Source organism: Prosthecobacter sp., from assembly GCF_044227185.1.
Classification (GTDB): domain Bacteria; phylum Verrucomicrobiota; class Verrucomicrobiia; order Verrucomicrobiales; family Verrucomicrobiaceae; genus Prosthecobacter.
Genome location: NZ_JBGAFO010000011.1, coordinates 115344 through 230686 on the forward strand (window position 1 = coordinate 115344; position 115343 = coordinate 230686).

At 63.4% G+C, this 115343-nt stretch carries 81 protein-coding genes, 1 tRNA gene and 1 riboswitch (2 of these 83 cut by a window edge); of the genes, 45 read left to right on the top strand and 37 right to left on the bottom strand.

Annotation, left to right across the window (positions count from 1 at the left end; all coding sequences use genetic code 11):
- From ACILSQ_RS23575 to ACILSQ_RS23610, 8 genes are all read left to right on the top strand, one after another.
- On the top strand, positions 1–555 hold the 3' portion of the coding sequence (locus tag ACILSQ_RS23575; RefSeq protein WP_395746285.1) for a LysR family transcriptional regulator. Its footprint begins 333 nt before the window's first position; only the last 555 of its 888 coding nucleotides appear in the window; its start codon lies off the left edge, out of view; it ends in the stop codon at positions 553–555.
- 327 nt (positions 556–882) lie between these two features.
- The gene (locus ACILSQ_RS23580; RefSeq protein WP_395746127.1) at positions 883–2091 is read left to right on the top strand and encodes a Fic family protein; all 1209 of its coding nucleotides are present in this window, start codon (positions 883–885) and stop codon (positions 2089–2091) included.
- 256 nt (positions 2092–2347) lie between these two features.
- Positions 2348–4411: a sodium-translocating pyrophosphatase gene (locus tag ACILSQ_RS23585; RefSeq protein WP_395746128.1), complete on the top strand. Its 2064-nt coding sequence runs from the start codon at positions 2348–2350 to the stop codon at positions 4409–4411.
- Positions 4412–4755: 344 nt separating this feature from the next.
- On the top strand, positions 4756–6063 hold the full coding sequence (locus ACILSQ_RS23590; protein WP_395746129.1) for a hypothetical protein: 1308 nt from the start codon (positions 4756–4758) through the stop codon (positions 6061–6063).
- Positions 6064–6190: 127 nt separating this feature from the next.
- Positions 6191–6688, top strand: a complete 498-nt coding sequence (locus tag ACILSQ_RS23595) for a hypothetical protein (RefSeq protein WP_395746130.1) — start codon at positions 6191–6193, stop codon at positions 6686–6688.
- Positions 6672–7418: a MotA/TolQ/ExbB proton channel family protein gene (locus ACILSQ_RS23600; protein ID WP_395746131.1), complete on the top strand. Its 747-nt coding sequence runs from the start codon at positions 6672–6674 to the stop codon at positions 7416–7418. Before ACILSQ_RS23595 ends, ACILSQ_RS23600 begins: the two co-directional genes overlap by 17 nt.
- Positions 7419–7484: 66 nt before the next feature.
- Complete coding sequence (locus ACILSQ_RS23605) at positions 7485–7739, top strand: ExbD/TolR family protein (RefSeq protein ID WP_395746132.1); 255 nt, start codon at positions 7485–7487, stop codon at positions 7737–7739.
- A gap of 423 nt (positions 7740–8162) precedes the next feature.
- A complete protein-coding gene (locus tag ACILSQ_RS23610) occupies positions 8163–8363 on the top strand; it encodes a hypothetical protein (protein WP_395746133.1) in 201 nt (66 codons plus the stop codon).
- A 127-nt stretch (positions 8364–8490) separates the two neighbouring features.
- On the opposite strand, the gene ACILSQ_RS23615 is transcribed toward ACILSQ_RS23610, so the two are convergent.
- Positions 8491–9723 (bottom strand): argininosuccinate synthase, encoded by a 1233-nt coding sequence (locus ACILSQ_RS23615; RefSeq protein WP_395746134.1) that lies wholly within the window; start codon positions 9721–9723, stop codon positions 8491–8493.
- Between the two features lie 278 nt (positions 9724–10001).
- Between ACILSQ_RS23615 and ACILSQ_RS23620 the strand changes: the two genes are divergently transcribed.
- From ACILSQ_RS23620 to ACILSQ_RS23630, 3 genes are all read left to right on the top strand, one after another.
- Entirely contained in the window at positions 10002–40478 is a 30477-nt protein-coding gene (locus ACILSQ_RS23620) for a putative Ig domain-containing protein (protein ID WP_395746135.1), read from the top strand.
- Positions 40479–40624: 146 nt separating this feature from the next.
- On the top strand, positions 40625–41254 hold the full coding sequence (locus ACILSQ_RS23625) for a L,D-transpeptidase (RefSeq protein ID WP_395746136.1): 630 nt from the start codon (positions 40625–40627) through the stop codon (positions 41252–41254).
- A 75-nt stretch (positions 41255–41329) separates the two neighbouring features.
- The gene (locus ACILSQ_RS23630) at positions 41330–44131 is read left to right on the top strand and encodes a hypothetical protein (protein ID WP_395746137.1); all 2802 of its coding nucleotides are present in this window, start codon (positions 41330–41332) and stop codon (positions 44129–44131) included.
- 349 nt (positions 44132–44480) lie between these two features.
- Here ACILSQ_RS23630 and ACILSQ_RS23635 read toward each other — a convergent pair whose 3' ends face one another.
- From ACILSQ_RS23635 to ACILSQ_RS23645, 3 genes are all read right to left on the bottom strand, one after another.
- On the bottom strand, positions 44481–48746 hold the full coding sequence (locus tag ACILSQ_RS23635; protein ID WP_395746138.1) for a PAS domain S-box protein: 4266 nt from the start codon (positions 48744–48746) through the stop codon (positions 44481–44483).
- A 474-nt stretch (positions 48747–49220) separates the two neighbouring features.
- On the bottom strand, positions 49221–49811 hold the full coding sequence (locus ACILSQ_RS23640; RefSeq protein ID WP_395746139.1) for a hypothetical protein: 591 nt from the start codon (positions 49809–49811) through the stop codon (positions 49221–49223).
- 132 nt (positions 49812–49943) lie between these two features.
- Positions 49944–54629: a hypothetical protein gene (locus ACILSQ_RS23645; RefSeq protein ID WP_395746140.1), complete on the bottom strand. Its 4686-nt coding sequence runs from the start codon at positions 54627–54629 to the stop codon at positions 49944–49946.
- A gap of 477 nt (positions 54630–55106) precedes the next feature.
- On the opposite strand from ACILSQ_RS23645, the gene ACILSQ_RS23650 reads away from it, so the two are divergent.
- The 4 genes from ACILSQ_RS23650 (at position 55107) to ACILSQ_RS23665 (ending at position 57989) form a co-directional block, all read left to right on the top strand.
- Positions 55107–55610, top strand: coding sequence for a hypothetical protein (locus ACILSQ_RS23650; RefSeq protein ID WP_395746141.1), 504 nt, complete (start codon positions 55107–55109; stop codon positions 55608–55610).
- 424 nt (positions 55611–56034) lie between these two features.
- The gene (locus tag ACILSQ_RS23655; RefSeq protein WP_395746142.1) at positions 56035–56532 is read left to right on the top strand and encodes a hypothetical protein; all 498 of its coding nucleotides are present in this window, start codon (positions 56035–56037) and stop codon (positions 56530–56532) included.
- 146 nt (positions 56533–56678) lie between these two features.
- Positions 56679–57464 carry a hypothetical protein gene (locus ACILSQ_RS23660; RefSeq protein ID WP_395746143.1) on the top strand — a complete coding sequence of 262 codons (786 nt, stop codon included), beginning with the start codon at positions 56679–56681 and terminating at the stop codon, positions 57462–57464.
- 60 nt (positions 57465–57524) lie between these two features.
- A complete protein-coding gene (locus tag ACILSQ_RS23665) occupies positions 57525–57989 on the top strand; it encodes a hypothetical protein (protein ID WP_395746144.1) in 465 nt (154 codons plus the stop codon).
- 160 nt (positions 57990–58149) lie between these two features.
- Here the strand turns inward: ACILSQ_RS23665 and ACILSQ_RS23670 are convergent.
- From ACILSQ_RS23670 to ACILSQ_RS23680, 3 genes are all read right to left on the bottom strand, one after another.
- Positions 58150–58224: transfer RNA gene (locus ACILSQ_RS23670), tRNA-Val, on the bottom strand.
- 203 nt (positions 58225–58427) lie between these two features.
- Positions 58428–59204 carry a helix-turn-helix domain-containing protein gene (locus tag ACILSQ_RS23675; RefSeq protein WP_395746145.1) on the bottom strand — a complete coding sequence of 259 codons (777 nt, stop codon included), beginning with the start codon at positions 59202–59204 and terminating at the stop codon, positions 58428–58430.
- Between the two features lie 22 nt (positions 59205–59226).
- Positions 59227–61110, bottom strand: a complete 1884-nt coding sequence (locus tag ACILSQ_RS23680; RefSeq protein WP_395746146.1) for a TonB-dependent receptor plug domain-containing protein — start codon at positions 61108–61110, stop codon at positions 59227–59229.
- A 57-nt stretch (positions 61111–61167) separates the two neighbouring features.
- Positions 61168–61395, bottom strand: a riboswitch (cobalamin riboswitch).
- Between the two features lie 321 nt (positions 61396–61716).
- On the opposite strand from ACILSQ_RS23680, the gene thiE reads away from it, so the two are divergent.
- Positions 61717–62340: a thiamine phosphate synthase gene (gene thiE / locus ACILSQ_RS23685; protein WP_395746147.1), complete on the top strand. Its 624-nt coding sequence runs from the start codon at positions 61717–61719 to the stop codon at positions 62338–62340.
- A 58-nt stretch (positions 62341–62398) separates the two neighbouring features.
- Here thiE and ACILSQ_RS23690 read toward each other — a convergent pair whose 3' ends face one another.
- Together ACILSQ_RS23690 and ACILSQ_RS23695 are read right to left on the bottom strand one after the other, a co-directional pair.
- The gene (locus ACILSQ_RS23690; RefSeq protein ID WP_395746148.1) at positions 62399–65212 is read right to left on the bottom strand and encodes a M16 family metallopeptidase; all 2814 of its coding nucleotides are present in this window, start codon (positions 65210–65212) and stop codon (positions 62399–62401) included.
- A gap of 147 nt (positions 65213–65359) precedes the next feature.
- Entirely contained in the window at positions 65360–66232 is an 873-nt protein-coding gene (locus ACILSQ_RS23695) for an alpha/beta hydrolase (RefSeq protein WP_395746149.1), read from the bottom strand.
- Positions 66233–66402: 170 nt separating this feature from the next.
- Between ACILSQ_RS23695 and ACILSQ_RS23700 the strand changes: the two genes are divergently transcribed.
- The 9 genes from ACILSQ_RS23700 (at position 66403) to dhaL (ending at position 72655) form a co-directional block, all read left to right on the top strand.
- Complete coding sequence (locus tag ACILSQ_RS23700) at positions 66403–67278, top strand: hypothetical protein (protein ID WP_395746150.1); 876 nt, start codon at positions 66403–66405, stop codon at positions 67276–67278.
- Positions 67279–67316: 38 nt separating this feature from the next.
- Complete coding sequence (locus tag ACILSQ_RS23705; protein WP_395746151.1) at positions 67317–67943, top strand: ribonuclease HII; 627 nt, start codon at positions 67317–67319, stop codon at positions 67941–67943.
- Positions 67940–68470, top strand: coding sequence for a YraN family protein (locus ACILSQ_RS23710; protein ID WP_395746152.1), 531 nt, complete (start codon positions 67940–67942; stop codon positions 68468–68470). The genes ACILSQ_RS23705 and ACILSQ_RS23710 overlap by 4 nt, the downstream gene beginning before the upstream one ends.
- Positions 68471–68618: 148 nt before the next feature.
- The gene (locus ACILSQ_RS23715) at positions 68619–69632 is read left to right on the top strand and encodes a dihydroxyacetone kinase subunit DhaK (protein ID WP_395746153.1); all 1014 of its coding nucleotides are present in this window, start codon (positions 68619–68621) and stop codon (positions 69630–69632) included.
- 12 nt (positions 69633–69644) lie between these two features.
- The gene (locus ACILSQ_RS23720) at positions 69645–70007 is read left to right on the top strand and encodes a Crp/Fnr family transcriptional regulator (RefSeq protein WP_395746154.1); all 363 of its coding nucleotides are present in this window, start codon (positions 69645–69647) and stop codon (positions 70005–70007) included.
- Between the two features lie 29 nt (positions 70008–70036).
- On the top strand, positions 70037–70309 hold the full coding sequence (locus ACILSQ_RS23725) for a hypothetical protein (protein ID WP_395746155.1): 273 nt from the start codon (positions 70037–70039) through the stop codon (positions 70307–70309).
- A 3-nt stretch (positions 70310–70312) separates the two neighbouring features.
- Positions 70313–70570: an HNH endonuclease gene (locus ACILSQ_RS23730; protein WP_395746156.1), complete on the top strand. Its 258-nt coding sequence runs from the start codon at positions 70313–70315 to the stop codon at positions 70568–70570.
- Positions 70571–70824: 254 nt separating this feature from the next.
- Positions 70825–71913: a hypothetical protein gene (locus ACILSQ_RS23735; RefSeq protein WP_395746157.1), complete on the top strand. Its 1089-nt coding sequence runs from the start codon at positions 70825–70827 to the stop codon at positions 71911–71913.
- A 106-nt stretch (positions 71914–72019) separates the two neighbouring features.
- A complete protein-coding gene (gene dhaL, locus ACILSQ_RS23740) occupies positions 72020–72655 on the top strand; it encodes a dihydroxyacetone kinase subunit DhaL (protein WP_395746158.1) in 636 nt (211 codons plus the stop codon).
- Here the strand turns inward: dhaL and ACILSQ_RS23745 are convergent.
- Together ACILSQ_RS23745 and ACILSQ_RS23750 are read right to left on the bottom strand one after the other, a co-directional pair.
- Entirely contained in the window at positions 72642–74174 is a 1533-nt protein-coding gene (locus ACILSQ_RS23745; protein ID WP_395746159.1) for a thiamine pyrophosphate-binding protein, read from the bottom strand. The genes dhaL and ACILSQ_RS23745 overlap by 14 nt on opposite strands.
- Complete coding sequence (locus ACILSQ_RS23750) at positions 74171–75196, bottom strand: chorismate-binding protein (RefSeq protein WP_395746160.1); 1026 nt, start codon at positions 75194–75196, stop codon at positions 74171–74173. The genes ACILSQ_RS23745 and ACILSQ_RS23750 overlap by 4 nt, the downstream gene beginning before the upstream one ends.
- Positions 75197–75296: 100 nt before the next feature.
- Here ACILSQ_RS23750 and ACILSQ_RS23755 point away from each other — a divergent pair, with 100 nt between their 5' ends.
- The gene (locus tag ACILSQ_RS23755; protein ID WP_395746161.1) at positions 75297–76826 is read left to right on the top strand and encodes an SIS domain-containing protein; all 1530 of its coding nucleotides are present in this window, start codon (positions 75297–75299) and stop codon (positions 76824–76826) included.
- Between the two features lie 96 nt (positions 76827–76922).
- Here ACILSQ_RS23755 and ACILSQ_RS23760 read toward each other — a convergent pair whose 3' ends face one another.
- Entirely contained in the window at positions 76923–77552 is a 630-nt protein-coding gene (locus ACILSQ_RS23760; protein ID WP_395746162.1) for a hypothetical protein, read from the bottom strand.
- Positions 77553–77659: 107 nt separating this feature from the next.
- A complete protein-coding gene (locus ACILSQ_RS23765; RefSeq protein ID WP_395746163.1) occupies positions 77660–78346 on the bottom strand; it encodes a hypothetical protein in 687 nt (228 codons plus the stop codon).
- A 172-nt stretch (positions 78347–78518) separates the two neighbouring features.
- Here ACILSQ_RS23765 and ACILSQ_RS23770 point away from each other — a divergent pair, with 172 nt between their 5' ends.
- The gene (locus ACILSQ_RS23770) at positions 78519–79973 is read left to right on the top strand and encodes a DUF1501 domain-containing protein (protein ID WP_395746164.1); all 1455 of its coding nucleotides are present in this window, start codon (positions 78519–78521) and stop codon (positions 79971–79973) included.
- Between the two features lie 129 nt (positions 79974–80102).
- Here ACILSQ_RS23770 and ACILSQ_RS23775 read toward each other — a convergent pair whose 3' ends face one another.
- A complete protein-coding gene (locus ACILSQ_RS23775) occupies positions 80103–80807 on the bottom strand; it encodes a zinc ribbon domain-containing protein (RefSeq protein WP_395746165.1) in 705 nt (234 codons plus the stop codon).
- A 224-nt stretch (positions 80808–81031) separates the two neighbouring features.
- Between ACILSQ_RS23775 and ACILSQ_RS23780 the strand changes: the two genes are divergently transcribed.
- Positions 81032–81943, top strand: a complete 912-nt coding sequence (locus ACILSQ_RS23780) for an NDP-sugar synthase (protein ID WP_395746166.1) — start codon at positions 81032–81034, stop codon at positions 81941–81943.
- A 169-nt stretch (positions 81944–82112) separates the two neighbouring features.
- Here the strand turns inward: ACILSQ_RS23780 and ACILSQ_RS23785 are convergent, their stop codons facing one another.
- The 8 genes from ACILSQ_RS23785 to ACILSQ_RS23820 form a co-directional block, all read right to left on the bottom strand.
- Positions 82113–82691, bottom strand: coding sequence for a hypothetical protein (locus tag ACILSQ_RS23785; protein WP_395746167.1), 579 nt, complete (start codon positions 82689–82691; stop codon positions 82113–82115).
- A 17-nt stretch (positions 82692–82708) separates the two neighbouring features.
- Positions 82709–84040 (bottom strand): 3-deoxy-D-manno-octulosonic acid transferase, encoded by a 1332-nt coding sequence (locus ACILSQ_RS23790; protein ID WP_395746168.1) that lies wholly within the window; start codon positions 84038–84040, stop codon positions 82709–82711.
- Positions 84021–84602 (bottom strand): 16S rRNA (guanine(966)-N(2))-methyltransferase RsmD, encoded by a 582-nt coding sequence (rsmD, locus tag ACILSQ_RS23795; RefSeq protein WP_395746169.1) that lies wholly within the window; start codon positions 84600–84602, stop codon positions 84021–84023. The genes ACILSQ_RS23790 and rsmD overlap by 20 nt, the downstream gene beginning before the upstream one ends.
- Before the next feature lie 140 nt (positions 84603–84742).
- Positions 84743–85717: a Fic family protein gene (locus ACILSQ_RS23800; protein WP_395746170.1), complete on the bottom strand. Its 975-nt coding sequence runs from the start codon at positions 85715–85717 to the stop codon at positions 84743–84745.
- Between the two features lie 39 nt (positions 85718–85756).
- Positions 85757–85936 (bottom strand): hypothetical protein, encoded by a 180-nt coding sequence (locus ACILSQ_RS23805; RefSeq protein WP_395746171.1) that lies wholly within the window; start codon positions 85934–85936, stop codon positions 85757–85759.
- A gap of 15 nt (positions 85937–85951) precedes the next feature.
- Positions 85952–86323, bottom strand: a complete 372-nt coding sequence (locus tag ACILSQ_RS23810; RefSeq protein ID WP_395746172.1) for a type II toxin-antitoxin system VapC family toxin — start codon at positions 86321–86323, stop codon at positions 85952–85954.
- Positions 86324–86344: 21 nt separating this feature from the next.
- Positions 86345–86572, bottom strand: a complete 228-nt coding sequence (locus ACILSQ_RS23815) for a hypothetical protein (RefSeq protein WP_395746173.1) — start codon at positions 86570–86572, stop codon at positions 86345–86347.
- A gap of 237 nt (positions 86573–86809) precedes the next feature.
- Positions 86810–87943 (bottom strand): PQQ-binding-like beta-propeller repeat protein, encoded by a 1134-nt coding sequence (locus tag ACILSQ_RS23820; protein ID WP_395746174.1) that lies wholly within the window; start codon positions 87941–87943, stop codon positions 86810–86812.
- Positions 87944–87995: 52 nt separating this feature from the next.
- Between ACILSQ_RS23820 and ACILSQ_RS23825 the strand changes: the two genes are divergently transcribed.
- Positions 87996–88544, top strand: a complete 549-nt coding sequence (locus ACILSQ_RS23825) for a hypothetical protein (RefSeq protein WP_395746175.1) — start codon at positions 87996–87998, stop codon at positions 88542–88544.
- Between the two features lie 58 nt (positions 88545–88602).
- Here the strand turns inward: ACILSQ_RS23825 and ACILSQ_RS23830 are convergent, their stop codons facing one another.
- Positions 88603–89490 carry a peptidylprolyl isomerase gene (locus ACILSQ_RS23830; RefSeq protein ID WP_395746176.1) on the bottom strand — a complete coding sequence of 296 codons (888 nt, stop codon included), beginning with the start codon at positions 89488–89490 and terminating at the stop codon, positions 88603–88605.
- A 139-nt stretch (positions 89491–89629) separates the two neighbouring features.
- Between ACILSQ_RS23830 and ACILSQ_RS23835 the strand changes: the two genes are divergently transcribed.
- The 4 genes from ACILSQ_RS23835 to ACILSQ_RS23850 all read left to right on the top strand — a co-directional run bounded on the left by ACILSQ_RS23835 (position 89630) and on the right by ACILSQ_RS23850 (position 94642).
- Positions 89630–90592 carry a D-alanyl-D-alanine carboxypeptidase family protein gene (locus ACILSQ_RS23835; RefSeq protein WP_395746177.1) on the top strand — a complete coding sequence of 321 codons (963 nt, stop codon included), beginning with the start codon at positions 89630–89632 and terminating at the stop codon, positions 90590–90592.
- 70 nt (positions 90593–90662) lie between these two features.
- On the top strand, positions 90663–91874 hold the full coding sequence (locus tag ACILSQ_RS23840) for a hypothetical protein (RefSeq protein WP_395746178.1): 1212 nt from the start codon (positions 90663–90665) through the stop codon (positions 91872–91874).
- Positions 91875–91977: 103 nt separating this feature from the next.
- Complete coding sequence (locus ACILSQ_RS23845; RefSeq protein ID WP_395746179.1) at positions 91978–93312, top strand: DUF1501 domain-containing protein; 1335 nt, start codon at positions 91978–91980, stop codon at positions 93310–93312.
- A gap of 874 nt (positions 93313–94186) precedes the next feature.
- Entirely contained in the window at positions 94187–94642 is a 456-nt protein-coding gene (locus ACILSQ_RS23850; protein ID WP_395746180.1) for a group II intron maturase-specific domain-containing protein, read from the top strand.
- 108 nt (positions 94643–94750) lie between these two features.
- Here the strand turns inward: ACILSQ_RS23850 and ACILSQ_RS23855 are convergent, their stop codons facing one another.
- Entirely contained in the window at positions 94751–95632 is an 882-nt protein-coding gene (locus ACILSQ_RS23855; RefSeq protein ID WP_395746181.1) for a YgfZ/GcvT domain-containing protein, read from the bottom strand.
- Positions 95633–95731: 99 nt separating this feature from the next.
- Here ACILSQ_RS23855 and ACILSQ_RS23860 point away from each other — a divergent pair, with 99 nt between their 5' ends.
- Positions 95732–96832 carry a transporter substrate-binding domain-containing protein gene (locus ACILSQ_RS23860; RefSeq protein ID WP_395746182.1) on the top strand — a complete coding sequence of 367 codons (1101 nt, stop codon included), beginning with the start codon at positions 95732–95734 and terminating at the stop codon, positions 96830–96832.
- 23 nt (positions 96833–96855) lie between these two features.
- Complete coding sequence (locus ACILSQ_RS23865) at positions 96856–97581, top strand: hypothetical protein (RefSeq protein ID WP_395746183.1); 726 nt, start codon at positions 96856–96858, stop codon at positions 97579–97581.
- Here the strand turns inward: ACILSQ_RS23865 and ACILSQ_RS23870 are convergent.
- The 4 genes from ACILSQ_RS23870 to ACILSQ_RS23885 form a co-directional block, all read right to left on the bottom strand.
- Entirely contained in the window at positions 97558–98256 is a 699-nt protein-coding gene (locus tag ACILSQ_RS23870) for an HPP family protein (protein WP_395746184.1), read from the bottom strand. The genes ACILSQ_RS23865 and ACILSQ_RS23870 overlap by 24 nt on opposite strands.
- 27 nt (positions 98257–98283) lie before the next feature.
- A complete protein-coding gene (locus tag ACILSQ_RS23875) occupies positions 98284–98511 on the bottom strand; it encodes a hypothetical protein (RefSeq protein WP_395746185.1) in 228 nt (75 codons plus the stop codon).
- Positions 98512–98537: 26 nt separating this feature from the next.
- Positions 98538–98939 carry a hypothetical protein gene (locus tag ACILSQ_RS23880; protein ID WP_395746186.1) on the bottom strand — a complete coding sequence of 134 codons (402 nt, stop codon included), beginning with the start codon at positions 98937–98939 and terminating at the stop codon, positions 98538–98540.
- A 108-nt stretch (positions 98940–99047) separates the two neighbouring features.
- Positions 99048–100841 (bottom strand): chloride channel protein, encoded by a 1794-nt coding sequence (locus tag ACILSQ_RS23885; RefSeq protein ID WP_395746187.1) that lies wholly within the window; start codon positions 100839–100841, stop codon positions 99048–99050.
- A 79-nt stretch (positions 100842–100920) separates the two neighbouring features.
- On the opposite strand from ACILSQ_RS23885, the gene ACILSQ_RS23890 reads away from it, so the two are divergent.
- From ACILSQ_RS23890 to ACILSQ_RS23900, 3 genes are all read left to right on the top strand, one after another.
- Positions 100921–101352 carry a MarR family winged helix-turn-helix transcriptional regulator gene (locus ACILSQ_RS23890; RefSeq protein ID WP_395746188.1) on the top strand — a complete coding sequence of 144 codons (432 nt, stop codon included), beginning with the start codon at positions 100921–100923 and terminating at the stop codon, positions 101350–101352.
- A 95-nt stretch (positions 101353–101447) separates the two neighbouring features.
- Positions 101448–101639 (top strand): hypothetical protein, encoded by a 192-nt coding sequence (locus ACILSQ_RS23895; protein ID WP_395746189.1) that lies wholly within the window; start codon positions 101448–101450, stop codon positions 101637–101639.
- A 4-nt stretch (positions 101640–101643) separates the two neighbouring features.
- Complete coding sequence (locus ACILSQ_RS23900; RefSeq protein WP_395746190.1) at positions 101644–102063, top strand: HNH endonuclease; 420 nt, start codon at positions 101644–101646, stop codon at positions 102061–102063.
- Positions 102064–102082: 19 nt separating this feature from the next.
- Here ACILSQ_RS23900 and cobA read toward each other — a convergent pair whose 3' ends face one another.
- Complete coding sequence (cobA, locus tag ACILSQ_RS23905) at positions 102083–103609, bottom strand: uroporphyrinogen-III C-methyltransferase (RefSeq protein WP_395746191.1); 1527 nt, start codon at positions 103607–103609, stop codon at positions 102083–102085.
- A 132-nt stretch (positions 103610–103741) separates the two neighbouring features.
- Here cobA and tilS point away from each other — a divergent pair, with 132 nt between their 5' ends.
- The gene (gene tilS, locus ACILSQ_RS23910) at positions 103742–104689 is read left to right on the top strand and encodes a tRNA lysidine(34) synthetase TilS (protein WP_395746192.1); all 948 of its coding nucleotides are present in this window, start codon (positions 103742–103744) and stop codon (positions 104687–104689) included.
- 202 nt (positions 104690–104891) lie between these two features.
- Here tilS and ACILSQ_RS23915 read toward each other — a convergent pair whose 3' ends face one another.
- Positions 104892–106127 carry a DUF1015 domain-containing protein gene (locus ACILSQ_RS23915; protein ID WP_395746193.1) on the bottom strand — a complete coding sequence of 412 codons (1236 nt, stop codon included), beginning with the start codon at positions 106125–106127 and terminating at the stop codon, positions 104892–104894.
- 224 nt (positions 106128–106351) lie between these two features.
- On the opposite strand from ACILSQ_RS23915, the gene ACILSQ_RS23920 reads away from it, so the two are divergent.
- Positions 106352–106570: a hypothetical protein gene (locus ACILSQ_RS23920; RefSeq protein ID WP_395746194.1), complete on the top strand. Its 219-nt coding sequence runs from the start codon at positions 106352–106354 to the stop codon at positions 106568–106570.
- Positions 106571–107088: 518 nt separating this feature from the next.
- On the opposite strand, the gene ACILSQ_RS23925 is transcribed toward ACILSQ_RS23920, so the two are convergent.
- Both ACILSQ_RS23925 and ACILSQ_RS23930 read right to left on the bottom strand, forming a co-directional pair.
- Positions 107089–108561: a CbiX/SirB N-terminal domain-containing protein gene (locus ACILSQ_RS23925; protein WP_395746195.1), complete on the bottom strand. Its 1473-nt coding sequence runs from the start codon at positions 108559–108561 to the stop codon at positions 107089–107091.
- Positions 108562–108868: 307 nt separating this feature from the next.
- Entirely contained in the window at positions 108869–109246 is a 378-nt protein-coding gene (locus ACILSQ_RS23930) for a DUF721 domain-containing protein (protein ID WP_395746196.1), read from the bottom strand.
- Positions 109247–109367: 121 nt separating this feature from the next.
- Here ACILSQ_RS23930 and ACILSQ_RS23935 point away from each other — a divergent pair, with 121 nt between their 5' ends.
- The 4 genes from ACILSQ_RS23935 to ACILSQ_RS23950 all read left to right on the top strand — a co-directional run bounded on the left by ACILSQ_RS23935 (position 109368) and on the right by ACILSQ_RS23950 (position 111944).
- Complete coding sequence (locus ACILSQ_RS23935; RefSeq protein WP_395746197.1) at positions 109368–110510, top strand: Lrp/AsnC family transcriptional regulator; 1143 nt, start codon at positions 109368–109370, stop codon at positions 110508–110510.
- Positions 110511–110575: 65 nt separating this feature from the next.
- Positions 110576–110878, top strand: coding sequence for a nucleotidyltransferase family protein (locus tag ACILSQ_RS23940; protein ID WP_395746198.1), 303 nt, complete (start codon positions 110576–110578; stop codon positions 110876–110878).
- A complete protein-coding gene (locus ACILSQ_RS23945) occupies positions 110865–111149 on the top strand; it encodes a DUF86 domain-containing protein (protein WP_395746199.1) in 285 nt (94 codons plus the stop codon). The genes ACILSQ_RS23940 and ACILSQ_RS23945 overlap by 14 nt, the downstream gene beginning before the upstream one ends.
- A gap of 129 nt (positions 111150–111278) precedes the next feature.
- Positions 111279–111944: a hypothetical protein gene (locus tag ACILSQ_RS23950; protein ID WP_395746200.1), complete on the top strand. Its 666-nt coding sequence runs from the start codon at positions 111279–111281 to the stop codon at positions 111942–111944.
- Between the two features lie 13 nt (positions 111945–111957).
- On the opposite strand, the gene ACILSQ_RS23955 is transcribed toward ACILSQ_RS23950, so the two are convergent.
- From ACILSQ_RS23955 to ACILSQ_RS23975, 5 genes are all read right to left on the bottom strand, one after another.
- Positions 111958–112248: a hypothetical protein gene (locus ACILSQ_RS23955; RefSeq protein ID WP_395746201.1), complete on the bottom strand. Its 291-nt coding sequence runs from the start codon at positions 112246–112248 to the stop codon at positions 111958–111960.
- The gene (locus tag ACILSQ_RS23960) at positions 112245–112787 is read right to left on the bottom strand and encodes a GrpB family protein (RefSeq protein WP_395746202.1); all 543 of its coding nucleotides are present in this window, start codon (positions 112785–112787) and stop codon (positions 112245–112247) included. The genes ACILSQ_RS23955 and ACILSQ_RS23960 overlap by 4 nt, the downstream gene beginning before the upstream one ends.
- A gap of 18 nt (positions 112788–112805) precedes the next feature.
- On the bottom strand, positions 112806–113117 hold the full coding sequence (locus ACILSQ_RS23965) for a hypothetical protein (protein WP_395746203.1): 312 nt from the start codon (positions 113115–113117) through the stop codon (positions 112806–112808).
- Positions 113118–113183: 66 nt separating this feature from the next.
- Positions 113184–113798 (bottom strand): glycerophosphodiester phosphodiesterase, encoded by a 615-nt coding sequence (locus ACILSQ_RS23970; protein WP_395746204.1) that lies wholly within the window; start codon positions 113796–113798, stop codon positions 113184–113186.
- A 100-nt stretch (positions 113799–113898) separates the two neighbouring features.
- Positions 113899–114060 carry a hypothetical protein gene (locus ACILSQ_RS23975; RefSeq protein WP_395746205.1) on the bottom strand — a complete coding sequence of 54 codons (162 nt, stop codon included), beginning with the start codon at positions 114058–114060 and terminating at the stop codon, positions 113899–113901.
- 296 nt (positions 114061–114356) lie between these two features.
- Here ACILSQ_RS23975 and ACILSQ_RS23980 point away from each other — a divergent pair, with 296 nt between their 5' ends.
- On the top strand, positions 114357–115343 hold the 5' portion of the coding sequence (locus ACILSQ_RS23980; RefSeq protein ID WP_395746206.1) for a zinc-binding alcohol dehydrogenase family protein. It continues 36 nt past the right edge of the window; only the first 987 of its 1023 coding nucleotides appear in the window; the start codon lies at positions 114357–114359; the stop codon falls past the right edge of the window.

Here is a 115343-nt window from a genome sequence, read left to right on the forward strand (position 1 = left end):
TTTCTGCGCCCGCTGATTCCGCGGGATGATGTGGAGCTGATCATCCACTCAGGCACGCTGCGGGAGCTGCTGGCACAGTTGCAGAACCACACGCTGGATGTGGTGCTCTCCAACACGGCGGTGCGGCGCGATGCGGAGACGGTGTGCCACAGCCACCTGCTGGACGAGCAGTCGGTGAGCCTGGTGGGGCACAAGAAGCGGGGGATGAAGCCGTTCCGGTTTCCGGCGGATCTGCGCACGGTGCCGATCGTGCTGCCGAGCCAGGGGAGCAGCATCCGCGCGGCGTTTGATGTGCTGATGGATCAGAGCGGGATCCGGCCGACCATCGCGGCGGAGGTGGATGACATGGCGATGCTGCGCCTGGTGGCACGCGAGACGCAGGGGGTGACGCTGGTGCCGCCGGTGGTGGTGAAGGACGAGCTGGAGAGCGGCGTGCTGGTGGAGCGGCACCGGTTTCCGCAGATCAAGGAGAGCTTCTATGCGATCACCCCGAGCCGGCGGTTTCCGAATTTGATTTTGCGGGAGCTGATGAGCGGGAGGGGGAGGAGGGGGTGACGGGGAAGGAGGAATGAGGAATGAGGAATGAGGAATGGCGAGTGGGCAGTGGGCAGTGGGCAGTGGGCAGTGGGCAGTGGGCAGTGGGCGCGGCGGGATAACCGGACGGGGATATGGGCGGGTGTGGGGGAGGTGGGTGGCGAAGGGGGATCGGGCGCTTAACGGGGGGGGCGGGAGGTACGGGACAAAGGCGGCCAAATCACCGGCCACATGACCGGCCAAAAAATCGGATAAATAGAAGGTGAATGGACCGGCCAAAGTGGCGAACAGATGACCGGCCAAAAGAGTGGACAAATGATGCGTTCAAGGGCAAGCTTCCTGAGGCAGATGGAGCTTTACACCCAGATCACTTCCATGGAGCCGCTGTTTCCCATGGATCAGAGGGGCGAGCTGAAAGAGCTCGCCTTCGAGCTGCTGCGGAAATCCGCGCAACTGGGAGGGGCTTTGCACCCGGTCGTCCGCGGGGATGTGGTGGAGATGCTGCGGAAAATGAACAGCTATTATTCCAACCTGATCGAGGGGCACAACACTCACCCGGTCGATATCGAGAAGGCGCTGCAAAGGGATTACTCCGCGGATCCGGGGAAGCGTGCGCTGCAAATTGAAAGCCGGGCGCACATTGAAGTACAGAAGCTCATGGAGCAGCGGCTGCGAGATGATGAGACGCTGAAGGTGTGCTCGCCTGAATTTATCTGCTGGCTGCACCAGGAGCTTTACGAGCGCATGCCGGAGGAGTTTCGCCGGGTAAAGACGCGCAGCGGCGGTGAGGACTGGGTGGTGCCCGGGCAGATGCGCGCGGGTGAGGTGGAGGTGGGGCGGCATGTGGCACCCGCATCCACATCCTTGCCTCAATTCATGCAGCGCTTTGCCCAGCAGTATGATCCGGACAGGCTGGACCCGGTCAAACGCCTCACGGGCGCGGCGGCTTCGCACCATCGGCTGGCTTGGATTCACCCCTTTCTCGATGGCAACGGGCGCGTCACGCGCCTGTTCACCCATGCGTATTTGATGCGGGTAAAAATGGAAGGACATGGCCTGTGGATGGTGTCACGCGGGCTGGCCCGGCAGCGTGATGACTACCGGGCGGCGCTGGCCTCGGCAGATCTGCCCCGCCAGGGAGATCTGGACGGGCGCGGCAATTTGTCCGACAAGGGGCTCACCCATTTTTGCCGGTTCTTTTTCTCCACGGCGATGGACCAGGTGGACTTCATGACGGGGTTGCTGGACCTGGATGCGATGCAGGAGCGGATACTGGCGTTTGCGGATCTGCTCATCTCCCGCAAAAAAGCGCCGAAAGAAACACGCTATCTTCTCCCGGATGTGTTTCTGCGCGGAGAAGTGATGCGCGGCGAGGCGGGGCGCATTTTGCAGATGCCGGAGAGAACGGCGAGGCGGCACGTGGGGAAGCTTATAACCGAAGGGGTGCTGGTGTCTGAGGGACCCAGCGCGCCGGTGCGGCTCGGCTTTCCAGCCTCCTATGTGGGCTACTATTTTCCGCAGCTTTACCCGGCCGGTGTGGATCTCGGGAGGCTGTGAAAGGCGTGCCTGCGATGGAAGAAGGAAAAGGTGCCGTGGTGATGGGGGCGGGGCGCCCCGGTGGAGTTCATGGTTAGGGAAGAGGCTGAGATGGGGAGGGGGAAGGGGATGAGAGGAAAGAGAAAACTCTGAGCAAGTTCTTGCCACCAAATTGCGACTTGCTAGAGTTCGCGGCTTTACCCGCTGCTGCCCGGTTCCTTCCTTTGGAGGGGACGGGGCTTTTTCCAACCACCTGACTCATTCCATCTCTTCCATCATGTCCTTTTTGCTGACTCACGGCATTGCCATTGCCATCGCCCTTTCCGTCGTCGGGCTTCTGTTTGCGTTTATCCTGATCCGCAAGGTGGTGGGGTCTGACCCGGGGAATGAGAAGATGGCGGCGATCGCGGGAGCGATCCAGCAGGGGGCGAAGGCGTACCTGAACCGGCAGATTGTTTCGGTGAGCCTGATCGCGGTGGTGATCCTGGCGGCGGTGTGGTACCTGCGCGGCGGGCTGACGGCGGCGGGCTTTGTGGTGGGGGCGGTGTGCTCCCTGGCTGCGGGGTACATCGGCATGATGATCGCGGTGCGGGCGAATGTGCGCACGGCGCAGGCGGCCTCCGTGGGGAGCCACCAGGCGCTGAAGGTGGCCTTCAATGGCGGCGCGGTGACGGGGCTGCTGGTGGTGGCGCTGGGCCTGCTGTCCGTGGGTGTGTTTTATCTGGTGGTGCTGAAGTATGCGGACCACGCGAAGCATGCGATCGACTCCCTGGTGGGGCTGGCGCTGGGCAGCTCGCTGATCAGCGTGTTTGCGCGTCTGGGCGGCGGCATTTATACGAAGGCGGCGGACGTGGGCGCGGACCTGGTGGGCAAGAACGAGCAGAACCTGAACGAGGATGATCCGCGGAACCCGGCGACCATTGCCGACAATGTGGGTGACAACGTGGGCGACTGCGCGGGGATGGCGGCGGACGTGTTTGAGACGTATGCGGTGAGCCTGATCGGCGGCGTGCTGGTGGGCCACCTGACGGTGGGCGGCGCGGCGGCGGAGGCGGCGGTGGTGTATCCGTTTGTGCTGTGCGGCCTGGCGATCGTGGCCTCGCTGCTGGGCATCGGCTGGGTGAACTTTGTGAAGCAGGAGGCGACGACCTCCCTGGTGTGCGGCGTGGCGGTGTCTGGCGCGGTGGCGGCGGGTCTCTTCTGGTGGGCCACGGGGGCGATGTTCCCGGCGGGCCTGGAGATCGGCGGCCGGGCGCTGCCGCATGCGAACCTGTTTTACTGCGCGGTGGTGGGGCTGATCATGACGCTGCTGGTGGTGTGGATCACGAACTACTACACGAGCACGCACCATGCGCCGGTGCGGAAGATTGCGAAGGCCTCGGAGACCGGCCACGCGACGAACATCATCGCGGGGATCAGCATTGGCAATCAGGCGACGCTGCTGCCGGTGCTGGCGATCGCGGCTTCGATCTGGTGCTGCTATGACCTGGCGGGGCTGTATGGCATCGCGATTGCGGTGGTGTCGATGCTGTCGCTTTCGGGAATCATCATTTCGCTGGATGCGTTTGGCCCGATCACGGACAACGCGGGCGGCATCGCGGTGATGTCCGGCCTGCCGGAAGGTGTGCGCAAGATCACGGACGAACTGGATGCGGTGGGCAACACGATGAAGGCGGTGACGAAGGGGTATGCGATCGCGAGCGCGGGTCTGGCGGCGATGGTGCTGTTTGGCTCGTATGTGGAGGACCTGCAGTCCTTCGTGGGGCACAAGGTGAGCTTTGACCTGATGGATCCGAAGGTGGTGATCGGCATGTTCATCGGCGGGCTGCTGCCGTTTCTGTTCACGTCTTTCTGCATGAGCGCGGTGGGCAGTGCGGCGGGCGCGGTGGTGCTGGAAGTGCGCCGTCAGATCGGCCTGAAGCCGGGGATTCTGAACGGGACGGAGACTCCTGATTATGCGCAGTGCGTGGACATCGTGACGAAGGCGGCGCTGGGGCAGATGATTGTGCCGGCGCTGCTGCCGCTGATCTTTGTGATCGCGGTGGCGTTTCTGGGCATGGAGGCTCTGGGCGGGGTGCTGATCGGCACGATCGTGACGGGGCTGTTTGTGGGCATTTCGATGACGAGCGCCGGCGGTGCGTGGGACAATGCGAAGAAGTTCATTGAAGAAGGCAACCACGGCGGGAAGGGGAGCTTTGGCCACCAGGCGGCGGTGACGGGAGATACCGTGGGCGACCCCTACAAGGACACTGCGGGCCCGGCGGTGAACCCGATGATCAAGGTGGTGAACATCCTGGCGATTTTGATCATCCCGATTGTGTTCAAGGCGGTGGTGAAGTGAGAGTGAGGACGTGATTTGAAAAAAGGCTCCTGGGGAACTGGGGGCCTTTTTTGTTTTTTGGGGAGAGGGGGGATGGGAATGACGGATGCGGGGAGAGTGAAAAGGGGGCTGGGGAGGAGGCGGGAGTTTTGGGGAAGGGAGGAGGAGTAGGAGGAAGAGGAGGAGTGGGAGGAGTGCGGAGAGGTGGGTGTTTGCGGAGCGGAGGGATCGAGGACGAGGACGAGCCGGAATCGAGGGGGGATGGGGGGCTTTTTGGGCGATTTTGGGGGGGCAATGAGCATTTGATTCTCGGGGAGGGGAGGGCACTATAAGGGATGGGGGCGTTCCTTTATCCCCCCTGCTTTGTGACCGCCGTTTCTCACAACAACAACAGCAGCAACAATCTGCGCATTGCCATCACTGGTACAGTGGTGGTGCATGCGCTGCTGTTTTTGCTGCTGGCGTGGGTGATGGCGAGGGAGGCGGCGCTGGAGCTGTGGAAGCAGGCGCACATGCCGCCGAAGGAGGAGAAGGAGGAGGAGGTGCTGGTGTTTCCAGAGCAGTTCCTGCCGGCGGAGCCACCCAAGCCGCCGAAGCCGGAGGTGTACATCCGTACTTCGCAAAACCAGGCGTCTGACACGGCGCCGAAGAATGCGGCCTTCATCGCGGACCGGAACACGAAGGCGGCGACGGTGCTGGCGCCTTCTCCGGATGCGACGGAGCCGATGCCGACGATGAACGGGCTCAAAATCCCGACGCAAGAAATGGCGGACCGGGATTTCAAGGACGGAGAGCTGAAGGATGATGCGAGGCCGAAGACGCCGCAGCGGGAGCTGGCGATGCGGCCGCCGGAACCGCCCACGCCGCCGAGTCCCCCGAGCCCGAAACCCACGCCTACGCCGCCGACACCGGCGCCGCAGCCGCCCACGCCACCCGTGACGCCACCACCGCAGACCGTGGCGAAGACCACGCCGGACGTGACGCCGCTGACGAAGATGATGGAGGAGGCGGACAAGGAGCTGGCGCAGGTGGACAAGAACCGGCTCATGATCGAGCTGAAGAAGCCGGAGGAGGACAAGGTGAAGGAGCCGGAGAAGAAGGAGGACATGCCGCCGAAGGCGATCCCGCTGGATCCGCTGACTCTGACGCCCACACCACCCAAACCGGAGATGGCGCAAAACACGCCGCCGGAGACGCAGCCGCAGAAGCCCATCCCCAAGGCGCTGCCGGTGCCGGATGACGAACCGGTGACGAAGACGACGAAGAACGCGGACCCGAACGCCTTCACGCCATTCACACGGACGACGCACACGAAGGGGACGATCTCCAACCGAGGCAGCGAGGCGTCTGTGGATGCGGAGGAGACGCCGAAGGGGCGCTACATCCGGCAGGTGACGGGGCAGGTGGAAAAGAAGTGGCACATCTACCGCCTGCTGCGGCGTGACGGGGTGACGTATGGGAGCCTGCAGATTGTCTTTTACGTGAACAAGAAAGGGAAGGTGGAAAGCCTGAAAATTGTCAACGACAAGGACTCCAATCCGATCCTGACGGGCTTCACGCTGCAGGCGATCCGGGATGCGGAAATCCCCCCGATGCCCGCGGATGTGATCCCTTCGCTCCCGATGAACGATCAGGAGCGGCTGAAGATTGAATATAATGTGCTTATTTACTGATCTCCTCCTTGCGAAAGAGGGCTTCGTGATGGGGCTCGTTGTTTTGAGTGCTGTGTGCGCGCTCGCGGCTGGCATGCGGGGGCGGCGGCCGCAGGGAATGATGACTGCGGTGGTTTTTCTCATGGGGATGCTCACTGTCCGCGCTGCGCCGGAGGAGAAGCCCGCGCCCAAAACGCCGCCTGCGGCGGGCGGTGAGGCGGCGACGAAGATGCCGCAGAAGGCGGGCCCGAATGAGCTGACGCCCCCCGAGGGCAGGAAGCAGGCAGGCGCTGCTGATGCCACGAAGCCGGCCGCCGCCGAGGAGAAGAAGGAGGAGACGCCGAAGGGACGCTACATCCGGCAGGTGACGGGGCAGGTGGAAAAGAAATGGCATGCCTACCGGAAGGCAAAACAGAAAGACCTCACCTATGGGGCCTTGAAGGTGGTTTTTTACGTGACGAAGCAGGGCAAGGTGGAGGGGCTGCGGGTGATCAATGACAAAGACTCCAATGCCATGCTGACGGAATTGACCTTGCAGGCGATCCGAGATGCGGAGATACCACCGATGCCTGATGATGTGATCCCTTTGCTCCCGAAGGATGACCTGGAGCGCCTGAAAATTGAATACGATGTGCTTATTTACTGACCTCTTCGCCACCGCCACGCCACTGCTGGCCGCTGCTGCTGATGCCGCCACGGCGGCGGCTCCTGCCAAGGCCGCGCCTTCGGGACTGCAGCTTGTGTATGAATTTCTGGCCACGGGGGGATTTGTGATGGGGCTGATCGTGCTGTGCTCGATGAGCGCGATCGGAGCATCCATCATGGCGTGGCTGAACCTGCGGGAGCAGGTGATCATGCCGAATGCGGTGGTGAGCCAGCTGAGGAGCATCCCGCATTATGCGCTGAAGGGGGACATCCGCCCGCTGCAGGACTTTTTGCTGGCGGACGGGTCGATGCTCTCGCGGCTGGGGACGATGGCGATCAGCGGGGCCTTCACGAGCAAGCAGGAGTGCCACGATGCGTGCGCGATCAAGGCGCGGGAGGAGATTCACCGGCTGGAGAGCGGGATACCGCTGCTGGAGGTGATGGTGACGGTGGCGCCGCTGCTGGGGCTGCTGGGCACGACGGCGGGCCTGGTGGGGATGTTCTCCGCCTTTGGCACGGGCGGCGGGCCGGACACGGCGGTGGTGGCGCACGAGATCGGCGTGGCGCTGCGGTGCACGATCGCGGGGCTGTTTGTGGCGGTGCCTTCAGTGCTGGCGCACACGTACTTCACGCGGCGGCTGGATGCGCTGGCGGTGAAGGTGGAGTCCATCATGCAGGAGACGATCCAGCACTTCTACCAGCACTTTGAGGTGCAGCGCCCGGCGGCGTGAGTGTGTGGGCGAGAGCGACGAACACCTGACTTTCATCTTCTTCCTGACTCACTGCACGCCATGGCCATGAACCTCCGCCCCAAACGCCGGCCGGTGCCGATGATTCCCATCGTGTCGCTGATCGACATCATGGTGATCCTGCTGATCTTCTTTGTGGCGACGACGACCTTCCGCAAGGAGAACACGCAGGTGAAGATCACGCTGCCGGAGTCGAAGACGATGGGAGAAGCCGGGGCTGAAGCTGGAGCTGCAGGCGGACACGACGGCGGCGCTGGGAAACCTGATGAAGGTGTGGGACGCGCTGCGCGAGGCGGGGTATAACATCAATGATGTGCCGGCGCGGATCCGGCGGAAGGCACCGTAGGAAGGGGGAGTTGACGGTGGTTGACTATGGCTGAAGGGCTGCGCCGTTGACGGTAGTTGGCCGGAGGGGAGGGGGAGTTTGCGGTGGTTTGCGATTGTTGGCGGTTGTTTGCAGTGGTTGGCCTGGGTGGTCTGGTTGGCGGTTGTTTGGGCGGCGGGTGGTCTCTCACCCGACCTCTCCGCTGAGGCCGCGGGGAATGAACTTGAGCATCTGCCCAAGAACGTTGATGTGATGGTGTGCTGACTGGGTGGCGTGGGCGTGTGTTGTTTTAGACATCGTAATCCAAACCAAGCCGCTTTCCGCCCTCAGTCAGCGCACTTCATCTCCAAACTTCAGGCTCTGCTGTGGGATGCCTGTGAATGATATTATAAGCACATCATATGAAACTAAGCCCCGCTGAAAAAATGATCATGAATTTTGATCTCGGAGAAATGCGCGCTGTTGAAAATGCACTGGACACGCTTCCATATGGCAGCGCGAATCCGCGAGCCAAAGAAAGTGAAGCACAGGCCATTGCCGAATACCGCAAAGCCAAGGCTGAAAAGGAGCGACTTGTGGCAAATCAGAGGAGCCAAGGTTAAGCAGGGGAAAATGGGGAAAGAAGATGCCATTCCTCCCTGGCATTATTATGCCGAACGGGGAGAAACAATGCCGCAGGGATTCCCGTGCGGCGTTGGAGTGTTTTGAGAGTTGAGCGAGGGGTGCGACTTACTTCTTGCGGTCCCGCAGGGCGCCGGTTTTGAGGCGGAGGCCGTTGAGGCGGATGAAGCCGGTGGCGTCGTCCTGGTTGTAGGCCTTCGTCGGGTCGGCTTCCATCGTGGCGATGTGGGGGTTGTAGAGGCTGAAGATGCTCTTGCGGCCGGCGGGGATGATGTTGCCTTTGTAGAGCTTGATGCGCACGGTGCCGCTGACTTTCTTCTGGCTTTCGCTGACGAGGGCCTGGAGGGCGAGGCGCTCGGGGGCGTACCAGAAGCCATTGTACACGAGGCTGGCGTACTTGGGGATGAGGCTGTCGCGCAGGTGCATGACTTCGCGGTCCATGGTGAGGCTTTCGATCTGGCGGTGGGCGAAGTGGAGGATGCTGCCGCCGGGGGTTTCATAGACGCCGCGGGACTTCATGCCGACGAAGCGATTTTCGACCATGTCCACGCGGCCGACACCGTGCTTGCCGCCGAGCTTGTTGAGCATCTTCATCACGCCCAGAGGAGAGAGGAGCTTGCCGTTCACGGCGATGCAGTTGCCCTTTTCGAATTCGAGGATGACGGTCTCGGGCTTGTCCGGGGCGTCTTCGGGGAAGACGGAGAGGGTGTTGAAGTAGCCTTTGTACTTGGGATCGCTGGCGTCAAACCAGGGGTCTTCCAGGATGCCGGCCTCGTAGCTGATGTGGAGGAGGTTGCGGTCCATGGAGAAGGGCTTTTTGGCGCTGGCCTGGACGGGGATCTTCTTTTCTTCGCAGTAGGCGATCATCTCGGCGCGGCCGGGGAACTGGGTGCGGAAGCGCTCGTCGCGCCAGGGGGCGATGATTTCGATCTCGGGGGCGAGGGCGGCGGCGGTGAGCTCAAAGCGGACCTGGTCATTTCCCTTGCCGGTGGCGCCGTGGGCGATGAAGCCGGCTTTTTCGGCCTTGGCGATCTCGACCATGCGTTTGGCGATGAGGGGGCGGGCGATGCTGGTTCCCAGGAAGTATTCGCCTTCGTAAATCGCTCCGGCCTGGATCATCGGGAAGATGAAGTCGGAGGCGAATTCTTCCTGGAGGTCGTCGATGTAGATCTTGGAGGCCCCGGTTTTCTTGGCCTTGGCGTTGAGGCCCTTGAGCTCGTCGTCCTGGCCGACATTGGCGCAGAAGGCGATCACTTCAGCGTCGTAGGTTTCCTTGATCCAGGAGAGAAGGACGGAGGTGTCGAGGCCGCCGGAGTATGCGAGGACGATTTTTTTGCTCATGAGTACCACTTTTTTGAGGGGGGTGGCGAGAATAAGGGAAATAGCTGGTGTGTCGAGCCCGGGAGTGAGGCTTTTTTTGAGAAATTGAGGGGGTAAAAAGCGGGTGGTTAGGGAAAGTTAAATAAATCCCTTCTTTCTATTGAAATTATAATTGGTATGGTTAAGATGGATTTATTCACAGAAATTACATGGATTTTCCTCCGGGATACAGGCGTCCGTCTTCGGCTTCGAGAGAAGCAAGAGGGCTGACAGCCGCGATTCCCCGCTCTAACCGGCGGGTGAAGATCCATTGTTGCGCGCCGGTGTGGCGGGTGTTGGCGGGGGTGGCGATGTTTCTGGCGTTGGTCTCGGCGACGATGGGAGCGACGGACTACAGCGACTACAACGGTTTCAGCAACGCGGGCAGCACGACAGTGTCCACGATCAGAATCGGCGCCACGACGGACAGTGAGGCGAGCATCACGGCCAACACCTCCGCGACAGGGGACGATGTGATAGGAACGGACGACGAAGACGGTGTGACGCTGCCCGCGAGCCTGGTGGCAGGCACGTCCGGCAGCATGATCGTGAACGTGACGAACACCAGCGGCGCGAGCGTGTATCTCAATGCGTGGATCGATTTCAACAAGAACGGCGTGCTGACCGATTCGGGCGAGCAGGTGGCTACGAACACGGTGATCGCCACGGGAACCTCGAACTCGAACAAGACGATCACGTTCACCGTGCCGTCTGGCGCGACGGTCGGGAATGTGGGTGTGCGCGTGCGACTGACCTCGACGAGCTCTCCTGGTTCGACGGGAGTGACCGGGAATGGCGAGGTGGAGGACTATCTGGTGCAAATCTGCCCGGCGATCACGGTTTCGCCGACGACCCTGGGAACGGCGACGGTGGGCGCAGCCTATTCACAGGCGATCAGCGCGACGGGTGGCACCTCGCCCTACAGTTTCAGCGTGAGCAACGGCACGCTGCCGGTGGGGCTGACTCTCACCTCAGGCGGGGCGCTGAGCGGGACACCGACCGCCGACGACAGCCAGACTTTCACGATCAAGGCCACGGATGCAGCAGGCTGCGTGGGCACGCGGAGCTACACGATGGCGCCGACGTGCACGAGCTACGCGATCTCCCCGTTTGCGCTGGGATCGTGGGAGCTGTCCGCAGCGGTGAACATCACGCTGGTGGCCACGGCGACGTCCGGAACGGCGAACTCTCCGTTCACGTGGTCGGTGACGTCCGGCACTCTGCCGACGGGGCTGTCTCTGAGCAGCGCGGGGGTGCTGAGCGGGACGACGACAGCGAAGGGGACGTACAGCTTCACGCTGCAGGTGAGCGACAAGTACGGATGCACGGCTTCGCAGGACTACCTGATGACGGTGGCGTCTGGCAGCGCGTATTCGAGCCTGCTGTACATGACTTCAGGCAACGGCAGCACGGGATATTTGGAGACCTATGATGTGTCCACGCGCACGAAAACCACGGTGGGGCAGACGAAGGACTCCAGCTCGCACTACCTGACGGACCTGGCGTGGTCGCCTTCGGGAGTGCTGTACGGCATCGACTTCAACAACATCTACACGATCAATCCCAGCACAGGGGCGGTGACGAGGGCCGGAGGCTTTGGAAGTTCCAACAGCTTCAACGGCCTGGTGTTTGATGCCGGCGGCACGCCCTACATGAGCAGCGTGAACGACGGGGACATCTACACCTTCAATGTCTCGTCATTGAGCACTGGGACAACCACGACGCCGACGCGCATCTACACTTCACCCTCGACAGCGCCGAACGGTGAAGCGCTGGACAGCGCGGGGGACCTGGCATGGATCGGGAACGAGCTGTATTACACGACTGCAGGCAGCAGCTTCAACTCCTTCTATCTCTACAAGGTGCCCGCAGGCGGCACGGCCACGCAGCTTGTGGGGCAGATCAAAAACTCCTCGGGAACATCCATCGCGGATGTTTTCGGTCTTTCCACAGACGGCTACGGCACGCTGTATGCGCAGGCGGGGACGGCGCTCTACACCCTGGACAAAACAACGGGCGTGGCGACGGTGGTGAATTCCAGCGTGGCCGCCAATGCAATCTCCGGCGGCGCGATGCGGTATGAGTTTACGCAGGTGCTGGATGACTTCGGCGACTACTCGGTGTTTCCGGTGGCGCGCGACACGGTGTACAGCTCGCTGCTGATGGGATCTCTGATCGACTACGATATTCCGGCGGCGTTCAACACGTCTGCGAACGCGGACGATGTGAACTGGCTGGATGATGAAGACGGCGTGACGCTGCCGGCGAGCGTGGTGCAGGGGGCCACGGGCGTGAGCGTGACGGTGAAGGTGACGAACACGAGCGGAGCACCGGCATTCCTGAACGGCTGGATCGACTTCAACAACAACGGCTCCCTGACGGACGCCAGCGACCAGATCATCAACAACGTCACCATTCCGACGGGCACGAGCAATGCGAGCCAGAGCTATACCTTCAATGTCCCGGCCAACTCGGCGGTGGGCGCGCTGGGGGCGCGGTTCCGGCTGACGGCGGTGACGAATCCCGGCTCGTCCGGCGCGAGCGGTCCGGGCGAGGTGGAAGACTATCTGATCAATGTGACGTGCAGCGCGGTCACGCTGAGCCCGACGACACTGGCGACACCGACGGTGGGAACGGCGTATTCGCAGACAGTGACGGCGAGCGGCGGCAATTCGCCTTACACCTATGCGGTGGCCACGGGCTCGCTGCCGGCGGGGCTCACGCTGAATGCGAGCACGGGCGTGATTTCAGGCACGGTGACCAGCTCGAGCGCGACCAGCTTCACGCTGCGCGCGACGGATGCGAAGGGCTGCACGGGCACGCTGGCCTGCAGCGTCACACCGACCTGCCCGGCGGTGACCGTGGGTCCGGCCACGCTGAACACGCCGACGGTGGGCACCAGTTTCTCACAAACGCTCAGCGCCTCGGGCGGCATTTCTCCCTACACCTGGGCGGTGACCAGCGGCACGCTGCCGGCGGGATTGTCTCTGAGCACGAGCAACGGGACGATCAGCGGCCTGCCCACGAGCGCGACGGCGGCGGTCTTCACCGCGCAGGCGACGGATGCCGCGGGATGCAAAGACATCCAGAGCTATACGGTGACGCCGGTGTGCCCCACGATCAGCATCACGCCGGCCACACTCGCACAGGGCGCGGTGGGCACGGCCTACTCGCAGACGCTGAGCGCGAGCGGTGGCAAGGCGCCCTACAGCGCGTGGACGGTGACCAATGGCACGCTGCCTCTCGGACTTTCGCTGAATGCGAGCACGGGTGTGATCAGCGGAACGCCGACGGCATCCGCGAGCCCGTCCACCACGGTGACGGTGCGGGTGAGTGACACGTATGGGTGCCAGGCCTCGCAGGTGATCACGCTGCAGATTTGTCCGGTGATTTCGCTCACGCCTGCGATCCTGCCGACGCCGACGGTGGGCACGGCCTATTCGCAGACGCTCACCGCCTCCGGTGGCACGGCCGCCTACACTTATACACTGGCCAGCGGCACGCTGCCGACGTGGGCCACACTGAGTTCCGGAGGCGTGATCAGCGGTACGCCAAACAGCACGGCGACGGCGAGCTTCACGGTGCGCGCCACGGATGCGAACGGCTGCGCGACCACGCTGGCGTACACGATCACGCCGGTGTGCCCGGCGGTGACGATCACGCCCGCATCGCTGGCGCAGGGTACGGTGGGCAGCGCCTATTCGCAGACGCTGAGCGCCACGGGTGGCATCGCGCCGTACAGCGGCTGGACGGTGACGGCCGGCACGCTGCCAGCGGGACTGACACTGAATGCGGGCACGGGCGTGATCAGCGGAACGCCGACAGCTTCAGCGAGTCCCTCCACCTCGGTCACGGTGAGGGCGAGCGATGCAAACGGCTGCCAGGGATCGCGCGCGATCACGCTGCAAATCTGTCCGGTGATCAGCTTCACGCCGACGACGCTGCCAGCGCCGACGGTGGGCACGGCCTATTCCCAAACGCTCACGGCCGGCGGCGGGACAGCGCCCTACACTTTCACGCTGGCCAGCGGCACACTGCCGAGCTGGGCATCGATGACTTCTGCGGGAGTACTCAGCGGCACGCCCACCACCACGACCACGGCGATCTTCACGCTGCGCGTGACGGATGCGAACGGGTGTGCGGCCACGCTGGCGTACACGCTGACCCCTTCATGCCCCACGATCTCCATCACACCGACAGCGCTGGCGCAGGGGACGGTGGGTGCGGCGTATTCGCAGACACTGGCGGCGAGCGGTGGCATCGCCCCATACAGTTCATGGACCGTGACGGGCGGAGCGCTGCCAGCAGGGCTGACGCTGGATCCGAGCACGGGTGTCATCAGTGGTACGCCGACGGCCTCGGCGAGTCCGGCGACGACGATCACTTTCCGTGTGAGTGATGCGAATGGCTGCCAGGGAACGCAGGCCGTCACGCTGCAGGTGTGCCCGGTCATTTCCATCTCACCGACGACTCCTGCCAGCGGCACGGTGGGCACCGCCTACTCGCAGACGCTGAGCGCCGCGGGCGGGTCCGGGACCTACACGTATGCGGTGGTCAGCGGCTCGCTGCCGGCGGGGCTTTCGCTGAATGCCTCCAGCGGTGTGGTGAGCGGCACGCCTTCATCGGGCACCAGCGCCAACGTGACAGTCCGCGCGACGGATGGCAACGGCTGCCAGGGCACGCAGGCGATGACGTTTGCCATGGGCTGCCCAGTGATCACGGTTTCGCCGTCCACACTGCCGCAGGGGACGGTGGGCAGCGCGTATTCACAAACGCTGACCGCATCGGGCGGCTCAGGAGGTTACACGTGGTCGGTGACGAATGGCACGCTGCCGGCGGGACTGTCCCTCAATGCAACCTCCGGCGTGCTGAGCGGCACGCCCACCGCGAGCAATGCGGGCGGGGTGAGCGTGACCATCGCTGCCACCAGCACGCTGAACCTGTGCGCGGGCACGAAGACCTACACGCTGCAAATCTGCCCGGCCGTGACGCTGGCACCGACGACGCTGAGCACACCGACGGTGGGCGCGGCCTATTCGCAGACGATCACGGCCTCCGGGGGCGCGACTCCCTACACCTACACTCTGGCCAGCGGCACGCTGCCGACGTGGGCCACGCTGAGCAGCACGGGCGTGCTGAGCGGCACACCCACAGGCACGACTGCGGCGACCTTTACGGTGAAGAGCACGGATGCGAACGGCTGCGCAGGCACGCGCGCCTATACGATCACGCCATCCTGCCCGACGATCACCATCAGCCCCACGACGATGACGCAGGGAACGGTGGGCACGGCTTACTCGCAGCCGCTGGCGGCAAGCGGTGGCATCGCGCCCTACAGTTCGTGGACGCTGATCAGCGGCACGCTGCCCGCGGGGCTGACGCTGAACTCGGGCACGGGAGTGATCAGCGGCACGCCGACGGCGGCGGCGAGCCCGGCCAGCTCCATCGTGGTGCGGGTGAATGATGCGAACGGCTGCCAGGGCTCGCAGACGCTGGCGCTGCAGGTTTGCCCGGTGATCACGCTGACACCGGCCACACTGACGACACCGACGGTGGGCGTGGCGTATTCGCAGACGATCTCGGCGAGCGGCGGCAGCTCTCCCTACACCTACACGCTGGCCAGCGGCACGCTGCCGGCCTGGGCCACGCTAAGCTCTGCGGGTGTGATCAGCGGCACGCCGACGAATACGACGACGGCGGCCTTCACCGTGCGTGGAACGGATGCGAACGGCTGCTCGAAGACGCTGGCCTGCACGCTGGCGCCGGTGTGCCCGACGATCAGCATCACGCCGGTGGCGCTGGCGCAGGCGGTGGTGGGCACGGCCTACTCGCAGACGCTGAGCGCCAGCGGTGGCAGCGCCGCATACACCTGGGCGGTGAGCAGCGGTACGCTGCCGACGGGACTCGCGCTGAATGCGAGCACGGGAGTGATCAGCGGCACGCCGACGGCGGTCAATGCCACGGGCGCCAGCGTGACCTTCCGCGCCACGGATGCAAACGGCTGCCAGGCCACGAGCGCGCTGACGGTGCAGGTGTGCCCGGTCATCAGCGTCACGCCCACAACGGCCACGGCGGGAACAGCGGGCAGCTTCTACACGCAGAATCTTGCCTCCAGCGGCGGCACCTCGCCTTACACCTACACGATCAGCAGCGGCACGCTGCCGTCCGGGCTCTCCCTGAGCAGCGGCGGTGTGATCAGCGGCACGCCGACGACGGCGAATGGCGCGGGCGGAAGCTTTACGGTGCGCAGCACGGATGCGAACGGCTGCGTGAAGGATCAGGCGGTGAGCTTGAAAATCTGCCCGGTGATCACGCTGCCATCTCTGACCACGACGTGGACGGTGGGAGCGAGCTCTTCGCAGACGCTGACGGCGAGCGGCGGGACCTCGCCGTATGTGCTGGCGCTGGCCAGCGGCACGCTGCCCGCGGGAGTGACCTTCAACACGAGCACCGGTGTGCTGAGCGGCACGCCAACGAGCCCGGGGGCGAAGACCTTTGTGATCAGCGCCACGGATGCGAACGGCTGTGCGGTGACGCAGAGCTACACGATCACGCCGCAGTGCCCGGTGATCAGCGTGAGCCCCGGCACGCTGGCGGTGGGAATGGTGGGCAGCAGCTACGCACAGAGCTTCATCACGGCGGGCGGCACGGCGCCCTACACGTATGCCATTACGGGCGGCTCGCTGCCGACGGGGCTGAGCTTTAACACAACGACTGGAGCGATCAGCGGCACGCCGAGCGTGGCGGGGAGCTTCAGCATCACGGTGAAAGTCACGGACGCGACGAGCTGCCAGACGACGATCACGCGCGGCATGACGATCTCCTCCAACGTGGTGTCCGACTGCCCGACGCCGCTCAACCAGAGCGTGGGCGGCGCGTACCTGGTGACACGGCTGGGGCGCGATGTGCTGGGCGGAGAGAACACGACGCTGGGGAACTGCTTGTACAACATGTCGCCGAACGGGCGGTGGATCACGGGCATCCGCACGGGGCTGACCTCGCACGGCTTCCTGATGAACACGCTCACGGATGTGAACGTGGATGTGCCGCTGCTGGATTCGAGCCATCCCTATGCGATGGGACGTGATGTGAACGACAGCGGCGACGCGGTGGGCTATGAGAAGTGGAGCAAAGGGGCGAAGGTGAACATCATTCCCTGGTACTACACGAACGGCGGCGTGGTGCGGCTGCTGACGCCGTATGACACGAGCAGCAGCCTGAGCGCGAGCCCCTGCGCGCTGACGGCTGACAGCGCCTACGCGTTTGGCACGGTGGACCCGGACGGCCCCGGGGGACCGGTGCTGTCCCAGGGAGGCTACTGGAACCTGAGCACACGCGCGTGGACGGCGATCTCCGGCGTGCGTGAAGTGGTGGACGCCTCGGCGGATGGCACGAAGCTTCTCGTGACGGACAGCAGCGGCGTGGGCAAGGTGCTGAGCGGCAGCCCCGCGGCGGGCTACAGCACGGTGGTGGTGACCTTCGCGGGAGGCTCGCTGAACGCGGGCCGGGTGAGCCCGAGCGGGCGCTACATCGGATCGAGCCAGAAGATTTCCGGCGTGCCGGTGCCGTTTGTGTATGACACGCAGACGAACACGCGCACGAACCTGCCGCGCATCCTGCCGCAGGACGGGCTGGGCGGCATCGTGGGCGCGGTGAGCGACACGGGGCGGGTGCTGGGCTCGATCTACAGCACGGCGTCCACGGGCAGCTTTGCGGTGATGTGGGACACGCCGGCGGATTTGTACACGAAGATCTCGGACCTGCTGGTCTCTGACGGCCATGTGGCGCAGGACAGCACGTACTCCTACTGGAACGTCTACAACGGCGGGGACGGCATCTCCGCGGACGGCACGACGATGGGCGTGTACGGCAACAACCCCTACAACGTGGAAGACTCGATGGTGTTCCAGAAGGTGGCGGTGGCGGACACGCGGCTGTGCCTGGGCAATGCGGTGTGGCAGGACACGAACCGCAACGGCATCAAGGACTACGGTGAAACGGGCGCGGTGGGCGCGGTGGTGCATCTCTTCCATCCGGGCGCGGACGGCGTGCGCGGCGGCACGGGGGTGAATGCGGACTATGAAGTGGGCACGCCGGTGACCATCACGAGCAGCGGGGCTTATGTCTTCAGCGCCATTCCCTCCGGCACGTATTATGTGCAGGTGATTCCGCCGGCTTCGCTGCCGGTGACTTCCGGCGTGGTGGTGGCGCTGGACAATGGGGTGGACAATGACAACAACGGGATGCAGCCCGGCGGACCGGGAACGCCGATCTACAGCCCGATGATCACGCTGATTCCCGGCACGGAGTCGGTGAATGATGGTGACAGCAACAACAACACGAACTTCACCGTGGATTTTGCGCTGGGCGATGGCGTGAGCCTGGGAGACCAGGTGTTTGCCGACCTCAACGGCAACGGCTTGTTTGACTCCGGCACGGAGCCGGGGCAGGCAGGCCTGACCGTGCAGCTCGTGGATGCGAGCACGAGCAATGTGCTGCTGAGCACGACGACGGACAGCAGCGGCAAATACTTCTTCGGCGGCCTGGCCCCAGGCACCTACCGTGTGAGCATTCCCACACCGCCGGCGGCCTACACCTCCGCGACGCTGACAGTCTATGATGACAACGGCGTGGACAATGACAGCAACGGCGTGCAGAACGGCGGCGCGGGCACGGTGACGACGAGCCCGGTGATCACGCTGGCCACGGGCACGGAGCCGGGGTCCACGGGAAGCACGAGCTTTGAAAACACGATCGACTTTGGCTTCCGCTCCTGCCCGGTCATCACGGTGACGCCGAGCACGATCCCCACGGGCACGGTGGGCACGGCCTTCACGCAGGCGCTGAGCGGCACCGGGAGCGCGGCGACGCCTTACACATGGAGCACTTCCGCGGGCACGTGGCCGGAAGGTCTGAGCATGAGCAGCACGGGCGGCATCAGCGGTACGCCGACGGTGCCGACGAGCGGAGTGAACGGCACGACGGTGACAGTGCGCGTGACGGATGCGAACACGTGCTTCCGCGACCAGCCACTGCGGATCAAGGTGTGCCCGGTGATCACGGTGAACCCGACGACGCTGCCCTCACCGGTGATCGGCACGCCGTATTCGCAGACAGTCACGACCTCAGGAACAACGGCCACGCCGGTGACGTGGAGCGCCACGGGACTGCCCGCGTGGCTGTACCTGGATGCAAACACGGGCGTGCTGTCAGGGACGCCGACGAACTCGACCGCGGTGACCTTCACGGTCATCGCCACAGATGCGAACCTGTGCACGGCCTCCCGGACCTACACGCTGCCGCCAGTGTGCCCGGCGGTGACGATCAGCCCGGCAGCGCCTGCAGGGGGCACGGTGGGCGTGCCCTACAGCCAGTCGCTGAGCGCCTCACCGGCCACCGGCCTGACGGCGCAGTATTACTCCGGCTTGAATTTCAAGACGCTGGTGCTGACGCGGAAGGAGGCCTCGATCGATAATGACTGGGGCGCGGGCTCGCCGGATGCGCTGGTGCCGGTGGATCAGTTCTCAGTGCGGTGGAGCGGCTTTGTGCGGCCAGCGACGACAGGTACGTACACCTTCCAGACCACGAGCGACGACGGCATCCGGGTGTGGGTGAACAACACGCTGATCATCGACAAATGGACGGACCAGGGCGCGACGAATTACACGGGCACGATCAGCCTGACCGCGGGGACGGTGGTGCCGATTCGTGTGGAATACTATGAAAACGGCGGCAATGCCGTGGCGAAGCTGTACTGGTCCGGCCCGAGCCTGACGCTGCAGCCGGTGACGGGCTGGCTGGAGTACGTGTGGGGTGTCTCGGGCGGCAACCTGCCTGCCGGACTGACGCTGAACGCAACCACGGGAGTGATCAGCGGCACGCCGACGGTGGCGAACGGCCTCGGCGTGAACCTGACCATCACGGCCACGGACCCGAACGGATGCGTGGGGACGAAGGCGTGGCCGGCGCTGCAAATCTGCCCGGTGATCAGCATGACGCCGTCCAGCCTGCCGCCGGCGACGGTGACGCTGCCTTATTCCCAGACGATCGCGGCCTCCGGCGGCTCGGCGCCCTATCAATACACGGTGGTGAGCGGAACGCTGCCGACGTGGTGCACGCTGAATGCGGCGACGGGCAAACTTTCCGGCACGCCGACCGACAGCACGCCGAGCACCTTCACGGTGGCGGCCACGGATGCGAACGGCTGCGTGAGCTCGCAGGTGTACACTGTGGACCCGCGTTGCACGGTCTTCAGCGTGACCCCGGCCGCGCTGCCGAGCGCGACGGCGGGCAGCGCCTATTCGCAGACCTTCACGGCGAGCGGCGGCACCGGGCCCTACAGCTACGCCTTGCTCAGCGGCGCGCTGCCAGCGGGCTTCACGCTGAGCAGCAGCGGGGTGCTCAGCGGCACGGCCGCCACGGGAGACGGCAGCAAGGCGGCCATCACCGTGGCGATCACGGATTCCACGGGATGCGTGAGCACAGCGAACTACCAGGTGCAGGTATGTCCTGTGATCACGCTGGGCCCCGCCGCGCTGCCGGCGCCGACGCTGGGCATCAGCTACTCCCAGACCATCACCGCCACCGGCACGAGCGCAACGCCGCTGACGTGGAGCGCGACAGGACTGCCCGCATGGCTGAGCCTGAGCAGCAGCACGGGCGTGCTCAGCGGCATGGCCACCACGACCACGCCGGTGACCTTCACGCTGACCGCCGCGGATGCGAACGGCTGCTCCGGCTCGCGCACCTACACGGTCACGCCGGTCTGCCCGGTGATCACCGTAGGCGGAACGACGCCTGCAAACGGGTATCTGCAGACGACGTTTGCGCAGAGCATCACGGCCAGCGGCGGGACTGCGCCGTATTCGTTTGCGCTGATGAGCGGGACAATGCCACCGGGACTCAGCATGGCCGCGGACGGCAGCGTGAGCGGCACGCCCACGACGCTGGGCAGCTACACGATCACCGTGCGCGCCACGGACGCCTACAACTGCCAGAGCGCGACGACTTCGGTGACCTTCAACATCAAGGGCATGGCGGTCGGCAACCAGGTGTGGGTGGACATGAATGACGACGGGCTGAAGGGGACGACGGAAAGCGGCGTGCCGAACCTGCCCATCCAGCTCTGGTCTCCGGGCATCAATGGCGTGGGGAACAACGGCAGCGGCGATGACGTGCTGCTGGCCTCCAGCACCACGGACTCGAACGGGCTGTATCTTTTCAACAACCTGGCGCCGGGGATCTACTACGTGCGCATTCCCACGACGCCGACATATTACCCGAAGGCGAGCACGAGCCAGGTGAATCTGGACAACGGGGTGAACAACGACAACAACGGTCTGCAGGCGGCATCGGGGCTCGCGGTGTACACGGCGCTGATCACGCTGTCTCCGGCGTCCGAACCGGCCACGGGAGTGGATGGTGACGACACGGATGCGGACAGCACGATCGACATCGGCTTTGCAAATGCGAACCCCTGCCAGATCACGAACCTGATCGACAACCCGAGCTTTGAATTCCAGGGGCTGCCGAATACGACGGGCACGGGCGTGAGCGTGCTGAGCTATGACGGCACGGGCACGGGGCTGGGCAGCGGCATCAATGCCTTCCAGTGGCTGGGCGGTACGAACGGCACCAGCGGCCTCGGCGAGCCGGTGCAGCGCGTGCAGGTGGCGGCGGGCAGCACGGGCTCGAAGGTGTCCTGGGTGGAGAGCGCGAAGAGCCGCCACGGCAAGCGCATGCTGCTGCTGCAGGGAACGAATTCCTCGGTGAACCTGATGCCCGCGGGCGGTGGCAACTGGAGCAGCGTGCTGCAGGCCGGGAAAGAATATGAGCTGAGCGTGTGGGCCACGAGCGCCTCCTCCGGCGCGGCCTCCATTCTGTGGAATCTCGGTGCGAATGCGCAGATCTTCCAGATCATCACCGGAGCAACGCCGGGCCTGTACCAGTACTACACGGTGCCGCAGGGAGAAATGAGCGCGACGGCGCCGGGAGTGAGCCAGTGCTGCGGCTACAGCGGCGGCACGATTTCGTACACGGCCTTTGGCGCGTCGGATTACAACAACTGGACGGAGGCTGCGGCAAACAGCACGCAGCCGCTGTGGCGCCAGTTCACCTACCACTTCCGCGTGGCCAATGGCGCGACCGCATCGCAGATCGACACGGCGACGCTGGCGCTCTCCGGCGGCAGCAGCACGAACGCGGTGGCGGCTGACCTCGTCTATCTCTGCCAGGTGAACACGACGGCCACGCTGACGATCGGCAACCTGGTGTGGAATGATGCGAACAAGAACGGCGTGCGCGACACGAGCGAGATCGGCATCAGCAGCGTGGTGGTGGATCTCTTCCGCAGCACGAACGACGTGGCGGGGGACGCGGACGACCTTCTGATCGCCACGACGACGACGAGCTCCGCCGGTGCCTACAACTTCACCGGACTGGCCGAAGGCAAGTACGTGGTGCGGGTGACGCCACCGGCAAGCATTCAGGCGACGGGCGGCAACGTGGTGACGCTGGACAACGGCGTGAACAACGACAACAACGGCAGCCAGCCGGGCGGGCCGGGAACGTATCTCTACAGCCCGGTCATCATGCTGGCGAACGGCTCGGAACCGGTGAACGACGGCGACACAAATCCCGACACGGAGCTCAGCATCGACTTTGGATTGTTCTCCGGCATCCTGCTGGGCAACCAGCTCTTCATTGACGCGAACAATGACGGCGCCTTCAACACCGGTGAAACAGGCGTGGGCTCGGGCGTGACGGTGGAACTGCTGGACGGCACGGTGAACACGGTGATCGCCACCACGACGACAAACAGCTCGGGCGTGTATGGCTTCACGGTGTACCAGCCGGCGAACTACCGCGTGCGCGTGCCGACACCGCCGGCGGCCTATCCGCTGGTCTCGGGCGTGGTGGACACCTCCGATGACGGTCGTGACAATGACAGCAATGGCATCCAGAGCGGCGGCATCAACACGGCGGTGATCAGCCCGGTGATCACGCTGACGGCGAGCGGCGAGCCTGGCAGCACGGGGAACTCGAACACGGAGAACACCATCGACTTTGGCTTCCGCGCCTGTCCGGTGATCACCATCAGCCCCGGCACGGTGGCGGTGGCCACGCAGTATGTGGCGTACAATCCGCTGACGCTGACCTCCAGCGGCGGCTCGGGCGGCTATGTGTACGCCATCAGCAGCGGCGCGCTGCCAAATGGCATGAGCATGAACAGCGCGGGCGTGATCAGCGGCACGCCGGGCTCCAGCGCGGCCCCTGGCAGCTACAGCTTCACAGTGCGCAGCACGGACAGCATCGGCTGCTCCGGCACGCAGAACTACACGCTGACGCTGAGCAATGCCCTCGTGACGGTGACGCCCGCCACGCTGCCCGCGGCGACGCAGTATGCAGCCTACACGCAGAGCCTGGCGGCTTCGGGCGGCACCTCGCCGTATGGGTGGAGCTACGGACCTTCCGCGCTGAGCGGAGCGGCGGCCTGGTGGCCGGGCGAAAACGGCGCGACGGAAGTGGTGGCGGGGAACAACGGCGTGCTCATGAATGGCGCGGCCTTCAGCGCCGGAGTGGTGGGGCGCGCCTTCAGCTTTGACGGCGTGAATGATTATGTGCAGGTGGCGGACCAGTCGGTGATGCGTCCGGCGCAGATCAGCGTGGAAGTCTGGGTGAAGCCCGCGGGCGCCACGCCGGCGGCGGATCAGATCCTCATTGAGAAGACCTCCAATGTTGCAGCTCCGGCGAATGGCTACGGTTTGATCCAGAAGAGCGGCGGCAGCACGGTGCGCTTCTGGATCAACGGCACGACTTCGGTGGCGGGCACCTCTGAATTTGTGGACGCGGCTCTGACGGTGGGAAGCTGGAACCATGTGGTGGCGACGTATGACCTGACGAACCTGCGCATCTATGTGAACGGCGTGCAGATCGCCTCGAAGGCCTTCACCACGGCCGTCAGCCACTCCACGCAGCCGCTGGTGATGGGCGGCAGCGCGACGGCGGGAACCTGCTGGAACGGCGCGCTGGACGAAGTGGTGATCTACAACCGCGCGCTGAGCAGCGCGGAGGCGCTGGCCCGCTACACGGTGACAAACAGCGGAAACAACGGCATGCCGACCGGCCTGACGCTGGACCCCACGACTGGCGTGCTGAGCGGAACACCCACGGCGGTGCCGGCGATCTATCCCTTCACGGTGCGCGCGAGCGACTTCTACAGCAGCATCGGCCTGCGCAGCTACTCGCTGACAGTGGGCTGCCCGAGCATCGATATTTCTCCCAAGACGCTCACAGACGCGCAGCAGTATGCGGCTTATACGTCGGTGACGCTGGCGGCGACGGGCGGCACGGCGCCTTACACCTGGGACATCACCACCGGAGCGCTGCCGACGGGCATGAGCCTGAGCAGCGCGGGGGTGATCAGCGGCACGCCGGGCTCCGCGCCGGGCACGTACTCCTTCACCGTGCGCGCGCGTGACGCGAACAACTGCGTGAGCACGCAGGCGCTGAGCGTGAAAGTCATCTGTCCGACGATCACCCTGACACCGGGCACGCTGCCGAATGCGCAGCAGTTTGCCTCCTACTCCGCGGTGCTGCTGGACGGCACGGGCGGCAGCGCTCCGTACACCTTCAGCATCCAGAGCGGTGCGCTGCCAACGGGCATGAGCCTCTCCAGCGCGGGCCTGCTCAGCGGCACGCCGACAGCGGTGCCAGGAGACTACACGGTGGTGGTGAAGGGCACGGATGCCGCGAACTGCTCCGGCACGCGCAGCTACACGCTGCATGTGAACTGCCCGGCCATCGGCATCACCCCGACCTCGCTGCCCAACGGCCGCCAGTATCAGGCCTACAGCCAGACTTTGACGGCAAGCAACGGCAACCCGGCCTACACCTGGACGGTGGTGAGCGGCGCGCTGCCCACGGGGTTGACGCTGAGCAGCGCGGGCGTGATCAGCGGCACGCCGACCGCGGCTCCTGGCACCTTCAATTTCCGCGTGCAGGCCACGGATTCGTCAGGCTGCACCGGCACGCGCGACTGCTCCATCCTCTTTGACTGCCCGGCCATCAGCATCACGCCGACGACGCTGCCGCAGGCGACGACGACGGTGGCCTACAGCCAGCAGCTCACCGCGACGGGCGGCACGACGCCCTACACCTGGACGGTGGCCTCCGGCACGCTGCCCGCGGGCATCACGGTGTCCTCCGCGGGTCTCATCAGCGGGACGACGACGGCGGTGGGCTCGTTCAATTTCACCGTCCAGGCCAGTGATCTGAACGGCTGCGTGCAGCAGCAGGCGCTGTCTCTCGGCGTGAACTGCGCGGCCATTACTATCACCCCGGCCTCGCTGCCGACGGCGACGGTGGGCACCGCTTTCTCGCAGCAGCTCACGGCCACGGGCGGTGTGGGCACGAAGACGTGGACGCTGAAGACCGGCGCCTTCCCCACGGGCATGAGCATTTCCACCTCCGGCCTGATCAGCGGCACGCCGACGAGCAGCGCGGGCACCTACAATGTGACGATCCAGGCGATGGATCAGAACAATTGCCCGGGAACGATCAGCTACACGATCACGCTGCAGTGCCCGACCATCACGGTTTCGCCGACGACGGTTCCGGCGGGCACGGTGGCCACCAGCTACAGCACCACGCTGAGCGCGACGGGCGGTACCGCACCCTACACCTGGAGCGTGCCCACCGGCAGCGCACCGCCCGGACTCGCGCTGAGCTCTGCCGGTGTGCTGAGCGGCACGCCGACGGCCCCGGGCACCTATGCCTTCACGGCGGAAGCGCGCGACACCTACGGCTGTTTGGTGGACACCACGATCAGCCTCACGGTGAGCTGCCCGACACTGGCGCTGAGCCCCACGAGCCTGAGCTCCGGCTATCGCGGCCAGTCCTACAGCCAGACCGTGACGGCCAGCGGCGGCATCAGCCCCTACACGTACTCCGTCACGGCCGGCAGCCTGCCACCGGGAGTGACGCTGAACACCAGCACGGGAGTGATCAGCGGCACGCCGACGGCCACCGGCAGCTACAGTTTCACAGTGCGCGGTGTGGACAGCGCGACCTGCTCCGGCACGCGCGACTACATTGCGGTGATCAACGGGCTCACGCTTGGCAACTCGGTGTGGGAAGATCTGGACCAGAGCGGCACGAAGGATGTGGGAGAGCAGGGGATCAGCGGCGTCTCGCTGCAGTTGTTTGCCACCACGGACACCGTGATCGGCAACGGGGACGACGTGTCCCAGGGCACGACGACAACTGACGGCACCGGTGCCTATGCCTTCAGCGGCCTGGCTCCCGGCAAGTATTATGTGAAGATCGCCACGCCGCCGACGGCGCAGCCGCTTTCCTCCGGCCCGCAGGTGAACCTGGACAACGGCGTGGACAATGACAACAACGGCATCCAGTCCAGCGGCAGCGGCACGGCGATTGTGAGCCCGGTCATCACGCTGGCGATTGGACGCGAGCCCGGCGACGTGGCGGGCGGCATCGACGCGGACAACACGGTGGACTTTGCACTGCGCGCGGTGCCGGCATCGCTGACGAACCTGCTGGAGTACACCCTGAACACGAGCAGCGGCGGCCTGCCTGCACCGCCGAGCTTCAAGAGCGGCGCCGTGGTGAACGCGGCGAAGATCCAGATCGAGGACGACATGAACGGCCTCACGGACATCAGCGAACCGGCGAACAACGGACCGATCCGCACGGGCTCGCTCTCCCGCCGCATGCGCGACTGGGACGCCGCTTATGACACGGGGTATGATGCCGCGCCGAGCACGCTGGTGCAGCGCCCGGACAGCCTGTGGATCCGCTTTGACATGGATCCGACGGCGAACGGCAACATCGGCAACCTTCTTTTTGATTTGTATCGTGTGGGTACCACTGCGCCGGTGCAGGGGAAGGTGTTCTTGTCGTGGGCGGAGGGCAGCGCCATCCGCACCGCGGTAACGAACACCTTCCAACTGCCGGCGACAGGGTCGTGGTACTCGATGAACCTGGCGTGGAGCAGCTTCCTGGGCGGCGCGACGGCGGTGCCCACGGGCTCGCAGCTCGCTGGGAAGTCGTTCATGATCGAAATCTACCTGTGGGGCGGCGACGGCTCCGGGTACATCGACATCGACAACATCCTGCTGCAGGGCAGCGCGACGACGAACCCGCAGACGCTGGCGCTGGGCGACTACGTGTGGGCGGACACGAACGGCAACGGCATCAAGAACCCGCGCGAGCCAGGCCTGCAGAACCTGACGGTGCAGCTCATGAATCCCGGCGCTGACAACACGGCGAACACTGGCGACGACACGCTGATTTCCACCACGACGACGGACGCGAACGGCTACTACCTCTTCAGCGGGCTCTCCTCCGGCAACTACTTTGTGCGCCTGCCAAACCCAGACCCAGCGTGGCCGACGGCCTCTCCGGCGGTGAACCTGGACAACGGCGTGGACAATGACAGCAACGGCATCCAGACCGGCGGCGCAGGCTCCGCCGTCTCCAGCCCGGTCATCAACCTCGCGCTGGGCAAAGAACCCGGCAACCTCGCCAGCGGCGGCGGGAATCAGGACATGACGGTGGACTTCGGCTTCAGCGCCGCTCTGACGATGGGGAACCTGGTGTTCTCCGACGCGAACAACAACGGCGTGTTTGACGCCGGTGAGACGGGCGTGCCGGGGGCGCAGCTTGAATTGTACAGCTCCACGGATTCGACGGTGAACAACAGCGACGACGTGAAAGTCGGATCCACCTTCACCACGGGCAGCGACGGGCTTTACAGCTTTACGGGACTGAGCGCCGGCAAGTTCTACATCAAGCTCACGCCACCGATCACCCATCCGCGCCGCAGCAGCACGAGCAGCAATGCGGACAACGGCATCGACAACGACAGCAACGGCGTGACGCAGTCCGCCACGGGCGCGCCGATTTACTCGCCGATGATCACGATGTCCGCGCTGACGGAGCCGGGCAGCCTGCTGGCGCCGTTTGGCAGCAACGCGGACAACACCATCGACTTTGGTCTGAGACCGACCTTCTGCCGCATCGGCAACCTGGTGTACAAGGATGCGAACAACAACGGCGTCTATGACACCGGCGAAGGAATCGGCGGGGTGCGCGTGGAACTGCTGAACAGCGCGGGCTCGTTCGTCACCAGCACCACCACAAGCACAAACTCCGCCAAGGTGGGCCAGTACCTGTTCAGCAACGTGGTGCCGGGCTCCTACTATGTGCGCGTGCCGGCCTCCGAATTTGCCACGGGCAAGCCTTTGGTGAACACGGTCTCCATCTTCCCCGCCAGCTCGTCTGACAACGACGTGGACGACAACATCGTGGGCAACGATGACGGCATCGACAACGCGCAGCCTTCGGTGAACGGCATCAGCAGCGCGCTGATTTCTCTGAGCGACAGCGGCGAGCCGATCAACACCAACGGCGAGAGCGGCGCCTTCAACACGATCGATGACTCGGACGACAACAACGGCAACATGACCATCGACTTCGGGTTCAAGTCCAGCGGGCCGAGCGCGACGGGCTGCTACCACTTCCTGGCGATGGACAGCAACGGCGACGGGGTGCTGACGGGCGCCACGGAGTGGACGCCGGCGCAGGCCTATGACTTCAACTACACGCCGAACAGCATCGCCACGATCAGCAACGCGGACGTGGTGTATGACGCGGCGCTGAGCCGCCTGAAGCTGGACCTGACCTTCACGCAGCTCGGAGCCGCGAAGGTGGACGCGCTGTGGTTCCTGGTGAGCACGGGCGGAAACCCGGGCACGGCGGACCACGCCATCGTGTATGTGAACGGCATCACGCGCTCGAGCCCGGTGGTGACCATTTACAAATATGACACCACGCTGGGCTACCAGAGCTGGCAGACGGCGGCAAACCTGATGGTGAGCACGGCGGCGGGCAGCAGCACCGCGGCGGACGTGCTGCTGAACACGGTGACGGAAAATAGCGGCATCGTGCGCTTCCAGAGCGTGATCGACGTGAGCCGCGTGAACAATGCCACGAACTGGAGCGCGATGGGCGTGAACTCCGCGACGTGGGAAGGCATCCAGATGGGCGGCAGCAGCGGCATGGTGCTGCACATGGTGGACCTGGCCAGCGCACCGACGTATGACAGCAACGGCGCGCTGACGGCCTTCAGCTACACCGATGGGGTGACGGACGGCAGCTTCGCGACGGATTCCTCCGGCGTGTTCACCATCGCCACGGAGCCGTGCTCGGTCTCGCCATGGGTGAGCGTGGGGAACCTGGTGTGGAACGATGCGAACAGCAACGGCATCAAGGACAGCACCGAGCTGGGCATCAGCAGCGCCACGGTGCAGCTCTTCAGCCCGGGGGCGGACAACGCCATCGGCGGCAGCGGCGCGAATGCGGACACGCAGGTGGGGGCCAGCGTGCTCACCAGCAGCACGGGCCTGTATTCCTTCACGAACCTGGTGCCGGGCAGATACTACGTGCGCGTGACACCGACGGCGAGCGTGCCGGGCGCCAGCAGCGTGGCGACGACGACGGACAACGACGTGGACAATGACAACAACGGCAGCCAGCCGGGCGGCGCGGGCACCTTTGTGTACAGCCCGGTGATCGACCTGGAGGTGGGCACGGAGCCTGCAACGGCGGTGGATGGAGACGGCACCAATGGCAACAACACCATCGACTTCGGCCTCTTCACCGGCGTGACGGTGGGCGACTTGGTGTGGAATGATGCGAACAACAACGGTCTCAAAGATTCGACGGAAACCGGCGTGACCGGCGTGCAGCTCGACCTCATGAGCCCGGGCGCGGACAATGCGGTGGGCGGCAGCGGTTCGAACGCTGACACGGTGCTGCAGTCCACCTCCACGCTGAGCGGCGGCGCCTACAGCTTCAAAGTTTACACGGGAGGCAACTACTACGTGCGCCTCACACCGCCGGCAGCCTACTCGCTGGCCAGCAGCACCGTGGTGACGACGGACAACGGCGTGAACAATGACAACAACGGCAGCCAGCCAGGCGGCGCGGGCTCGGTGGTGAGCAGCATGGTCTTCACGCTCACACCTGGCGGAGAGCCCGGCAGCACCGGCGCCACGAACACGGAAAACACCATCGACTTCGGCCTGCACTCCTGCCCGGTCATTACCATCACGCCTTCCACGCTGACGAACGCGCAGAAGGGCTCCGCTTATTCCGCCACCTTCGGCGCTGCAGGCGGAAACTCTCCCTACACCTGGAGTCTGGCCGCGGGCAGCACTCTGCCGAGCGGTCTCGCACTCTCCAGCGCGGGCGTGCTCAGCGGCACGCCGACGGCCGCTGCGGGCAGCTACAGCTTCACGGTTAAAGTGGTGGACGCCTCGAACTGCTCCGCCACGCAGGCGATGACACTGGCCGTCGTCTGCCCGACGCTCACGCTCTCGCCCACGACGTTGTCCTCGGTGGTTCAAAACACGGCCTTCAGCCAGCAGTTCAGCACCACCGGCGGCACCGCCCCCTACACCTACACCCAGCCCTCCGGCACGCTCCCGGCCGGCGCTACACTTTCCAGCAGCGGCCTGCTCTCCGGCACCATCACCGGTGCTCCGGGCACTTACACCTTTGTGATCCGCAGCACCGGCACCACCGGCTGCTTGGTGGATACATCTTTTACATGGGTGGTCACCTGCCCGACGATCTCTCTGAGCCCGGCCACGGTGCCCGCGGCCACCCAATATGCGGCCTACACAGCGCAGACGCTGACGGCCAGCGGCGGCACGAGCCCCTATGTGTGGAGCTTCACGGGATCTCTGCCCACGGGCATGACGCTGAGCAGCGGCGGAGTGCTGAGCGGCACACCCTCCAGCGCACCGGGTACCTACAATGTGACGATCACCGCCACGGATGCGAACGGCTGCGCCAAGTCCGGCACGTATGCGCTCACGGTGAACTGCCCGTCCTTCACCATCACCGCGCCGACCTTCCCGAACGCCTCGAAGAACGTGGCGTATCCGAACCAGCAGCTCAGCGCGTCCGGCGGCACCTCGCCCTATACCTGGAGCGTCATCTCCGGCGCGCTGCCTTCGGGCATGTCGATGAGCACCACGGGTCTGATTTCCGGAACGCCGACGTCCGCGCCTGCCACCTACAATTTCACGGTGCGCGCCACGGACAGCGTGAGCTGCTCCGCCACGAAGGCGCTGAGCCTTGTGATCGCCTGCCCGACGCTCTCCATTTCTCCGGCGACTCTGCCCGCAGGCACGCAGTATGCGGCCTACAGCCAGACGCTGACGGCGGGGAATGGCACCTCCCCCTACACCTGGAGCCTGGCCTCCGGTGTGCTGCCCACGGGCATGAGCCTGAGCAGCGGCGGCGTGCTCAGCGGCACTCCCACGGCGCTGGGCAGCAGCACCTTTGTGCTGCGCGCCACGGATGCGGACAACTGCTCCACCACGCAGTCCTACACCTTCACGGTGAATTATCCGCCGATCTACATCAATCCGACGACGCTGCCGAATGCGACGCGCCTGGTGTCCTACTTCCAGCAGCTCACTGCGACCGGCGGCACGGCGCCCTACACTTTCAGCAAGCTCACGGGCACGCTGCCAGCGGGCATTTCGATCTCCACGGCGGGCGCCGTCTCCGGAACGCCCACGGCCACACCGGGCACCTACAACTTCACCGTGCAGGCGCTGGATGTGAACGGCGCGCCGGGCACCCAGCCCTACAGCATCATCGTCGTATGCCCGACCTTGACGATCTCGCCGACGACGCTTTCCAACGGCGTCGTGGGCACGTCCTACACGGCGTCGCTGAATGTCACGGGAGGCAGCGCGCCCTACACATGGAGCGTTACCAACGGCACGCTGCCCGCGGGGCTGTCGATGAGCAGCAGCGGCCTCATCTCCGGCACCCCCACGCAGGCCACCACGGCCAGCTTCACGGTGCAGACGGTGGATTCCTTCAACTGCTCCGCCACCCAGGTCTATACGCTGACGGTGAGCTGCCCGGCGGTGAACATCACGCCGACGACGCTGCCCAGCGGATATTACGCCACGGCCTACAGCCAGCAGCTCACCTCCAGCGGCGGCACGGGGCCGTACACCTATGCGGTGATCGCGGGCTCGCCGCCGGCGGGAGTGACGGTTTCCTCCAGCGGTCTGATCTCCGGCTCGCCGCAGGAGTATGGTACGGCCAGCTTCACGGTGCGCAGCACGGATGCGAACAACTGCTCCGCCACGCAGTCCTACTCGCTGCTCGTCAAAGGACTGAGCCTCGGTGACACGGTCTATGAGGACAGCAACTTCAACGGCCTGCGCGATGTGGGCGAGCCGGGGCTCAGCGGCATCACGGTGGAGCTGTGGGACCCGGGCGCGGATCACGCCATCGGCGGCAGCGGCCCGAACAGCGACCTCATGCTCACCAGCACGACGACGAACGCATCCGGCCAGTACAGCTTTATCAACCTGCAGCCGGGCACTTTCTTCATGCGCGTGCTGATGCCCTCCGCATTGAACATCATCGGTGGCAATCCGGTGAACCTGGACAACGGCGTGGACAATGACAACAACGCGGCCTCGCAGCCGGGCGGACCCGGCACGCCGGTGTTCTCGCCGATCGTGACGCTGACGAAAGGCGGAGAGCCGACCGTGGACGATGGCGACGCGGACACGGACAACACCATCGACTTCGGCCTGTTCCGCGGCCTGAACGTGGGCAATCTGGTGTGGCAGGACACCAATGACAACGGCCTGCGCGACAACGGCGAGCCGGGCATCGACGGCGTGGCGGTGGAGCTTTGGAATACGGGCGCGGACGGCAGCATCGGCGGCACGGATGACGTGCTGCTGCGCAGCACCACCACGAGCGGCGGCGGTGCGTATCTGTTCACCTCGGTGCCGCCGCTGAAGGTCTATGTGCGCATCCCGAGAGCGCCCGGCACGCAGCCGCTCTCCAGCAGCAACACGACCTTCGTGGACAATGGCGTGGACAATGATGACAACGGCCTCCAGCTCAGCGGCGGCGCGGTGAACAGTCCTGTGATCACCCTGACCGCGGCGGATGAGCCGGGCACCGGCGGCGGCACGTATGACGAACTGACCATCGACTTCGGCTTCCTCAATGTGACGCCGAGCGTCTATGTGTCCGCAACACAGGCGGACAGCATCCAGGCCTTCAATGCGAGCACGGGACTCTATTCGGGATCGCTGGTATCGGCGTTTGGCAACAGCCTGAGCCAGGGCAATGCGGACTACGGAGACGTGCCTTACGGCATGGAGCTGGGCCAGGATGGAAACTGGTATGTGGCACACTACGGCGCGAGCAACCTGCGCAAGATCAGCTCGAGCGGCGTGGACCTGGGCTCGGTGCTGGACAACAGCACGGCGAGCATGAGCCTGGTGACACAGTTTGCCATCGGCCCGGACGGAAACTTCTATGTGTTTGATGTGAACGGCGGCCGCGTCGTGCGCTTCCAGGGCCCGACGGGAAGCAATCCCGGCAAGCCCATCGGCGCCACGGCGCCCTACACCTTCATCACACAGGCCGGTGTTGAGGACATGAACTTCGGACCGGACGGCAACCTGTACCTGGTGGTGCAGACCAATGACACCCGCGAAGTGCGCCGCTACAGCACGACGACGGGCGAGCTCCTGAACACCATCGTCACGGACGTCCAGCTTGTCGCCATGGTGCCTGGCGGCCAGTCCATCGCGCTGATCTCGGGCATCGACATCGAGGGCAGCACGCTCTACGGCGTGAACCGCAGCGATGGTGAAATCTTCAGCGTGGATCTCAGCGCGCCCGCCGCGCCGGGCCTGCCACAGCTCATCGGCACCATCTCCAGCGCCGGCAAAGGAGAGGTGGACACGCGCGACATCGAGTACAATCCGGCTGACAATCGTCTCTACATCGCCGGTTATGCCTGGGGCAAGCCTGTGAACGCGGGCACGTACAACAGCGGCTCGCTGCTGAGCGTGGACATGGCCACGGCGCCGAACGGCACGGTGAAGATCTATGAAGTGCCCATCCCGCGGCCGCCGGGCCCGAACTTTGAAATCTGGTCCGGCCCGCGTGACCTCGCCATCGGCCGTCCTTATGCACCGCTGCCGGATTCCGTGGCCATCGGTTCCATCGTGTGGAATGACGATGATGCCGACGGCATCCAGGATGCGACGGAGCTCGGCATCCCCGGCGTGCGCGTGGACCTGTGGAAAGATGTGAACGGAGACTCCTCTGACGGCGCCGAGGTCCTGATCGGCTGGACCTACACGGACAACAACGGCTTCTATTACTTCTCCGGCCAGGCACCCGGCGTGTACCAGGTGCAGATTCCAGAGTCGAACTTTGTGGACGGTCTGCCGCTGGCGGGCAGCGGCTACAGCAGCCCGATTTCCTCGAACCTGGACGACCAGATCGACGGGGATGACAGCGGCCGTCAGCCGGGCGGGCCGAAGACCGTGGTGAAGAGCCCGCTGATCACGCTGACGCCTGGAGCCGAGCCGGTGGGCAACGGATCCTCCGGCGCGGAGTTTGGCCGCGGCGGCGAGCTGGACGACTACACCGTGGATGCGAACGGCGACATGACGGTGGACTTCGGCTTTGTGGAGCCGGGCATCATGGGCATCGGCAACCTGGTGTTTGTGGACGACAACGGCAACAACCGCTTTGACGTGGGTGAAGGCCGTGACGATGTGGTCATCGAGCTTTACCGCAACGGCGACACACCGGGCGTGACGACGCCGGTGGCCAGCGCCGTCACCGCCAATGGCGGCCTCTATCTCTTCAGCAACCTGTGGCAGGGCCAGTACTTCATCTACCTGCCGGCCTATCAGTTTGAAGCCAGCGGAAATCTGCGCGGCCTCTACAGCCTGCCGGTGGTCACAGCAGGGGATGACAACGTCGGCCAGAAGGCGCTGCCGTCAGACACGCCATGGATCACCGGGGTGCGCACGGGCATCGTCAATCTGGTCCGTGACGCGGCGCCGACGGACAGCGGCTCTGAAACCGGCTATGATTCCTCGACGGACCTTAATGACATCAACATCGACCTGACCGAGGACATCGGCCTCTTCCGTCCGGTGGCGCTGGGGAACATGGTTTTCGCGGACAACAATTCGAACGGCCACTACGACACAGGCGAGGGCATCTCCGGCGTGACCGTGCAGCTCTACACGGACACGCAGTTCCCCGAGGTGGACAATCCGCTGGCCATCACCACCACGGATGCCGTGGGCCGCTACGGCTTCAGTTTCCTGCGCCCGGGCAACTACCTGGTGCACATCCCGTCCACGGAGTTCCAGCTCGGCGGGCCGCTGTATCAGCGCATCAGCATCCTGGAAGGCCTGGTGGGCGATGATGACGTGGGTGAAGACGGCATCAATGACGGCGTGCCCGCTGACAATGGTGTGTCCTCTCTGGTGATCAGCCTCTACCCCGGCAATGCGCCGACGGATGACAGCGGTGAGACGGGCTTTGAAGGCACGTCTGACGACCAGGACGACGCGGCGATCGACCTGACGATTGACTTTGGCTTCCAGACGCCGGTGGGCGTGGGCAATCTGGTGTACATCGACGCGAACCAGAACGGCCAGGCCGACGTGGGCGAAGGTGTGGACGGAGTGACGGTGGAGCTCTACCGCGCCGACCAGACACCGGGCTTTGGCGTGCCGCTCTTCAGCCGCATCACCAGTGGTGGCGGGCAGTACTTCTTCGACGCGCTGCCGGCGGGCAGCTATGTGGTGCACATTCCGTATTCGCAGTTTGAGCCGGGGCATCCCCTGAACGGGCTGAGCTCCTCCACGGGTGTCAGCAGCGTGACGAGCGTGGTGGATGATGACGTGCCGGGCAACGAAAACGGCATTGATGATCCGACGCCGTACCTCAACGGCATCAGCAGCGCGGCCTTCACGCTGGGCGTGGACGCTGAGCCGACGGATGCCACGGGCGAAAGCGGGCAGTTCCACGACATCGACTCGTTTGATGACAACAATTTTGACCTGACCATCGACTTCAGCTTTGCGCCGAACAACCCGAACGCGGTGGGTGTGGGCAACCTGGTGTTTGTGGATCTCAACGGCAACGGTGTCTATGACTCCGGCGAGGGCATCGACGGCGTGAAGGTGCAGCTCTTTGACGCCTCGGCCGATGTGCAGACGGCCAATCCGGTGGCCACCGTGATCACGAACAACGGAGGCTCATACATCTTCAGCAATCTGACGGAGGGAGACTACATGGTCTTCATCCCGGCTTCGGAATTTGCCGCCGGCAAGCCGCTCTCCGGCTGGCGCTCGCTGCCGGGAGACGGCGGTGACAACGGCATCGACGACAACGCGGATGAAAACGGCATCGACGTGGCTGATCCGACCGCGACGGGCGTGGTGTCCGCCGCCTTCCATCTGTCGCCGGGCGACGAGCCGACGGATTCCCTGGGCGAGTTTGGCAGCAATGCCTTCATGGATGATGCGAACGACGCGAACACGGACCTGACGATTGACTTCGGCTTCTTCCGCTCAGTGGCCGTGGGCAACCTGGTCTTCATCGATGCGAACTACAACGGCCGCGCGGATGCGGGCGAAGGCGTGGGCGGGGTGACGGTGGAACTGTATGCGGAGGGTGCCTTCATCCCGTTTGACGCACCGGTGGCCTCCACCACCACGGACACGGACGGCAGCTACCTCTTCTCCGATGTGACACCGGGCCGCTACTTTGTGCGCGTGCCGGGGTGGCAGTTTGACTTTGGCGGGCCGTTGTTTGGCTACGCCTCCGTGCTGGGCACGCAGAGCGGTGATGACAACGTCGGAGAAGACGGCATCGACAATGGCAATCCGTCCATCAACGGCATCCAGACCGCGGTGATCGACCTGAGCCCGACAAATGCGCCGGCCGGCGGCCAGGAAGGCGGCTACCAGGGCGCGAGCGACGACATCAATGATGCGGCCACCAATCTGACCGTTGACTTCGGCTTTGTGCCGCGCTCGGGCGTGGGCAATGTGGTCTTCAATGACCTGAACAACGACGGCCTCTTTGATCCGGCGCTGGAGTACGGCGTGGACGGCGTGACGGTGGAGCTGTGGAGCACGCAGGCCAACGCCACGGCTCCGGTGGGCAGCACCACGACGACGGGCGGCGGTGTGTACAGCTTCAGCGTGGCGCCGGGCAGCTACTATGTGCGCATTCCCGCGAGCAACTTCCAGGACGGCGCGGCGCTGGCAAACCTGGTGCCTTCAAAGCCCGCGGGTTATGCGACACCCACCACCACGGCCGGTGACGATGACACCGGACAGGACGGCTACACCACCAGCGGGGTGCTGGTGGACGGCGCGCGCACGCCGGCTTTCACCCTGGTGCCAAACCAGGCGCCGACCGCGTCCACCACGGAAACGGGCTACTACTCCGAAAGCGATGACTTTGACGATGCAAACGTGGACCTGACGATTGACCTGGGCTTTGCGCCGAAGCCGCTGAGCGTGGGCAACCTGGTGTTCCGTGATGTGAACAGCAACGGCCACTACGACAGCCAGGACTTTGGCGTGGCCGGCGTAACCGTGCGCCTCTTCCGTGTCGGGGACAATCCCGCCGGCAGCACGCCGGTGATGGAGACGACCACGAGCATCGACGGCACCTTCCTGCTGAACACGTATGAAGAGGGGCAGTACTTCCTCTTCATCCCTGCGTCGCAGTTTGCCTCCGGTGCGGCGCTGTATGGCACCACGTCGGTCAGCGGCTTTGGTGGTGACGATGGCAACGACGACGACACGGATGAAAACGGCCTGGATGCGGCGAACCCGGCGGGCACGGGCGTGAGCTCCACGGTCTTCTCCCTGGCCTATGGCACGGAGCCGCAGGGGGAGACCGGCTTCCTGAACTCGCAGGACGCCTACAACGATGCGGATGCGGACCTGACGATGGACCTGGGCTTCACCGGCGGCACGCTGCCGAACCTGATGAACATCGGCAACCTGGTCTTCTATGACGCGAACAACAACGGCGTGGCAGACGCGGGCGAAGGTGTGTCCGGCGTGTGGATGCTGCTGTATGCCGGCAGCGGCACGGCGGGCTCCACCAGCTACATCCGCAGCACGACGACGGATGCCAGCGGGCGCTACTTCTTCACGAACCTGAGCCCGGGGGTGTACACCGTTCATGTGGCGGCGGACAACTTCAAGCCGTCCATCAGCATCAACGGCGGTCCGGTGGGGCCGGGACCGTTGTACCAGAAGATCTCACTGCGCGGCAACCAGACCACCACGGGGGATGACAACCTGGGTGAAGACGGCATTGACTCGCAGAATCCGGAGCAGGTGGGCATCACCGCGCCTGCGGTGACGCTGACGGCGAACGCCGCGCCGACGGGTGCGCAGGAAGGCGGCTTCCAGGGCACTTCGGATGATGCCAATGACAGCAACGGCGATCTCACCATCGACTTCGGATTCGGCACACGCCTGGGCGTGGGCAACCTGGTCTTCCGTGATGCGAACGCGGACGGCAAATACCAGACCGGCGTGGACACCGGACTGGCGGGCGTGATGCTGGAGCTGGTGTACAATGACGGCGTGAACGGCACGGACACGGTGGTGGGCAGCACCACGACGGATGTGAACGGCGGGTACCTCCTGTATGCCCCGCCGGCGGTGTCGCCGCAGACTTACAAGGTGCGCATTCCTGCCGGGCAGTTTGCCACCACGGGCATGCTCAACTACCTGGTGCCAAGCACGCTGACGACCAACGGCTCTGACGACAATCTCAACCAGAACGCGCAGCCTGCCTCCGCGCCGGAAAGCACCGGCGTGGTGACGGCCGCCTTCTCCCTGATGCCAGGCAGCCTGCCCACGGACACGGACGGGCGAGAAGCCGGGTTTGACAAGACCAGCGACAATGACGACGACGCCAACAACGACCTCACCATCGACCTGGGTCTGAAGGCGAAGGCGCTGATGGTGGGCAACCTCGTCTTCCGTGATGTGAACGCGAACGGCACGTATGAATCCGGCATCGACCTGCCGATGGCCGGCGTGACGGTGCGCCTCTTCCAGCAGGCGCAGGCGGTGACGGACACGCCGGTCTCCGAAGCGGTGACGGGCGCGGACGGCACCTACATGCTCTACGCCACCTCTCCGGCGGCCTACTACGTGCACATTCCGGCCAGCATGTTTGCGGCAGGCGCGCCGCTCAATGGCATGAGCTCGGTGCTGGGCTCCGGCAATGTGCAGCCCACCACCAATGCGGACACGGGCAAGGACGACCGCTTTGATGAAAATGGCAGCGATGCCACGCAGCCTGATGCCACAGGGGTGTCCTCCGGCATCATCAACCTAGCCTACGGCACCATGCCGCTGAACAGCAGCGTGACCTCCACCACAGGTGAGAACGGCTTTGATTCCTTCATGGATGATGCGGCGGATGACTCGGGCATGATGACCATCGACTTCGGCTTGGTGGGCGGCTCGGGCTCGCCAAATGCCCTGGAAGTGAAACGCAATCTGGCCACCGACCCTGGAACCATCACGGCTCCGGCCACCTTCACGGCATGGCAGTCGCAGAACAGCCTGGGCGGTGCCAATGGAGCGAATGATGATCCGGATGCGGACGGCCAGACGAATCTGCTGGAGTACGCGCTGGGCACGGCGGGCGGCAGCGGGCTGGGCGCCTCGCGCTTCACGCTGGTGAACAACAGCGCGACGGGCTCCATCGACGCGCTGCTCACGCGGCCCGCGGGCAGCCATGCGGACCTGCGCTATTACCTGGAGGGCAGCCATGATCTGAGCACCTGGACGGCGCTGGCGGTGACGCCTGCCACCACTTCGAACGCGGACCAGACGCAGACGCTGCGCTACGCGGGCGTGGAGTCGCTCTTCAGCGGTGCGGCGCGCGGCTTCCTGCGCATCAAGGTGGTGCTGGATGCAAACCTGGACGGCACTCCGGAGGCCACGGCCACCACGGGGGTGCAGGGCTGGGCGCGCATGCCGTTTGCGGCGGGCCGTCAGTCGCTCTCCATGCCGCTGCTGCTGCCTGCGGTTTACGCAGGTCAGGTCAGTTCCGTGAGCGACCGCACGGTGGTGCTGAGCCTCGGCAGCGGCGGGGACATCCGCACGCAGCTTCAGAGCGGCGTGAGCTGCTATGTGGAAGTGATCGACGGCGCGCTGAAAGGCCGCACCTATGATGTGGACGGCGCGGTCACCGCCGGCAGTCTCGCGCTGAGCACCGCTGCTGACAGCGCGCTGGTTGGCTCGCATGTGCGCATCCGCCCGCACTGGACGCTGGGTGCGCTGCTGCCGGTGTCCGCGCTGCAGGCGGCCGGCACATCGGATGCAGCGGACCGTGTGATGTTCTTCGACAGCAGCAGCGGCCAGTTCCAGATCGAATGGCTGCACAGCGGAACGGGAGCCGCGCAGTGGGTGCGCGATGGCGATGCGACGCTGGCGGATGACGGCGCGCGCATCGTGCCGCCAGACACAGGCATGCTGGTGCAGATCCGCAGCACGCCGGCCACGCTGACGCTGGTGGGTGAAGTGCGCACCACCGCGCTGGCGCTGCCCCAGACGGCGGGCACCACGCTGCGCGGCACGGGCCTGGCCACGGCGCAGACACCGGGTGCACAGACTCTGGCCGCCGGAGCACGCCTGCGCCTGTGGAGCGGTGACGTGGATGCAAGCACGGCGGTGTATCAAAACTACCTGCTCAATGCCGACGGCACATGGGTGGATGAAACCACGGGCGCGGAAGTGACGAACCTGCCGCTGCTGGATGCATTCCGCGCGTTCTTCCTGGTGAAGCCGTAGGAGGACGCGCTCCAAGTTTAAGGTTTAAAGTTTCAGGTGCTGCATCGTGGCCGGGGGCGAGTGGATGCATCCAATTTCAATTTTGACCTGAAACTTTAAACTCTGCCGCGTTGCATTCTCGCGGGGTGGCGGCATTGCTTTCTGGCATGATGCTTCTTCGTCTGCTTCTTCTTTTCCAGGCGCTCAGTTTCGTGAGCTGCACGACCGTGAAGACCACGAGCAGCAATGCGTTTCATTACAGCCGCCATTTTGTGACCCGGGAGATCCCGCGGGCCTCGCGCTTTGTGTGGAAGGGGGTGACGGGACTGTTTGGTCCCGGTGACCGCTCCTTCTGGGATGCGGACGACATGCACGGCAAGCCCAGCGTGGTGATCAATCTCAGCGAGCAGATGGTGTATCTCTTCAAGAACGGCCAGCTCGCGGGCGGCTCGCCCATTTCTTCCGGCGCGGAGGGCTATGACACCAGGCCCGGGCGGTACCATGTGATGGAGAAGGACATTGATCACAAGTCGTCCATCTATGGCGACTACGAGGACTACCACGGCAATGTGGTGATGCAGAACATCAACAACCGCACCGATCCGCGGCCGCCGGGCACGCGCTTTGAAGGGGCGAAGATGTATTACTTCATGCGCATCTACGGCGGCGTGGGCATGCACCAGGGCTACCTGCCCGGCTATGCGGCCTCACACGGCTGCATCCGCCTGCCGGGACATATGGCGGAGAAGTTTTACGCCGCCGTGCCGAAGGGGACGCCGGTGGAGGTGGTCCCTTAGAGGGAAGAGGTTAAAGTTTGAAGTTTAAGGTTTAAAGTTGAAAAGGGGACGCGATGATGGGGCCCTCGACCGACCATGAAGACCTGCATTTTGACTCTGGGATTGCTGGCGCTGCTGGTGATCCGTGCGCCGGGCCAGTTCATCAAAGACCGGAGTGATCTGCCGGAGCTGGCACAGGCGGCGGGGAGCCGGCTGGCGGTGGATTACGAGAAGAAGTGGCTGGCGTGGTGCGAGCGCGCGTGCATCCAGCCGTTCATCACGAGACTGGGCAAAAGCCCTGACGTGAATGAGCAGGCGGCGAAGGTGGTGCGGCGTGGGATTCCACTGCTGAAAGGGCATGCGGAGCGCGATTTCAGCTACACCTCGGCGGACCTGGTGAAGGACTGTGAGGAACTGCTCAAAAAAGGCGTGGATGACCCCGTGATCTTCTGGCTGCAGTGCTGGGCCATCCATGACAGCACGCGCGACTACCCGGCCTGCGTGGCGGCGTTCAAGCGCGGCTACAATCACAAGCTGGCGCAGACGATTCTGCCCGTGGTGCGCTACCTCATGATCGTGACGTTTGAGGACATCCGCCGTGACGCGGGGCAAAAGGGGGACGACAGAACCTATGACAAGCCGCTGATGGAGGCGGCTCGGCTGTCTCTCCTCGATGACAGCTACCGGGAGGAGGACGAGGAGGTGATGGTGGAGAACCTGGTGCCGCTGTTTTATGAGGAGGTCTTCACCACGGATGAAAAGAAGGTGGCGGAGATCTGCCAGACGCCGCTGAAGTCTGCGTATGCCCGGCTGATGCTGGAGGGGGCCTTTGAACTGCGCAAGGCCTGGCTGGCGCGCGGGCACGACTGGGCCGGCCAGGTGCCGCCTGAAGGGTGGGAGGGATTCGAAGAGCGCATGAAAAATGCGGCGGGAAAATTTCGTGCGGCATGGGAGCTGCACGCCGAATATCCGCAGCCTGCCACGAACATGCTGGACATCAGCATCGTGGCGCGCAGCGTGGTGGAGGAGGAGAGCGCGGAGTGGCTGAACCGCGCGCTCACGGCGCAGTTTGACTATCTGCCCGCCTACCGCTCGTGGCTGAACGGCCTGCTGCCGCGCTGGGGCGGCAGCCATGAGAAGATGCTGGACTTTGGCATCATGTGCGCGCGCACCCACCGGCATGACACCGCAGTGCCAGACTTCTTCTTCAAGATTCTCGGTGATGTGCTGGATGATTCGACACTGGGGCGGAAGGTGTTCGAGGACGTGTCAGTCAGGGAGACGACGCTGGCGCTGTCTGAGCAGCGGGTGAAAGATGCGAGGAGTGACGGGGAGCGGGAGAATGCGCTCTCCATGCTGGGCGGCTATGCCTGGGCCTGCGCGGATTATGCCCGTGCCACGGAGGTGCTGAAGGCGCAGCCGAAACCCTTCACCCGGCCGGTGAAGATGGCGCTGCTGCCGTTTCATTCGCATGAGCGCATCATCCGCGGTGAGTCTGAACTGTATGCCCATGACCTGAACAAGGCGTGGAAAACAGCGGAGGCTGCGTGGGAGGCGAAGGATCTGGAAACGGCGGCGCGGGAGTATGAGGCGCTGCTGCTGCTGCCCGGTGGCAAGGACAATGACCTGGTGGCCTCCCGGCTGGCGACGGCACGCTTTGAGCAGGAGTTCAGCAAAGGCGGGTGGGTCTCGCTGAACATCGAACCACGGCTGCTGTGCTGGCAGCTCGACAAGGGGAACTGGTCCGCCACGGCCGACGGCGTGCTTACCAATGTGGGCCTGGGAGACTCCGCCTACCTGCTGCACAACGGCCGCATCGGCGACAATTTCCAACTGCGCGGTGTGTTTGAAATCCAGCAGCCGCGCTTTGACCACGGGCTGGGCATCATGATCGGTTATGGCCGGAATGAGGAGGGCGCGCGCTGGTTCACCTGTCTGCAGCTTCACGCGGGGAAGGGCAGCATGATCCACCTGCAGGACGGCAAGTATTCCTCCTCGGTGGCGGCCGTGCGTACTGGTGATTCGATTCAGCACAGCGAATTTTTGATCACCAGCCGCCGCGGCCTCATCACCTATGCGATCAATGGCTGCGAGGTGTACCGTGAGTGCCAGGCCTATGATGTGCTGGAGCCATTTCCGCCGCTGGGCATGATGAAGGACGGGCGCATGGGCTTTGGGCACACGCTGTTTCCCTCAGGCCTGGTGACGCGCATCCTGAAAGTGGAGAGCCGCCGCCTGCCGGAGGAGATGATGGCGCGCGCACCTGCCGCCGAAGCGCCCGCGCCGGAGCAGGAGATGAGCGCGCAGCAGATGCTGGACTACCTGGATGAAACGACGTGGGGCTTCAGCATGGCGGAAAATGAGCCGGAGGTGGCGCAGGTGTCGTTTTTCTCCGGCGCGCGCGAGTTCAGGTTTTTCAGAAGCGAGGGAGACCGCCACAAGCACGCCTTTGCGGTGCCGGACGGCAGCACCGTGCGGCTGGCTGAAGGCAACGTGCTGGAGTTTAACGCCGACCGCACGCGCTTCATCATTCACGACTGGCCGGGGAAGGGGCAGCAGAGGTACTGCCGGCTGAAAACACGCCCGCAGCCGGAGGCGGCGCTCATAGCGCTGCGTCAGGCCACGACGGATGAGGCCACCGACGCGGCGCGCAAGGCACGCTTTCAAAACACACGCTGGAAACGCCCTGACTCGACCCTGGAATTTTCCGGCGACGGCCGCTGGCATGAGGAGTGGGTGGTGCGCCCCTGGGATGGCAAATGGATGGTGCAGTCTGACAGCGAGGTGGTCGTGGCCAAGGCTGACAACGACGTGCAGCACTTTCGCATCTCCCAGGACGGGCAGACGCTGACGCGAACAGATGGGACGGAGTGGAAACGGGTGGCGGAACTAAAGTAGCCATCTCGCTCCGCGAGATGAGCCCAGCGCTCACGCCCCGCTCCAGGCGTTCTGTCATTCGTGAATCCTTCGCCGCTGCGGGAGCGCTGGGTCCTCTCGCGGAGCGAGAGGACTGCTTTCTGGCATCCTCCGCAGGCTGCTGGAGATCCAGTTTCGGCCAGTAGCGGTGCAGCTCTTTCTGCGCTGTTTCACGAATTTCAGCGTTCTTTTCCCCGGGGCCCGGTCATCGGTTCCTGTGCCAAAAGCGAGCCTTTCAGGACAAGGGCGATGGCAAAGACTCCGAAGGAACGCGTGGTGAAACGAAGCATGGCAGATCCTCTCAGCTGCTGACAAGCTCAATTCGCACCTGCTAGGCCGGAGCGAGGACGGCCTCCAAAACTCCGGCAAGCTGATGCTCGGTGAAAGGTTTGTCGAGACGATGGGTCACGCCCAGGGCGCTCATTTCCACGGCCTGCGGATCTTCCAGGCGGCCGCTGGCAAGGATGACGGGGATGTCCGAATGCAGCCGCCGCAGCACGCGCACAAAGGACAGGCCGTCCATGTGGGGCATGTGGAGATCAGTGATGATGACGCGAATCTTGGCGCGATGATGAGTGACCATCAGCAGAGCCTCGGTGCCGTCTGCGGCGGTGAGTGGGGTGAAGTTGAGACGCTGGAGCACGGTGGAGGCCATGTCGCGCACAGAGGCTTCATCATCCACGAGCAGGATGGTTTCTCCCTGGCCGCGGAAGGCGGAAGGAGCGGCGGGCGGCGGCGTGCTCTCACTGCTGCTGGAGTGGACAGGAAGATAGACGGAGAAGATGGACCCGACACCAGGCTGTGAAGAAACCTGCAGGAAGCCGCCATGACCTTTTACGATGCCCATGACGGTGGAAAGACCGAGGCCGGTGCCTTTGTCCTGGCTCTTGGTGGTGAAAAAGGGATCGAAGATGCGCTCCATCGCCTTCTGGGGAATGCCCATGCCGGTGTCCTGCACGCGGAGCACCACGTAGTGGCCGGGCCGCGCGTCTGGGATGGCGCTGGCGAAGGCTTCATCGACCACAAGGGAAAGGGCGGTGAGAGTGAGTGTGCCGCCATCAGGCATGGCATCGCGGGCATTGACGCAGAGATTGAGCAGGACCTGATGCAGATGGGTGGAGTTTCCGAGCACCTGCGGCAGGTTGGCAGCGCAGCTCACCTCGAGATGGATGCTCTTGGGGAAGCTGCTGGTCATGAGGTTTTCCAGCTCCCTGACCAGACACTCCACGCGCAGGGCGGTGTGTTCACCATCGGCGCCTTTGGCAAAGGTGAGAAGCTGGCGCACCATGTCCGCGCCGCGTCTGGCGCTGGTTTCAAAGAGATCAAGAATCTTTGACTGCTCCGGGCAGGACTTTCGCAGCAGCTCCACGCCCATGAGGATGGGGGCGAGGGCATTGTTGAGGTCATGCGCCACACCGCCGGAAAGGGTGCCCAGGGCCTCCATGCGCTGGGAACGCAGGGCGATAAGCTCCATGTTTCTGCGTTCGGCGAGATTGTGGCTGCGCTCCAGCTCCATGGCCACGCGCTGGGCGATGATGCGCATGATTTCCTGATCTTCTTCAGTGAAATCATGCGGCCCGGTGTCCAGCAGGCAGGTGATGGCCACCACTTTCCCCTGGGCGTCAACGGAGGGGACGCCGCAGTAGGCGTACGCATTGTGTTCGCGCAGAAAGGCAGCCTGCGGGAAGCACTCCTGCACGCGCTCGTAAATGTTCAGCGCCTTGGTGGTCTCCACGGAGGCGCAGGGAGTGCCGGCGAGCGGGAAGGTGCCGGCATCCAGCTGCACCTGGTTGTTGAGATGGACGGCTCTAAACCGGAGATCCTGGCCGACGATTTCAGAGAGGCAGACGATGGGCACGGAGAAGAGCTCCGCCACCATGCCGACCACCTCCTCAAAGACAGCGGAGGGATCTCCGGAGAGGCGCATGCTGAGCTCGGAGAGGCGCTTCAGCTTGCGCAGATGCGCGGCGTCCCGCTCCTGGGCCTCACGGCGCTCGGTGATGTCCTGTACAGTTCCCAAGGAGTGAACCGGATGGCCGGCGGGATCATACACCGTCTCGCAACGCTCCTGCACATACTTGACGCGCCCGCCGGGCAGCAGGAGGCGGTGCTCCACTTCGTAGGGAGTGCGGTCGCGCAGGGACTCGTAATAGGCCTTCTCCACCAGGCTGCGGTCATCCGGATGAACTGTCTCCATGAAGCCCTTGTAGGAGACTTTGAACTCCCGCGGGTCCCGCTCAAAAATGCGGAAGATTTCGTCAGACCACGTCAGGTGCTCCTCCCCCACGTCAAAATGCCAGCTTCCCATCTGGCCGATGCGCTGAGCTTCGTAGAGCTGCGCCTCCCGCTGGCGCAGGGCGCTGGTGCGCTGGGCCACCAGCTGCTCCAGCTCCGCATTGAAGCAGCGGATCTCCTCCTCGGCGTTCTTGCGGGCGGTGATGTCCGCGCGGATGGCGATGTACTGCACGGGCTTTCCATCCGCGCCGAGGAAGGGGACGATGGTGGTGTCCACCCAGTAGAAGGAGCCGTCCTTGGCGCGGTTTTTGATCTCACCCTGCCACACCTGGCCGCTGCTGATGGTGCGCCACAGGCATGCGATAAAGTCCTTCGGATGATGCTTGGAATTGATGATGCCGTGGTCCTGTCCGAGGAGCTCCTCGCGCGAGTATTTGGAAATGGCGCAGAACTTGTCGTTTACATACGTGATGACGCCTCTGGCATCGGTGACGGCGACGATGGCGTGCTCATCCAGCGCGGCCTTGAAGTCCGTCAGCAGTTGTTCGGCGCGCTTGCGGGCGGTGATGTCGATCTGCGCGATGACGGCGCCGCCCTCCGCGTGGGCCAGAGGGGAGACGTGCATGGTGAACCAGCGGTACTCCGTGGGCGAGTGGCAGGGATATTCGTGCGTGAAGCCGGGCATGGAATGGTCCAGCACACCGCGCAGCCCGTCCTGAATATGCTGCGCTTCGGAGCCCATGTCCTTTATGGCGTGCTGGCAGACTTCCAGATAATTGACGCCGATGCCGAGAGTGGGGAGCAGCGTCTCACCGCCATTTTCCCGCGCAAAACGTTCCCAGCCGTCATTGATGGCGATGATGGTGCCGTGGCGGTCCACGACGGCGATGTTTGCCAGCATGGAATTGAGCACGGAACGGTTCAGGGCCTCGCTGTCGCGCAGCGCGCGGGCGGCGGCGTACTCCGCTGTCACATCCCGGAAGACGAGGACCACGCCGATGATGCAGCCGGCGAGATCGCGAATGGGGGCGGCGCTGTCTGCAATGGGGCGCTCCGTCCCGTCCCTGGCGACAAGCACGGTGTGATTGGCCAGACCGTGGATCTCCCCGGTGGCGAGCACCTCGTCCACCGGGATGACGGCGGGCTTGCGGGTGGTCTCATTGATGATGTGAAACACCTCCTCCACGGAGCGGCCCTGCGCCTCGGCAAGCGTCCAGCCGGTGAGCTGCTCGGCGATGGGATTGAGCCGGGTGATGCGGCGCTGCGCATCGGTGGCCAGCACGGCATCGCCGATGGAGTTCAGCGTTACGGCGAGCTTTTCTTCACGGGCACGGAGGACCTCCGCGGCCATTTTCTGCTCCGTCACATCGCGCGCGGTGGCAAAGAGAAGACCGCCGGCAGCGGGCACGGATTTCCAGGAAAGGGTGCGCCAGGAGCCGTCCTTGTGCTGGCAGCGATTTTCGAAACCGACCACCGTGGCGCCTTCGGTGAGCTGGCGCCCGATTTCATGCAAGGTGGCCTGACGGTCGTCCGGGTGGACAAGTTCGATATAGGGCTTCCGCCGCATCTCCTCGGTGCCCCACCCGAGGGTCTGGGTAAAGGCGGGATTGACGTGCTTGAAATAGCCGTCTGCGCTGGCGATGCAGAGCATGTCCAGCGGCAGGGTGAAAAAACGGTCCCGCTCCGCCTCGGCCTGCCGGCGCTTTTCCAGATCGCGGCGGATGACGAGGCTGGCGAGGCCGATCATGGCCAGGGACAGCACGCCGCCGAAAGCGACAATGGCCATGGTGCGCCGGGAAAGGGACTGTGCCTGCGTGGTGCGTACGAGAAGGAGGCGGGACTCCTCCGCGTGCATCTCTGAGATGAGGCTGCGGATCTGGTCCATCAACTTTCTCCCGGTGCCGGCCTCGATGCGCTGGAGCGCACCGGCGACATCGCCGCTGCGCCTGACCTGCACCACTTCCCCCGCGAGCCTGATCTTCTCCTGGATCAAGGGCTGCAGCACCGCCAGCCGCTGCTGCTGTGCGGGGTTGTCTTCGGTGAGGCGCGTGGCCCGCGCCAGGGAATCCTTCAAGGCCGCGATGCCGGCGTCGTACGGGCGGAGAAAGGCCTCGTCTCCCGAAATGGCAAAGCCGCGGTTGCCGGTCTCGGCATTGAGGACGTTGAGCAGGGTGTCGTCGAGTTGTTCGATGACTTCATGGGTGCGGTTTACCAGGCCATAAAGCTGCATATTTCGCTGCTCGCTCCACCATGCGGTGATCCCTGTCAGGAGCAGAAAGAGGAGCGCCGCGGTGAATCCGGCCTGAATTTTATGTTGAATTCCCACTGACTGTATAGCCTTGGCGTAGGCCACTTCTTTCATGACCACAGGTGTTTTAATGAATCATTTATTGAGGAGTTGATAGCGGCGGGCATGACATCAGCGAAGGTCGAGGGGCGGTGTGCGTGGACCGTTCTCATGCGTTCCGAAGCAGCGGTTGCCACCGTTTGCGCGCGGGCGGAGATGCAGAACTCGATGAACTCAGGCCCCAGCCGAAGCCGAAGGAGACGGGCAGCTTTTGGCTCCCGTCTGCCGTGGAGCGAGCCTGCTCTGGAACGCGGGCGACATCCGCCAGAAAGCGATGGTGCCAACAGGTGGAGAAGGGTCCAAACGCAGGCTGCGCGCATCTGCCAGCGGGTGAACTGCTGTGCGTTCATTCACCACCGTCAGAAAGCTGGAAGCACCGCCATGCCGATCCAGAAAAAGACCCGGCCTCGGGGAGTTTGAAGTTCGGCGGACATGCTGGATCGGATGGGGAGAGATGATCCATCCATGCGGCGGTGTTGTCAGCGTCTTTTATGATTTTGGTGCCTGCTTCAGATCGTCTGAAGAGCTGCCTATAAAACCAATTCTTTTCGAGGCATCGTCCGCCCCGTCCTCTCCTATTTCATGCTTCAGTTGGTTCAGTTCCACGGCTGACCAGTAGTCGATGGGAAGAAAGCGCTCCTCCGTCATTCGGAAAAGCAGTTCATCCAGGCTGCCACAAACCCTGGTGTAAAAAAGTTCGGGAGATGTGTCCGAATCTTCGCCGGCAAACTGGGTGGTATTGAGCAGGCCCATTTCATGGCGATCCGGGTAGATTCGCAGTACAAGGCAATCTCCATTTTTGGCGGCACCCAAAATCAGCATGCCGGCGGCGAAAAACCGCGGGAAACAGTCTCCTGAAAATACTTCGTTCAAGGGCGCGAGTCTGTAGGGCGGGAGGTCGGCCCACTTGGACGGCCAGCTCCACTGGAACATGCGCTTCAGCGTCATGGGCATTTTCAGTCCCTCTATGAAAGCTTTCTTTTCTTTATCGCATTCACAAAGGCCCAGCGCGCCTTTTCGGTCGAGGTGGTGCATGAGGTCGCTGATGAGCTCGTGCCTGATTTCAAACTCGGGTGACATCGGGGTGTCGTGATCTGATGAGATGGCGCGACTAACAGTGAGGACTGACCCGCCAGGGAATGCGCTTTGTGACTGACGGAAGGATCAGCGTGCTGAGGCTGCTTTCGGAGCGAACCAAAGCTCGAGAGGCCCCTACTTCTTCGCCTTTGCCGCAATGGCCTTGTAGTAGCTTTCGATGGCGGCGCGGTATTCGGGGGCGGCTTCGCTGCGGGTGGCTTCGGTCAGGTCGTCGGCCATTTTTTGCGGGAGGTGGCCCCAGTCGCCTTTGCTGAGGACCATGACCTGGCCGAGCACGCCGTCCTGAAGCTGGGTGGACTGGTTGCCAGTTTCGGAAGACTGCGCCTGGCTGTTCTGGCCCTGTTGCTTTTGATTCTGCGCCTGCTGCTGGGAGGGCTTCTGGCCGGGAGTCTGGCCCTGATTGCGGGAGTCGGCCATGCTCTGCTGCTGGGCCTGCTGGGCGTTGCTGAGGCTCTGCTGCGCGGACTGCTGGCCGCCTTCGGGCTTGCCACCCTGTGATTGCTGCTGGTTTTGCTGCTGTTGCTGCTGCTGGCCGCCCTGCATGGGGTGGAGCTGGGCATCGAGCTGGTCGAGCGCCTGGGCGAGCATCTGGCCCTGGAGCTGTTCGAGGGGGGAGGCGAGCGCGGGAGGGGAAGTTCTGCTGGCGGTGGCTTCGGCGGATTTTGCAGCTTTTGCGGCATTGGCCTGGCTCTTCTGAGCGGCCTGCGGATTGGGCACGGGGTTGGCCTGCTGGGCTTCGGCCTGCTGGCCGGCCTGCTGCAGCTCGTTGCTGGCCTGGGCCACCTGCTGCGCGGCCTCCTGGTCGCCGAGGCGCTGCTGGTGGCGGGAGACGCGGGCGAGATCGCTGGCGGCCTGCTTCTGGGCCATGCCGTTTTGCACGGCCTGCTGGGTTTCTTTTGAGACGGCCTGCTCGGCCTGCTGGGCGGTGGCCTGGGCGGTCTCGGCGAGGGCCTTCTGCATGGCCTGGTTTTTGGGCAGCTCTTTTTCCAGCGCTTCAAGCACGGCCTGGGGATTCTGCGTGGCGTCCTTGGCCATTTCGGCGAGGTCCTTGGCGCGCTGGTAGGCTTCATCCAGCGGCTCCTGCACGCCGAGATCCTGCTCCATCTGCTGCATGGCGGCCTGCTCGGCCTCGGTGAGCTGCTGGCCGTCCTCGACCTTCTTCATGTTTTGCGCGAGCTGCTCCAGCGCCTGGGCGGTCTGCTGCTGGGCATTGGCGGCTGCCTGCAGGGCCTGCTCCTGCGGCTTGCTCTGCTGGGCCTGCGCGGCCTGCTTCAGGTTCTGCGCGATCTGCGGTGTCTTCTGCTGCATCTGCGCGAGGGCGACATCGGCGGTGCGGGAGAGCTGGGCCTCGGCCTGCTTGCCCAGGTCGGAGGCGTTGGCTTCCTGACGCAGGGCGGCCTGGAGGGCGGCCATTTTCTCGGCGTTTTCGGCGGCTTCGGGGCGGAGCTCCTGGGCTTTCTGGGCCACTTCAGCGACGGGCTTTTCAGCTTTTGCGGCGTCGGCGGCGGTCTGGGTTTCCTGCTGCGTCTTCTTCAGATCCTGGGCCACGCGCTTCATCATCTCGCTGACTTCCGGGGTGAGAGCGGCGAGCTGCGCGCGGGCGGCATCCACCTGCGGCTGGAGCTGCGCGGCGAGTTCATTGGCCTTCTTCTGCGCATCGGCGGTGGCCTGCTGGGCGCCCTGGTTGTTTGGCTGCTGGCCGGGCTGCTGCTGCGCGGCCTCACGGGCGATGTTTTTGTTCTGCTCGGCGGCATTGCGCGCGGTATCGCTGGCCTGCTGGGCGGCCTGGCGGAGATTGTTGGCGGCCTGCGGGTCCTTCTGCTGCATGGCTTCGGCAAGGCGGGCGCGGTTGATCTTTTCCGGCACCTGCTGCAGGGCCTCGGCGGCGGCGCGGGCCTGTGCGGCGGTCTCGGCAAAGTCCTGCTGATTCTGCGGGCGCATGGACTCGGCCTGCGCGGCCTCAAGCGCCTGCGTGGCATCCTGCGCGAGGGCGTCTGCCTCCAAGGCGCGTGCTGCCTGGGAGAGCTGGGTGGCCTGCTCTTTCAGACTGGCCATGGCTTTCGTGGCTTCAGAAGGCGGTGCATTGCTGCGGCGGGCTTTCTCCGCTTCTTCGTTGGTGGGAAGTGGAATCTTTTTGGCCTCGGCGGTCTGGCGGGCGAGCTCGTCCACGGCGCGGCTGGCGCGGTTCATGTCGAGCGCAGCCTGGGTGTTCGTGGCCTGGTTTTGCTCGCGAAGCTCGGCCTGGTCCTGAAGCTGCTTGGCCGCTTCGGTGAGGAGCTTCTGCGCTTTCTCGACGGGGGTGAGGTCGTCGTGGTCTTTCTTGTTGTGGCGGGGATCGCGCGTGACGTTTTCCGCGCTGGCGAGGTGGTTGCGGGCCTCCTCAAGCTTTTGCAGCGCGGGATTATCCTGGCGGTTGAGGTTTTCGCGGCGCTGCTGCGCTTCATTGGCGGTTTGCTCGGCGATGCTGCGGCTGATGTCGGCGGCCTGCTGGAGGCGGTTGCGCAGATTGTCAGAGGCGCCGTAGAGGTGCTCGGGGCTCTTGGTCTGGTCCGGCTTGTCCAGGCTGCTGGCGAGATCCGCGGAGGTCTCAGTGAGGCGTTTTTCCACCTCCTGAAGCTGGCCGCGATTCCGGCCCTTCTGCGTTTCATCGAGCTTGTCCAGGTCCTTCTGCAAGGTCTTGGCCTGGGCCATGAGGGCGCGCTGCTGCTCCTGCCATTTCGGGCGCTGCTCGGCATCGCGATTGGCCTGCAGGGAGGTCTCCGTGAGCATGCGGGACTGGCGCTGGAGCTGCTGGGATTCCTTGGCGGCAATCTTCGCGCTGTCTTCGGCGGCGAAGGCGCGGAGGGCATCGGCCATGACGGCGGCGTGGCCGGCGGCTTCATTGGCGGCGCGCTTGAGCTTCTCGGTGTTGTCGATTTCCTCGGCGTTGAGCTTTTCGAGTTCGGGAAGCTGCTCGCGGCGGAGCTGGGCGAGCTTTTTGCCCAGGAGCTGCGCCTCGGCGGCATCGAGCTGATTTGGGGCGTCACGCGCGGCGTCCTTCAGCGCGTTCCAGAGTTCTTCGGACTGGGCTTTGACCTGCTCGAGTTTTTCCTGCGCGGAGGCGAGGGCGTTGGCGGCTTCGTCCTTGGCCTTGTCCGGATCTTTGCGGGCGTTTTTTTCGCTCTTGCGCACTTTATCGAGGTCTTTGCGCAGCTCGCGGGTCTGCTCATCGAGGCGCTCGGCCTTCATGGCGAGGCGGCGCTGACTTTCGGCCCACTCGCGCTGGCGGGGATCGACGGTCTGCTCGAGGATGATGACGCGCACAGGCGGGGACTCGGCCTTCTGGCCTTTGAGGTCGGTGGCGATGAGCTTGATGAGGAGGGCGTCGCCAGTCTTCACGCCGAGCGGGGCGAGGGGCAGGAGTGTCTGCACGGGGGCTTCCTTGTCCGCCTTGGTGAAGGGAAGATCGCGCTCGGTCCAGTTCGCGCCATTGATGGCGTGGGCGAGCTTCACGCCGCCGAGGCCGACATCGTCTGTGACAAGACCGGCCAGGCGCACGGCTTCATCGGGCAGGAGCTCGATCTGCTCGCTGGGTTCATTGATCTGCGCGGTGGGCGGGAGATCCGGGATGGTGGTGATGCGCCAGGGCGTGCTTTCTTCATTGGTGAAGCCGGTTTCCTGGGACTTCAAAGTGATCTGCCAGGAGCTGTGCGTGGGCTGCACGGGGACGTCCGCAGTGAGCAGGCCCTCGGGCGTGGTGGTGGTGGGCAGGGGCTTCTTCTCGGGGAGGTCGGGGTTCAGGACGAAGTCGCTCTTGGAGACGGGCTGGTTGGTCTTGAGCGTGAGCTTGATGGTGGAGCCGTCTAGCGCTTCGAGGTCGCCCTGATCGGCGGTGACCTTGGTTTCCTTCCAGCCGGAGTAGGCGGGCGGGATGATGGTCTTGGTGAACTCGACGACGCGCGGGCGGGCCTTGGCGCTGAGGGTGCGCCAGGGAGTGATGGCATCGGCGGCATGCACGCGGTAGCGCACATCCGTCTGGCCCACGGGGATGACGCCTTCAAAGCGGGCGGTGCCGACGGCGGAGAGCTCGGTGCGGCGGGGCTTCGAACCTTCCACGACGAACTCCAGCGTGGCCTGCGCGGGCTGCGGGCCTTCGGTCTCGATGATGAGGGGCATCTCCGAGCCGATGGGGGCAAGGGCGCTGGCCTTGAGCGGCTCCAGCACGCGGATCTTCACCAGGGCGGGGCGTTCGAGATTCGCGAATGGCAAAGCGGCGCGGGCCATGAAGCCGCCGAGGTGCAGGCTGGGCACGAGGCAGAGGACGAGGATGAGCGCGACGACGCTGCCGAGGGCGATGAACCAGGGGCGCAGCGTGCGCGTGGGAAGGCGGGCGTTCCAATCGATGCCTTCGACGGCGGAGGCGACATCGTCCTGCAGTTTTTCGCGGAACTCGGCGGAGTCTTTGATGTTGGCGCCGCCCTGGGGATCGGCGAGCTCGACGGCGGCGAGCAGGCGCTCGTGGAGGGTGGGCTCGGCGGCTTCGATGAGGCGCGCGGTGCCCTCCTTCCCGCTGGCCTGAGCGATGAAGCGCCACGCCACACGCCAGGCGGCATAGGCCGCACCCCCGTAGGCGAGCAGGGTGACCCAGGGCCGCACGGCATCCGGCATGAACCAGGCGCGGTCCAGCAGGGCGATCAGCGTGAAAGCAGCCAGGGCGATGGCACCGGCACAAAGGACGGCCCGCAGGCGCAACAGGTGCTGGCGGCGCAGGCGAAAGCGTTGCAGAGCTTCATGCGTGGCAGGGCGAAGGGCGAGATTCATGCGAGGGAGGAGAATGTAACGCGGCGGCAGAGGGGTTCTTTACCGGGTATAGGGTTTCTTCGCCGTGGGGGAAGCGAAGGACAAGGGGAATGAGGGGCGATGCTGGATGGGCGCGGCGGATGTGGGGAACTGAAAACTGGGAAGGGTCAGTTGGATGAGGTGCGAGGGGAGCAGGTGGTGGGCCAAAGAGGGCTTGGGGGAGGGATGACGGCGCTGGGCTGAGCTTCCATGGAGGTACGTGCCCGCCTCCATCTGGGCCCAAAGTCCGACACCGTGCAGGGGCCGCTGCAGCGGCACCTGCTGACGGATGGGTGAACGAAAAACACCGCAGGTCTGGCCGCACGCACCACTGACTGCATGACAAAGCCGCAGGCCGTGCCACGGTGGCCCATGAGCACGCGCCCACACACACGCACGGTCCTTCGTCATTCGGTCCTTCGTCATTCGGTCCTGCGTCAGGCGGGCGTCATCCTGTGCATGTACGCGCTCGCGCAGATCCTCGCCGTGCAGGGCGTGGAGCCAGCGCTGCCAAACGGCCTGCGCCTGGTGGGCAAGGAATACCACGCCAAAAGCTTTCAAGTTTTGCAGAGTGTTGTTGTCGCCAGTCCCAGCTGGAGCTCGGACCCCGGCGTCATGCAGTGGTTGGTGCCTGAGCCGGGCCTCAAAACTGGTGACCTTTTTAAAGGGGGCTCTTGTGACACCCCCGCGGAGCTCATCGCCCACTTCCGCACCCTGCCGGCGGCACGCACGTCGCGGGGTATTTTCATCACCAATGAGGTCACGCATCTCGATGACATGGCGGTAGCCCAGGACGAATTGAGTGACTACCAGAAAACGCTGGTGACAAACCCGGAATGGATGGCAGGGCGCAGGAAAAGCATCCAGGAACTGGTGGCGGCCTGTGAGAAGGAGAAGATCGACCTCTGGATCAACGTGAACCTCGGCGCAAAAAAACTCCGTTTCCGCAAGCTGACGCGCTGAGCCCCAAGCAGACCGGCAAAAAGCAAAACGTGCAGCGCGTGCGAGCACCCTGCGTACGGAACACCTGGCATGACTGGCGCTGGGTGTGTTGATCGACAGTCGGGAGTCCTGTCGTGCCTTTCGTGGCATGCCCGAGCTTCACTCTGCTCCGCTCAAAGGATCACCGCCTGGGAACCGCAGTTGGGATGAGGGCATGAGGCCCTTCGTGAGGCGTAGGCACGACGGCAATCTCTACAGACAACGATCTTTGAGGGGGAAGGGACATCGACGTCCAGTTCGAGGAGATAAACTTGCTCATTTTTAAGCCAATGATTTAACGAAATACCTTGGAAGTGATCCACCTGTAAACTAAATTGTAAACTCGCTTTGCAGGGAGCAAAAGCAGTTTACAGAAGTTACAGAAGTTACAGAAGCACTTGAAGCCATGTCAGAAACGAGCCCAGCTGAACTCATCCTTGAGCGGTTTTGCGGACGTGAGGTCCACCCCGTCGTCAGAGCGACATGGAATCTCTACCGGGATGAAGACATGGAGCGCATGACGTTGTGCATCAATCTCAAGGCGGGAACAGGAACGACGCTGCATGAAGATACGCAGGAACTTCACGCCAAGCCGTCGTGGGAGATCAATCTCGTCGAGCCCGGGCTGGTGGAAGCGATGCTGGTATCTGGTGCCGAATGGGCGGTGCCAGAAGGCTACGATGAATCTCGGGGCGGCTACGTGACCAATTTTTATTACTGCTCGCATGAGCCGAGCGATGACAACCACATTCATATTCTGGCGGTGGATGGTGACCGGCTGCTGTTAAGTCTCAGTGGCGAAACCATCGACGTGAATTTCTACGACGGCTCAAAAGCGCCTACGAAGCTCTTTGTGAAAACATGGTTCAGCCGCGACGACGACACCTGCCGGTCAATGTCATAAGAGGAGTGTTCAGGTGAAAGAATTGGAAGCGGGATGCCTGTGCCGTAGGAGCTGCGTGTTGGTGAGAGAAAGGTTCACGGTGCCTGTGGGGAGGTGTTGGTTTCGGTTGCGCGTTCGCAGTGCTTGTCCTAGGAGAGCCGCGATTTATGGAACCTGAGAGCACCCCTGAGAATCCAGCACCTGCAAGTCTGACGTCCTCCCAAGCAGCGGATGTGGGAGGGGCGGCGGCGAAGGCGGCTGAGGAGACGAAGGCGGCGGTGGAGATTTTTGAGCTGTGTGCGGCGATTTTGCTGGGGCTGGGGGCGACGATGGGGAGCATTGCGGGGTATCAGGGCGGGCTGTGGGGCGGGAAGTCGCTGGAGAGCTTTGGCCAGTCGTCGCGGATGACGACGAAGGCGGCGGATGCGGGGACGTTTGCGGACTCTGAGATCGCGTCTGACAGCCTGGTGAAGCTGGAGGCGATGCAACTGGTGACGCGGGCGAAGAGCCTGCCGCAGGGCGCGGAGCGCGAGCTGCTGCTGCGCCAGGTGAGCGAGCTCTACCTGCGCGAATACAGCGACGAGGCCTACGATGCGCTGGATCTGCCGCTGAAGCCGCGCCAGAAGTACGATGACAGCGGCGAGCTGACGGACCTGCGGGAGGAGGTGATTTTTGCGGCGGCGAAGCAGGACTTCCACAAGAACTACTACGGGTGGATGTATGAGGAGAAGACCAAGCACGCGGCGAAGGCGGAGGAGCTCTTTGCCGACGGGCAGCGCGCCGGCGCGGTGGGGGACCAGTTTGCGCTGAACGGGGTGTACTACACGATGTCGTTGTTCTTTGCGGGCCTGGGCCTGGTCTTCAAGAGCCGGGTGCGCTGGGGGTTTTTTGGCCTGGGTGCGCTGATCTTTCTGGGCGCGCTGATTTTCATGTGCGGGCTGGAGTGGGCGTGAGAGGGGTGGATGGAAGTGGCGGAGTTGATCTGACCGGGACAATGAATATCATGGTCGTGCATGATGACTGTCGGCAGCGTTTCACGAGAGGTGGCCACGGAGTGGTTTGAGTTTCTTGGCGAGGGATTCCGCGGACGGCGGACGGCGATCCGGGATCTGACCCACGGGGTGCCGGAGTTTGTGTTCTGGATCTATCCGGACGGCAGGCTGCATGATGCAAAGACGAGCCACCGCGCGCATCCGCCGCCGGGGTTTGAGCATATCTTAAAGGATGAGCCTGACTACGGGGGCTTTCTGCGAGGCCGTGTGGTGCGGCATGCGGGGAGGCAACTGGTGGCGGTTTACTGCCGGGAGAGCGCTCTGGCGGCGCCGGGGAGGCCATTGAACCAGCTTCTGGACGGGCTGGAGCAAATGCCGATGCCCATGGATGAGGAGGCTCTGGTGATCAGTGACAACGCGGACATTTACGGAACTCTGCGTGACCTGTGGGAAAGGCGCTATGAGAGTCCTGCGACCGGCGGGTGAGGCCCATTGCAGAGGCTCCTGCCCGAGGCCGAAATGCAGCCCCCGCAGAAGAACATGCGGGTCCTCAGCACGACATCAAGACCGACATTTCGCGATCGCCGGAGGAGAACTGCCAGTGAACCATCTGTTGGAAAATCACGACGTGGCGATTTGTTCAAGATGGTGCGCGGTGCAGGGTTCGAACCTGCGACCCCTGCCGTGTGAAGGCAGTGCTCTACCGCTGAGCTAACCGCGCGGAAGTTGTGGGGCGGAGTCTGTAACAGGGCTTCGGCGGTGGGGCAACCGGAAATTGCAAATCTAGTGAGCATCTGTTCGTGAGGTGCCTTGCGGTCAGAACTGGCAGGAGGGCAGCGGAGGACTTGAGCTTCGGGGGGCTTTCGCTTCCGGGAGGAGGAGTAGGAGGAAGAGGAGGAGGAGGAAGACGGCTGACGCGGCCCCTTACACGCGGCGGAGGCGGAACTGCTGGAGGTATTTGAGGGGCGTGAGGCCCATGTGGCGGTGGAAGTGGTGGGTGAGGGCGCTTTGATCGCAGAAGCCGAGATCGCGGGCCACGTCTGAGATGTTGGCGCCTTCGCGCTGGAGGGATTCGCAGGCGGCCTGGATGCGGAGCTTCATGATGAAGGCCTGCGGACTGGCGCCGAAGGTCTCGACGAATTTGCGGTGAAGCTGGCGCGGGGAGAGGTGGACGATCTGCGCCAGCTCGGTGATGGAGACGCCGGTGCGGAAGTGCTCGCGGATGTAGGAGAGCGCCCGGTCGATCTGGAGGTAGGGCTGGAGCATCTGCTTCTTTCCCTCAAAGCTCTGCACGGTGCCCATGATGCCGATGACGCGGCCTTTGGCGTCGGTGAGGGGAAGTTTATTGGTGACGAACCAGTCGGGGAGGCCCTGGTCGGTGAAGAAGAGCTCGACGATGTTGAGCTGGGCCTTGCCGGTGCGGAGGACTTCCTCGTCATCGCGGCGGAAGTTTTCGGCGAGGCGGGCGGGGAAGAGATCGAAGTCGTTTTTGCCGACGATGCCGGCCTCCTCCGTGATGCCAAAGCGGTCCATGAAGCGGCGGCTGGCGCACATGAAGCGGAAGTCGCTATCCTTGGCAAAGAAGGCGAGGTCCGGCAGGTGGTCGAAGAGGCGGTAGAAGGGACTGTCCGCACTGACGCGACGGATGAAACGTTCGCGCAGTGCGGCAGGGGATTCGGGGCGTGGCGCGGGAGAGCTCACGCCCCAGTCTTAGCCATGCAGACTAAAAGCGCAAACGCAGCCCGGCATAGGCGCCAGTGCCCATGACGGGGTAGCCGGGAATCTCGGCATATTTTTGGCCGAGGAGGTTTTCCACGCGGGCAAAGAGGTCGAGGTGCTCATTCACACGCCAGTTCGCCGAGAGGCGGACGTTGAGACAGTCCTCCAGATCGCGCTGGGCGAAGGTCACGGGGTCGTAGTCCTCACGGTCGATGATGTAGAGGGCGTTGAGGTTGAAGGTGACATCCTTCACCGGCTGGAAGCGGATGCCGCCGGAGATGGAATGGCGCGGGCGGCGGACGAGGCGGGCCATGTTTGTATTGTCATAGGCGTCCAGGTAGGTGTAGCTGAGATTGATGCCAAACATGGAGCAGGGGTTCCAGTCGAGCCCGCTTTCCAGGCCCTGCGTGGTGGCGGAGCCGATGGCCACGGGGATGAAGAGCGGGGCCGGATATTGATAGGTGTTCTTCAGATCATTGCGGAAGAAGGTGGCGCGCAGGGTCAGCTTGTTTTGAAACAGCGGCTGGGTGATGCCGGCCTCATAGCCGCGGCTGCGTTCCGGCGTGATGAGCGCCGGATTTCCGCCGAAGACGGGGGTGAGATCCTGCGGCGTGGGTGGTGTGTAGGCGGTGCCGTAGTTCGCATGCAGCACGGTGTTGATCTTCGGCACCATGTAGCTGATGCCGCCGCGCCATGTGAGGGCGTCGTTGAAGTCGGAATATTTGTCGTAACGGATGCCGTTGACGAGATTGAAGCCTTTGAAGAGCTCGGCCTGGGACTGGATGAAGAAGGCGTAGTTCGTCTGCGCCTGGGAGATGTCCAGCATCTGGGCGGTGTCATTGTAGCGGCTGATCTTCTGGTCCTGAAACCACGCGCCTGCGGTGAGGGTCCACTCGTCCGTGACCTTCAGCGTGCTTTTGTATTCCAAAAAGTCCGTGCGTGAGCTGGTGCGGTTGTTGGGATTGAAGAAGCCGCCCATGCCCGTGGCCACCTGCCGGAACTGGCTGTGGGAGAAGGTGAGGGACTGCGTCCACCGGTCCGTGGTATTCCATACCAGCCGGGGGGAGATGCTCCAGAACTCGGAGAGGAGCTGGGCATCCGGATCGGCGGCATAGATGGTGCCGGGCGTGCCGGCCTGCGCGGTGTAGTAGCGCGTGTCCAGGTCGAAGCGGAGGCTCTCGGCAAACTGGTAGCCGGCTTTGCCCGCGAGGTTCGTCTGGCGGAACTGGCTGTTTTCACGCTGGCCGGCCATGTCTGTGCGGCTGGCCTCGAAGCCCCAGTCCAGCGCGCCTGCGGCGCCGATGGAGCCGATGCCTTCGCGCACGGTGCCGTAGCTGCCGGTCTCAAAGAAGGCGGTGGTCTTCGGCTTTTCCAGGCCTTTGCCGCTGCGGGTGATGATGTTGATCACGCCGCCCATGGTGCGGCCGCCGTAGAGGCTGGCTGCGGGGCCGCGCAGCACTTCGATGCGCTCCACATTGTCCAGCGCCATGGTTTCGAGATTGAAGGAGCCGGCGAGGTTGGCGGGGAGGGGCCTGCCATCGATCATCAGCGCCGTGTCCTTCGTGGTGGTGCCGCGAGTCATGACGGTGGCCACGTTCCCGGGGATGCCGGGCGTGGCGATGGCCACGCCGGGGACATTGCGCAGGGCATCGACGGCGAAGCGGTACTGCTGCTCCTCGATTTTTTTGCGGTCGATGACGGTCACGCTGCTGGCGGTGCGCCAGGACTCCGACTCGGACATCGTTGCGGTGATGACGACTTCGGGGATGTCGTCCGTTTTTTGTTTTTTCTGGGCGGGCGTCTGCGCCACGCTGGTCTGGATGGCGGCTAGAAGGGCCGCCGGGATCGCTGCGCAGAGGCGGCGACCCAGGTGTTTCTGGAGGTACATGTCGTTGTTTGTTTCATTGGTTCGATGAAATCATCCGTGCACCGCCATGAGGCGGGGCGGGATGATGTGTTCGCAGCGAGATGTTCGGACTCCGGGTGTGTGCGATGGCGTTTGACCGCCCCGCTCCTCGCCTCCGCCTTCACCAAGGATTGCTCCCGATTGGCTTTGCTCCATGCCCGAGGGCATGAATGGAGGTCTGTGACCCGATACCGCAGCGCCACTGTGGCCGGTTCTCACGGCCTTCCCTGCATCTGCGAACGGTTTGGCTGCAGGGCGTGTGAAGGCCCTGCAGATAAAGAAAACGGAGGCCCCGCATGGGACCACCGCCATGACGTTTCATAGGCTCCCCGGAGAGAGCGAGCAACTGGAAATCGTGGGTGGAGCGGCGGGACACGCGACAGGAACCGGCTGAAGCCGGCCGGTCCTAAAATGCGAAGTCCTGCGGGCGCGCACTGTGGGCGGGGAGCCGGAAGATGGACCACGGAATACACAGAACCTAAAATCCAATTCCGGTTTCCGTGTGTTCCGTGTGTTCCGTGGTTCAACTGATTGGGCGCGAGCTTGGAAGTGCTTGCGCAGCGGCTTCATTACACGCATCGGATGGGGATGAAACACATTCAAGACGCGCGGCTCTATGGCATTGTGGATCTCGGTTATGTCACGGCGGAAAATGTCGCGCGCATGACGGAGCAGCTCTGCTTGGGCGGCGTGGATGTGCTACAACTGCGGGCGAAGAAGCTGGCACCGTGGGAGATTGAGCGGCTGGCGCGGCTGATGCTTCCCATCACCCGCTCCCATGGCGTGCCGCTGGTGATCAACGACCATCTCGACATCGCCGCCGCCATCGGCAGTGAAGGAGTGCATGTGGGCCAGGATGACCATGCGGTGGCGCGCGCGCGCGCGGTGGTGGGACCGGCATGCTTTGTGGGGAAGTCCACGCACAGCCTGGCGCAGGCGGTGGCGGCGCAGGAGGAGGGGGCGGACTACATTGGCTTTGGGCCGCTGTATGCCACGGGGACGAAGCCGGACTACGTGCCCATCGGTTTGCAGGACATCGCCGAAGTGCACCGACGGGTGTCGGTGCCGGTCTTTTGCATCGGCGGGGTGAACGCCGCCCGGCTGGATGATGTCATCGCGGCCGGTGCGCGGCGCGTAGTGGTGGTGTCAGCGTTTCTGCTCGCGGCGGATGTGGCGAAAGACGTGCGGGACTTAAAGACGCGGATGAGGTGAGTCAGACGGGGGCGGAGACCCCCTCGCCTTGGAGAAGCGGGCGCCGTCGTGCGCGGCGTTACTTCTTTTCAATCGGGATGACGTCGGCTGAGACGGCACGGGCGGCGCCCAGGTATTCTTTGGCCAGGGCTTCGAGCTCGTCTCTTTTGATGCCGGAGAAGTCGGTGACGAAGCTCCGGGCCCAGTCCAGGCGCTCAGGGTGCTCCTGGGCGCAGCGGAGGACGTTCATGGACCAGTAGCGGTTGTCTCGGCGCATCTGCTCGAGCTGTGCGAGCAGGGGCTTCATGGCTCGGTCAAATTCATCGTCGGTGATCGAGCCGGTGGAGAGCTTGTCGGCGATTTCGGTCACGAGCTTGGTCAGGGATTCGGCGAGCTCGGGCTTGCACTCGATCATCGTGGTCATGTAGCCGTAGCCGGGGAAGCTGTCGTTGGCCACGTGGTAGCAGGCGGGGCTGTAGGTGTCTCCGAGTTCTTCGCGCACCTTGATGCGCAGGCGGTCGTCGAGGATGTTGCCGAGCACCGTCAGGCGGCGGGTGCGCTGGATCTGGCGCATGTCCGTGGTGGGCCAGTAAACCGTGGCGATGGCCTTCGGGATCTCCGTGTCAAAAGAGAAGGTCTTGCTGGCGGCGGGCTTGGGGAAGGCCACCTGGCGCTCCTTGTCGTAGGCGGGCTTCTTGTCCGCGCGCTTGGGCAGGGCGCCCAGAGTTTTGGCCACGGCATCGAGCGCGGTATCGGCATCGACATCTCCGAGGACCGAGACTTCGAGGTAGTCCTGGGTCAGCGCCGGGGTGAGCCACGCCTTGAGTTCGGCAAGGTTGCGCTTGCGCATTTCCTCGATCTTCGGGAAGCCCCAGCGGGGATCTCCCGAGTGCATGAAGGAGACGACTTCACTGTTCATGACACCCTCGGCGGTATGCTGAATCTGGGTGTAGAGAGGGTCGAGATTTTTTTCAAACTGGCGCGCCGCCTCTTCGCGATAGCCCGGGGCCACGAGGTAGGCGGTCAGAAGCTGGAGCTGGGCCTCGAGATCCGCCGGAGTGGTTCGCCCGCTGAGCAGGAAGGCTTCGTCACCGACAGAAAAATCACTGCCCACCGTGCGGCTGGCGAAGATGCGGCGGATGTCATCGAAGCCGTGCTTTTCCAGGCCGCCCAGTTGGAAGGTGCTCTGCGCGAAAGGGATGATGCCGGGCTTGTCAGTCGGTGTGCTGAGCTTGCCGCCGCCGAAATTGATCAGCACGCGGATGGTGCCTTTTTCAAATTCGGTGTGCTTGAAATTGAAGCGCACATTGTTGTCAAACACCGCCTGGGTGATCTCAAGGTCCTTGGCCTCGGAGCGGCTGGCGACCTTGCCGGGGGTGCCAAAGCCGGTGTAGGCAAAGGTGGCGGTTTCTTCCTTGGCAGGCGCAGCCACGGGCTTTTCATGGCTGGCCTTGAAGGTGTCGATGATCTGCTTGCTGGCATCGCCTTCGAGCTTGAGATTTCCGCCCAGGAAGATCTGCACGTCATCGCCTTTCCAGTCGGCCACGAGCGCGGCATGGCTGTCCTCCTCTTTCAGTCCGGCCAGCACCTTCGAAATGCGGGCCAGGTCATCGGCGGGATGGGTGAAGACTTTCTTGCTGGCGAGGATGCTCACCAGGCCGCTGGCGAGATCGCGCGATTTGCGGCTTTCGGCCTGATCTGCGCGCAGCTTGGCTCCTTTAAGCACGGTGGCCTTGGCCTCTTCGAATTCCGCCTCGGTGAAGCCGTGCTCGATGGCGCGGCGCAGCTCGGTTTCCAGCAGGGTGAGCGTGGCCTGCCAGTTTTTCGGGTCACACTGGCCCTGGATGCCGTTCACGCTGACGAATTCGAGATACTCGTAGCTGTAGCTCTCCGCGCCGATGAAAGGCGCGCCTTCAGCCTTGGAGAGCTTGGAGAGGCGCTGGTTGATCATCATGTCCGCGAGATCGCGAATGGTCTTCTCGCGGCGGGTGGCGGCGTTGTCGGGCTTGTTCTTGGCGGGGCGGGGGATTTCGATGGAGATCGTGAGCGCCTCCGCCTGCATTTCGGTGTGGAGCTTGGCAATGATGCCGTAGCCGGAGGTGACCTTGCCGAGGTCGGGGTCTGCTGCATCGCTGTTCTTCGGCTTGGCGTCGGCAAAGTGCTTCTCAATCTCCGCCTTCACTACGGCGGTGTCTTTGAAATCGCCCACGGCGACGACGACGGCACGCTTCGGAGTGTAGTACTTTTCATAGAAGTCCACGAAGCGCGGCCGCTTCATGGTCTTGATCATCTCCTCGGTGCCGATGGGCATGCGGTGGGGCAGGATCGAATCGGGCAGGGCAAATTTGTAGCCAGCCATCTGGGTGCGGTACTCGATGGAGTCGCGGCTGAGTTTTTCGCTCAGGATGATGCCGCGCTCCTTGTCGATCTCGGTTTCGTTGAGCAGCATGCCGTCCAGGTCGTCACGGAAGAGCTGGAGGCCTTCCGCGAGGTATTTCGCATCCACCTGGGGAAGCTCGAGCATGTAAACAGTCTCCTTGAAGGAGGTGTGCGCATTCGTGTCGCCGCCAAAGCTCATGCCGAGGCGCTGGAAGTACTCCACCATCTCGCCGCCTTTGAAATGACGCGAGCCGTTGAAGGCCATGTGCTCCAGGTAGTGGGCCATGCCCTGCTGATCGTCCTGCTCCATGAGCGAGCCCACGTCCATGTAGAGGCGCAGGCTGGCGCGTCCGGGCGGCTCATCGTGCGGCAGGATGACGTAGCGCAGGCCGTTTTCCAGCACGCCAAACTGCGCCTTGGGGTCCGGCTTCAGATCGCTGGTGTCCTGCGGCCAGGTGGCGGCATGCGCGGCGGCGGTGGAAAGGAGGGCTGCGAGGAGAAGTGAGCGGAGCATGGTGGTGCGGCGTAGGGTTGGAAAGATAAACGGACGGCGGAGTCAGAGCGGCCGGGGAATGCGCAAGTATTCCGATGACGAAACGGCGTGGGGGCGGGGATTCGTCATGGAGATTTCGGAATTCGACATTCCCGCTCGGGGCGCGGTCTAGTCCACCTTGCCCAGGCCCGCCTCGGGGTCGGGCTCCAGGAAGCCGAGCTCGACGAAGAGCTCGTCCATGGCCATGAGCGTGGCCTCGTACATCTCGAAGGAGAGATTGAAATTGAAGAAGCCGTGGCCCTGGCCTTCAAACTCGATCAGGCGGCAGAGATTCTTCTTCTTGCTCGACTTGCGGGCAAACTCATAGGAGCCGTCAAAGGGAACAACGCGGTCCGCCGTGCCGTGCATGATGAGCATGGGCGGCAGGCCGGGGCGGATGGCGCGGATGAGGTCCGCGGCCTTGCACGTGGCCTGGTCCGGCCAGCGGTCACGACCGAAGGCGTACTTCGAATAGGTGTCGAGCACCGGATTGAACAGCACGATGGCGTTCGGGGCCGGGCTGCAGTCGAGCGCGTCAGAGGGGTCGTCGAAACCGCTGAGGATGGCGGAGGAGGCGATGGCGTGGCCGCCGCCCGAACCACCGACACCGACGATCTTGCCGGGATTGATGCCGAGCTCGACCGCGTTCATGCGGATCCAGCGGATGGCGGAGCGCGCATCGGCCATGGCTTCCACCGGGCCGGTGCCGTGGCGGGTGCTGACGCGATAGTCAAAGCAGATCGTCGTCATGCCGCGCGAGGCGAAGTAAACGCAATGCGGGGCAAACTGGGCCACCTGGCCGTTGTCCCAGCCGCTGCTGAAAAAGAAGGCCGCCACCGACTTGGGATACGAAGGAGCTTTGTCCATCTCAGGTTCCCAGATGTAGGCAGAGAGATTCACACCGCCGACGGTCTTGTAGATTTCTTCGCGGGCGGTCTTCAGCAATTCCCGATTGCGGTCGATCGGGGGTGTGCGGTGCTGGCCTTCGCTGTGGGACTCCATGTTTTGGGGGTAAAGACGTTGACGTTTACCAGAATCACCAAATCGGCAAATGGTTTTACTCTGGATTAAAACTATCACAGCGAAATTTCCCGGATGCTAATCATAAAATGCTGATGACCGGTTGTTTTTCTGTGAAACTTGGACTTCTTCATTGTCCCAATCCGCCCGTCATGCGTCTTTTCCTCCCGTTGATCCTTGGATTCAGCCTCTTCCAGCTCTGCCAGCCTGCGCGTGGGGAGGAGGATCCGGCGGCGCTGCGGGTCACTCTGGAAAAAGTTTACGGCAACTGGCGTGATGCGATGCTGCGCAAGGACGCAAACGCCTGGGCCGCGAGCATCACTCTGTATCGCCAGACGGTGATTCGGAACGCCGTGGTGAGCGAGCGCCTGCCTTTCCCGGAGGCGGTCTTTGCCTCCGAAGTGCAGCCGCCCTCGCTCGGAGGTCTGCGCCTGCTGGAAGCCCAGGCGGTGGGAGACACCGCCCACCTGGTTTATTTTGGCAGGATCGACATGGGGCAGGACAAGGAGCTGATCCGGGAGAACATTCTCAAACTGAAATTCTTCCGGGAGAATGGGACGTGGAAATACGACAGCAACCGCATCTCCCGCCTGGACGGCGCGCCGGAGGTGCTCAAGACGCTGCAGGAGGGCAAGCGCCCGGACTTTCTGGATTCACCGGAGTACACGCCGCCGGGCACCGCGCCTGCGCCGCCGCCGCTCTGCCGGGTGCCGGACTACAAGGCGGGCTGCAAGCTGCAGACCTTTGGTTATGAAACGACGATGAGCATGAACGGCATCACCTATGAGCCGGTGCGGGACGGCCTGGACCAGCAGATTCTGATCGGCGGCCTCATCAAGGGGCACAACGAGATCACCCTGCACATCAAACCGGTGCCAAGGCCGGAGGGGGAAAAACCCGCGCTGCAAATCCGTGTTTACATCCTGCCCAAGGAGCCTGGCAAGCCCGGCACCGAGGTGCTGCGCTGGGAGGCGCCCGAAAGCGGGGCTCCGGCGAAGGTGACGCTGCCGATTGAGGTGAAGTCATAGTTTTTTTGTTCTCTGTTCGCTGTTCTCTGCTTTTCACCATGCCGACGATTGATCATGAAAATTCGCTGCGGGCCGCGGGGTTCCGGGTGGTCGCGGGGGTGGATGAGGCGGGGCGCGGACCCCTGGCCGGACCGGTCTGCGTGGCCGCGGTGGTGCTGCCGGAGGACTTCACCCATGCCGAGCTCAATGATTCCAAACAGCTCAGCGAGGCAAAGCGCGAGCTGCTGTATGAAGAGATCACCACGGATGTGCGCATCCGCTGGCATTGCGTGAGCATCGAGCCGCGGGAGATCGACCGCATCAACATCCTCCAGGCCACCTGGAAGGGCATGCGGCGCGCGGTCATGGGATTGCAGCCGGCTCCAGACGCCGCTCTCATTGACGGTCTGCCGGTGAAACGTTTTCCGGTGCACCACGTGGCGCTGGTGGAGGGGGACAGCCTCAGCTTCTCCATCGCGGCCGCCAGCATCATTGCCAAGGTCACGCGCGATCGCCTCATGGTGAAAATGGCGCGGAGGCATCCGCAGTATGGTTTCGAGTCCCACAAAGGCTACCCCACCCCCGCTCATCTGGCCGCGCTGCGGCAGCATGGCCCCTGCCGGCATCACCGCATGAGCTTCGGTCCGGTGGCGCAGCGTGAATTTGATTTCGGCCCGACGCCATGAAGATGCTCCTCTCCCGACCGCAAAGCCTGTGGCGCTGGCTGCGGCGGCGGATCACGGGCGATGCACGCCTGCGCGCAGCCGCACTCTGGGTCTGGGCGCGGCCGCTGCGGGCCTTTCAGCGGCGGCTGGCAGGGCGCAGGATGGGCAGCGCGGAGCTCGGGTCCTTGGGCGAGCTCATCGCCGCACGCTGGCTGGCGGCGCACGGGCGCAAAGTGCTGCACCGCAACTACCGGGGCGCCAACCGCGGGGAGGTGGACATCGTGGCGCGGCATCGGGACGTCCTCACCTTCGTCGAGGTGAAATGCCGTACCAGTACCGCGTTTGGCCGCCCTGCCGATGCGGTGGGCCCGGACAAGCAGCGCCTCATTCGGCGCGGCGCGCAGGACTGGCTGCGTCTGCTGGGGAACCCGCGCATCAAGTTCCGCTTCGACATCGCGGAGGTGATCCTCACGGAGGGCGAGAGGCCGCGGGTGAACATCATCGAGAATGCCTTTCAGATGCCGGACAGCTCGATGGCGGGGCGGTAGCGCCGCGTGGCGAGACGGGGCGCGTCCCAGCCAAGAGAGGAAGAGAGGGGGGCGGAAGAGGAGGACTCTGCGCCGCCAATCGGCTTTGACAGTCCCCGCGCACGCCGTAACACTGGCGGCTCCTTTCCCAACCCAGACGACCCTGACCATGAGCCAAGCCAATCCCGCGAAGAAGATCATCAACAATCCGCTGAAGTGCGCCGACGAACTTTTTGAGGGGCTCGTGCTCGCCTATGATGGCAAGGCGCGCCGTGTGGGCACGCGCTCCATCGTGATGAATGATCTGCGGCCGGATGCACCGGCGCTGCTGGTGGGCGGGGGCGCGGGGCATGAGCCCATCTACCACGGGCTGGTGGGCAAGGGCATGGCCGATGGCGCCGCGGTGGGCGAGATCTTTGCGGCGCCGCCGCCGGATATCGTCCTGGAGGCCGCGCAGGCGGTGAACCGCGGCAAGGGCGTGCTCTTCCTGTATGGGAACTACGCCGGAGACGTGATGAATTTCGACATTGGCGCGGAGCTCGCCGCGGACGAGGGCATCACCGTGAAAACCGTCATCATCGCCGACGACGTCTGCTCCGCTCCGCCGGCGGAAAAGCACAAGCGCCGCGGCGTGGCCGGCCTCGTGCCCATCACCAAGATCGCAGGTGCCGCCGCCCAGACGGTGGATTCGCTGGATGAGCTGGCCCGCATCGCGCAGAAGGCCTGCGACAACACGCGCACCGTGGGTGTCTCCACCAAGCCCGGCAGCATCCCTGCCACCGGCAAGCCCACCTTTGAACTGGCGGATGACGTGATCGGCCTCGGGATGGGCATTCATGGTGAAAAGGGCGTGGGGCTCATCCCGATGTGCACGGCGGACGAACTGGCGGCAAAGATTCTGGATCTGCTCTTTGGCGATGACCTCGCTCTCGCCGCCGGAGACGAAATCGTGTTTTTCATCAACAGCCTCGGCTCCACGCACATGATGGAGCTGCTGATCCTCCTGCGCGGGGCGAAGCCGATCCTGGATGCGCGCGGAATCAAGATTCACCAGACGATCGTGGACAACATCGTCACCTGCCAGGAGATGGCGGGCGTGAGCTTCAGCATCACGAAGCTGGATGCTGAGCTGAAAAAACTCTGGGACATGCCCTGCGAAAGCGTGGGCTACACGAAACTCTAAACTGCACGAGCCATGAAACTGCCAGACATCTTCTCCAGCCCCGCCAACGTGAGGTCCGTTCCGCAAGGAGCCGCTGTTTTCAACGCGGGAGACGAGTCGGGCGAGATGTATGTGGTGCAGAGCGGCGAGGTGGAAATCGTGATCAACGGCGTGGTGGTCGAAACCGTGGGTCCCGAAGGATTTTTCGGGGAGATCTCCCTCATCGAAGACTCCGTGCGCGCGGCTGATGCCATTGCCCGCACCGACTGCAGGCTGCTGCCGGTGAACCGCCACCACTTTCTCTACATGGTCGATGAGATGCCCCAGTTTGCCCTGCACGTGATGAAGGGAATGGCGGACCGCCTGCGGCGCGCGGACAAGCGGGCGGAGGGTTGAAATCGACTTTGGAAAGGTTATATTTATTTATGAACCCAGCAGCCATCACGGAAGCGGGCATTTTGAGCCGCGTCATCCAGCCGGGAACGGGCGGATGGGACAAGGCGGCCGCCACTGCCATTTTGAGTTTTTCATTCTCGGAGGAAGATCGAGATCGAATGACGCTTCTTTTGGAGAAAGCCAAGGCCGACACTCTGAATGAGGCGGAACGAACAGAATTGAAAAATTTCCAAAAAGCAGGCCGCACCCTGGAACTAATGAAGGCGCGTGCGCGCATCTCACTGCAACAGGCCGCCGCTTAAGGCATGTCTCGTCCTTCGCGCGAACTGGAAAGGCGGGTGATTGCACAGGCGGGAGGTCGTTGTGAATATTGCCGCCTGCCGGAAAAGATCTCGGACCTGCCGTTCCATGTGGATCACATCATCGCGGAGAAGCACCGCGGCCAGACAGTTCTGGAGAATCTGGCCTGGGCGTGTTTTTCCTGCAACATGCACAAAGGTCCCAACGTCGCGGGGATCGATCGTGACGGGCGAGGTGGTCAGGTTGTTTCGCCCGCGCCATGACGTGTGGGATGAACATTTCAGGTGGAAAGGGGCATGGCTGCATGGTCAGACAGATGTTGGCCGGACAACAGTCATGGTATTGGAGATGAATGATCCCGATGTGGTTTTGCTGCGCGAGCTTCTTCTTGCGGCCGGAGCTTTCTAAGGAGGGGAGGAAACGCAGGTGAGCATGGCCGGCCGCCTGCGGAGAGTTGAGATCACAAATGATCGGACGCAGGCTTGCCTTCGGAAGGCGGGAATGAGATTCTTGGTGCATGAAAATGCGCACATGGATTCAGGCGGTGTTTTCGCTGCTGCTGGTTTCTGCCAGCCAGGCGCAGTGGTTTCCAGAGAAAGGTCCGTTGTTCTCCGCAGAGGACCGGCAGCGGGCGGAGCAGCAGGCGGGAGATACTCTGAGCAAAGCTGCCAAGACTGAAGGCGCCCAGGAGCATGCAGGCCGCGCCATTCTATCGGGCGATCTCTTTGCCGATGGGCGGTGGCTGGCTGTCGTCGAGTCACCTGCCGGCCTTGCGCTGCTGGCCTGGGAGCACGATGCCTGGCATCTGCTCGCCCTGTGGAATTTGGCCCCCGTCTGGATTCCCGCCGGGAAAACGAAGAATGATTTTCCCGAGTATGTCCATATTCTGCCCGACCTACCGGCCACGCCTTTTCAGATGAAAGATCTGGATGGCGACGCGATCCCGGAATTGATCGTCACCTTCAACAATGATGGCTATCGTCTCGGTTATGCGATCATCAAAAAGGGCCGGGGAGAAAACGTGCCTCAACTGCTGGATGTCTTTTCCAGTCTTCGTCCACCGCAGGGCCGTGCCGGTTATCTGCTCACCTTCTCGGATTCAGGAAGAAAAGCCTGGTGGGGGGAGACTGACTATTACCGGTGGGAAAAGGGGCTGCCGGTGCACGCCGCCACCTGGCATGACAACTGTTATGACCCCGACAAACCCTTTTGGGCAGTCACCCGCCACGACACCGCTCAGACGCTGCGCATCTCCCCAAACGAAACGTCTGAAAATGCGTCGAGCTTTGTGCTCACCCAGGTGGGCGGCGATCAGGAAAAGGACGAGCCCTATGCAATCGTCGATGTCAAATGGCGTCCCGGGCTGGTGCCCAAGTACGAAAAGCTGGATCAGCACACAGCCGCTCAGCGCAGCTCCTCTGACTGCTACGCAGCCGCTGAACTCTGCCTCTTTGAAAAAATCACGGGACTCCCGGCCGCCGTTTTTGATGAAGAGATCAATGGGCTGCCCGTCGCTGAAATCGCTCCGTTGACCAAGCGTCTGGAGATTCGCGCGAAGGGCACGCCGGAAGCTGTCCAGCGGCTGGCGCCACCGGAGCACAAGTGAGACCGTTTTGCGGCGTCGGTGCGGAGGTGAAGAGGCGGGCCGGCGGCAGATGCCGCACCCCGTTCCCGTTTGACATCCCCGCCAGAGCGCCAACAATCGCGGTCCCATGTCCAAAGCCAACCTTTCCAAAGACCAAGTCAAAGCCATGCTCCTGCTCGCGTGCGAGCGCATCATCGCCGCGGAGCCGATGCTGTCCCAGGCGGACCGTGATTTGGGAGACGGGGACCATGGCATGGGCATGGAGCGCGGGATGCGCGCGGCCATGGAGAAGCTGAATGCGGCGGAGCCCGAGAGCATCGAAAAAGCCTTTTCCACCGTGGGCATGGCGATGATGAGCAGCATGGGCGGCGCGAGCGGCGCGATCTTTGGCACCTTTTTCCGCAATGGCGGCAAGGCGCTGGCCGGAAAAGAAAGCTTGGATGCGGCCGGCCTGGCTGCCTTTCTCCAGGCCGGTGTGGACGGTGTGAAGCAGCGCGGTGGCGCCGCCATCGGCGACAAAACGTGCGTGGATGCCATGGAGCCCGCAGCCGTCAAGGCCGCCGCCTTCGCCGGTCAGTCTCTCCCTGAGGCCATCGAGGCCGTGGCCGTGGCCGCCGAGGGTGGCAAAGACGCCAGCAAGGCCATGGTGGCGAAGTTTGGCCGTGCCAAAACACTGGGAGATGCCTGCATTGGCTTTCCTGATGCGGGCGCCTGCTCCGTGGTGGTGATCATCACCGCTTTCCGCGATTTCATCGTGGCCTGATCACCGGCCTCTGCCAGTCTTTCCAGAAGGCCTCGGTTTCCAGCGGGTCCGGCCGGATCTCGATGACCATCGGCATCGGCAGCAGGTCCGCGAGGTCATTCGCGTCGTCGGTCTGCAGATACTCCATGCCCCACATCTGGGCCCAGGGTTCAAAACCCAGGGAGTGACGGTTTTCGATGACGCTGCGCGCGCCGTCCGGAAGGGCTCGCATGCTGGCCACGCGTGAGAAGATTTTGCCGCCGCCGTTGTTGATGACGACGATGCGCAGCCGCGGGTGGTCCATCTGCGCGATGACCCAGGGCGCCGCGAGATCATACAAGGCGCTCAGGTCCCCGAGGATGAGCCAGCACTCCCCGGCATGCACGGCGCTGGCGCCGAGGAAGGTTGAAACGAGGCCGTCGATTCCGTTGGCGCCGCGGTTGCCGAAGAACTCCACGCCGGGCTGCGCGGTGTTCAGCGCGAGATTGAATTCGCGAATGGGAAGGCTGTTGCCCAGAAACACCCGTGAGCCTGCGGGAATGGCGCTGGCGATCTTCCGCACCCAGGCGGGTTCGGAGGCGGGAAACTTGTCGAACTCAGGCTCAAACCGCAGGATGCCGCAGGGCGGATCCACGCGGGCAAACTGCGTGCTGCGAATGTTTTCCCACGTGAGCGTCTCCACATTCTCCGTGCGTGCCAGCCCGCTGAAACCAGTGCGGGTGATGTTGGTGACTTTGATTTTTGGCTGCGACTCCAGATCACGCCACCAGCGCCATGACGGCACCGCGCCAATGCGCAGGACATGCGCCGGGCGCGCGGACTGCAGGGCACGTTCGCCACCGGGGATCAAAAGCGGATGAAGCTCAGGATAGACGTGCAGATTGGAGGTGGCTTCCGCGATGATGGGTGCGCCGAGATGCATCAGCAGGGCCGCCGCTTCCGCTGCCTCCTGTGGGTGCAGGCCCGCCGCCAGAACGAGATCGCATTCCAGGGAGCAGACCGGTCCTTCCTCGGACGCTGGGGGTGGCGGAGCGGCGGAAAAATCGACACCGGGCACGTTGGTTTCCAGCGGCTCGTCCAGGCAGACATTGAGATGCATGGGGCCGTCTGAGCAGTGGCCTTCGTGGGACTCATCCGTGGCGTCCCAGTCTCCCACGACGGTCGCATACACACCGAAGAGCCCGGCCTGCTCGATGGCCTGCGGCGCGCCGCTGCCACGGTAGCTTTTCGGGCGGTCTGCCGTCACGAGCACGAGCGGCAGATGCTGGTAATGCGCCTCGATGGTGGCAGGCAGCAGCTCCGCCGCCGCCGTGCCGGAGGTGGTCACCACGGCCACAGGCTGGCGGTCTGCCATGATGCGGCCGAGCGCGAAGTACGCGGCGCTGCGTTCTTCAAAAAAGTTCCAGATCTTCACCCCGCTGCAGGCCAGCAGGGAGGAGACCAGCGGTGCATTGCGCGCACCGGCGGCCACGCAGATTTCACGCACGCCGAGGTAGGCGAGGGTGTGCAAAGTTTGTTGAATGAGCTGTGCCTGCGTCATGATTGAAGAGCCAGCAGGCGCAGCACGGCCTCGCGCTTGAGGCGCAGCTCGCGCCATTCGTGGTCGAAGGCGCTGCCGCCCACGATGCCGCAGCCGGAGGGCAGGCTGATCTGGTCCCCCTCCCAGCAGATGCCGCGGATGGCCACGATGATGTGCGTGGTGCCGGTGCCGCCCGGCTCTGCAAAGCCGAAGGGCGCGCCGAAGAATCCGGGCACTTTGAGCTGCTGGCGGTACTCGCGCAGTTTTTCCAGCGCCTCTTCATCCCGCGGCAGGCAGCCCACGGCGGGTGTGGGATGCAGCAGAGGCACGAGCTGCGCGGGGTCGGCTACAGTGGTCAGATTCACGCTCAGCTTGGACTGAAAATGCACCAGGCCGGAGGTCTGGCACAGGATGCGCGGCTCACGGGTGACGGCGCCCAGCGCCTGGAGCTGCTGGGTGAGGTAGCGCACCACGATCTCGTGCTCCTCGATCTCTTTCACATCGGTGAGGAAGGCGTCCTGATTGCCGGGCTTGGCGGTGCCGGCCAGCGCCATCGTTTCGAGCTGACGTCCCTGCACTTTGAAGAGCAGCTCCGGCGTCGCGCCCAGAAAGCCGCCGCCGTCTTTGACGTGCGCATAGCCCCACATGTTTGCCGGCGCCTGCATGACCTTGTCCAGCAGGCGGCGCGGGTCTCCCGCGGTCAGAGTGCCGGATTCGGTGAGCACGGGCACCATTTTTTCCAGCCGCTTGGCCAGCACCTCGCGGCGGATGCGCCGGAAGGCCATTTTAAACCACTCCGTGGCAGGCTTGGCCCACTGGATCTGGGGCTTCTGGGAACCGTTGAGGTGAATGGCCTCCGCAAGGCTGCCGGCAGTGACCTCATGCAGCCGCCCGGGCACCTTCCAGGGCAGGGGGTCCCGCAGGTCGAAGTCATTGATATAGAAGGCTCCCCCCGCGGCTGGCGCGGCGGCCAGCGCGGTGAAGGGGCCTTCTCCCAGCCATGCCCGCCCGTCGGGCAGCCTGAACAATGCGAATTCCATCATGCGAGTTTCCATGCATAGTGAAACGCACCGCGCCGGGTGCAAGATGGGAAAGTGTCACATGTGAACATCCGCCGCGCCGCGCCAGTCGAATCCATACTGCATGAATGCCGCCGACGAGTTTCTCCAAGTCGCCACCGACTACCAGCTCGGCGCGCTGGATACGGAGTCTCAGCACCCCTTCACCACCTCGCTTTCACAGATGGCCCGCACGGATGTGGGGGAGGCGGTGAAGCTGATGCATCAGGTGGACATTCATGCCGTGCGGCAGTTTGCCGCCAAGGCGGCCCCCCTCGCGGACCTCGCCCGGGCTATCGCCGCCACTCTCGCATCCGGGCACCGGATCTTTCTTTGCGGCTGCGGCGCCACAGGGCGGCTGTCTCTGAGCATCGAGGTGTTTTGCCGCATGGGCGTCCTGCCAGTGGCGGATCCAGATCGCGTGGTGGCCTTCATGGCCGGGGGGGATCTGGCGCTGATCAAGGCGATCGAGACCTTTGAGGATCACCCGGAATATGGGGCGCGGCAGCTTGAGGAGCTCGGCTTCATCAATGGTGACCTCCTCATCGCCTCGACGGAGGGCGGCGAGACGCCCTTTGTCATCGGTGCGGCGGAGCGCGCGGCGGAGATCTCTACAAATCCGCCGTGGTTTCTTTACTGCAATCCGGACGAGCAGCTCGTCAGAGTCGCGGCGCGCTCCAGGCGGGTGATTGAAAACCTCGCCATCCGCAAACTGAACCTCAGCGTCGGCGCCATGGCGGTCTCCGGCAGCACGCGCCTGCAGGCCAGCACGGTGCTCATGGCGGCGATCGGCTTTGCCTTCCTGCATCACCGCGACCCGGAGCATGCCCCTGGAGAGGTGCTGCAGTTGCTGCGGCACGTGGCGCACTGCGACGGCCAGTTTCTGGTGCCCTTCATCGAGCATGAGGCGGCGGTGTACCAGCGCGGGGCGTTTGTGTTTTATGTCAGCTCGCGCTTTGGCATCACCGTCGTCACGGACACCACGGAGCGCGCGCCCACCTTCAGCCTCGTGCCGTTTGAAAAGCAGGATGATCCGGCAGCGCAGGCCTCGTGGTGTCATTTCCTCATGCCGGAGCAGCCCGGCGCGCACGCCGCATGGCACGCGCTGCTGCGCCGTGAACCGCGCACGCTGGAGTGGCCGGATGTGCGCCATGTGGCCGGGGCGGAAGTGCTGGAGTCGTATGACTTTTCAGCGCAGCTCGCGGCCCGCCGGCGCGCACGCACGCACGGGGCCGAGCATCTGCAATTCCACATCGACGGCGGGGCGGGGGAGATGGTCTGGGAGTTTGACGGGCTGAAGCATGCGATGGATCTGACGGGCATCCACGAATTCCACGCGCACCTGCTCCTGAAGATGCTCATCAACATTCATTCCACGCTCGTGATGGGCCGCCTGGGTCGCTACCTGGACAACCTCATGACCTACGTGAAGCCCAGCAACAACAAGCTCATCGACCGCGCGGTGCGCTACGTGCGCCTCCTGGCCCAGCGCCGCACCGGGAAGCTGCCGGACTACGAGAAGGTGACGCGGCTGCTGTTTGACGAACGCGACAAGCTGCAGCCGGGAGAACCGATCGTGCTGAAGACGCTGACCGCGCTGGGAGTGGCGGTGTGACCATGGAGCCGGGGTCTCTGACCCCGGGTCTGGGTGTGCAAGCGAGAGGTTTTGAAATTGAAACAAATGTTGGATGCACGGAAGTGGGATGCGTTGTCATCTCCCCCGCAGCCACGTCAAGACTTCGGTGAGCACCTCGGCTGCATGTGGACGATGCGGCCAGTATCGTCGGAGGAGTCTTCCTGGTCTAGCCCAGTCGCTGCCATAAAAATCTGTGCACACGATGGTCAAATGGTCACCGGCCGGTAAATCTCCCAATACTGCGGAGGCCGCCACAATTTCGTCAGCCAGCGCAAAGCATTCCCGGATATTGGCGGCGTCCTCCTCCTCGTTTGAATAGATGCCGCCGAAAGCCAGGTGAAGGAACAGGCGCAAAGGGCCGAAGAAAAGGTAGTACTGGATCGCGTATGAGTTGATGCCATGTCCTGAATGAGCCAGAAGAGCGAATGGTGCCAAGGTACTGACGCGCTCCTCCACATATCTATCGACATCGTATTCCCACATTGTCACCTCGCGTGTGGAAAAGACCCACCGCTCTTTTTCCTCCAGTGCTGCGGCAAGCTCCTCGGGAACCTGTGGAAATGCCAGACCTGCGCGGTAGAAGGTCGCGCGAGCTTTTTCCAGACCGGTTAGCGGAGCATCTCCTTCTGCCAGACCCAGTGGCCGATCGTTGGTAAGAGGGGGCGATGTTTGGACTGCTGCGGAAGATGCAGACGGCTCACTCATGGGGGGGGCAGGCGGATGGAAGAGAATGGGGGGCGGAGACCCCCAATCCTTGGTGGGGGTCTGGAGACCCCCGGTCCTTGGGGGCGGGGGTGAAGTGAGGAGAGCGATCATTCAATTCGACCTGCGGCAGGATGGGCACCACGCTCCCTTTTTCGTCTGGGGGCGGGGTCATTCAGCCACTTCAGGATTTGGGCGAGCAATTCCGCGTCTCTCATATGGGTGTATTCCGATCTCCGAATGTAGCCAGGCAAGGACAAGCCCCAGTAGTTGCAGTAGAGAGAGCAGACGATGGTCAGATATTCGCCAGGCAGAAGTTTGCCTGACGTCATGGAGGCCGGCAGAATTTTGTCAGCCAGAGAGAAGCATTTTTGAATTTCGGCGGCATCGCTGACCCGGTCCGAGTAACCGCCTCCCCAGGAAAGGTGCAGGAACAGGCGCAAGGGCCCGAAAACCAGATAATAGCTTAGTGCGTAGGAATTGATGCCCCACCCATCATGGGCTAGCACGACATAAGGTGCGGACGAGTGATAGCTTTCGTCGATGTAAGTGACGACATTGTACGGGGGGATTTTCAGCGGCTGCGTAGAAAATTGCCACTCTCTCCGCTCTTCAAGCTGGCAGGCAAGTTTCTCGGGAATCTTCGGAAAAGCGAGACCTGCTCGAAGGAAGGTGGCGCGGGCCTTTTCAAGGCCAGTCATGGGTGCCGCTTCCTGGGTCTGACCGGCTGGCTCAGCTTTGTTGGCGTGAGGATCCAGCGGCTGGAACTCTGCGGAAGATGCAGACGGCTCACTCATGGGGTTAAGATGGATGAAAGTAGGGGCGCGGCAAGGGGGGCTTGGAGGAATCGGTGAGGGTGGGATGGTGTTGACAAGAGAGGGAAGTGGGGGTCGGGAGACCCCCGGTCCTTGAGGGCGGGGGGCGTTGGTCCTTGAAACATCGGTGTGGGGTGGATCGTAAGCCCCTGAGATGATTTCTCCGCAGGACAGCCAGCTTCGTGACCAAACCCGCCGCCATTTCTTCAGCCAGTGTGGCATGGGGATTGGCTCTGTGGCGCTGGCGTCGCTGATGGCGGAGCGGGGACTGCAGGCGGCGAGCGCGGCGGCGGCTGCTCCCGGGCCGGGGGTGATGAAGAAGGGGGATGTGACGCCGCGGGCGAAAAATGTGATCTACCTCTTCATGGCGGGCGGCCCCTCACAGCTGGAGCTGTTTGATTACAAGCCCAAGCTGGTGGAGCTGAACGGCCAGCCGATCCCGCAGAGCTATGTGGAGGGGAAGCGCTTTGCCTTCATGGGCACGAGCAACGGCTTCAAGCTGCTGGGCACACGCCGCAGCTTTCAGCAGCACGGGCAGAGCGGCGCCTGGGTGAGCGACATGCTTCCCCACCTGAAGGGCGTGGTGGATGAGATGAGCATCGTGACGACGTGCAAGACGGAGCTTTTCAACCATGCGCCGGCGAAGCTTTTCATGAACACGGGCAGCGGCCAGTTTGGCCGGCCTTCGATGGGCTCGTGGGTGACATATGGGATCGGCAGCGAGTCGAGCGATCTGCCGGGCTTTGTGGTGCTCCAGAGCGGGCCGCGTGGGCCGCGCGGGGGTTCCGTCCTGTGGGGCAGCGGCTTTCTGCCGACCACGTACCAGGGCGTGCCGCTGCGGGGAACGGGGGAGCCGATTCTGAACCTTTCCACGCCGGCGAGCTACAGCGCGGCGAGCCAGCGGCGGGTGATCGACACGGCGCGGGAGCTGAATCTCTCGCGCTTGGTGGAGACGGGGGACGATGAGATTCAGACGCGCATCAATGCGTATGAGATGGCGTGGCGCATGCAGAGCAGCGCGCCGGAGCTGATCGACCTGAAAGGGGAGAGCAAGGCGACGCTGGACCTGTATGGGGTGGACCCGACGCAGCCGTCGTTTGCGCGGAACTGCCTGCTGGCGCGGCGGCTGGTGGAGCGGGGCACGCGCTTTGTGCAGCTGTACCACACGAGCTGGGACAACCACGGCGGCAAGGGCGAGACGCTGGAGGATGATTTTCCGAAGGTGGTGAAGGATGTGGACCAGGCCTGCGCGGCGCTGATCCGCGACCTGAAAGCGCGCGGGCTGCTGGAGGAGACGCTGGTGATCTGGGGCGGTGAATTCGGCCGCACGCCGATGGGTGAAAACCGCGACAAGACGGGGCGGAATCACCACATCGATGCGTTTACGATGTGGTTCGCCGGCGGCGGTGTGAAGGCGGGGCAGACGCTGGGGAAGACGGACGAACTGGGCTTTGGCGTGGCGGAGGACCCCGCGCATGTGCATGACCTGCATGCGACGATTTTACACCTGCTGGGGCTGGAGCATGAGAAGCTGACGTTTAAGTTTCAGGGGAGAGATTTCCGCCTGACGGATGTGCATGGGAAGGTGATGGAGAAGCTGCTGGCGTAGCCAAAATGGAATGCCTACGGAATACACAGAATACACGGAAGTGGGACCGGACTCTGGTTTTCCGTGCCTTCTGTGTGTTCCGTAGGCACTCCTCAATCTGTGGATCAAGCGAGCCTTCCCCTGGCCTGGCTACTCCACCAGATACAAAATGCGGCCGCAGCTTTCGCACTGGGTGATGTGCTCGGACTGCTTGAGGGACTGGATGACGCCCATGACGACCTTCATGTGGCAGCCGCCGCACATGGCGTTTTCCATGGGGACGATGGCGGCGTCTCCCTTTTTGTTGAAGATGCGGGTGTAGAGATCGAGCGTGTCGGGATCGATGGGGGCGGCCATGGTGGCGCGCTCGGCATTGAGGTCTTCAAGGCGTTTTTTCACGCCGGCGGCGCGCTCGTCCAGGGCCTTGAGCTCTTCGTTCACGCGGGTCTGGGTGCCGGCGAGTTTGGCCTGGGCTTCCTTGAGTTTGAGCTTGGCGGCTTCGAGGGCCTCCATCTGCTCCAGCTCGCCGTCTTCCAGCTTGGTGACGTCGGCCTGGTAGCGTTTGATCTCGTGGCCGAGGGCGGCGAATTCGTCGTTCTTGCGGGTCTCGAACTGCTGGTCCTGCATGCGCTTGATGCTGTTCTGGCGCGTCTGCACATCGAGCTGGATGTTTTTGATCTTCACCTCGACCTCTTTCATGCCCAGATTGGCGGCCTCCACGGCGGCCTGGTCTCCGGCGAGCTGCATCTTGGCGCGGGCCTGTTGGTTGGGGATGTCCTTGAGGTCTTTCTGCAGGGCGCGGATGCGCTGGTCACGTTCCTGAAGCTGAATGAGTTTCGTGAGGTCTTGAAGCATGTGTTTTGGGGATGTAAGCCGAAACGGGGAAGGAGCACAAGTGCTCTGTTTCTGGGTTCTCGGTTCTCTGTTTTGGCGCTGAAGGAGTCGGAGAGGACAACCGTGAACAGAGAACAGAGAACAGAGAACAGAGAACAGAGAACAGAAAACTTCTTCAACCTTGACCACCCCGCCACCCGGCGAAAGGGTACAGGCTTACCATCACCCACCCCTCTTTCCTTTTGATGAAACCGACCCTTCTCATTCTCGCTGCCGGCATGGGCAGCCGTTATGGCGGCCTGAAACAGCTCGATGCCATGGGCCCCTCCGGCGAGGTGGTGCTGGACTACTCGGTGTTTGACGCGATCCGCGCGGGCTTTGGCAAGGTGGTGTTTGTGATCCGGCGGGATTTTGAAGAGCTGTTTCGCACGCAGATCGGCAGCAAGTATGCAGGCCGCATTGAGGTGGAGTATGCGTTCCAGGACATCAACGACCTGCCTGCGGGCTTCACCGTGCCGGAGGGCCGCACGAAGCCGTGGGGCACGGCGCATGCGCTGCTCGCCGCCGAGAAGGTGGTGAATGAGCCGTTTCTCATGATCAATGCGGACGACTTCTACGGGCAGGATGCGTACAAGAAGATCGCCGCAGACCTGACGCAGCCGAGGCCGCAGGATGGGAAGAGCCACTGGTCGATGGTGGGCTTCTATTTGAAGAACACGCTGTCCGACCACGGCAGTGTGTCACGCGGGGTGTGCACGCGCGATGAGAAGGGCATGCTCAAAACCGTGCTGGAGATGACGAAGATCTTCAAGCACGGCAGCGGCGCGGAGAACCGCGAAGTCGAAGGCGCACCTGTGCCGCTGACGGGGGATGAAGTGGTGTCGATGAACTTCTTCGGCTTCACGCCGGACATTTTTGCGCACCTGAAGAAAGCCTTTGCGGAGTTTCTGGCTGAGCGCGGCACGGAGCTGAAGTCTGAGTGCTATGTGCCTGCGCAGGTGGATGCTCTCATCGCCGCTGGCAAAGCAGACGTGCGCGTGCTGGAGACGACGGGGAAGTGGTTTGGCGTGACGTACCCCGAGGACAAGGCGGAAGTGGTGGCGAGCATCCGCGCGCTGGTGGATGCCGGGGAGTATCCGCAGTCGCTGTGGGGGTGAGGGAGGCTGGGCGGAGTTGACGGTGGTTGACCGTTGTTGACGGTGGTTTGGCTGGGGTGGGAAACGCGACGCTTTTGCGTGAAGTGGTCCGCACTCTCCGAGTGCGGTGGGGGTCGGCTGCGAAGCCGCGAAGCGAACCCCCCAATCCTTGGATGGGGTCGGGAGACCCCTAATCCTTGGACGGGCGCTGGATGAAGGGAGGCTGCGCCTTGAGCCTTGTGGCAAAGGCTGCGGCATCGATGTAGCGGTAAGGGGCGTGATGATCTTTGAAGCCGGGGCCGCAGAGTTGGACGCAGCGCAGGGTGCCGGCGGTGGGCGCGGCTGGCGTTTGAAAAATCTCCTGTTGTTTCACACCCGGTACGGCGTCGATCGCCATCTTTTCGTGGAATTCGCCCAGACTGTGAATCACATCCGATGAATTGAGGATCAGCTCGACACGAGCGCCGCAGGGCAGCACGAGTTCGGGTGAAACGATGTCATCTTGGGATCGCGGATCCTGCACGTTCAGGCCGATGGGGTTTTCCGCGGTCACCAAGGAAAGGTCGGTCTTTCCAAATTCGCCGTCGGCTCCAGCATAGTGAAAATGCCAGGAGTATTTCTTCGCGAAACAGCCGATGTGGAGGTCTGCGTGGGACTCCATGACTTCGCTCATGAGTGTTCGGGTCCAGGATACGATGGCGAAGAAATAGCCTGCGCCGAAACCAAGCACCATGCTGACAGTGGCCGTAAGCAAAATCACTCGTTTCATGTCCGGGTGTTTGGGAGTTATGAAGGGGAGGGGAGCAGGCGCTCCATGCTTCTCATCGTCGCGCCTTCATGGATGCTTAGCGCATCGTGGCCTGCCTGGGCCATCTGCTCTGCTTTTGTACGATCCTGAAGCAGCGTGCGGCAGGCGGATTCCAACTCTGCAAAATCCGCCACCTGTTGCGCTCCTCCGTGTTTGAGCAGCAAGCTCACGAGCGGGGTGAAGTTTTCCATGTGGGGGCCGAAGAGGACGGGTTTTTGCGCGAGGGCGGCTTCGGCGGGGTTCTGGCCGCCTTCGGCCAGGAAGCTTTTGCCGACGACGACGAGGGTGGCGAGGTGCTGCCAGGCGGCGAGTTCACCGGTGGTGTCGATGAGGAAGACGGGGGCGCTTGAATCGACACGTGAGTTCGATTCGCTGCGGAGGGCGGGGGAGATGCCGAGGCTATGGAGTGCGGCTTTGATTTCTGCGCGGCGCTCGACGTGGCGTGGGACGATGAGCAGGGCGAGATCGCGCACGGTTTCGCGCAGGCGGAGGAAGACGCGGGCGAGCTCGATCTCTTCGCCTGCATGCGTGCTGGCGGCGAGGAGGGTGGGCTGCGGGGGGGCGATGCCGGTTTGCGTGAGGACGCTGCGGAGTTCGTCGATTTTCGCAGCGGGGACGGTGGCGCCTTCGGGATCGTATTTGATGCTGCCGGTGAAGTGGATGCGGTCGGGCTCCACGCCGAAGCCCTGCCAGCGGGTGACGTCGTCCGGCTCCTGCACGAGCACCTGCTTCAGCATGCCGAAGATGGGGCCGATGAGGGTGCGGAACTTCTGGTAGCGGCGCGCGCTGCGCGGGGAGAGGCGCGCATTGACGAGGGAAACGGGAATGCCGAGGCGTGTGGCGGCGGCGGTGAGGTTGGGCCACACCTCGGCCTCCACCAACACGAGCTGCGTGGGCTGGATGCGCTCGAGCATGAGGCGGCCCACGCCGGGGAGATCCACGGGGCTGTAGATGGCCACGACGCGGCCCGGATGCTGCGCGGCAAGCTCGGCTGCGAGGGCGTGGCCGGTGGGGGTGGTGGTGCTGAGGACGATGCCGAGATCGGCGTGGGTTTTGAGCAGGCGGGCGATGAGCTTTTTCGCCACGCCCACCTCGCCGACGCTGACGGCGTGCACCCAGAGGCGTTCGCGCTGCGGCAGGGCATTGATCTTCGACTGCAGCTCGCACGGGAAGAAGCCGATGCGCTGGGCGAGATCCTGCCAGCGGCCGTTGCGGCGGCGCATCTTGATGATGGCGCCGGGCAGCATGAAGACGAGCCCGAGCGGGAGCAGCAAGTTGTAGAGGGTGAGGCTAAGCGCTTTCGATACCATGCGGAGTTTTGCGCAGCCAGACGATGCGGGTGGAGCCGTAGTGGCGGTCCGTCAGCACCTCCCAGCCGGGCCAGCTTTTCGTTTCGCGGTTGAAGTGATGACTTTCGAGAATGACGTGGCTCTCCGCATGAAGCAGCGCGGGCAGGGACTCATCGGCCAGAAGCTGGGCGATGAAGTCAGTGTCGCCGTCGCAGTGGGTGTAGGGCGGATCGGCGAAGATGATGTCGAACTGCTTCCCATCCTTTTGCAGCAGAGGCAGCAGGCGGAAGACATCGCTGTGGCGCACGGTGGCGCCGGTGAGGCGGGTCTTGGCGATGTTCTTGCGGATGACTTCGCAGGCGCCTTTGTTTTCCTCCACCAGGGTGGCGGAGGCTGCGCCGCGGCTCAGGCACTCGAGGCCGAGCGCGCCGGTGCCGGCAAAGAGATCGAGCACATGTGCGCCGGGAACGAGCTCTCCCAGCATGGAGAACACAGCCTGCCGCACCCGGTCCTGCGTGGGACGGGTGACGGTTTTAGGGACGTCCAGAGAAAGGCCGCCCGCGGTGCCGGAGATGATGCGCACGGGGGTTCTTTAGCGAGGCAAGGTACCGGGGGCAAGGGGCAAGGTGCGAGGGCTCAAATGACGAAACCCGAATGAGGAATGACGAAGGTCAGAGAAAGCGCCGTTTTTTAACGGCTTTGGCGTTGCCACATCAGTGGTTCCTATCTGATGAGGCGGTACTTTTGCCGGCTGCTGTTGGGCTTGTCTGGCAGCGTGCGTTCGATGAGGCGGGCGTCGAGGGCGGGCTGGAGGTAGTTTTTGCGGAAGGTGGGCCGGTGGGAAAGGCCCAGCTTTTTCATGCAGTCCTGGGCGCTGAGCGGCTGCCGGGCGAGGCATTTGAGGAGGGCTTTGACTTGGTCGGTGACTTGGTCGGTGGTGGTGACCTCGTGCAGGCTTTGCAGCAGGGTGGAGAGCAGGAATTCAATGAACGGGGTGGACTGGCCCGCCTTGTCTGCTGCGGCGAGTGCGCTGTAATAACCGTCCTGCTGCTCGCGGATGACGCTTTCCACCGGAAGGAAGGCGAGTGCGGGCTTCCAGAGGCTGAGGATGAGCGTCTGCCACAGCCGCCCGATGCGGCCGTTGCCGTCCGCAAAAGGATGGATGAACTCCAGCTCGTAGTGCACGACGCAGCTCGTGATGAGCGGATGATGGGGCTTTTGCTTCAACCACGAGAACAGATCTTTTACCAACCCGGGGACGCGTGGGGCGGGCGGTGCCAGATGAACAAGCTTCGCCCCCTGCATGATGCCCACGCCTCCGGAGCGGAAGCGCCCGGGACGATCCACAAGGCCCTGCATGAGAACCCCTTGCGCCGCGAGGAAGTGCCTGGTGGATGAGGGATTCCACTCTTCAAGCCTCTCGTAGGTGGCGAAGGCGTTGCGCACTTCCAAGATGTCTTTTGCAGGACCCAGCACTCTTTTTCCCTCCACCACAGCAGTGACCTGGTCGAGCGAGAGGGAGTTGTTTTCGATGGCCAGGGAGGAATGAATGGTGCGCAGGCGGCGGCTCCTGCGCAGCCTGGGTGTCATCGCATCCGGGTTCTGCGCCTCCCAGCGTCCCAGGGCCTCGCTGATCTGCGCGACGAGATCGAGCACCCTGGGCGTGATGGTGAAGGGCGGTGCGTAGGCTGCGGACATCTTTGGAAGCGCGATAGTAGCGCGGCCTGCGCGGGAAGTTCAACTTTTGGAGGAGGCGATTTTCGGGAGGCGGTCGGGGCTGTCGCGGTAGATCCGCACGGCGGAGGAGCTGACAAACACATCGTAGTCGAAGTTGACTGAGCGGAAGTGGAACTGCCAGCCTGAGGGCGGTGCCGGTGATGGTGCACACCCGCTCTTTTTGGTGGGGTGGGGATGCAAGGGTATGCTCCCAACTCACGCCAGCACCAGCCCATGGGGCACCATGGAAATAAAGTCACTGCTGTTGCTGGTGGCCAGAGAGGCTTGGAGGCGGATGGCCACGGCGGCAATGCAGCAATCGGGATAAGTCTTGGAGCGCCTGCCAGTGAGATTGAAAAGTTTGGCCGCTTTTTCAGCATCTGACCGTTCGAGCGGTTCGGCCACGGGCAGCAGTTTGCGGGCAAAGGCTTCGGCCGTTGAGGAGAGAGGTCCGCAGAGGAACTCACCCCAAGCCACAGCGCTGATTTCCACTGTCTCACCTGCTTTGAGCCAGGCTACGATCTGGGCTTCCTGGGCGCTGCCTGGAACAAGCGCATCAATGAGAAAGCTGGTGTCGAGGTGAATCACAGCACAGGCTTGAGCGAGTGATTACCGTCGAGCATCCGCGACTGCCTTTTTCCATGCCACGGCTCCATCCTCAGTCAATGCGACCTCGGCCTGCAATTGGCGGAATGTTTTCAGCGCTTCGGAAGTTGATGCCTCGTTCGCAGTCTTCGGAGAATCCTTCAGACGACCTTGCAGCCAGGTCAGCAACGTCCACTGATCTTGCATCGGCAGTCCAGCAACAGCGGATTCGATTTGAACGAGCGTGCTCATCGGAGGCAGTATTATCAAAGGCGGTCGGATGTCAATGGCGCGACCCGAAGTGATGTTACTGCACCGAGGAGTCAGGCGCGGGTTTCTTGCCGGAAGGGGGAGTGAGGAAGGCAGGAAGGGGGAGAGCGGTTTTGCTCGCCTTTCGTGTGAAAGGGGGCGGGCCTTTGGGGACTCTGAGGAGGGTGCGAGTGTGCGTGAGCACTGATCGACAGACAAGAGTGTCTGTCGTACTTCTACTCACTTCCCGTTCTTGAAGACGTACAGCACGCCGTCATCCGCGCCGAAGATCACGTAGTCTCCGGCCACGGCGGGTGAGGTCTTCACGGCGGCGCCGATTTCGTTGTGCCAGACTTCTTTGCCGGTCTTGAGGTCGAGGGCGTAGATGTAGCCGTCGTCCGCACCGAAGATGGCGACTTTCCCGCCGCAGATCACGGCGCTGCTGTCGATGCGATCCCGCGCACGGAACTCCCAGAGCTGGGCGCCTGTGGCGCGGTCGATGGCGTGGAAGCGCTTGTCCCGGCCGCCGACGTAAACGCCTTTTTCCCAGATGGCGGGGGCGGCGTAGTATTCGAAGTCGCGCTCGCCGTATTCCCAGAGCTTGGCGCCGTCGGAGATCTTGTAGGCACCGACGCGGTTGCCGTAGTGGCTGACGTAGATGATGCCGTCGGCGATGGCGACGTTGTTGCCGATGTAGGCGCCGACTTCGATCTGGCGCTCCTCCTTGCCGGTCTTCACATCGTGCACGTGGAGGACGCTGTCGCAGCCGCCGAAGACGACCTTGCCCTCTCCCACGGCAGAGGCACCGTTGATGTAGTAGCCGGTTTCGGCGGCCCATTCCTTGGCGCCGGTTTTGGCGTCGAGGCAGTAGATGGAGTAGTCGTAGGAGCCGATGATGATCTTCTGCGCCTTGGTGTCGGGATCGGTCCACACGTTGGCACCGGCGTGGATCTCGGCCTGGGTTTCGAACTTCCACGCTTCCTTGCCGGTGGTGGCGTTCCAGGCATAGACGAAACCGTCCTGGCAGCCGACGACGACGAAGTCCCCCGCGAAGGCGGCGGCACCGTCGAAGGCACCCTTGGCCTCGGCGTGCCAGATTTCCTTGCCGGTGGCGAGATCGAGACAGAAGAACTTGCCGTCTTTACAGCCAGTATAGACTTTGCCGGAACGTACAACGGCGCTGGAGACGAGCATCTCGGCCTGGCCCTTGGGCTTGTCCATGAGCTTGAACTGCCACGCGAGTTCCAGGGGAAATTTCAGCTCCACGGGGGAGGTGCCGGTCATGGCGGCGTTGCCACGGGAATCAGGCCAGTCGGCATTCTGGGCCTGAAGGGCGGCGGACAGGAGGAGGCTGAGGAAAAGCAAGGCGCGCATGAGATTGGACTGTGAAACTGGCATGTTGTGCGCTTTGTTGCAACGCAAGCCGATGTCTGACCACGATCTCCAACAGCCGCCGCCGATCCCGCCCGACCTGCGGTGTGAGTATGAGGAGCGTCCGTTTCAAAACTGCACGCGCTGCGGTGAGTCCCTGCCAGACTTTCAGGGCGGGTTCCAGATCTCCAAGGCCTACAAGCGCGGCGAGTGCGTGATGGAGTATGCGCTGTGCGACCACTGCCGCTCGCAGATGATGGAGGAGTTTTCCCAGGAGTCGAAGAAGCGGCTCTCGCAGTTTCAGGACGAGCAGGTGACGCTGGACCGCGGGCTGGAATCCTGCGCGGTGTGCGACACACGGCGCGACGCGCCGGGCATGGATGATTTTGTGATCACGGGCGTGTGCGAGGGCATCTCCCTGCTGCACAGCGTGATGATCTGCGGCAAATGCGGCGACACGGTGCAGGGTTTTATTTCCACCAAGACGCGGGACACCTGGCGGCGCTTCGTGGATGACAATTTCCCCGGCCCGCCGCCGATGGACTCGCTGCCGGAACCGGTGGAAATTTTTCGCGGGCCGGTGCCGGTGATTTCGAAGATGTGAAGGCTGCTGCCGCAGCAATGACGAAACCAGAATGAGGAATGATGAATGAAGACTTTTATCAATGCCCGCAGTTATGGCCTTCGGGGTCGGTGTCTTCGACGTTCGCAGTGGTCTTGAGTTCTTCCAGGAAGGCGTTGAATTTCTTGTCGCGGTATTCTTCGAGGAAGCGGTTTTTCACGTCGGCCTTCACTTCGTCAAAGGGGCGGGCCACGGAGGGGCGGCGGCCGGTGACGGTGCAGACGTGGAAGCCGAGCTGCGTGGTGAAGACGGGGCTGATCTCCCCCTCGCCCATGGAGAAGGCGATGGTCTCAAACTCCTCCATGAATTCGCCGCGTTTGAACCAGCCGAGGTCGATCTGCTGCTGCTCGGCGTTGCGGTGCTCTTCGGCCAGCTTGGCGAAGTCCGCGCCGGCCAGGAGCTGGGAGCGGATGTCGCGCATGGACTGGTAAACCTCCTGGCGGCTGGTGGCGCCCTGGAGGCTCTTGGTGATGTGGGAGGCCTTGATCTCCTCATCGGTCATGTAGTGCTTCAGATTGGCCTCGTAGCAGGCGCGCAGGTCGGCCTCGGTGGGCTCGGGCTCGGGGGCGTAGATTTCCTGCAGGGTTTTGTCCAGCCGGACACCGCCGGAGACGTTTTCGCGCACGACGGCCTCGTCTTTGACGGGCATGCCGATGTTCACATAGAACTGGGTTTCGCCGCCGGCCTCGGAGATGAGCTTGTTCAGACGGGCGGTGACGTCCTCCTCGGAGACTTCGGGGTGGCGGCGGCGGCTTTCCTGATTCAGCAGGGCGCGGGAGATAAGGTTGTCCTTGGCGATGCCGCGGAATTCGGGATCACGCTCGCAGCAGGCCACCTGGAGGGTGCGCTCAAAGTGACCTTTGATGTGGCGGAATTCCGCCTCGATGATTTCGTCGTCGATGTGTTCGCCGTTGATGATAAGTGCCATATTTTAGGGGGAAGATGGAGCGCGGGGCGGTGGGCGCAAGGTTTGACAACAAACTCGGGGTGGCCTAGATGCTTTTGGCCGCCCGCTTTCGTCCGGCATGAAACCTGCGAACCTGGGAGGCCCTACTTTACGATCCACGATGATGAGATTGATCCAGCTTTTGATGACAGGCGTGGCCGCCGGGCTGCTGGCGAGCTGCGCGGAGCCGGGGGTGACACGCGCCATCCCGGTGGCGCCAAACTCGCAGCACATGTATGCGGAGCAGGGAGACAGTGCGCAGATCATTCCGGTGATGCTGCCGGAACGGCCCATGCTGGTGGCCAGCAGCGGCCCGGCCATCCGCGCCGCCTCCTACCTGCTGCTGGACGCACGCACGGGGCAGCACCTGGCGGGGCGGAGCTTTGAGACGGCGCGGGGAGTGGCCAGCACGCAGAAGCTGGTGACGGCCCTGGTGGTGCTGGACGCCGGAAACCTGGACAAAATGGTGCGCGTGCAGGCGTCTGACGTGGCGGTGGAGCCCACGCGGCTGGGCGTGAGGCCCGGGGAAGTGTACTCCCGCCGGGAGCTGCTGTACGCTTTTTTGGTGAAGAGCGCGAACGACGTGGCCAATGTGCTGGCGCGTGACAATGCGGGCAGCATCGAGGCCTTCGCCTACAAGATGAACGCCAAGGCGCGCTCCCTGGGCTGTGTGAACTCCCACTTCAAAAACCCCCACGGGCTGACGGTCAGCGGCCAGTACTCCACGGCGCGGGACATGGCGCGCGTGGCCATGGCGGCATACCGCAGCGACACCATCCGCGACATCGTGCGGCGGAAGTACTTCACCTTCCACCGTGCGGACGGCCGCACCGTCACGCTGACAAACACGAACGAGCTGCTGGGCAAGATGCCCGAGTGCAACGGCATGAAGACGGGCTACACCGTGGCCAGCCAGCGCTGCCTGATCTCCAGCGCGGTGAGCGGCGGGCGGGAGGTGATCCTGGTGCAGCTCGGCACCAAGACGAAGTACATCTGGGATGATGCGCGACTGATGATGAGCTGGGGCCTGCAGCGGCTGCGCAGCTCCGGCGGAGTGGCGATGAGCGGGTGGCTGGGAAATTGAACAACCATCATTTGCGGCGGATCGTTCCCCAAGACAGAGTGTTTCACCCCCATCCAACGTCCAGCCCCGAATGCCGGCCACCACCCTTGTCTGCCCTCACTGCGAAAAAACTGTCGAAATCCAGGTTTCATCAGTGACGCGCTCGCGTCCCTGTCCTGAATGCGGGCAGATGGTGATGCTGCAGATGGCGGAGAAGACCACCAAGACGAAGCGCCGGGCGCTTCTGATGTCGCAGAACGAGCCGCCAGCGAACGCGGCCTCCTCCCCCCCGGGCCCGGCGGCCTTCCCGGAGCCGCAGCCTCTGCCGGGAGACGCCTTTGAGCGCATGCGCATGGATCCTGAGATCCAGGAGTTCCGGCGGCGCCTCTTGATCGGAGCGGGAACGGTGGGCGTGATCGTGCTGGCGCTGGTGGTCTGGAGCCTGTGGCCTGCCTCAGAGCCGCCGGCCAAAGCGCCGGGCGTGAGTGCGGCCCCGGGACAGGCTGCGCCAGCTCCCAAAGGCGAGAAGCCGGTGCTGCCGCCGAAGGCCTCCATGGTGCCGCCGGAGGAGCCGCTGCCGCAGGTGAACTCTGGAAATCTGGTGTTTCGCCCGCCGGGCAGCGGCGGCCTGAAAACGGCAACCCCGCTGCCTGCCACACCCACAGGAGATCTGGCGAAGCTGGCTGCTGCGGAGGAGGTCCTGGCCAAGTTTCTGCAGACGCCAGACTGGAAAAAACGCGTGCTGCTGGTGCGTGACCGCCTGCGCGTGGCTCCGCTGATGAGCATCTACTACTCCAAAAATGCGGACGGCCCCATCGTCTATGATTCGCTGGTGGAAGCCACGGAAATCTCTCCGAAGTTCACCCAGCATGTGGTGGTGTTTGAGGGCGGCGGCAGGCGCACGGCCACGGTGGAGCACACACCGGCGGGACCGCTGGTGGACTGGGAGTCATTCGTGGGCGCGGGTGAGATGGCGTGGTCGGATTTCCTCGAACTGAAGCAGGCGGCCCCGACTTTGTTCCGCGTGTTCGTTTCCCCTGCGGGGCATTTTGAGAACGCGTTTGGAGATCCCGCCGTGCTCCAGTGCTACAGCCTGCGCAACATTTCCGAACCCGGTGCCAAGGTGGTGTATGGCTATGCCGAGAAGGGCAGCTCGCTGGCGAAGGCGCTGGACTACCAGCTCCAGCTCAGCGAAGACGCCACGGTGCCCATGATCCTGCGGCTTAAATTCCCGCCGGACGCGCCGGTGGACTTTCAGGTCTGGATCCACCAGTTTGTGCAGGCGGGCTGGGTGACCCCCTAAAAGGCGCAAAACAGGATTTGCGCCTATTTTAGCAAAATCTGCAAGAAGGCCTGGGGGGAGGCGTAATTCCTTCCGATTCCAGCAACAACACCCCTCCCTCCTTATGAAAATGCACTCTCTCTGCCAAGGCAATCACCTTGATCTGCGCTCCGGTGTCAGCCGTCGTGATTTCCTCTACGTCGGCATGCTCGGCGGCCTCGGCCTCACGCTGCCTGAGATGCTCCGCCTGCAGGCCGCGCAGGTCATGCCTGAAGTGGAAACCTTCAAGCCCGTCGCGGATTCGATCATCCACATCTACCTTCCTGGCGGCATGGCACAGCATGAGTCCTGGGATCCGAAGCCCTTTGCCTCGCCGGACTACCGCGGCCCCTTCACGCCGATCAAGACCTCCGTTCCCGGCGAATACGTCGGCGAGAAGTTTGCAAACATCGCCAAGATCATGAACAAGCTCACCGTCATCCGCTCGATGACCCACGGTGAGGCCGCCCATGAGCGTGGCACGCACAACATGTTCACCGGCTATCGTCCGAGCCCGGCCATCAAGTTCCCCAGCTTTGGCTCCGTGATCTCCCACGAGCAGGGCAGCCGCAACAACCTGCCTCCCTACGTGGTGGTGCCAAACATGGTGGCCCCGGAACAGGGCACCGGCTACATGAGCAGCGCCTTCGGCCCCTTTGCCCTGGGCAGCGATCCTGCTGACAAAGGCTTCACCGTCCGCGACCTCCTCACGCCGAAAGACGTGGATGAGAAGCGCTTTGACCGCCGCCGCAACCTGCTGGGCACGGTGGACGAGCACTTCAAGGCCGTGGAAAAGGCCGACTCAATCAGCGCCATGGACAGCTTCTACCAGGCCGCCTACGGCCTGATCAGCAGCAAGAAGGCCCGCGAAGCCTTCGACCTCACCAAGGAGTCCGACAAGCTGCGCGACGAATACGGCCGCAACACCGCCGGTCAGCGCTTCCTGCTGGCCCGCCGCTTGGTGGAATCCGGCGTGCGCATGGTCTCCGTGAACTACGGCGGCTGGGACCACCACTCCAACATCAAGGACGCCTTCACCGGCCAGGCCCCGAACTTCGACCAGGCCTTTGCCCGCCTGATCACCGACCTCGCAGACCGCGGCATGCTGAAGCGCACGCTCGTCATGGTGAGCTCCGAATTCGGCCGCACGCCCAAAGTCAACGGCACCAACGGCCGTGACCACTGGCCTCGCGTTTTCTCCGTCGCCCTCGCCGGCGGTGGTGTCAAAGAAGGCTACATCCACGGCGCCTCCGACGCTCTGGGTGGTGAGCCCGACCGCGACGCCGTGGGTCCGGAAGACCTTGCCAAGACCATGTACCGCCTCCTCGGCATCAACAGCGAGAAGCGCATCATGGCCGACGGCGGCCGCCCCATCGACATCGTCAATGGTGGCCGCATCCTCAACGAAGTCATCGCGTAAAACGACCCCTTCCAGAGCACTTCAGAGAACCCGGGCAGCGATGCCCGGGTTTTTTTGTGGTGCGCCCGGCAGGGCGCACTCACTTGGCGGTTCAAGTCCGCCGCACACCCGGCAAGGGGAAGTGCTAGCTGAAAGGCAAGGGCGTCAGCCGTGAGGCTGAGTCCGAAGGAGCCGACCGTAGGGAGACAGCCAGCCAAAGGCTGCCCGAAGGGGGCGCGAAGCGCAGCAACTCAGAAGCAAAACGCTACACCGATGAACAAGAACCCCATACGAGGCAGCACGATGGAGATAAGGCGGCCAATATCGCTGAAGTCCGATTCTTGCCCGGAGAGTCGTGATGTATATGGGGCGGTGATGAGCGGGGAGGTGAGTGCGTCATACCCGGGGAGGTCTGGGAGCCTGCTCCAGGAAGAGCTACCGTTGCCGGAAGGCGGTGGGAAGGGAACCCAGAAGTCAGCAGAAGGCATAGTAGCAGCCGCTCCACGCTGTGAAGGCCCGAAGAGAGAAGAGAAGACCACCTCTGTCATGTCGATGGAGCCAGGAGTCGCAGCAACGACGGAGCCTGAGATGGCACCAGCAGCCCACCGGAGAGGCGTGCGGAACACGCCGTGCCGTGGGACTGCCGCGACAAAGCCCGCGGTCGTGACTGACCCAGGTGAGTCCACATGGGAAAGACAAGACAGCAAAGACAACGCTCCGTGCGAGCTGATGCCCCGCATCCTCTCGCGCGAGAACATGCTCGCAGCCTGGCAGGCCGTGAGGCGCAATGCCGGAGCCGCCGGAGTGGACAGACTCCAGGTGGAAGCATTGCCCGAATGGCTGAGAGCCAGATGGGAGCAGACCAAGGCCAGCCTGCTGGCCGGGAGGCTACAGCATGACCAGCCACTACAAGCCCGGGCTCAAAGCAGCAGGGCAGAGCGTGGCAAAGCTCAAGGACAAGGTCCGCTCGCTCTGGAGAGCGAGCCGTGGCCGCAACCTTGGGAGCTTCATCCGAGAAGACCTCAACCCCGTGCTGCGGGGCTGGGCCGGATATTACCGGCTGGCGGAAGTCAAAGGTCACTTCGAGGAACTCGACGCCTGGGTGAGGCGCAAGCTGCGATGCAGCCAATGGCGGCAATGGAAGCGAGGGTCCACCCGCAGGAAAGAACTCATCAGGCTGGGGGTGGAACCCGAGCGGGCGAGAATGGGCGCGTTCAACGGACGAGGTCCCTGGTGGAACGCCGGGGCTTCGCACATGAACGAAGCCCTCTCCGCGAAATGGTTCCGCCAGCACAGCCTGGTGTTCCTGCTCGAAACCATCCAACGTTGGCAGCGTCAGGTCAGACCATGAACACAAACTCTTCATCTCAACCGCCGGATGCGGAACCGCACGTCCGGTGGTGTGGGAGGACGGCGGGGGCAACCCCGCCTTCTACCCGATGCAAGGGTGCTGCGAACCTTACTGCAGCACGGGGCCTGTGCTGCTGCCGATGTGCAGGCCGTCCTGCGAGGTGCCCTGGCGGATCATCGCAAGACCGATGGTCTTCCCTGTGGCGGGATGACGTGCGGTGCTGGTCACTTTGCCGACGGCCTTGTCCTGCCAGAGCTCGTCTCCGACCTTCACGGGGGTGTTGGAGGCGAAGGCGATCATCTCGCGCGGCATTTTGCCGGTGGTCTTGATGCGGGAGAGCACCTCCTGGCCGATGTAGCAGCCTTTGGCGAAGTCCATGGCTTTGCTTTCGAGACCGGCTTCAGGTGGAAACGTTTCAGCGTTGAGCTCGTGAGGCCAGCGGGGGATTTTTTGCAGGATGCGCCAGGTTTCGAGATCGGCGTCGGTGAGGACAGGGAGTGACTCGAAGGAGGGAGCGGCTGCAAATGCGGGCAGCCAGAGATCCATGCCAGGGACGCCGAAGCGGGTGGAGCGCAGGAGGTGGTGCGGCTGATCCGGCGTACGCATCAAGCTTTCGGTGCGCGCAGGATCACCGGAGGCGCTCCAGAAATGCCAGAGCTGCCAGTCTTCCGTGACATCGGTCAGTTCCACGTCATCGGCCACGATGTAGCGCTCCAGGCGCATGCCCAGGGGCTCGCGCAGATCGGGTTCGGCATCCAGCAGGAGGGCCTCTTCCTGCGCGTGGATGCAGACGTCCGCGGCGATGCGGCCTTTCACATCGGTGACGCAGGCATAGAGGGATTCATCGGCTTTGACCCGGCGCACATCGTTGGTCACCTGGCCGTTCAGGTAGCGCACACGGTCGGCGCCGGTGAGGCGGAATTTGGCGCGTGACGAAAGATTCACGGCGGCTCCGTGGGTGGTGATCTGCTGGAACAACTCGGGGGGCATGTGGCATGAATGGGCAGAGCACGCGGTGCCGCAAGCGGGCAAAGTCGAGGGATTGTATTGACTCGAAACGGGTGCGCGGCAAGATCGGGTCTCTCTTCCATGCGCATCCTTCCTCTGCTTCTTTCTACTGTTTCTCTGCTTGCTCTTGTCCCGGAGGCCGCCGCACAGGCGCCGGCATCTGCCCCTGCCGGAGGCAAGATCAGAGTCGTGACGCGCAACCTGGAGCCGTTTTCCTTTGAGAAGGAGGGGCGGCGTGTCGGGTATGCAGCCGAGCTTTGGGACCAACTGGCGCGCGAGACGAAGCTGGACTATGAGGTCAAGATCGTGGGCACGGCGCAGGAGATCATCGACGCCCTGCAAAGCAAGACGGCGGATGTGGGGGTGGGCGCCATCAGCGTGACCGCCAAGCGCGAGGCGATCATCGATTTCTCGCAGCCCTTTTATGAGTCCGGCCTGCAGGTGCTGGTGTCCGGTGGCAGCGGCAGCTTTGCGGACAACATCATGTCGATCGTCGGCAACCTGTTCAACATTGAGCTGATCGGTGCGTTTGCGCTGCTGATGGTGACGATGTTCATCATCTCCCATCTGGTCTGGCGCTACGAGCACAAGATCAACGGCGACATGTGGCCGGAAGACTACAAGAAGGGCATGTGGGAGTCGTTCTGGTGGACGATCAGCACGCTGCTGGTGGGCGGTGCGGACAACAAAGGTCCGGTGGGCGTGGGCGGCCGCATCGTGGCCATTGTGTGGATGCTGCTGAGCATTGTGCTCGTCTCGCTGCTTACGGCCTCCTTCACCACGACGCTCACCATCAACACCCTGAAGGGGGACATCAATGGTCCGGGAGACCTGCCGGGCCGCAAGGTGGCCACAGTCAAGGGCAGCACCACGGAAACCTGGCTCAATACCAAGGGCGCCAAGACGGTGCCGCTGGCCACGGTGACGGAATGCGTGCTCGCGCTCAGGAACGGTGACGTGGCCGCGGTGGTGTATGATGCGCCGGTGCTGCAATATGAAGCCGCCAAACTCAACGATGAAAAGCTGCAGATGGTCGGGCCGGTGTTTGAGAGGCAGAACTACGCCTTTGCCCTGCAGCAGGACAGCACCCTGCGCGAGAGTTTGAACCAGGCGCTGCTGAAGCTGACGGAGCAGGGCGTGGGCAACGAACTGCGGAAGAAATATTTCGGTGAAGACAAATAAACGGGCGGCGTTCTGCTCCGGTCATGCCTGACGCGCCCGCCTCCTCTCCTGGAATCTTTGCCACGATCGTGGCGGTGTTCCGGCTGAACCGTGTGCCGTGCCTGGTGCTGAACGCGTTCGCGCTGGCGCTGGTGGTGAGCTACTACCAGGTGCCGGCGCTGGCGGGGTTCTGGGAGGCGCTGGGAGCTTTCAAGACGCGCTCGGCCTTCGCGTTTTCGTGTGTGTCCACGATGTTTGCGGCGGCGATCATGCCCACCGCCATTCAGCGGATCATGGGCACGCTGCCGCGGGAGGGAGGCGTGAAGCGGCTGGTGCTGCTGATGCTGTTCTGGGGCTACCGGGGGATGGAGATCGATTTGTTTTATCACTTCCAGACCTGGCTGTTTGGAGATGCGCATGATGCGGGGACGCTGGTGAAGAAGGTGCTGGTGGACCAGTTCGTCATGAGCCCGCTGTGGTTTGTGCCCACGTATGTGATCGCACTGCGCTGGGTGGAGCTGGGCGGGTCGTGGAGGCGGACACGACCGACGCTGAACCGGGAATTTTGGACGCGTACGTGCCCGACGGTGTTGATCACGAACTGGCTGGTGTGGATCCCGGCGCTGGCGCTGGTGTACAGCCTGCCGGCGGCGCTGCAGTTTCCGCTGTTTTCCGTGGTGATGTGCTTTTTTATCCTGGTGGTGACGGTGATGACGCAGGGGAAAGCGGTGACCGAGCCGTCGGAATCACTTGGAAGCGCCGGGGTGTGAATTCAGCAGCTCGACGAGCTGGATGAGTTCGTCTTCACTGATGTCCACAAAGGAATCGAGGGAGCGGATGGCGGCGACGATGTCCTCATGGGTGGGCGAGGAGCCGTGTTTGGGTGTTTCTGACCGGGGAGAGTGGACGGGATGATGGAAGGCGTTTGGGTAGCGCCGCCAGCGGAAGGCGCAGTTGATCAACACTGCCAGCAGCACCATGACGAGCGCATTGGTGAGCACGGGAAACAGCACGAAACTGAAGCCGAGCTGATGAATGGCGCTGCCGCCCATGACGGCGGTGAAGGCGGTGGCACCACCGGGCGGATGAATGCATTTGAGCTGCTGCATGGCCCCGATGGCGAGACCGACGGCACAGGCGGCGGCGATGGCTGGCTGGTGGATGAAGTGCGCGCAGGTGACACCAATGAACGCTGAAACCCCATGTCCCGCGATGACCGGCCAAGGCTGTGAGAGCTGTCCATGAGGCACGCCAAAGAGCAGCACAGCGCTGGCCCCCATGGAGGTGATCAGCGCGGCCGCACCGCCAGTGGGCAACGCCCAGGTGGAGATGGCGATCAATGCCAGGATGGCGAGCCCGCCGCCCAGGGTGGAGACTGTTTTTTCAACGGCGCTGACTTCGATCAGCTCAATGCCGAGCCAGCGGCGCAGGTGGGAAAAAGGCATGGGGAACGGATGGCGCTCGACGTGAGATCATTGGGCGGAATCACCGGCATCATCCTCGGCGGAAAATTCGGCGAGGTAGCAGGGCGGGCTGGCGTAGCGCGCTGGCTCGTCTTCCGCGTCTTTTGCGGCCCGGAGCTGAGTCTGCAGCCAGGTGAAGAGCACGTCCGCACCCGCACTGTCTGTCTCTGCCTGGGCGGCTGCTTTTGAAAGCCGCCCCGTGGAAGCGGGGATGGATGGAGTGGTGGAGGCTGGCATGGGATGCGGAGGGTGGAAGGTGTGAGTCAAACGGCTCGTCCATGCGCGGGAGCCCGAGCTGTGAACCAGTGGTCGCGATTCCACCACAGACCCGCGACGAGCGCTCCAGCGGCATACGCGACGACATCGGCGGGATCGCCGCCAGTGCGCGAGGTGATGTGGGGGAGAAGCCATTCAAACAGCAGCGACCAGAACACGAGATGCCCGGCGATCTCGCCCGGCCGTGGCGGGCCCTCCTGTGCGCGAAGGCCCAGGCGGTGATGCAGCCACAGCACCGGCGGCAGCGCGCAGGGGATCAACCAGAGGTCGTTGAAATGAAACATCATGAAGCCCGACCCCACGTGAGGCTTGATGAAACAGCGATTGATCCCGTAGGCCAGCCAGCCGGTCAGGAACAAAGAATCGCGGAAGCAGCGGAAACGGGGCATGTCAGCAGAGGGCGTAGATGAGGCCGGCGGCACTGGCGGCGATCAGGAGCTTGATCAGCAGGGTTTTGATGATGAGCAGCATGGCAGGACGGAGAGGGTGATGGGTTATCAGCCTTTTTGGCGGACTGTTTCCTCGTGGTGAAGACGCATGCGGGCCGAAAGAATGGCTGTGCGGCCAAGATAACCAAGAACCTGTGAGGGAGCAGCCGGATTCACCACAGGGAGACGCCCTATTTCGTGATCCAGCATCTTGGCCAGTGCGGTGTGCAGCGGCTCCTCAGGGTAGGTGACCACCAGCTCGGTGGAGCCTGCCTCCATCACGGTCATCGTCGCGGCCTGTGGCTGCTGCAGGGCGCGGATGAGATCGCCACGGGTGATGATGCCGGCAAGCTGGCGCTGATCATCGAGAAGAAGCGCCGCCTGCCGCCTGGCCAGCACGTCCTCACCGCGGGAGATGCATTCTGCATAAGTGGCCAGCGTCAGGTAGGCCGGGATGGAGGGCACATCACGATCCATGACGTCCTGCACCCGGGAGAACTCAAAGGGGTCAATGCTGTACTCGCAGGTGATGTGCTGGCCGCGACGCGACAGTTTCTGGGTGAGGATGGAGCGCTTCATGAGAAGCGCATTGACGCCGAAAGAGGCCACGGAGCCCACCATCAGCGCCGGGAGGAGGTGGTAGTCATAGGTCAGCTCAGCGGCGAAGATGATGGCGGTAAACGGGCAGCGCATGGAGCCGCTCATCATGGCGGCCATGCCGACGAGAGCCCACAGGCTGTCATCGCCGGCATGGATCCAGGGCGCGAGCGCCGCCCCGAGAGAGCTGCCGATGATGAGCAGCGGGGCCAGGACGCCGCCCGAGGTCCCGGAGCCGAGCGCTGCGGACCATACGAGCGCCTTGGCCAGCAGCAGGCCCAGCACGGCGGTGCCTACGATTTCACCCCGCAGCAGGGAGTGGATCGACTCGTAGCCGACTCCGAGGACGCGGGGCTCAAACACTCCGCCAATGCCAACGACGAGCGCTCCAATGGCAGGCCACCACATCCAGTGCAGCGGGAGTTTTTGAAAGAGGTCTTCAAACCCATACACCAGCACGGTCAGCAAGCCCGCGCCGAAGCCCACCAGCACGCCCACGGCAGCGGCGCAGGCGATCACCGCGCCGGACATGGTCTCGTGTGGAACGACAGGGAAAATGGGGCCGCTTTCCAGCAGAAACCCACGTGCGACGGCGGCGGTGCTCGCTGCGACCGTCACAGGAATGAAGCTGCGCGGCTTCCATTCAAAGAGCAGCAGCTCCACGGCCAGCAGCACAGCGGCCACGGGTGTGGCAAAGATGGCCGTCATGCCCGCAGCCGCTCCGGCGACGAGCAGGGTCTTCCGCTCCGCCGAGCTCAGATGAAAGCGCTGGGCAAACAGCGAGCCAAAGGCGCCGCCTGTCATGATGATGGGGCCCTCCGCCCCGAAAGGCCCGCCTGTACCGATGGAGATGGCGGATGAGAGCGGCTTCAGCAGCGCGACCTTCCACTGGATGAAACTGCGGCCAAGCAGAATGGCCTCCAGGGCTTCGGGAATGCCATGACCGCGAATTTTTTCGGATCCAAACCGCGCCATCAGGCCGATGATGAGCGCGCCCACCACAGGCACGGCGACCACCCACCAGCCGAGATGATGCCCCTGCGGGGTGGCGGGCAGCGAGGACCAGCGCTGGTAGAAGGCCAGATTGGTGATCACGGTGATCAGCCACAGCAGGGCATAAGCGACCAGGGAGCTGATGGCGCCGATGACCACGGCCATGGCGGAAAGGCGGATGACCCGCGGGCCGAGGCTGAAGTCGCCCAGTCGCACCGGGGCGTCCGAATGAGCAGACGCCGCATGGTCGGTCAGATTTGAGTGGACTGGCATCGGGCACTTTAATATCGTAATACGATATATGTCAAACAAGGACGGTCATCCAGGCCCGGGAAATGCTTCACAAGGCTCCATGCCCGTGCGCAAATCGATCTCCAAATCCCAGTATGAAAACCTTGCGGCGTTTCGCTTTGCCCTGCGGAAATTTCTTCGCTTCAGCGAGGACGCCGCCGTTTCAGCAGGGCTGACGCCGCAGCAGCACCAGGCGCTGCTGGCGATCAAGGGGTTTCCGGGGAGGGACTACGTGACGGTGGGGGAGCTGGCGGAGCGCCTGCAGGTGAAGCATCACAGCGCGGTGGGCCTGATCGACCGGCTGGTGCTGGAGGACCTGGTGGAGCGCCGTGCCTCAGCGGAAGACCGGCGGCAGGTGAACATCCGGCTCACGCCGCGGGGAGATGGCGTGCTGGAAAAGCTGGCGTCCATGCACCGGGAGCAGTTGCGGCTGATCGGGCCGGAACTGAGCTCTTTGCTGCAGAGGCTGGGGCAGGGGGATTCTTTGGTGTGAGCCGCGGGGGGGCGCGTTCGTGAAAGCGTTGCGACATGTGGCACATGCTGTAACATCTCTTCACCATGAGCCGAACTGTTCAACTCACTGTGCCAATGCCGGCGAAGCTGGCAAAGCTGAGGTTTCCCAAAGCGCTGGATGCGCGGCTCCAGTTTTTGTTGGATGAGCAAGGCCGTAAAGGCAGGCTTTCCTCTGGTGAAAAGAAGGAGGCCGAAGGCCTGGTGCAAATGGCCACGACTCTGTCGATCTTGAAACTGGGGGCTCAGGTCAAAATGTTGAAGGACTGAGTCCATGGCCGTGCCTGCCAGTCTGCGTAAACGTGTGGTTCGCAGGGTCAAGCATCGTTGTGAATATTGCGGGCTATCAGATATTGGCCAGGCGGCAACGTTTCATGTCGATCACATCATCCCACAAGCAGCGGGAGGCACTTGTGTGTTGGAGAATCTGGCACTGGCGTGCATCCACTGTTCCTTGCGCAAAGGTGCGCGACAGAACGCCCGCGATCCTCAGACTGGCCGTGCTACGCGCCTCTTTAATCCCCGAAAAGACTCGTGGAACCATCATTTTCGCTGGGCTGCGTTTCGTCTGAACGGCATTACCGCCGTCGGCAGAGCGACCATTGATGTACTGGATCTGAACAGTGCTGAACATCAGATCATTCGCACATTCGAAAAACGGCTGAGGAGACATCCTCCGCCAGGACATCTGTAAGCTGTTTCAGATCCCCGTTTTACTTCCAGAACTTCTCCACCGCAGCGACGAGGCCGGGGATGCTGTTCTCATTGGCCTCTACATCGACCTTGAGGCCGTGGGCTTTGATGGCGGCGCTGGTGATGGGGCCGATGCTGGCGATCTTGATGTCCTTGGGAAGATCGACCTTGAGATGGAGGAAGTGCTCGACGGTGGAGGCGCTGGTGAAGGTGATCATGTCGGCGCCTTCTTCTTTGAGGCGGGCGAGGGCTTCCAGATTATCCTCGGTCTCGGCGATGGTGCGGTAGGCTTCGGCTTCGTCGACGATGGCGCCCATGCCGCTGAGTTCGTTGGCGATGACTTCGCGCGTCTCCTGGGCGCGGACCCAGAGGATCTTCACGTTTTCGACGTCCTGGTGGTCCTTGAAGGCTTTGACGAGGCCTTCGGCGACGTAGTTGCCTTTATCGGGCATGAGGTCCACGGCGAGGTGGCGGGCCTTTACCTTTTCGGCGGTGCCGGGTCCGATGCAAGCGATGCGGACGCCGCCGATGCTGCGGGCGTCGTTGTAGAGCTTGTCGAACATGGTGAAGAAGGCGTCCACGCCGTTCGGGCTGGTGAAGATGATCCAGTCGTAGGTGTGGCAGTCCTGCACGAGCTCGCCGAAGGACATCTGGTCTTCCACGGGGGCGATGCGGATGGTGGGGAGCTCGATCACATCCGCGCCGAGCTGGGCGAGCTGTTTGCTCAGCGTGCTGGCCTGGGCGCGGGTGCGGGTGACGACGATTTTTTTGCCGAAGAGGGGGCGCTCTTCAAACCAGTTGAGCTGCGGGCGCTCGGTGACGACGTCTCCGACGACGGCGACGGCGGGGGCTTTGAAGCCGGCTTCTTTCACCTTTGCGGCCATGGTGCCGAGGGTGGCGACGAGGGTCTGCTGGTGGGTGTGCGTGGCCCAGCGCACGAGGGCCATGGGGGTGTCCGGGCTGGCGCCGTGCTTGATGAATTCGCGGGTGATTTCTTCGATGCGCTCGACGCCCATGAGGAAGACTTTGGTGCCGTCTGCCTGGGCGAGCTTGGCGTAGTTGAGCGAGGTGTCGGGCTTGGTGGGGTCTTCGTGGCCGGTGAAGATGGTGAGCTGGGAGGCGTGGGAGCGGTGGGTGACGGGGATGCCGGCGTAGGCAGGGCCGGCGATGGCGGAGGTGATGCCAGGGACGATCTCAAACTTCACGCCGGCGGCGCGGAGCTCCGCGGCCTCTTCGGCGCCGCGGCCGAAGAGAACGGGGTCGCCGCCTTTGAGACGGGTGACGGTTTTGCCTTCGGTGGTGAGCTTGACGATGAGTTTATTGATCTCCTCCTGGGAGAGGGTGTGGGCGCCGGCTTTCTTGCCCACGTAGATGCTGGTGGCGCCGTCTTTGGCGTAGCGGAGGTGCTCAGGGTTGCAGAGGTAGTCGTAAACGAGAACGTCGGCAGCCTCGATGCATTCCTTCCCTTTGAGCGTGAGGAGTCCGGGATCGCCGGGACCGGCGCCGACGAGGTAACAGATGCCAGGGGTGATTTTCTTGGAGGCCATGGTGGGAAAGGGGCGTGCAAAGTGCCGAATCCGTGACGCATCGCAAGGAAGGATGCTGTTTCTGAATTTCCTGATGGATGACCGAAATTGGCTTCGTTACGAATGGTCACTGTGCCTGTGCTCCCCATTTTTTTGAACCTGCCTGATGCCTGCAAACCTGAAGAACCGGTGCTGCTGGCGATCTCGGGGGGGCGGGACTCCGTGGCACTGCTGCACCTGCTGAGGGACGCGGGTTTTTCCCAACTGATCCTCTGCCACCTGAACCATGGGCTGCGGGGGAAGGAGTCGCTGGATGATGCGGCGTTTGTGCGGCGGCTGGCGAAGAAGCTGGGGGTGAAGTGTGAGATCGAGGCGGAGGATGTGGCGGCGGTGGCGGAGAAGAAGGGGCTCTCGACGGAGACGGCGGCGCGGGAGGCGCGGCATGCGTTTCTGCTGCGGATGGCGGAGAAGTATGATGTGTGGGTGGTGCTGCTGGCGCACCATGCGGAGGACCAGGCGGAGACGATTTTGGCGAATGTGTGCCGGGGCAGCGGACTGGCGGGGCTGGCGGGGATGCACACGGTGCAGCGGCTGGACACGGGCCTGCACCTGGTGAGGCCGCTGCTGCATGTGCGGCGCGGGGAGATCGACGCATATCTGAAGGCGAAGCGCGCGAAGTTTCGTGAGGACTCGAGCAACACGTCTCCGAAGCACCGGCGCAACCGGCTGCGGCACGAGGCACTGCCGCTGCTGAATGACATCTTTGTGCGGGATGTGGTGCCGCAGGTGCTGCGGCTGGGGGCGCTGGCGGAGCAGGATGATGATGCGCTGCAGCGGCAGGCGGTGGCGTTTTTAACGGCGGACGGCCGGGTGAAGGAGGACCGCTCGCTGGTGATCGTGCCGGAGCTGCTGGCGCTGCACCCGGCGGTATCGTCGCGGGTGTTTGCGCTGTGGCTGCGGGATGTGTGGGAGCTGCCGGGGATCGAGCACGATGTGATCGAAGCGGCGCTGGGGATGCTGGCACCGGACGGGGCGGCGAAGATCAATCTGCCGGGGGACAGGCACCTGAGGCGGAAGGCGAAGCGGCTGTGGGTGGAGTGAAAAAAGTACTCGTGAGCTTTAGCTCACTCTGAATTCTGGGACGATCACGCGCTGGCCAGAGCGGGCTGAAGCCCGCGAGTACTTTGAGGGGCCGCTGCGCGGTACGGGAGTGAAAAGTCGTACTGAGCTTTAGCTCGTTCTGGAGTTTTGGGACGAAGAGAGCGCTCTCCAGAACGAACTGAAGTTCTTAACTACTTTGGCTTTAGCCCTCCAGCGTATGCACAAACAGGCCGCTGCGGAGTTTGGGCTCGAACCAGGTGCTCTTGGGGGGCATGATCTGGCCGACGTCTGAGATGGCCATGAGCTGGTCCACGGTGGTGGGGTACATGGAGAAGGCGACGGTGTGCTCCTTGGCGTTGACGAGTTTCTCCAGCTCCACGGTGCCGCGGATGCCGCCGATGAAGTCGATGCGCTTGCTGGTGCGGGGATCGTCGATGCCGAGGATGGGCTTGAGGAGGCGGTCCTGGAGGATGCTGACATCGAGCTGGTCGATGGGGCTGGCGTCCTTGGCGGGCTCCCAGTTGAGCTCGTACCACTGGTCCTTGAGGTACATGCAGCACTGGCCGGGCTTGGTGGGGGACTTCAGCGTGGTGGGCTTGAGGGTGAAGATCTCGCCGACTTTTTTGAGGAACTCCTCGCGGTCCATGCAGTTGAGGTCCTTCACGGCGCGGTTGTAGGGGAGGATCTTGAGCTCGTTGCCGGGGAAGAGCACGCTGAGGAACCAGTTGTAGTTTTCTTCGCCGGTGTGGTTGGGATTGGCCTCGCGGCGCAGCTTGCTGACGCGGAAGGCGCTGGCGGCGCGGTGGTGGCCGTCTGCCACGTAGGCGCAGGGGACCTGGCTTTCAAACAGGCCGGTGAGGGAGACGCAGAGGCCGAGGGAGAGGCGCCAGAGCTGGTGGCGGACGCCATCGGGAGCGGTGAAGTCATTGATAGGCTTCTCCGTCTTCATGAAGCTCTCGATCAGCGCGCTGATGCCGGGGCGCTGGCGGTAGGTGAGGAAGATGGGGCCGGTGTTGGCGTTGAGCGCGTCAACGAGGTTGGTGCGGTCGTCCTCTTTGTCCTGGCGGGTCTTCTCGTGCTTTTTGATGATGTCCTTCTCGTAGTCCTCGGTGTGGCAGACGGTGACGAGGCCGGTCTGGCTGTGGCCGGCGATGACCTGGCGGTAGAGGTACATGCAGGGCTTGGGCTCGCGGACGAGGATGCCCTGCTGCTGGAGGCGGTCGAAGTTTTCGCGGGCCTTGGCGTAAACGGGGGCGGAGTAGGGGTCGATCTCGGGGTCGAGGTCGATCTCGGCGCGGTCCACATGGAGGAGGCTGTAGGGCTTGCCTTTGGCAAGGGCGGCGGCCTCCTCGCGGTTCACCACGTCGTAGGGGACAGCGGCGACTTCGGGGGCGTTTTTCTGGGTGGGGACGAGACCTTTGAATGAGCGGATGCGCATGGGGCGGGATAGAGCGCGGGGGGGCGGTTGTCAAATCCGCACTCGGGGGGGATTTGGTTCGTGGTTCCAAAGTAAAGCCGACATGCCGTGGGAGCAGAGAGGTGTTCAGGAAACAATCGCGTAACCGGATTTGAGGAACCACGGAAAACACTGAATACACGGAAAAATAATCACGCGCTGGATTTCTGCTCTTTCCCGTGTTTGTATCTAACTTCGTGAACTCTATGTCCGCCAGCGAAGATGTGGAGCATGGCATCAAGCCTGTTGCACGCATGCTGCCCGCCAGTCATGCGCCGACGGGAGCCGAACTGGCCCGAATCTGGGCAGACCGGCCTCGGCTCGGCGAAGAACAGGCTGAAAGTTTCGCATCTGACATGGCTGAGGCGCGCGCAAATCTTCCCGCGGTGATTGCGCAATGGGACAGAGGCTTGATCCAAGCTTGAGTTTCACCGAGCGGGAATTAAATGCTATGGGATGAGGTGCCATCTCACTGTCCTTGGTTTGATCGGACTATGCCTGGCCGCAGGTTGGGTCTGGTATGAGCAGCAACCGAAAGTGAAGCTGCTGAGAATGCTCGATCTCCCGGGATCAATGCGGGTGCGCAATTCTTGGATCGAAAGAAGCAGTCGTCTCTTTTATTACATGGACGCCTACTGCGACATTCAATGCACGGAGGAAGAATTTCGAAGCTGGCAGGACAGGGTTCACGGGGAGTCTCCCACCCGAAACGTTCCGTTTCCCATCCAAGGCATGCCGCCCGAAGTCCAGGCATGGTGGACTAGCGCGCCAATTCAAGGTCAACCCATGTTTCAAGCCAGGCGGGGAGGCGTGACGGTGACCGCTGTTTGGCGTGAGGAGAAAGCGTTTGTCGTTTTTGGCCTGCGCGGGAAACAAGGAGAGACTTGGGAAATAAACCCGGACGACAACCCATAGCTCTCCACATGTCGAAATCGAAATGCTCTTACGGTGTCTCTTTGTTAGCAGCCTCAGCACTCTCCCTCGCCACCTTCCGCGCCGCAGAAACCACGTGCGTGCAGGCTTCGATGCAGAGGAGGGGGAGGGCGTTGGGGGCGTGGTTGGGCTGCGTTTTGCTGGCGGCAGGGCCGGTCATGGGCTGGGTGTCATTCAGGGGCCAGAGGATGCGGCGGAGGCAGCGGTCGTTGGCGCAGGTCTTGCCGATGAGGGCGTGGCACTGCTCGTCGGTGAGGGTGTTGACGAAGCGGTACATGCCGGTCTGGCGGGCGAAGACTTCACGCAGGGGCACGGCGGTGAGTTTTTCCTGCTCCTGGGCGCGCAGCATGCCGATGGCGGCGGGGTAGAAGAAGTCGAGGGCGAGGCGGAGTTCGTCGAGGCCGGCGAGATCGAGACGCCAGCCGCGGTTCAATGTGGGCGCGGTGTGCAGGGGGCGGAAGGCACCGCTGGCATCGTAGCGGGAGATGAAGAGGGCATCGTGCGCCTCATGGTGGACCTGGAGGCCGGTGAGGCCGCGATCGGCGATGTGGCAGAGGGAGTAGGTGCCGTCGGTGTTGGTGGTGATGGCGATCTGGCCGATTTCATTGAGGCCCTCGTTGAGCCAGTAGGCGAGGGAGGATTTGACCTCGTCATTGGCCATGGCGGGCTTGTCGCTGACGCCGTGCTTTGCGTCGAAGTCGTGGACCTGGTCGAGAATGACATCGGCCATGAGGGGCTCGGTGCCGATGGCGCCGCTGTAGTAGATGTGGCGGCCCTGGAGCTGGTGTGGGTTTTGGTGGAAGACGCCGCTCTCGCTGAGGGCCTCGCCGACTTCCTCGCGCATGCCGAGGAGGACGGGGATGTCCTGAAAGCTGTGGAGGCCGTCGGCGATGAAGAAGGGGACGACGACGACATTCGGCGCGGTGGTGAGCTCGGCCCAGTCTTTGACAAAGGGGGCTTCCTCCATGTAGGCGTCGATGACTTCGGCGAAGCCGTAGTGTCCGGCGCGGATGAGGGCGACCTGATCCTGAATGGCCTTGGTGGAGTTCTCGTTGAGGCTGGTGCCGTGGCCGACGATGACGAGGCTCGTCTGCTCCCGCGGTACATGGGGGGCGACTTCATTGGCGCGCTGGATGAGGAGGCGCGTCATGTTCGGGTGCACGCCCACGGGGTCGCAGTAGCGGATGGTTTTGCCGTCGCGGAGAGTGGTGGGGCCGTCGAGGCGGAGCTCGCGCGGCAGCACCTGCTGGCAGAAGTAGCCCTCGCTGATGAAATTGGGGACGACGTAGAGGACGTCGCTGTCCACCATCTCATACACCTCGCGCATGTTCGGCTCCTCTTTCCAGAAGCAGCAGACGACCTCACGGAAGAGGCCGCGGCGGCGGATGGAGTCGGCGTGGAGGTGCGTGGGGGAGCTGGAGTCCGGGTTTGTGGTGGAACCGTGACCGACGAGGATGAGGGCGGCGTGAGGGTGGGGAGACAAGGCGGGGGGAGATTTATGATTTACGATTTATGATTTATGATTTGGGAGAGGGGAGCGGTGTGTGGGGGCTTGTTGGTGCTCGTCCTCCTACTCCTACTCGAACTCGTCCTCGATGATTGTGCAGCGCCGGGTGATGTGGGAACGAAGGACTGAAAACTGGGAACTGAAAATTGAAAAATGAAAATTGTCAGAAGAGGTGCGCGAGAGTGATGGATGAAACAAGAGCTGGTCAGTACCCTCTCTACGCCAGCAGCCCATGGATTGGAAAGCATTCGTCATTCATCATTCGGGTTTCGTCATTTTTTGCTCAACCGTGCCGAAACCTTACGTCCTTGATCTTGGCGTCGGGCAGCTTTTCCTGCAGGCGTTTGAGGATTTTGACTTTTTCCTGCATGAGGGCGTGGTGGGCGGTGGGCTGGAGGAGGCGGACGGTGAGGACGCCGCGCTCAAAGGTATCCGGACGGGTGAGCTTGAAGAGGAAGGCGCCGACGATCTCCTGCCAGGCGGCGAGGATGTCCTCGAGCTTGACGCGGTTGGCGAGGCCGGCCTTGGCCACGATCTGGGTGGCGAGGTCGCCGACGCGGAGGGTGGGGAGGTCCATGAGGGGCCCGTCCTCGACGCCGCGCCAGGCGGCGATGAGGTTGTGGCGCCTGCGCATGGCGGCGGTGGGCTTGCGGTTGTCCATGGAATGGGGTGGATGGTATACGGCAATTGACGGGTGCTAAATCGCAAATTTCAAATCTCGCATTCCTCTGGGGCGTTGTTAAAGGTGCCTCTTTCCCCCAACCCCAACCGATTTTCCAGCCATGTCCGTCGCCGTCGACACTCCCACCGCCATCCCCACCGAGCATACTGACCCCGTCAACGCGCAGATCCTGGTCGTGAGCGAGGACCGTATCAAGGGCTTCACGCCGACGCCGTTTCAGGACATCGCCGAGGGCTGCGGGCTGCCGCTGGAGACGGTGGTGGAGCGCATCCGCGCCATGCTGAAGGCGGGCGTCATCCGCCGGGTGCGGCAGACGCTGCTGGCGAACAAACTGGCGGAGGGCGCACTGGTGGCCTGGAAGGTGCCGCCGGAAAAGCTGGAGGCGGCCTTTGAGTTCCTCTTCAAGCAGGACCCCTTCAGCGGCCATGTGGTGATGCGCTCCACCGACCGCGAGGTGAGCGGCAGCGACTACCGCCTGTGGACGACGCTGAAGGTGCCGCAGGACCGCAACATCAACGAACACTGCGATGTGCTAGCCCGCCTGATCGGCGCGGAAAACTACTACACGATGCAGGCGCACGGCATCTTTGCCCTGGGCGTGGGCCATGTGCGGCGCAAGACCATGGAGCCTGGAGAGCGCGCCGACGAGCCCGCGAAGATGATGACCACGAACATCGCCGAGCTGGATGCGGAAGAGTGGAATGTGCTGCTGCACCTGAAGGGTGACCTGAGTGCGGACGAAGTGGGCCCGAACCCGTGGGAAGGGCGTGCGAAGGCCGCCGGGGTGTCTCTGGAGAAATTCTGCGAGGTGGCGAAGCGCCTGGATACGAAGGGTGTCATCGGCCGCTTCTCCACCTTCCTGGAGCATGTGAAGCCGAGCGCGGGTGGTGTGCGTGTGACGCGCTTCAACGCGCTCTTTCACTGGAAGGTGCCGAAGGGCATGGAGGAACGCGCGGGCGGGGAAGTGGGGCGGCACCCGATCATGACGCACGCCTACTGGCGTGAAGGCGGCGACCGCTTTGCCAATGTGAACATCATGGGTGTGATCCATGGCACGGACAAGGAGACGGTGCTGGCGCACAAGGCGGCGATCGACAAGCACCTCGTCGAAGAAGGCATCCCCGTGGAGTACACGAACGTGTTCTGGGGCGGGCGCAGCGAGATCAAGCCGAGCGAGATTTCACCGATTGTGTTCAAGGAGTGGCATGAGAAGTGGAAGGATGTGAAGGGGCCGGTGGTGTAGAGGGAAGCTCAGTATGAGCTGAAAAGCCCTGTTGCAGCCTTGGACGGCGAAACTTATCATCGTCCATGCCCGCAGCTCACCAGATTCCCGCGCTGAACCGACTGCGCTCGGTGCTGCCCGAACTGCGGCGGGATTTTCCACTGGGGCGCATGGCGCTTTTTGGCTCCGTGGCGCGTGGTGATGCACGTCCTGACAGCGATGTGGATATTCTCGTCGAAGTGGACCCGTCCATCGGGCTCCGGTTTGTGACGCTGGCAGAGCGGCTGGAGACTGTGCTGGGAAGGAAGGTGGACCTGGTTTCCAGGCGTGCACTCAAACCCGGCCTGTGGAAGCAGATCGAACCGGAGCTGATCGATGTCGAGGCGTGATGCGAGCCTGCTTCTGCAGGACATGCGGGAGTCCATGCAAAAGATCGCCCGCTACGTGGCAGGCATGGATCGTGCAGCCTTCCTGGCGGATGAGAAGACGGTGGATGCCGTGGTGCGGAATGTGGAGATCATCGGCGAGGCCTCGAAGCAACTGCCGGACGACTTTAGAGCGTGTCATCCACAAGTCCCGTGGACGCAGATGGCCGGGATGCGCAACCGCATCGTGCATGACTATGCCGGAGGGACCTGGAGCTGGTGTGGGATGTGGTGACGAAGTCGCTGCCAGCATTGGAGGGGCAGATCGCGGGGCTGGTGTGAACCGGCGGCCTTGATCCGCTCGCGCTGCCTCTAAGGAGAAAAGGTCTTGTCACCGACTGCGATCTGTCATTTTCTTCCTTTCATGAAAAACACTCTGCGGGACCGGGAGGCTGTTTGCGTGCTGCTGCGGACGACGAGCGCGGAGGAGCTGAAGGCGGCGTGCGAGCTGCTGGACAAGGCGGAGATTTCGTACCGGGCGACGGGGACGAAGGCGGGGTTTGACATCATGGAGGTGGGGCGTGCGGGAGGGCCGGCGGACAAGCTGCTGCTGATCGCCAAAGAGGACCACCCGCGGGCCTGCGAGGTGATGGAGCAGTCGTATGCCTCCACGCCTCTGCCGCAGGGGCACTTTCTGCAGGAGGCCACGGATGATGAGATTTTGGAGATCCTGGCGGCGCCGGAGGAGTGGAGCTTTTTTGACCTGGCGCAGGCGCGCAAGATGGCGCGTGCGCGCCAGCTTTCCGCGGTGGATCTGGCGGAGAAGAAGGTGGCGCATGTGACCGAGCTGCGGGAGGGCCGGCCCGCGCCGAAGATGCTCATGGGGCTGGGGTGGATTTTGTCGCTCGTGGGCAGCGGGATCGGGATCCTGCTGGGGGTGGGGATCATCATCAGCATGGAGCAGACGCCGCATGGATCATTTCCGAAGTATGACAAGGCCTCGCGCGAGAGCGCGGCGAACATGATCTTTGTGAGCGTGGTGATGGCGGTGGTGCTGACGATGCTGCTGCTGACGTTGAACGGGAGGTGAGCCTTGCGCTTTCTCAGGCTTTGAGTTCGGATGGAAGTTTGAAGGAGGGATGAAATTCCACCCATGCCGTTTCTTCGACATGAAACGCAACGGAGTTCGAGAGGCACCAGGCTTCAGCGCCCTCTTTTGCCTGCTGCCATAATCCTTCCGCCCAAAAGGGGGCGCAATGGTTCCAGGTGTTTTCGGTGGGGAAGTAGACGTGGCCTCTGCCCATCGTCATCTCGACGGTGAAGCGGTTCTTGCCGACATGCCCGTCGAACATTTCCTTCCAGCGGGGCTGGTAAGTGATGGTATGGATTGTCATGGCACGGGGCTGTTTTTCAAAGCACGGGTGAGGATGGCTTCCACCACTTCCGTCTTGGCGCTGGCGTAGGCATTCATGTCCGGCCACTGGGCTGCGGCGAGGCGGCGCTTGGTTGATTCATAGAGGAGGCGGTCGTCAGCGTGGGTGCGCAGCCAGTCGCGGAAGGCGATGTGGCGGGTGAACTCCATGCAGCCGGTGGAGAAGATGTGGAGGTGTACATCGAGCTGCGGCGTGCGGAGCATGCGGTGCTGGTGCCAGTCCGGCTCACGCACGCGGAGGACGTAGCCTGCGGTCAGCAGGGCCTCCAGATACGACGCTTCATTGGCGGAGTCTGCGACGAGCACATCGATGTCGATGATGGGCTTGGCGGCCAGTCCTGGCACGGATGTAGAACCTACATGCTCGACGACGAGCGCCTTTGCGCCGAGCGCTTGGGAGATGAGAGAGGCCTGCCGCTCAAACTGCGCAGGCCAGCGCGGATCGTAGTCGGCGATCACGATCTGCCGTTTTTCGATTCCGCCGATCAGGACTTCGCTCATGGTGGGTGGCTCATTGAATCAATCTTCCCCGAAGAAAAGAATGGCTAGTAACGAGAGGAAAAGGGAATACAGGCAGGTCCCCAAGCTGGCGATCGCAGATAGAATGTGCCACCACGTTCTGGGCTGTGCAGCAGAAAGGCTCGCCACCGAAAGGCAAAGGTTCACGAACAACATCATGGGGAAGACCAGCAAAAGGACTGGCAGGAAAAAGCGCTCGTCAAAAACACGGAACGCGGCTTGAAGGCCATAGGCGACGCCGTAGAGGCCGGGAACCACGAAAAACGCCGCGGTGGGGATTTGAGCGGCGTTCGCACAGGAGAAGGTTTTCATCGGCATGAAGGTGCGGGGGCGCCCTGGGGACGTCGTCTGGCATCCGCACCGCAGTTTACGTGGCTCTCATGAACCGCAACCGCCTCTTCTCCGTTCCGTTTTGCCTCGAGATAGGTTTACGAAAGCCCCGTCCACGCCCAGATCCCGAACACTCTCCCGCGATCTCAGCTCCCAGACGCAGCTTGCGATGACTTCATAACCCCGCTGTTGCAGGGCCCTCACCAGCCAGCGCGGCAGCGCCACCTGGTTGATCATGCAGCAGTCCCAGGGCTGCCGCTGCCATAGCGCCACGAGGGCGGGGAACAGTCCAAACCGCGCAAGCCGCACCTGTGGCAGCAGCTTCCTCAACCTCCTCAGCACGCCCGTTCTGTGCGAAGCAAAGACCACCTTCGCCAAGGGAACGTGTTGCGCTACCGCCGCGCTCACACGCGCGAGATCGTCGTCGGCATAATCTCCCTTGAGATGGGCCACCAGCCCTATGGCTGCACTCAGCTCCGCCAGGCAGTCGTGCAGAGCGGACTTCGGACTCCATGCATGATGCGCGCAGTGGAATCCGCCGTCCGCATTCCGCACCACATCCAGTTCCACGAAGTCCATGTGATGCTGGACGGCCAGCCGCACACCTGCGGGGGTGTTTTGCATGCTCCGCGCCATGCCGCCACGGTGTGCGATGATTTTCATGGAGGCAGCATGCCCGGCACCTTCCCGAGCGGGGCGGCGGTAATTTTGGACGGTACCTCCTTTGGCGCAAAGCCAAAAAAGAGTCCTGGCAGCCCGGGGCTCAGAGCCTGCTTTTCAGGCGCAGCAGGGTGGACTCGGCACCCAGCTTGAGGATGGGGGGCAGCGATTCCACCAGCTTGAAGGCTTCCTCGAAAAGACCGAGTTCACAATAGCCTTCTGCCATCGTGCAGATTCGGCAGCATTCCTCAATGGACTGGTTCATGCGGAAAAAAAGGGGGGAGGTTGGGGGGCGGGCGCATGATGGGGAATGCGCGGTGCATGCGTTTATCCGTGCCTGAAACCGGCGGCGGTTGTATGAATCTGAACGACAGCGATGCAGGGCGGTTCCCACCGGAAAACACCGGACTGAATATCAACAGAGCGCTCCAGACGCCTGGCATGAATGTCGTTGCCGTTTTCCGCAAGATTTCGGTTCTTTCAGGGGGAAACCGCACAATAATGCGCCTGCCGAGATGATACGAATGCATCTGGCTCGAAGCACTTCTCCCTCCCCCGCACATGAAAGCCGTCAGTTTTCAAAAGTCCCTGCCTGCGGCAGACCCCCAAAGCCTTCTGGACATCTGCGTGGACACACCGGTGCCGGGTGTGCGCGATCTGCTGGTGGAGGTGCGCGCCATCTCCGTGAATCCGGTGGACACCAAGATCCGCGGCGGCGGCGGCCCGGGCAGCCCGGACGGCCCGGCGAAAATCCTGGGCTGGGACGCCGCGGGAGTCGTGGTCGCCACCGGCAGTGGCGTGGCGCTCTTCAAACCAGGGGATGAAGTCTATTATGCGGGTGCGGTGGACCGCAGCGGCGCCTATGCGGAATATCATCTGGTGGATGAGCGGATCGCGGGCCGCAAGCCCGCCAGCCTCGGGTTTGCTGAAGCCGCCGCGCTGCCGCTGACGACGATCACGGCCTGGGAGCTGATGTTTGACCGCATGCGGATTTCGCGCGCCCCAGGAGGCGGCGGCAAATCGCTGCTCGTCATTGCCGGCGCGGGTGGTGTGGGCTCCATCTCCATTCAACTGGCACGCCGCCTCACGGGCCTCACCATCATCGCCACGGCCTCCAGGCCGGAGACGCAGGCGTGGTGCCGGGAGATGGGCGCGCATCATGTCATTGACCACCGGCAGCCCCTGGCCGCGCAGGTCAGGGCCATCGTCCCCGCAGGGGTGGACCACGTGCTGGCGCTCACGCGCACGGAGTCCTACTTTGACCAGATCATCGAGGCGATGGCGCCGCAGGGCTCGCTGGGACTGATCGAAAACGTGGCCGCACCGCTGGACATCAACAAGCTCAAGCCCAAGTGCCTCTCGCTTCACTGGGAGTTCATGTTTGCCCGTGCGCGCTACGAGACGGCGGACATGGCCGAGCAAGGCCGCCTGCTGAACGAGGTGGCCGCGCTGGTGGACGCCGGGCAGATACGCACCACGATGCGTGAAAACCTCGGCATCATCAATGCCGCCAATCTCAGGCGCGCCCATGCGCTGGTGGAAAGCGGC

Coding starts and splice junctions, on each gene's coding strand:
- ACILSQ_RS23580 (WP_395746127.1), top strand. CDS start 883: ATGGAGCTTTACACCCAGATCACTTCCATGGAGCCGCTGTTTCCCATG.
- ACILSQ_RS23585 (WP_395746128.1), top strand. CDS start 2,348: ATGTCCTTTTTGCTGACTCACGGCATTGCCATTGCCATCGCCCTTTCC.
- ACILSQ_RS23595 (WP_395746130.1), top strand. CDS start 6,191: ATGCTCACTGTCCGCGCTGCGCCGGAGGAGAAGCCCGCGCCCAAAACG.
- ACILSQ_RS23600 (WP_395746131.1), top strand. CDS start 6,672: ATGTGCTTATTTACTGACCTCTTCGCCACCGCCACGCCACTGCTGGCC.
- ACILSQ_RS23605 (WP_395746132.1), top strand. CDS start 7,485: ATGAACCTCCGCCCCAAACGCCGGCCGGTGCCGATGATTCCCATCGTG.
- ACILSQ_RS23610 (WP_395746133.1), top strand. CDS start 8,163: ATGAAACTAAGCCCCGCTGAAAAAATGATCATGAATTTTGATCTCGGA.
- ACILSQ_RS23615 (WP_395746134.1), bottom strand. CDS start 9,723: ATGAGCAAAAAAATCGTCCTCGCATACTCCGGCGGCCTCGACACCTCC.
- ACILSQ_RS23625 (WP_395746136.1), top strand. CDS start 40,625: ATGATGCTTCTTCGTCTGCTTCTTCTTTTCCAGGCGCTCAGTTTCGTG.
- ACILSQ_RS23630 (WP_395746137.1), top strand. CDS start 41,330: ATGAAGACCTGCATTTTGACTCTGGGATTGCTGGCGCTGCTGGTGATC.
- ACILSQ_RS23635 (WP_395746138.1), bottom strand. CDS start 48,746: ATGAAAGAAGTGGCCTACGCCAAGGCTATACAGTCAGTGGGAATTCAA.
- ACILSQ_RS23640 (WP_395746139.1), bottom strand. CDS start 49,811: ATGTCACCCGAGTTTGAAATCAGGCACGAGCTCATCAGCGACCTCATG.
- ACILSQ_RS23645 (WP_395746140.1), bottom strand. CDS start 54,629: ATGAATCTCGCCCTTCGCCCTGCCACGCATGAAGCTCTGCAACGCTTT.
- ACILSQ_RS23650 (WP_395746141.1), top strand. CDS start 55,107: ATGTACGCGCTCGCGCAGATCCTCGCCGTGCAGGGCGTGGAGCCAGCG.
- ACILSQ_RS23655 (WP_395746142.1), top strand. CDS start 56,035: ATGTCAGAAACGAGCCCAGCTGAACTCATCCTTGAGCGGTTTTGCGGA.
- ACILSQ_RS23660 (WP_395746143.1), top strand. CDS start 56,679: ATGGAACCTGAGAGCACCCCTGAGAATCCAGCACCTGCAAGTCTGACG.
- ACILSQ_RS23665 (WP_395746144.1), top strand. CDS start 57,525: ATGATGACTGTCGGCAGCGTTTCACGAGAGGTGGCCACGGAGTGGTTT.
- ACILSQ_RS23680 (WP_395746146.1), bottom strand. CDS start 61,110: ATGTACCTCCAGAAACACCTGGGTCGCCGCCTCTGCGCAGCGATCCCG.
- thiE (WP_395746147.1), top strand. CDS start 61,717: ATGAAACACATTCAAGACGCGCGGCTCTATGGCATTGTGGATCTCGGT.
- ACILSQ_RS23690 (WP_395746148.1), bottom strand. CDS start 65,212: ATGCTCCGCTCACTTCTCCTCGCAGCCCTCCTTTCCACCGCCGCCGCG.
- ACILSQ_RS23695 (WP_395746149.1), bottom strand. CDS start 66,232: ATGGAGTCCCACAGCGAAGGCCAGCACCGCACACCCCCGATCGACCGC.
- ACILSQ_RS23700 (WP_395746150.1), top strand. CDS start 66,403: ATGCGTCTTTTCCTCCCGTTGATCCTTGGATTCAGCCTCTTCCAGCTC.
- ACILSQ_RS23705 (WP_395746151.1), top strand. CDS start 67,317: ATGCCGACGATTGATCATGAAAATTCGCTGCGGGCCGCGGGGTTCCGG.
- ACILSQ_RS23710 (WP_395746152.1), top strand. CDS start 67,940: ATGAAGATGCTCCTCTCCCGACCGCAAAGCCTGTGGCGCTGGCTGCGG.
- ACILSQ_RS23715 (WP_395746153.1), top strand. CDS start 68,619: ATGAGCCAAGCCAATCCCGCGAAGAAGATCATCAACAATCCGCTGAAG.
- ACILSQ_RS23720 (WP_395746154.1), top strand. CDS start 69,645: ATGAAACTGCCAGACATCTTCTCCAGCCCCGCCAACGTGAGGTCCGTT.
- ACILSQ_RS23725 (WP_395746155.1), top strand. CDS start 70,037: ATGAACCCAGCAGCCATCACGGAAGCGGGCATTTTGAGCCGCGTCATC.
- ACILSQ_RS23730 (WP_395746156.1), top strand. CDS start 70,313: ATGTCTCGTCCTTCGCGCGAACTGGAAAGGCGGGTGATTGCACAGGCG.
- ACILSQ_RS23735 (WP_395746157.1), top strand. CDS start 70,825: ATGAAAATGCGCACATGGATTCAGGCGGTGTTTTCGCTGCTGCTGGTT.
- dhaL (WP_395746158.1), top strand. CDS start 72,020: ATGTCCAAAGCCAACCTTTCCAAAGACCAAGTCAAAGCCATGCTCCTG.
- ACILSQ_RS23745 (WP_395746159.1), bottom strand. CDS start 74,174: ATGACGCAGGCACAGCTCATTCAACAAACTTTGCACACCCTCGCCTAC.
- ACILSQ_RS23750 (WP_395746160.1), bottom strand. CDS start 75,196: ATGATGGAATTCGCATTGTTCAGGCTGCCCGACGGGCGGGCATGGCTG.
- ACILSQ_RS23755 (WP_395746161.1), top strand. CDS start 75,297: ATGAATGCCGCCGACGAGTTTCTCCAAGTCGCCACCGACTACCAGCTC.
- ACILSQ_RS23760 (WP_395746162.1), bottom strand. CDS start 77,552: ATGAGTGAGCCGTCTGCATCTTCCGCAGCAGTCCAAACATCGCCCCCT.
- ACILSQ_RS23765 (WP_395746163.1), bottom strand. CDS start 78,346: ATGAGTGAGCCGTCTGCATCTTCCGCAGAGTTCCAGCCGCTGGATCCT.
- ACILSQ_RS23770 (WP_395746164.1), top strand. CDS start 78,519: ATGATTTCTCCGCAGGACAGCCAGCTTCGTGACCAAACCCGCCGCCAT.
- ACILSQ_RS23775 (WP_395746165.1), bottom strand. CDS start 80,807: ATGCTTCAAGACCTCACGAAACTCATTCAGCTTCAGGAACGTGACCAG.
- ACILSQ_RS23780 (WP_395746166.1), top strand. CDS start 81,032: ATGAAACCGACCCTTCTCATTCTCGCTGCCGGCATGGGCAGCCGTTAT.
- ACILSQ_RS23785 (WP_395746167.1), bottom strand. CDS start 82,691: ATGAAACGAGTGATTTTGCTTACGGCCACTGTCAGCATGGTGCTTGGT.
- ACILSQ_RS23790 (WP_395746168.1), bottom strand. CDS start 84,040: ATGGTATCGAAAGCGCTTAGCCTCACCCTCTACAACTTGCTGCTCCCG.
- ACILSQ_RS23800 (WP_395746170.1), bottom strand. CDS start 85,717: ATGTCCGCAGCCTACGCACCGCCCTTCACCATCACGCCCAGGGTGCTC.
- ACILSQ_RS23815 (WP_395746173.1), bottom strand. CDS start 86,572: ATGAGCACGCTCGTTCAAATCGAATCCGCTGTTGCTGGACTGCCGATG.
- ACILSQ_RS23820 (WP_395746174.1), bottom strand. CDS start 87,943: ATGCGCGCCTTGCTTTTCCTCAGCCTCCTCCTGTCCGCCGCCCTTCAG.
- ACILSQ_RS23825 (WP_395746175.1), top strand. CDS start 87,996: ATGTCTGACCACGATCTCCAACAGCCGCCGCCGATCCCGCCCGACCTG.
- ACILSQ_RS23830 (WP_395746176.1), bottom strand. CDS start 89,490: ATGGCACTTATCATCAACGGCGAACACATCGACGACGAAATCATCGAG.
- ACILSQ_RS23835 (WP_395746177.1), top strand. CDS start 89,630: ATGATGAGATTGATCCAGCTTTTGATGACAGGCGTGGCCGCCGGGCTG.
- ACILSQ_RS23840 (WP_395746178.1), top strand. CDS start 90,663: ATGCCGGCCACCACCCTTGTCTGCCCTCACTGCGAAAAAACTGTCGAA.
- ACILSQ_RS23845 (WP_395746179.1), top strand. CDS start 91,978: ATGAAAATGCACTCTCTCTGCCAAGGCAATCACCTTGATCTGCGCTCC.
- ACILSQ_RS23850 (WP_395746180.1), top strand. CDS start 94,187: ATGACCAGCCACTACAAGCCCGGGCTCAAAGCAGCAGGGCAGAGCGTG.
- ACILSQ_RS23855 (WP_395746181.1), bottom strand. CDS start 95,632: ATGCCCCCCGAGTTGTTCCAGCAGATCACCACCCACGGAGCCGCCGTG.
- ACILSQ_RS23860 (WP_395746182.1), top strand. CDS start 95,732: ATGCGCATCCTTCCTCTGCTTCTTTCTACTGTTTCTCTGCTTGCTCTT.
- ACILSQ_RS23865 (WP_395746183.1), top strand. CDS start 96,856: ATGCCTGACGCGCCCGCCTCCTCTCCTGGAATCTTTGCCACGATCGTG.
- ACILSQ_RS23870 (WP_395746184.1), bottom strand. CDS start 98,256: ATGCCTTTTTCCCACCTGCGCCGCTGGCTCGGCATTGAGCTGATCGAA.
- ACILSQ_RS23875 (WP_395746185.1), bottom strand. CDS start 98,511: ATGCCAGCCTCCACCACTCCATCCATCCCCGCTTCCACGGGGCGGCTT.
- ACILSQ_RS23880 (WP_395746186.1), bottom strand. CDS start 98,939: ATGCCCCGTTTCCGCTGCTTCCGCGATTCTTTGTTCCTGACCGGCTGG.
- ACILSQ_RS23885 (WP_395746187.1), bottom strand. CDS start 100,841: ATGCCAGTCCACTCAAATCTGACCGACCATGCGGCGTCTGCTCATTCG.
- ACILSQ_RS23890 (WP_395746188.1), top strand. CDS start 100,921: ATGCCCGTGCGCAAATCGATCTCCAAATCCCAGTATGAAAACCTTGCG.
- ACILSQ_RS23895 (WP_395746189.1), top strand. CDS start 101,448: ATGCCGGCGAAGCTGGCAAAGCTGAGGTTTCCCAAAGCGCTGGATGCG.
- ACILSQ_RS23900 (WP_395746190.1), top strand. CDS start 101,644: ATGGCCGTGCCTGCCAGTCTGCGTAAACGTGTGGTTCGCAGGGTCAAG.
- cobA (WP_395746191.1), bottom strand. CDS start 103,609: ATGGCCTCCAAGAAAATCACCCCTGGCATCTGTTACCTCGTCGGCGCC.
- ACILSQ_RS23915 (WP_395746193.1), bottom strand. CDS start 106,127: ATGCGCATCCGCTCATTCAAAGGTCTCGTCCCCACCCAGAAAAACGCC.
- ACILSQ_RS23920 (WP_395746194.1), top strand. CDS start 106,352: ATGTCCGCCAGCGAAGATGTGGAGCATGGCATCAAGCCTGTTGCACGC.
- ACILSQ_RS23930 (WP_395746196.1), bottom strand. CDS start 109,246: ATGGACAACCGCAAGCCCACCGCCGCCATGCGCAGGCGCCACAACCTC.
- ACILSQ_RS23935 (WP_395746197.1), top strand. CDS start 109,368: ATGTCCGTCGCCGTCGACACTCCCACCGCCATCCCCACCGAGCATACT.
- ACILSQ_RS23940 (WP_395746198.1), top strand. CDS start 110,576: ATGCCCGCAGCTCACCAGATTCCCGCGCTGAACCGACTGCGCTCGGTG.
- ACILSQ_RS23945 (WP_395746199.1), top strand. CDS start 110,865: ATGTCGAGGCGTGATGCGAGCCTGCTTCTGCAGGACATGCGGGAGTCC.
- ACILSQ_RS23950 (WP_395746200.1), top strand. CDS start 111,279: ATGAAAAACACTCTGCGGGACCGGGAGGCTGTTTGCGTGCTGCTGCGG.
- ACILSQ_RS23955 (WP_395746201.1), bottom strand. CDS start 112,248: ATGACAATCCATACCATCACTTACCAGCCCCGCTGGAAGGAAATGTTC.
- ACILSQ_RS23960 (WP_395746202.1), bottom strand. CDS start 112,787: ATGAGCGAAGTCCTGATCGGCGGAATCGAAAAACGGCAGATCGTGATC.
- ACILSQ_RS23965 (WP_395746203.1), bottom strand. CDS start 113,117: ATGAAAACCTTCTCCTGTGCGAACGCCGCTCAAATCCCCACCGCGGCG.
- ACILSQ_RS23970 (WP_395746204.1), bottom strand. CDS start 113,798: ATGAAAATCATCGCACACCGTGGCGGCATGGCGCGGAGCATGCAAAAC.
- ACILSQ_RS23975 (WP_395746205.1), bottom strand. CDS start 114,060: ATGAACCAGTCCATTGAGGAATGCTGCCGAATCTGCACGATGGCAGAA.